This is a genomic window from Candidatus Palauibacter sp. (assembly GCF_965213655.1).
Classification (GTDB): domain Bacteria; phylum Gemmatimonadota; class Gemmatimonadetes; order Palauibacterales; family Palauibacteraceae; genus Palauibacter.
Window position 1 is genome coordinate 2,394,321 of sequence record NZ_CBDBZT010000003.1, and the last position, 115,343, is coordinate 2,509,663.

Genomic DNA, 115,343 nt, shown 5'->3' on the forward strand with positions numbered 1-115,343 from the left:
ACAACGAGGCATTCGGCGAAACCGGCCGCCAGCGCGGGCTCACACGGGAGCACGCGGATATCGCCGCCATGGCGCGCGGCGCGGGAATCCGCTCCGCCTTCACGATCGGCGGCGATGGAGCCCGCGGACCCGGCGGGACGGGTATCGACGGGCTGGCGACGGCACTGTTCAGCGAGGCCGGGCCGGTCGTGTGCGTCGCGAAAGTCGCGCTCGAGGACGGTCCGGACTCGTACCCGCCGCGAGGCGGGGTGCTGTTGCGGAATCGCTTCAGGGCCGCGCTTGCCGACGACTGAGCGCGGCCGCGCGGATCAGGACGTCAGGAGGTCGGAAGGGTTGTAGCCCGCACCCCGGAGGATACGCTCCACTGCCTCCCCGAGCTTCGAGTTCGGCGTGGAGGCGCCCGCCGTGATGCCGATTCCGACGTCTCCGTCCGGGAGCCAGGCGTTCTGCGTGGCGATCTCGTCGCTGCCGATGAGCTTGTGGGTGATACGTCCCCGCACGGTGTCGATGCAGGAGGCATCCTCGATGTGGTACGTCGTCGTGTGCAGCCCGCACATGTAGGCGAGCTGGTTCGTGTTCGAGGAATTGTAGCCGCCGATCACGACCATGACATCGGGCGGATCCTCCATCATCTCCTCCACGGCGTCCTGGCGCTTCTGCGTGGCCGAACAGATCGTGTCGAAGCTGCGGAACCGGTTCGGCACTTCCTCCGGGCCCCATCGATCCGTGATCGCTTCGCCGAGTTCGGCGGCGATGGCCAACGACTCCGAAGCCAGCATCGTCGTCTGGTTGGCCACACCGACACGCTTCAGGTGGATGTCGGGATCGAAGCCCTCCGACACGGACTTCTCGAACAACCGCATGAAGTCCTCGCGCTCGCCGCTTCCGCGGATGTACGAGCAGACGATCCGGGCCTGCGCCATGTCGCGCACAATGAGGTACTGCGCGCCCTCGGATTTCAGGACCTGGGAACTCGTCGCCCGCGTCTCTTCGTGCCAGTGCTTGCCGTGGATGACCGATGTGAAGCCTTCCCGCGCGTAGCGCTCTACCCGCTTCCACACGTTGAGCACCGAGCCGCACGTCGTGTCGACGAGAATGCAGTCGAGGGCCCGCAACGCCTCGAAGTCGTGCAGCGTCACGCCGAAGGCCGGGATGATCACGACGTCGTCGGGCGTGACGCCGCTGAAGTCGAACTCGCCCTCCTCCGAGGGATAGAGGAACTCGATCTCCATCTCCTGAAGCCGGCCGTTCACATGCGGGTTGTGGATGATCTCGCCGACGAGCAGGATCCGCCGGTCCGGAAACTTGCGGCGCGACTCGTAGGCGTAATCCACCGCGCGGTCGACGCCGTAGCAGAATCCGGAACTCTTCGCGAGACGCAGGTGAATACGGTCCACGTGCAACTCGTAGTCACGATCCCGAATGAGGCCGACGATGGCGCTCCCGTACTCGAAATCGATCACGGGCTGGATCTCCTTCTTCAGACCCAGCCCTCGCCGGAAATATCGCTCATCCGCGGCCGACGTCTTGCGACCGGCCGCACGTATCGCCTGTTTCGCCATGCAGGAAAGATGGCAGAGTGCCGGAGGGATGCCAAGCATGCGCGACCAGACTGCCGCCTTGACGCACAGCGACCGCATCGGCAGACCTCTACGAGCCCGGTGTGCCAAATCGGCCGGCGTTGCGTGTCGGAGGGGCCGCGGAGGCGGGCCCGGAACGTGCACCTGCAGACACGAACCCGCCCCGGCGATGGAACGGGGCGGCCTCAGGCGAGTTCGACACTTGGATGAGGTTCGGATGCGACTCGGCGCCTCCGCGCGCGGGGCGAGGACATAGAGCTACGCGAGTATGAGCGAAGAAAACGGACGCAAGGATCAGGCTGAAGTGCCGCCTCCGGAAAACGGGGGCGTCGCGCTGGACGTGCAGGCCGGCGAGGTGCCGGCTGGTGAGGTGCCGGCTGGTGAGGTGCCGGCTGGTGAGGTGCCGGCTGGTGAGGTGCCAGCTGGCGAGTCCGAGGGCGCCGCGGCAACGGAGTCCGAGCCGCAGGCCACCAAGAAGCGCCTGCGGCTGCCGGTGCTGCCTCTCCGGGGAACCGTCGTGTTCCCGGCCGTGGCCGCGCCCATCGCGGCGGGGCGGGAAAAGACGATGAAGGCGATCGACGAGGCCATTGCGGGGGACAAGCTGCTCTTCGCCGCCGCGCAGCTCGATGCCGAGATCGAGAAGCCCGACCCCGACCATCTCTATCGCATCGGCACCGTGTGTCGCATCGCCCAGATGCAGAAGGTGCCCGGCGGCGTCCAGATGGTCATCCAGGGCGACATGCGCGCCGCCGCCCTCGAATACATCGAGCGGGATGGCTACCTCGAGGTCGTCGCGCGCGAGATGGACGACATGGAGCCGCTCGATCCCGAGGAACGGGCCTTCGCCGCCCTCTACAAGGAAGTGCACGAGAGGGCTGCCGAGGTCAGCCGCCTTCGCGGCGTCCCCAAGGAGATCGTAGATCACCTGCTCGGTGGCGTCTCGACCCCGGGTGAACTGGCCGACCTCGTCGCCTTCTACACCGAACTCGAGGTCGAACAGAAGCAGGAACTTCTCGAGACGCTCGCCGTCGAGGCACGGCTGCGCTCGCTCCTTGTGCACCTGCAGAAGCAGATCGGCCTGCTCGAAGCGCAGGAGGAGATCCGGGAGCAGGTCCAGGAGGAGTTGGGGGAACGGCAACGCGAGATCTTCCTGCGCGAGCAGATGAAGGCGATCCAGAAGGAACTGGGCGAGGACATCGACTTCCAGGAGACGAACGATCTCCGCGAGCGCATCGAGGCGCTGGAGTTGCCGGCCGAGGCGCGCCAGGAGGTCGACCGCGAGCTGCGGCGCCTGGAGCGCATCCCGCGCGAGTCCGCCGAAGCCCAGGTCGTGCGCACGTACCTGGAGATCGTCGCGGACCTCCCGTGGTCCGAGACGACCGAGGAACAACTGGACATCGCCCGCGCCGAAGAGATCCTCGAGAGGGATCACTACGGCCTGCGCGATGTGAAGGAACGGGTCCTGGATTTCCTCGCGGTCCGGAAGCTCCAGGAGGAGGCGTGGGCCCGCGAGGCCGCCGAAGCGGAGGCCCTCGCAGCGGAAGGTGCCGGCAGCGAGGACGGGGCAGATGCCGATGCGTCAGATGCCGACGGAGCCGCTTCCGACGGGGAGGAGCCGGAGGAGGCCGGGACGGACTCGGCCCCCGGCTATGAAGACGACCGCGCGGGCGAAACGCTACTCTTCGTGGGGCCGCCGGGTGTGGGCAAGACCTCCATCGCCCGCTCGATCGCCGACGCCATGGGCCGCAAGTACGTCCGCGTGTCGCTGGGCGGGGCGCGCGACGAAGCGGATATCAGGGGCCACCGGCGCACGTACGTGGGCGCTATGGCCGGCCGCATCATCGAGGGGGTGAAGCGGGCCGGAACCAAGAACCCCGTGTTCCTCCTCGATGAGATCGACAAGCTCGGCGTCTCGTTCCAGGGCGACCCCTCGGCGGCCCTGATGGAAGTGCTCGATCCGGCGCAGAACGAGGCCTTCGTGGATCACTACCTCGGCGTGCCCTTCGACCTCTCTCAGGTGCTCTTCATCGCCACGGCGAACGTGTTCGAGCAGATCCCCGGGCCGCTCCGCGACCGAATGGAGGCAATCGAGTTCCGCGGCTACACGGAAGCCGAGAAGCTCGAGATCGCGCGTCGCTTCCTCCTGCCCCGGCAGAAGCGGCGCAACGGCCTCCTCCCCGAGCAACTGGAGCTTGCGGAGGACGCGATCCGGGCGATCATCACGCGCTACACGCGCGAGGCCGGGGTCCGGCACCTGGAGCGCGAACTCGGGTCCGTGTGCCGGAAGTCGGCTCGGAAGATCGCGACGGGAGCCTCGGAGGCGGCGGTGGACGCGAACGACCTGCGTGAGCTGCTGGGCCGGCCGAAGGTGCATGCGGCCGAGAAGATGGAGGCGGATACGGTCGGCGTGGCCACGGGCATGTTCTACACGCCGGTGGGGGGCGACATCATGCTCGTCGAGACCCGCGTGCTGAAGGGCAAGGAGGGGCTCGTCCTCACGGGGCAACTCGGCGACGTGATGAAGGAGAGCGCGCAGGCGGCCCTCACCTTCGCGCGCAGCCACGCGAACGGGCTCGACCTCACGGAGGAGCGGTTACGGGATCACGAGATTCACATTCACGTCCCGGCGGGCGCGATCCCCAAGGAAGGACCATCGGCGGGGATCGCCATGGCGGTGGCGCTCGTGAGTGCCCTCGGAGACCACCCCGTGCGACACGATGTCGCGATGACCGGCGAGATCACGCTGTCCGGTCGGGTGCTCCCGATTGGCGGGGTCAAGGAGAAGGTGCTCGGAGCCGCCCGCGCGGGGATCGGCGAGATCATTCTCCCGGCCGTCAACGAGGGTGATCTGGAGGATCTGCCCGATCACGTGTGCGATCAGCTTGAGTTCCACCTCGTGGACACGCTCGACGAGGCGCTCGCGGCGGCGCTGGCCAACGGGTCGCTCGAGGGAGGGACGCTCGCCTTTGCGGAGAACGGGCCAGACGCTTAGCAGCCCCGGGCCGAGGGGCGCGCCGCCTGCGGTGCGCCGACGTATTCGAGGATGTCCTCGATCGCGTCGAGCATGATGTGCGGGCGCTCGAGGGCGAGTTCCCGTTCCGAGAACGGGCCCCACAACGCCGCCATCGTCGTCACACCGGCCGCGTGTCCCGCCCGCATGTCCCACACCGAGTCGCCCACGTAGGCGGCGTTTTCAGCGGTGGCTTCCAGACGTTCCAGCGCCAGGTGGATGGGGGCCGGATCGGGCTTGTGCGGCACGGGTTCGTCGGACGTGATGATGACGTCGAACAGGGCCTGATCCAGCGCGCACGCCGCCAGGCTCCGGGCCGTTCCCACGCTCGCCTTGCTTGTGACCACGCCGAGACCCACCCCCTTCTCTCGTAGGCGGACGAGCGTCTCGGCAACCTCCGGAAAGGAACCGATGAGCCGTTCGTGTTCCCTCAGATTGTGGTCGAGGTAGGTATCGATCATGGCCTGTACCTCCTCGGCCGTGTCCACCAAATAGCCGAGCTGGGCGCGGAGGGGTTGGCCCAGCGTCCGCAACCACACGTCGTCGGGAGGGGGGTCCTCGAAGTGGGCTCTCATCGTATGGCGCCAGGACTCGGCGATGAGGTCGGTCGAGTCCACGAGGGTGCCATCGAGATCGAACAGGATCGTCTTCAGCGGACGGCGTGGTGACATGGGGAGCGAGGGTGCCGACCCGCGGGCGTAGCGTCAACCCCGGGCAACGCCGATAATCGGGCCATGAACGAGAGGAAGACGATACCCGGCGACGATGATCTCCCGACAACCGCACCGCGTGCGGACGGAGCGGGAAAGATCCGGAAGATCGCGATCAACACCGGCGGAGGCGACGCGCCGGGGCTGAACGCGGTGATCCGGGCCATCGTGTTGAGCGCGCTCCACCGCGGATGGAGCGTGGTGGGCGTCGAGAACGGCTACGGGGGGCTGCTGCCGGATGACCCAGGGCGGGTGATTCCGCTGGGGAGCGATGAAGTGCGGGGGATCACACACCGCGGCGGCACGATCCTGGGGACGACCAACAGCTTCGACCCGTTCGCGTGGCCGGTACGCCTGCCGGACGGTTCGATCGAGGAGCGCGACCGGTCCGGCGAGATCATCGAGGGCCTCCGGCGGCATGGCATCGACGCGTTGATCGCGATCGGCGGGGACGGCAGTCTCGACCTCGCACACCGGCTGTCGAAGCAGGGGCTCCCGGTGGTCGGCGTGCCGAAGACGATCGACAACGACCTCTGCGGAACGAGTCTCACGTTCGGGTTTCTCACGGCGGTCGCGACGGCGACCGACGCGATCGGGAAGCTCCACTCCACGGCAGAGAGCCACCGCCGCGTCATGGTGGTGGAGGTCATGGGACGGCACGCCGGCTGGATCGCGCTCTACAGCGGCCTGGCAGGCTCGGCCGACGTCATCCTCATCCCCGAGATTCCTTTCGACATCGAAAGAGTGTGCGACAAGATTCGGGACCGTGAGGCGGCCGGGCGCGACTTCAGCATCGTCTGCGTGGCGGAGGGCGCAACGCCCGCCGGGGGCGAGATGGTGATGAAGACCGTCCACGGCGGCGACGACGACCAGGAGCGGCTGGGCGGGCTGGGAGAGGTGGTGGCGCGCGAGATTGCGCGGCGCACGGGGAAGGAAACGCGATCGCTGACGCTGGGTCACCTGCAGCGCGGCGGTACGCCGAACTCCTACGACCGCGTCATCTCGCTGCGCTTCGGCGCCGCAGCCGTGCGTTGCGTCGCCCGCGGCCGCTTCGGGACGATGGTCGCGCTCGATCCGCCGCACGTCCGGGCGATCCCGCTCGCCGAGGCGCTCGCCAATCTCAAGGTGGTGCCGGTGGACGGCGACATCGTGATGACCGCCCAGGCGCTCGGGGTCAGCCTCGGCGACTGACCCCGATGCCCGGACGCGTCTGATTCCGGGTGGTCAGCCGGTGGCGGCGGCGTAGCGGGCCGCCACGGCGGCCCAGTCCACCACGTCCCAGAAGGCGGCCAGGTAGTCCGCCCGGCGGTTCTGGTAGTTCAGGTAGTACGCGTGCTCCCACACGTCCACGCCCAGGAGCGGCGTGTCCCCCTGCATCAGCGGGCTGTCCTGATTCGCGGTGGAATACACGGACAGGCCTCCGCCCGCGCCCGCGACGAGCCACGCCCAGCCGCTGCCGAAGCGGGTGAGGCCCGCCTGCTGGAACGCCGCCTTGAAGTCATCGAAGGAGCCGCAAACGCCGTCGATCGCGGCCGAAAGGTCGCCCGACGGGCTCCCGCCCCCGTCCGCAGACATGGAAGTCCAGAAGAGCGAGTGGTTCGCGTGGCCGCCGCCGTGGTTCCGCACCGCCCCGCGGATCGACTCGGGCACGTTGTCGATGCCGCGCAACAGGTCCTCCAGGGAGAGGCTCGCGAGGTCATCGTGACCCTCGAGCGCGCCGTTCAACATGTTCACATACACCTGATGATGCTTGCCGTGATGGATCTCCATCGTGCGCGCGTCGATCTTCGGCTCTAGCGCGTCATGGGCGTACGGCAGGTCGGGCAAGGCGTGCATCCTACCTCCTCGGAATCAAGAGTCCCCGGTCGGGGACCGTGGTGACGAATGCCGGATTTACAAATGCTTCGCCAAGGTATGCGCGCGGTGGGGAGCGTGACCAGCCGCTAGCCGACTCCCGCCTGCGGTGACCCGCTTCCCGCCTGTCTCGTCTTTCCCCTGTCCAATCGAATGATCCGTGCGACGCATGAGGGAAAGCATGAGGAGAGGAACCGTGGTGTCCGGAAGATGTCGTGCGCTGGTGGCGGGGCTGCTCGCACTGGCGGCCGTGGGTTGCGTGGAAGAGCGCGGCATCACCGGACCGCCGCTGCCCGATCCTCCCTTCGATCCCGAGTTGGCCGCGAACTCCATCTACTCACTCCGATTCGCCGCGGACAACGCGGTCGTGGCGCAGGTGCGGACGATCGCCGAGGTGCTCGGTCTGGCCGAGCCCCGGACGAATCGGGTGGCTCACGCTCAGCTCCGGGGTTCGTCCGATCGAGTCGACCTTCTCCGCGCCCTCGAGCCGCGTTCGCTCGAACGCGCGGTGGCGAACGTCGCCGCGCGCCGCGCCGGCGGAGCGAAGACCCCGCTCTTCCCGATCAACTATCTCGGCAAGGAGTTCATCTTCGATGCGTCCATCGACGCCTATGTCGAGTACGGGGACGGAGGCCCGGAAAACGGGGTCCGGTTCGAGTTGTACGTGGTCGACCTTGCATCCGGTCTGCCGGCGCTCCCGCTGCGGCCGTTCGGGTTCGTGGATCTGCTTGACGAGAGCGACGCGGTGTCCGCGCGGCTGCGGATGCGGGCCTTCGATACGAGCGGGGGCGGGACCCTGCGGGTCGCCGACTACCTGGTGGACGGGGCCTTCGCCTCCGACGCCAACGGGGTGTCGGTGAGCCTGCTCGCCGAGGGGTTCGTGGAGGACCAGAACGGGCGCTTCAACTTCGAACTGGACGAGTTGCTGGAGTCCGACGACGCGGCCCGCATGACACGCATCACGTCGACGCACCGCGTGATTTCGGACGAGGGGACCGATGTACGATTGCGGGTCGGCGGCGATCTGTCGGCGGATGGATCCTTCGCCGATCTCCTCTTCCGCCTGGACCTCGACGGTTCGGCCGGGCGGACACTCGTCGACCTCGGCGTCGTGAACGGCGCCCAGGACGGAGAGATCCGCCAGGCAGGACGGGTCCAGGCTCTCGTGGGAGGCACCGTCGAGGCGCCGATCTTCACCGATGCCGTGGGGCGGGGGTTCACGAACTCCGAACTCGTGGCGCTCGACGAGATCCTGTTCGGCATCGACGACATTCTCGTGTTCGCCGGCGAGGCCTATGTGCCGCTCGCCGATCTCTTCGCCTACTGAGCGGAGGTCTTCAGGCGGCGGCGATTTCGTTCAGGGCGCGGCGGACGAGGACGGGGACCATGGCCCGACGCCACTCCGGGTCGACCGTGATGTTGGAGAGCGGGTGACACTGGCGGAACGCCTGCTCGGCCACTGCTTCGATCACGCTCGGGCGGAGGCGGTTCCCCAGGGCGGCGTCCTCGACCTTCCCCACGTGGCGGGGATAGGCGCCCATCGCTGAGACGACGAGGCGAAAGTCGGACACGCGGCCGTCGTCCTCGCGCTCGACGCGCACCGCGAGGTTGGCCAGCGGAAAATCGATCGCCGCGCGGGGCCGGAGTTTCTGGAACGCGACCTGCGTACCCGCCGGCGGCCGCGGAATACGGATCGCGACGACGAGTTCGCTCTTCCCGATGGACCGGTTCCAGATCCCGTCGGACGTGAAGAACCGCCTTATCGGCACGTCGCGCGTCCCGTCCCCGTCCGCGACTTCGAGGACCGCATCGAGCACCGCGAGCACGGGGGGAGTATCCGCCGAGTGTGCCGCCACGCAGCGGGTGCCGCCCTTCACGACGTGGCACACATCGCCGTCCTTCTTCAGGCAGTAGCCGAGCGCCTTCCGCCAGAACCTGGTCTGGTTGTAGTACGCGCAGCGCGTGTCGAGACACACGTTGCCGCCGATGGTGCCGACGCGCCGCAACTGCGGACCCGATACGAGTTCGGCGGCCCGGGCCAGACTGGGCACCTGCGCCAGGACTTCCGGGTGGGTCGCAACCGAGGTCAGCGTCTCGGCCGCCCCGATGCGGACCTCTTCCGCGGTGGAAGTGATCCCGCGCATCTCCCGAACCCGACTGAGGGCGACGAGGTGGCCGGGGGTGAACAGCCCGTGCTTCATGTTGGGGACGAGGTCGGTCCCGCCGGCAATCGGCATCGCGTCCTCGCCGTGGGCGGCGAGCAACGACAGCGCCTCGTCGAGCGCGCGCGGCATGTGATATTCGTACGGATGAAGCCTGAGCATGTCCGGCAAACTATCCTGTGGGCCGGACTGCCCCCAAACCCGTACCCGGAACCGGAGGAGAGGTTGGACCCCGATTCGCTGAGAGAGTTCGCGGCGGAGCTGGCCGAGGAGTCGGGCCGCGCGCTCGCGGGCATGTTTCGCCATCCGGACCTGGCCGTGGAATCGAAGGCGGACGCGTCGCCCGTCACCGTGGCGGACCGCTACGTCGAGACGCTGCTTCGCGACCGGATTCTGGAGCGCTTCCCCGAGCACGGGATCGTCGGGGAGGAGTTCGGGGGACAGAACGAAGACTCCGAGTACGTGTGGGTGCTGGATCCGATCGACGGGACGATCTCCTTCGTCGCCGGCGTGCCTCTGTTCGGGACGCTCATCGGCTTGCTGCGCGACGGAGAACCGATCCTGGGCGTGATCCACCAGCCCATCACGGGCGAGCTGGCCATCGGCACTGCGTCGGGCACCACGTTCAACGGGGAGTCGGTAAGGGTGCGCGAGGACCGGTCGCTGGCGGACGCGATGTTGCTGACGACGGATCCGGGGGCGGTCGGCCGGCACCAGGACGTCGCCGGCTTCGAGGCGCTGTGGTCGAGGACGGCGCTGTACCGCGGCTGGGGAGACTGCTACGGATATCTCATGGTCGCGACGGGGCGAGCCGACATCATGCTCGATCCGGCCATGCATCCGTGGGACATTGCGGCGCTGGTCCCGGTGATCAGGGGGGCGGGCGGCACGATCACGACATGGGAAGGGGACGACCCCATCGGGGGCGCGTCCACGGTGGCGGCGGCGCCGGGGCTGCACCGGGAGGTGATGGAGATCCTGAACGGAACTGGAACGGCATGACGGTAATGAGACGATCCTCGGGAGCGTGGGCGATCCTTCTGGTCGGCGTCGCGGCGTGCGGCGGGCCAGGGTCGATCGTAGTCGACAATGCGAACATCATCGACGGCACGAGCGCCGTGTGGCCGACCGGGCGGCTCGTCGTGGTCGACGGGCTGGTCGCGTGTGTTGGCGCACAGGCCGACTGCGCCGAGCCGTCAGGCGTGGAGGTGCTCGACGCCGATGGTTTCTGGGTCGTGCCGGGGCTCATCGATGCGAAGGAGGCCGTCGAGGTACCGAGCAACGAGCAAGCGGCCTACCTGGCGTTCTTGCTCGGCGTCACGACGGCGGCCGTGCCCCACATCCCGGAGGGGCCCGAGGGTGAGCGGCTGCCGCCGACAGGGAGCGATGACCCGCGCATTCCGGCGCCCCGGCCGGCGATTCCCGTAGAGGAGCCCGCGTACCCGCTCGGCCTCTTCGGGCAGGCGGTCGCCCAGACGATCCCGCTCGACACCGGACCCCCGGGACGGGGAGAGCGAGATCTCCTGGTCTACGCGCGGTCGAGGCCGACGCTGGCCGACCGAGAGGCGTTGCTGGACTCCGCCCGCGCGCTGGGGGGCCGGGGTGCCGTCTTCGCACCGCGCCTCCTGGAGCAGGAACGCTGGGCCGCGCCGTATCGGCTCCCGCACGGGATGAACCGCCTCGTCGAATTCGCGATGGTCGCGGAGCGCATTCAGGATCGACTCCTCCCCGACCGGACGCCCGCCGAAGCCGAGCAACTTGGGGCGGCGCTGGAGGTGATGCGCGAGTTCGTGCGGGAGTTCCACGCCGCCGGAGGTTCCGTCGCCACAGCCACGAACGGCGCCCTCGCGCCGGGGCTGGCGCTACACGAGGAGATGGACGCGCTCGTCACGGCCGGGCTGACGCCGGAGGACGCCCTCTACGCCGCTACGAGAGAAGCGGCCCGTTACTTGGGACTCGAAGATTCACGCGGTACGCTGGAGTCGGGGAAGCTTGGGGATTTCCTCATTCTGGAGAGCGATCCGCGGGTCGACATTTCGCTCACGCAGACGGTCTCACGCGTGGGCAAGGGCGGAGCACTCTACGATCCGCCCACGCTCTTCGATGCCCTCCTCGACAACCCCGGGAACCGGGTTTCCGACAGTCGGGTGCGGCTCGTGATAGGCGGAGCCGTGCTTCTGCTCACGCTGCTGCTGTTCGCGCGGGGCGTCCGGAACCATCGCCGTTCGCTGGGACCGCGCATCGTGTCCTGACCGGTAGCGGAACGGCTACCAGAACGGTGCCATCGCCACAAGGGTCCGCCAGGATTCGACCAGATCGGGTTCCGCGGCTCGGGTCCGCTCGTCGCACCAGTCGCCGATCCGCGAGGCTCCCTCCGCGGCGTGCGGATCGACATCGGCCAGCTCCTGCGAGATCTGCCGCGCGACGGAGGCGTCGTTCAGGCGGCCGAGATCGTCCTGCAGCGCGGACAGACATCGCAGGTAGGCACCCACCGCCGGGCCCGGGAACAGGCTCCGGGAGTAGTCGCACGCGTAGCGGAGCTTCTTGAGCGCGATCCTGACCCGGTGGCGCTCCGGCTCGCCGAGGTGTTCGAAGCCACTCCCCGCCTTCATCAAGCTCCGGTACCTCGCAGCCAGCCTGTCCCTCGCCGTCTCCACGAGGGTTTCGCCGCCCGCCTCGACGACAAGGACGCCGCCGTGCGCCACGTCCAGCAGATCCAGCACGAACCGGTTGAAGCGCCGGCCCAGGATCAGCTTCCGAGCCGATGCACGGGCCGCGTCCAGGCGTCCTTCGGCGGCGTCACGAAGCCGCGGCAGCGCGGGCACTCCCGGGTTCGCGTCGATCACCGCAGGCAACGTCTCGAGCAGGAAGACATCGAGGTCGCGCGCCGGGCCCAGCCGCTTGAGCGCACGCCTGGCCTCGCGGTTCAGGGCGGCGGCGCGGGATCCGAGGTGGCTGCGGAGAAAAAGCAGCGCCGAACGCAGCCGCCGGAGGGACACCCGCAATTGGTGCACGCCTTCCGGATCACCCGCCTCGAGGACGGGAGCGAGATTCCCCATCACCTGGATGGAGGTCGCCCGGACCACCTTGGCGAGCGCCCCGTCGATCGAGTCCGCCTGGTCCAGCTTCACCCGCTTGGCCCGCATGGCCCGCGGCCGCCTACCTAGAAGGAGTGCCGTGCCCTGCGCCGCCTTCGAGCGCGTCCCGATCGCGAGGCGACGCTTGCGAAGGACCGAGCGCGCACCCGCCAGCATGTCCCCCACCGGTCCGCTCAGAAGCTCCAGCTCCAGTTCGGCCACCCGTGCCTCCCGCTCCCCGGCCGAGATCCGGCCCGCATCCAGCGACAGCTCGACCAGGGCGTCGCCCGTCCTGATCTCCTTCTTCGTGCGCTCGATGTCCGTGACGAAGGTGGGGCTCAGAGCGTCGGAATCCGTGATCCCGAGATCGCCGACGGGAGCCTCCGGGGGGAGCTGATCAAGGCTCGGCGCCCCATCGTCGCGGGTCGCGGGCGGCAGCGGTGAGGTCCACTCGCCGCGGGTCAGTCCATCGCCCGCGTCCCGCTTCAGGGTCACCTCCCGAGCGCCGCCTCGACTCTGGATTCTGAGGGCGAAACCCCGGCGCCGGAGATGCCCCTCCGGCGTGTCGTAGTAGGTCGTCAGCAGTTGTTGGCGAGCCGGGCGGGTTCCGCTCAGGTCGTCGAAAGCCGCGGACAGCTCCTCAGTACTTCCAGTGAGCTTGACCTCGACTTCGACCGTCCGCGCCATGAGTTGCTAGGCGACCGCCACGCAGGATGCCTCGATAAGGGCCGCCACCCGATCAAGGGCCTCGTCGAGTTCCGCGGCCGGGTTTCCGAAGCCGATCCGCAGGTACCGGTCCATGCCGAAGTGGTCGCCCGGCACGAGAAGGACACCCTTCTCGGCCCGGAGCCGCTCCGCCAGCTCCGTCGAGTTGATGTCGAGACCGTACCGCACGTAGCAGATCGCACCGGCATCCGGCGCCCGATACGAGAACAGATCCCCTCGGTCATCGAGCCAGCGCCTGACGCTGGGAAGGTTGGAGCGGATGATCCCTCGCGTCCGCTCGATGACGCGGGGGCGGACAGCCGGGTTCAGAACGCGGCGCGCCGCGATATCCGAGAGGGTGGCCGGCGTGATCGTCGTGTAGTCCTTCCGACTCCAGAGCTCTTCGTGCATGTCCGCCGGAGCCGTGATCCAGCCCAGCCGCAGCCCCGGCAGCGCGTAGGCCTTCGAGAGCGAGTTCGTCACGATCACCCGGTCGTAGCGGCCCCAGAAGCTCGGCGTCTCGGGGCCCTCGACCTCCGCCCCGGTGTAGACTTCGTCCGAGAGGATCCAGGCCCCGACCGCCTCCGCCGCCGCGACGATCTCGTCCATCGCGGCCTCGGTGAGGACGGCGCCCGTCGGGTTGTTGGGGTTCGTGACGATGACGAGACGCGTCCCGGGAGTGATGACCTCAGCGGCGCTTCCCGGCTCGGGCTGCCAGCCCAAATCCTCCCTCAACTGCCACGAGACGACGTTCGCGCCGAGCCCCCGCGCGAGTCCCGGCGTCTGGCCGTAGGTCGGCTCCAGCGCCACCACGCGATCTCCCGGGGAGACGAGGCGCCAGAGGACCACATAGTTCGCCTCGGCCCCGCCCGTCGTGGCGATGATGTTGTCGGGACTTGCCCCGTCGTACAGGTCCGCGATCGCGGCCTTGAGCGGATCTGAACCGTCGCTCTGGCCGTACTCGAGGCGAACGTCCGCCGGGTCCAGGTCGATGAGTTCCAGGAGTTCGGAGAGGGTGAGCGGATGCACACCGCTCTCGGATATGTTGTAGTCCACGCGGTGCTCGAACGTCGACTGCCACCGTTCCATCAGGAATGGGGGGACACGCATTTCAACTCCTGCGGTATGATCGGCATACACCTGGGTGCGGCTCACGATCTTCAGAGGATACCGAAATGACACAGAAACAGAAACAAACCACGGCCGAAGAGGAGGTTGGGCGGCGCTGAAGTAACAGTCTCGTCACGACGCTTGCCCCGCGTCCAAATCGGCCTAGGGTTGGCGCTGAGAGCGCTTTGTGCGGCACCTCGGCGTGACCGTATTCCGGGCGTAGGCAGCCCCAGCCAGGCGTTGATCCATTGTTCGAAACCATTGCTCTGCTTCTGATTCTCGGGCTCGCCACCTTCGACCTCTGGGTCGGGGTCGCGAACGACGCGGTGAACTTCCTGAACTCGGCGTTCGGGTCACGGGTGGCTCGACGGCGAGTAATCATGGTCGTGGCCACGGTCGGGATCCTCCTCGGCGCCTTCACGTCGAGCGGACTCATGGAAGTAGCTCGGCGCGGCGTGTTCGATCCCAGCTTCTTCACCAACGTAGACGGGACGATCATCCTGACCTCGATTCTCGCCCTGTACCTCGGGGTCATGGCGGCGGATGTCCTGCTTCTGGATCTCTTCAACACCTTCGGGCTGCCGACCAGCACAACGGTATCGATCGTGTCGGAACTGGTGGGCGCCTCGATCGCCGTCGCCTTCTGGACCACGGCGGGCGGGTTCCGCGAGGCGCTGGAAGTGATCAACACCGGACCGGTGCTCGGCATTTACACCGCCATCTTCCTCTCCGTGATTACGGCGTTCGTGAGCGCCGCGGCAGTGATGTGGCTGGTGAGAATCCTGTACGGATTCGACCTGAAGAGCAGCTTTCCGCGCTGGGGCTGGCTCTGGACCGGTGTCTCGTTCTCGGCGATGGCGTACTTCGTGCTGTTCAAGGGTCTCCAGGGCGCCGCGATCCTCGGTGAGGGAACGATGGCGATGCTCCGCGATCAGATCGTCCTGATCCTCGTGGGCGTGTTCGCGCTGTCGAGCGTGTTTGCGTTCTCGCTCCGGCATCGACCCAAGACGGTGGTCAGCGTCATCGTCCTCACGGGTACGGGGGCACTGTCCATGGCGTTCGCCGGGAACGATCTCGTCAACTTCATCGGACCTTCGGTGGCGGCCTTCCAGGCGGTGCTCGTCGAGGGCGTCGACCTCTCGGGTCGGGTGTCGACGCCGCCCTGGGCGCTGCTGGCGGCAGGCATCATCATGGCTGTGGCGCTCATCAGGTCTCGCAAGGCCCGTCGCGTGACCGACACGGAGATCCGGCTTGCCGCCCAGAGCCATACGCCGCAGCGCTTCCGCGACAGCAAGCTGGGTACCACGATCGCGAGGTGGGGGTACACCGGCTTCCTCACGGCACGGCGCCTCACGCCGAGCAGGCTCCGGGCGCACATCGAAGGACAGACCGCGACGCCCCCGGTGGATCCCGCGGATCCTCCATACGACCTGCTGCGCGCCAGCGTGAATCTCACCGTCGCCGCGCTGCTCATTTCCATAGGCACCGCGAACAGACTGCCCCTGTCGACGACCTACATCACGTTCATGGCCGCGATGGGCGCCTCGTTCGGCGACCGGACCTGGACCATGACCGACGGTGGCCAGCGCGTAACGGGCATCCTCGTAGTGCTGGGCGGATGGCTCCTCACGGGCCTCATCGCTGCCGGGGTCGCCTTCCTGATGGCCTCGCTGATCGTCCTCACGGGGATAGCCGGCCTGCCCATCGTCGCGGTGCTCGTCGCCGTCGGCATGTGGCGGCTCGGAAGGGTCCGCCAGCCCGAGCCGGAGCACGGCTGATCCGCCTGCCCGGCCGGCGCGGCGTCCGACCGCGTCGGCCGGGGCCAGAGCCGGCCGGCGCAGTCAGCCGCAGCCGCCCGACGTCAGCCCATTAGGGCGTCGACCGTCATCTCATCCTCATCCATCGTGCCCCAGAGGACCATGGCGCCGGCGAAGATGATGATCGAGGGATAGAAGAGGACCTGCGATCCTTCGAGGACCCAGCCCCACGGATCGAGAATCGACTTCCACACGGCGAGCGCGGTGATGAGCAGAACCACGAACGTCACCGGGTAGGCCCGCTTCCTCCACAGGCCCGCCACCACGAACAGGCCGAGGAGGACCTCCAGACCGCCGAACACGTTCTGGACGATCGCCTGCGAACCGATCCCGAGATAGAAGCTCTCGGCCACGCGCTGGCCGTGTGGACGTGCCTCGTACCTTGAGAGTGGTCCGCCGCCTTTGCGGGCGTCAATCGCCGGGAGAGGGCGGGGTGTTTTGACGCAGAGGACGGACGGCTAATTTCTCGCCGGGCTGTCCGAGGTTCGAGTTGAAGGGATTGCTACGCATGATGGTCGGTTCGAGAGGCAGGAAGTACGGAGCCGGAAAGTGGCTGGCGCGCGCGGCGCTGGTGGTCGCGCTCGCGGCATCCCTCCTCCCGGTCCGCGGGATGGCGCAGCTTCCTCAACAGGGGGCGCTGGACCTTGAGAAGGGGGACATCGCCGTTGCGCTCGACCGCACCGCCTACCTCGCCGGCGAGCCCGCCCAACTCGCCGTGCGCCTCACCATCGAGGACGGCTGGCACACGAACAGCTTTGAGCCGACCTACGACTATCTGATCGCGACGGAGATCGAGGTCGAGGTGCCGCCCGACTGGCCGGCGCCGGAGACGCCCCGTTATCCCCCGGGCGAGATGAAGCGGTTCGACTTCGCGCCCACCGCTATCTCCGTGTACGAGGGCGAGATCTTCATCCGGACCGCACTACCGACGGCGGCGGGAGCGGCGGCCGGCACGTACCCCCTTCGAACGAACGTCACCTACCAGGCTTGCGACGACAAAATGTGTCTCGCACCGGTGACGACGCCGACCACGGTGGGGCTGACCGTAGCCGCGGGAGGCGAAGCCGCGAACCCGGAGTTCTTCGCCTCGGCGGGGACTGCGACGGGCAGCGGGGGAGTGCAGGCCGGGGGCGCCGGACGGGGCTTTCTGTGGTTCGTGCTCCTGGGTTTTCTGGGCGGGCTGATCCTGAACGCGATGCCGTGTGTACTGCCCGTGCTGTCGCTCAAGGTGTTCGGGCTGATGAAGAGCGCCGAGGGGGGCAGGCGGGCACTCACGACGGGGAGCCTCGCTACGGCGGCCGGCATCATCCTCTCCTTCCTGCTGCTGGCGGGGGCGGCGATCGGGGCGCGCGCGGCCGGCGTCGCCGTGGGCTGGGGCATCCAGTTTCAGGAACCGCTTTTCGTGGGCGCCCTCGCGGTGGTCATTCTGCTATTCACGCTTAACATGTGGGGGCTGTTCGAGATCCACCTGCCGGGGACGCTGGCGAAGGTGGGCTCCGCGGGTCCGTCCGAGGGACTCGCGGGCCACATGGTGACCGGCTTCTTCGCCACGCTGATGGCGACACCGTGCTCCGCTCCCTTCCTGGGGACGGCGCTCGGCTTCGCGCTCACGCAGGACTCGGGCACGACGGCCGCCATGTTCGGCGCGATCGGGACGGGCATGGCCTCCCCGTACTTCCTCCTGGCGGCCTTCCCCGCTGCCGGCCGCGTGCTCCCGAAGCCGGGGGCGTGGATGGCGACCTTCCGCGTGGTGATGGGCTTCCTGCTCGCGGCGACGCTCGTGTGGCTTCTGTTCGTGATGTCGGGCCTCGTGTCGGCGCCGCGCGTGGCCTTCTTCGAGATCGGGCTGCTCGCCGTGGCCCTCGCGATCTGGCTCGCGAGCCGGTCGCAGCGCGGGCGGCCGGGACGCCGTATCGCCGGTGTCGCGGCGGCGGCCCTGACGTTCCTGGCCGTCTCCACGGTGGCCGGGGGGCGGTCCGAATCGGGTCCCTCCACGATCGGCGTCGCGCCGGAAGACCGCCTGATCGCCTGGCAGCCCTTCGACCGCGACAGGGCCGAGGAACTCGCGGCCGCGGGCACCTACGTGTTCGTCGACGTCACGGCAGACTGGTGCTTCACCTGCAAGGTCAACGAAACGCTCTTTCTGGAGACCGAGGAGGTGGCAGGCGCGTTCGAGCAGCACGGCGTGATCGCCATGCGGGCCGACTGGACGCGGCGCGACGATTCGATCGGCCGCTACCTGGCCGACTTCGGCCGCTACGGCATCCCCTTCTACGTGCTCTACCGGCCGGGCGGGGACCCGCACGTCTTCTCGGAACTGATCTCGAAGTCCGCGATCCTCGACCTGCTCGGGGACTAAGTCCCCCCTTGGGCCTGCTCGGGGCGAAGCGCAGTAACCACAACCTGGTGAGCGTCGAATGCATCCAATCGGCGCAGCAGCACGACGTCGCCTCGCGCGTCGAGCAACGGTGTCCTCACCATCCATGCTCACCGTGAACAGCAGCCGCTCCCGGTCGATGTCCCACACTCGCCACGTTACGCGATCCTGGCCGGGAAGCCGATAATCTCTCACCCAGAGTCGCGAATCGAAGTCCGTCAGCATCGCATCGATCGGGGGCGCCACTTCGTTTGCCGGCCAGTCCGGCATAAAGGAGAGGAATTGCTCCTCTACGGCCGACGGGGGGAACGGGAACCTGCCGTCCAACGCGGCTTCCACGTACCACCCCTTTTGCTGCCGCCGCTGCGACGCCTCGGACTCTCGCCCCATGCGCACTAGGTCTGCGGACAGCCTAACGCCGGCCGGCATCGGAATACCGGCGACCGGCACGCCGCTCCAGTCGAGTACCGAGATGGATCCCTGGTCAGTTTCGGCGACGACGAGACGGTCTGCGGTCGCCGCCTCCAATGTCCGGTGCCCAAACAACACGGGACGGTCGAGTCTCGTGTCGGAGTACCACTCGTTGCCTTGTGTCTCCGCGACCACCCGAAGTTCGCCGTCGGCATCCACCGCCACGTACCGAGCTTGCCGCCAGTATCGACCTGTGGAGTTCCGCACGAGCGCGTCGCCGTCTCTGTCGCGGAAGACCGTGCTGCCGTCTGGATGACGGGCTACCAGCCGCGGTTGTGAGCTGTTGAGCGGAACATCCGAGTAGCTGTGTGAGTGGCCAAAATCGCCATCGTGGCCAATCGACACGATACGACGCCTGAGGTAGTCGCTAACGGTGACACCCTCCGACGTGCGAACCGCCCGCTCTATGTGGCCAAATTCCTCCGGCCCCCCTCCCTCGCGTCCCACCTCTCGATGCTCCCCGGACGCCATGTCGATGATGTAGATCTCGGTGCGGTCCACCACCACGAGACCGCCGTCCGGCGTGAAGAAGCCAGCTCTGACGGACAGCAGCCGCTCGGAAAGATCCCTGTGCTCCGACGAATCGAAGACCGGGTCGGTCGAGGGACGAAGCGGGGCGCGCTGCCGCGTTGGGGCAGCTGCGGCCACCCGATCGAGGAGAGGTCCCACGTCGAGGAGCACGATGTCGTCGCGCTGCCGGAGTTCGCGGAGGAACGGTCCCTTGTGTCCCGCTCCATAGGTGAGGAGGAAACGGACGCCTTCCCCCCGGTGACGGTCCAGCCCGTCCGCGATGTACGCCCAGTGCGAGGCGTTGATCGCCTCCCAGCCACCGGGGCCCAGTTGCGCGTCGAACAGGCGGGCGTATGTCCGCATGCGGATGTCGTAGGCTTCGTCGTAGGCATCGGTGTGGATCCAGCGCGGGTCGTCCGCCGCGCCCGCGGCGAGCGCCTCGGCTGAAGCCTCCGCGGCCGCCCGGTAATCCGCCCATGCTTCGGCCCGGGCCGGGTCCCGCGAGTAGGCGTCGAGATAGGCGGCCCTGAAGTCCGACATCGGCTCGGTCCACCCCGCGGTGGGGATGACCTCGAAGTCGAGTTCGCGGGAGAGGGGGAAGAGGCCCTCCATGTACTCCGGGAAGCGGCGGACCCGGGGCTCCTCGACCGTCCCGGTGGCTTCGAACTCGGCCCGCGCCCGGTCCCAGCGGTTGGGCGGGATCTCCGTCAGCCAGTAGTCCGGATCGATCTCCCGCACCAGGTCTCTCACGACCTCCAGACTGAACATCTCGCTGGTCTCGTGGCCCGAGTGGATCATGCCGAGCACGACGACCTCGTTCAGCGCCCCGGCTCCCTCGCGGGAAGCCGGCGACTCGGCCGGGGTCGCGGGCGACAGGGCGGCCGGCACCAGCTCGACCAGCGTGCCGGAAACTTCGTTGGCCACGAACACGCGCTCGCCGTCCGGGTGCGCGCGGAGGACGATGGGCTGCTCCCCGACCTCCAGCCGCTGCACGACGGCGCGGGACTCGAGGTCGACGACGGAAACGGTGTTGCCGCCCGCGTTGTTGACGAGCGCGTTGCGACCATCGCCGGGGACGACGACCGAAAACGGCCGGGGGCCGAGGCCCTCCGAGACGCGGCCCGTGATCGCGAACGACGCCGTATTGATGAAGGCCACCTCGTCCGATCCGCCGCAGGCGACGACGTAGGTGACCTGATCGGGGGTGAGCGCGCCCCCGGGCGGGCCGGGACACCCCTCGACGGTGGCGTCCAGTTCCCCGTTCAGGAGGTCGATGACGGAGACTGTGCTCGCATCGAGGTTCGGCACGAAGGCATGGGACCCGTCCCACATCACATCCGCGGGATAGGGGCGATCGCCCGTGGCATGGAACGTCCGCGGCGCCCCCTCGCGCGTGTCCACCGTCCACAGCCGGTCGGAGAACTCGGTCGTGATCCAGGTCTCTCCGCGTACCGTCCCGGGCGTGAACAGCGATGGGCCCGCCCCGACGCCCCACATGGCGCCGGAGACGATCCGGCCCTCGTCGTCGAGCCGGATGAGCGTCGAATCGCGGAACTGGCTCACGAGCCAGCCGCCCTCGACACGGACTAGGTCGAGCGGCGTGTCCCCGGCCTCCCAGCGCGCCACCACAGCGGACTCGGAGAGGTCCACGACCGCGATCCGGCCTTCGCCGCTCAGCGCCACCCAGGCGGTGTCACCGTCGGGACTGAACCGGATGCCGTGCGGGGCTTCCCCTACCTCGATCGTGGCGCCGATGCGGTAGGGAGCGTCGGCCCCGCCGGCTTCGCCCGATTCGCCGCACGCGGCAGCCCCGATCCACAGCGCGGCCACTACCTGCCGCAGCGCGAGGACCGTGGTCCGGGGGCCGGCGTTCGCGGTCCGGGGGCGGCGACGGCGCGGGCGGGGCGTCTCCATCCGGCGGATCAGCCCTCTTCTCGCTGCATTGCCGCGGCGGCGGCCGTCCCGTCGTCCGGCGACTCTCCGCAGCCGGTGGCAAGGAACGGGACAAGGGAAAGGAACAGAGCGGGCAGGAGGACTTGGTGCGGGCGGGCGGGCTGTCTCATCTTCAACTCCTCGTCGGATCCGGGCGGACGTGGCGCAAGCTCGTCCGCGTCCCGGCGAGGCGCAACGCGGGGTCGGGCCCCGCGAACTTCCCGAGCCCCGGAGGACGGACGAACGTGATGGACGCCTGGAAGGTGCCCGGCCGGCTGCCTCGCGCGGCACTCGTCGCGCTGGCGGCGCTCGGGTGCGGTGACGCCACGGGTCCCGAGCCTCCCGCCGCGGGTGAGATCGTCTTCACGTCGATCCGCGAGCGATACATGCGCATCTGGGTGGCAAGCGCCGACGGCACGGGGCAGAGGCCGCTGACGGTGGAGGGAGAGACGAACCTCGAGCCCAGCTGGACGCCGGACGGGTCGGGGATCGTGTTCACGAGCTGGCTCGACGGAAACCCCGACATCTTCCTGATGGACGCGGACGGCTCGAACTGGAGGCCGGTGACCCGCGACACGGCCTACGACCGCAGCGGGCGCCTGTCCCCGGACGGGAAGCGCGTGGTCTTCGTCTCCGAGCGGACGGGGGATCCGGATGTCTGGGTGATCGACGTGGATGGGTCGAATCCGGTCAACCTCACGCGGAGTCCATCGTCGTTCGACGTGGATCCGGACTGGTCCCCGGACGGCACCCGGATCGTCTTCGCCTCTGACCGCGACGGGGGCCGGCGGTTCTCGCTGTGGACGATGGGGGCCGATGGGACGGGGCTCGCGCGGCTTCCCGTCGAGGGCGGGGCGCGTTCGCCCTCCTGGTCGCCCGATGGATCGCGGATCGCCTTCACCTCGTACCGCGACATCGGCGACGCGGAGATCTACGTGATGCGGGCGGACGGGAGCGCTCAGACGAACCTCTCGGGCCGCGCCGGAGTGGACGAACTGCCGCGCTGGTCGCCGGACGGCGAGTACATCCTGTTCTCGACAAAACGGGACGGGAACTCCGAAGTCTACGCGATGCGGGCGGACGGATCGGAGCCGGTCAACGTCACGCGCAACCCGCGCTGGGATGCCATGGCCGCTTGGAGGCCGTAGTGTGCGATACGACACCGGGCCCGGGTTCGGGGCCACAGTCAACCCTTGCGGGATCAGCCGAATGATGTGCATGCGCGACGTTGCCGCGACTCTCGTCCTCGCCGTACTCCCCGTGACCGCCACCGCCTGCGGCACCGCGGACGCGGAGAGCCTTAGGGACTCGTCAAGTCAGGAGGCCGCGATGAATGCTCCGGGGTCCATGGCGGGGCGGTCGACCGTCTACGCTCCGAACGGGATGGTCGCCACGAGCCAGCCCATGGCGTCGAGCGTCGCGCTCGGCGTGTTGCGCGACGGCGGCAACGCCTTCGATGCGGCGATCGCGGCTTCCGCCGTGCTCTCGCTCGTCGAGCCGCACATGACCGGGCTGGGCGGTGACCTGTGGGCGCTCTTCTGGTCCGAGGAGGAGGGCCGGCTCATGGGCCTGGACGCGACGGGCCGGGCCGGCATGAACATGACGCCGGAGCGGATCCGGGCCGACGGATTCGACCGCGTGCCGGGCTCGGGACCGGGGGCGGTGACCGTGCCGGGCGCGATCGCGGGCTGGGGCGCCCTCAACGAGAAGTACGGCAGCCGTCCGCTCGCCGAACTCGTGGCGCCGGCCATCGCGCTGGCCGAGGAGGGCTTCCCGGTCACACCGATCATTGCGGGCCAGTGGCGGGGGCAGCTGCGCAAGCTGCAGGCAGATCCGGGTGCCGCGGCGACGTACCTCATCGACGGCGAACGGGCGCCCGAAGCGGGCGAGTGGTTCCGGAACCCCGACTTCGCTCGCTCGCTCCGCACGATCGCGGCGGAAGGCCCGGCCGCCATGTACGGCGGTGCGCTGGGCACGCGCGTGGCCGAGGGACTGGCGGAGCTCGGCGGATACCTGACCCCGGCCGACATGGCGGCGATGGAGGTGCGCTGGATCGAGCCGTTGTCGATGGACTACAAGGGCTGGACGATCTGGGAGCTGCCGCCGGCGGGCCAGGGAGTCGCCGCCCTCCAGATGTTCGGGATGCTCGAGCCGTTCGACCTCGCGAGCATGGGGCACAACTCGCCCGAATACCTGCACCACCTCATCGAGGCCAAGAAGGTCGCCTTCGCGGACCTGGCCCGGCACGTCGCGGACGCCGATCACATGGAGATCGACCCGAAGCAACTCCTCGAGCCCGATTACCTCGCGTCGCGCCGGGCGCTCATCAACCCGGCCGTGGCCGCCGAGCGGATCGAGCCCGGCGAGTTCGCGACCGCCACCGAGACGATCTACCTCTCCGTCGCGGACCAGTACGGGAACATGGTCTCCTTCATCCACTCCATCTACGGCGCGTTCGGTTCGGGCGTGGTCGTGCCGGGGACGGGCTTCGTGCTGCAGAACCGCGGCGCCGGCTTCACGCTCGAGGACGGGCACCCGAATCAGGTCGCGCCGGGCAAGCGGCCCTTCCACACGCTCATCCCGGGGTTCGTGACCCGGGACGGCGAGCCGCTGATGGCGTTCGGCGTCATGGGCGGGTCGATGCAGCCGCAGGGGCACACGCAGGTCGTGCTCAACATGGTCGAGTTCGGGATGGACCCGCAGCAGGCGATCGACGCGGCCCGCTTCCGCCACATGGGCGGGCTACGGGTCGCCATCGAGAGGCTGACCGGCGGACTCGAAACCGACATGAGCGCGCTCGGCCACGAACTCGTGGACTGGGAAGGTGCGTCGTTCGGCGGCGGTCAGATGGTGATGAAGCTGGAGCGCGGCTGGGCCGGCGCGTCGGATCCGAGGAAGGACGGCCTCGCCATCGGCCACTGACGACCGACGGCGAGACCCCGGCAGCACTCGGCTAGCCGCCGGGGAGGCGACGGCCGGGGGTCCACGGGGCCCCGGCCGCTTCGAGCGCGCTCTCGGCGCCGGCGAAGGCGCCGTCCATGAAGTTCGCGAACTCCGACCGCCACGCGCCGAAGTCCGTTTCGGCGATCTCCAGGTTGCGGCGATGCGTGTCGGTCGGCGTCTGCCGCGTGTCCCAGTGGCCGCCGATCACCCGCCCCACGCGGTTGGAGATCGAGGGTACGGTGGATTCATTCAGACGCTGCCGGGCCGGGTCCCCGAAGAGACGGATCGAGAAATCCTGGATGCTGGCGCCGAGCGCATCCAGTTCGCCGAAGAGTTCGAGCGAGGCGTTCGGCGCCTCGAGGAGCGCGGCCCGCATGTGACGCAGCCGGTCCCGGGCGCGGCCCACCTCCTCGCCCGCCGAGGCGATGCGGCGGCGCAGTTCCGACGCCTCGTTCTGGAAGGCGACGACGGCCTCGAAGTCCGTGCCGGCTTCGGCCGTGGGCACCGCCACCACATCGAAGGTCTGCGCCAGGCCGACCTCCCGCGCGCCTTCGGCCGTGACGACGACGAGTTGCGCGGAGTATTCGCCGGGAGTGACGAGGGGGCCTTGAGGCGACCCCGCCCAAGGGGGCCTGAAGCCGGGTACGGTGAGGTCGATCGGGTCGGGCGCCGGGGCGCGCAGGTCCCAGCTCACGCGGTGCAGGCCCTGCCTGGCGGGGCCGGCGAGCCAGCGCACGGTGCCACCATCGGAGTCGGCGATCGCGATCAGCGCCCTCGGGCCGCTCTCGGTCGCTTCCTCGTGCAGCGCGTCGTAGCCGGGGAACGCCACGTTACCGCCCTGGTCCCGCACCATCCGCTCGGCCGCGCGGCGCGCTTCTGCCGCGGTCGTCGATGTCTCGGGCAGGTAGTACGTGAGCGTGGCCCCGAAATCAGGGTTCGGCGCCGTGTAATCGTCCGACCCCAGCGTCGGCTTGCCGCGCGCCTGCATGGGGACCGACGGGATGTACCACCATGCGTCGCGTACCGGGAACAGCGCTCCGCCGTCCGCCGCGGCCATGGCCGTGTTCTCGCCGCCGGCCAGCTCGCGCAGCGGCGTGTAGTCGTCGAGCACGTAGAAGCCGCGGCCGAAGGTCGCTCCGACCACGTCACTGTCGCGCCGCTGGACCTCCAGATCCCGGTGCGGGATGGTGGGCCCGGGGAGCATGTGCCAGTTCCCGCCCCCGTTCACGCTCACGTACATCCCGAACTCCGCCCCGAGGAAGAGAAGGTTCGGATTCAGGTGGTCCTGCTCGATCGCCCACAGGATCGTCCCGTCGGGCAGATCCCCGGCCATCGACTGCCATGAGAGCCCCGCGTCGTCACTCCGGAACAGCAGCGGCCGGAAGTCGCCCTCCTTATGGTTGTCCGCCACGGCGAACACGGTCGTCGCGACGTGCTGCGAGGCTTCGATGTCGTTGATGAACGCCCGTTCCGGTACACCGGGAAGGGCCGCGGCGAGCCGCCAGCTCGCGCCACCGTCCTCCGTCACGTGGATGAGTCCGTCGTCGCTCCCCGTGTAGATCACGCCCTCGGCCACCGGCGACTCGGAGATCCCCGTCAGCGTCGCGTACTTGGACATGGCGCCGTTGTCGATGAGGTCGTCGACACTCCACACGCGACCCATGAACTCCAGTTCGTAGCGGTTCACGTTCGTCGTGAGATCACCGCTGATCGCCGTCCAGGAGTTGCCCCGGTCGTCGGAGCGCGACACGCGCTGCGAGCCGTGATAGATGCGGTCGGCGTCGTGCGGGCTGATGAGAACCGGCGCGTCCCAGTTCCAGCGCTCGGGCGGGTCGCCGGGCGCGGGCTGCGCCTGAATGTCGAGCGCTTCTTCGCTCTCCCGGTCGTAGCGGTAGAGGTTCCCCTGCTGCGTCTGCAGGTAGAGGATGTCGGGATCCCTCGGGTCGATCTGGACCGCGTACCCGTCCGCCCCCATGGGCGCGTACCAGTCCCGGTTCCGCACGCCCTCGACGTTGGTGGTGCGGGCGGGGCCCCACAGGGTGCCGAGATCCTGCGCCCCGCCGAGCACGTTGTAGAACGGCTCCGCGTTGTCGAGCGCGAGCTTGTAGAACTGCGAGATGGGCAGGTTCGGGAAGTGGCGGAAGGTCCGGCCGTCATCGAAGCTCTCGTACAGCCCCGCGTCCGTTCCCACGAGCAGGTGCTGCGCGTCCTCCGGGTCGACCCAGAGGGCGTGGTTGTCGCTGTGTTTGTCGCGCGCTGTCTCGAGGTTGCCGAAGGTCGCGCCGGCGTCGCGCGTAACCTGGATGAACACGTCCATCTGGTACACGACATCCGCGTCGTGCGGGGAGGCCTCGATCTCCTGGTAGTAGTGGGGACCGGTGCCGCCGGAGATGTAGGAGTTCCGCCTCTCCCAGCTTTCCCCCTTGTCGAGCGAACGGTAGAAACCGCGCTCATCGCCGTACGCCTCCATGGTGGCGTACACGACCTCGGGGTTCGCGGGGGTGACGGCAAGTCCGATCTTCCCCACGTCACCCGTCGGGAGTCCCGCGGTGATCCGGCGCCAGCTCTCGCCCCCGTCCGTCGATTTGTAGATGCCCGAGTTGGGACCGCCCGCGAGGTGTCCCCAGATCTTCCTCCGGCGTTCGTAGGACGCGGCGTACACCATGTCCGGATTGCCGGGGGCGAACTCGATGTCCGTAACGCCGGTGTTCTCGTCGATCCCGAGTACCAGACGCCAGGAATCGCCGCCATCGGTGGACTTGTAGACGCCGCGCTCGCCGCCCGCGGCCCAGAGCGACCCCTCGGCCGCCACCAGGATGACGTCACTGTCGCGCGGGTCGATGAGAATCTTGCCGATGTGCTGCGAGGTCGGGAGGCCGACGTTCTCCCACGTCTCGCCGCCGTTGCGGCTGCGGTAGACGCCGTCCCCCCAGCCGACGTGACGCCCGCTGACGTTCTCTCCCGTCCCCACCCAGATCACGTCCGGGTTGTTGGGGTCGATCGAGACGTCGCCGATCGAGTACACGGACTGATCCTCGAAGATGGGATCCCACGTTACGCCGGCGTTCGTCGTCTTCCATACGCCGCCGGAGCCGACCGCGATGTACCAGGTGCTGCTCCGGTGCGGGTGCACGGCGATGTCGGCGATCCGCCCGCCCATGACCGCCGGCCCGATTTCCCGCAGGGGGAGGCCGGCGACGACCTCCGCCACCAGCGCCTGATCGACCTCCTGGGCCCGAACTTCCACCATCAACGGAGGAAAGATCCCGGGAACCCCCATGAAGACGCCCCAAATGACCAACGACCGTGCGCGCGGCAGGTGCCGCCTCGATGAATCCCTCATCTCGCTGCTCTCCTTCGTACTTCGGCCTCGGGTTTGTGGGAGACTTCGCCGAATACGCTATCTCCGAAGACCCCGACCAGACAGGGCGTAACGGAAGGCCGGCGGCGGGGGGCGGCGTGCCAAGCCTCGCGTCAGTTCCTGCGGGGCGACCGGGAACGCCAGGCAGCGGCCAGCGCCCGGTCGAAGGTCATGAGGTCGTTGGGCTCCCGCCGGATACAGCAGGCAAGATGAACGAGATCGCGCGCATCGAGCCCGGGATGCTTGTTCGCGAGGTTCCGAGCGGTCAGGATGTCCGCCTCTTCCACGGCCCATACTTCGTCAATGCAGGCTTCCGCAAGCATGAAAGCGTCATCGAGGGCGGACAACCGGTGGCCCTTCAAGTAGAAGTTGAGCAGTTCCTGGAGCACTTCCGCGGAAGTGACGAGATGGTCATCGCGCACCAATGACCGAGCGATGAACTCGCGCGCCTCCCGACGTAGCGGATGCTGCCGACCGACGTGGTAAATGAAGACGTTCGCGTCGACGAAGATCACGTCGTCTCGATCCCGGAGAGTCTGGACTCCGAGATCACTTGCTTCACGTCGGGCCAGTCGGGTTCCGGAGCGTCGGACCGCCGCGCATCGCACGCGGCGTTGAACTCGCGAAGTTCCTCCAGCGTGAACTTACGCGGACGCGTGGCGGCCAGCCTCTCATCGGCGGCTTCGCGCAACCACTGCCCGAGGGACTTACCCTCTCGGCTGGCCTGCGCCTGGTAGCGCACTTTTTCCGCCTCCCTGACGACGAAGTGGATGCGGGACACGATCATTCCTTCCCCCGGCCTCACGCCTGTAGCCGGTTCTAAGTTTGGACCAGGTTCTCCCCCAGGTCGTCGACGAAGATCATGCGCCCGGATCCGGAAACCGGGTCTCGACGAGCATGCGCTTGGTCTCCTCCCAGCTCGGCTCCCGGGCGCCGGGCGGATGCATCGCGTCGCACTCGGCGGCGAACGCCTCGAGTTGCTCTACGGTGAACAGGCGCGGACGCGCGGCCTGCAGCTTCTCGTCGGCGGCCTCGCGCAGCCACTGACCGAGGGACTTCCCCTCGCGCTCCGCCTCCGCTTGGTAGCGGATCTTGGCGCTTTCCTTGACGACGAAGTGAATCCGGGACATGACCCCTCATTGTGCAATATAGAGACACATGCACAATGTAATGATGCATCAACTTCACATCAACGACCGAGGGGCGGCGCCGTGGGGGGCGGGCGGCGGTGGTGCGTCGCCTGCTCGTAGGCGTAGCCGAAGCCGAGGAGCATCGCCTCCGTGAAGGGGCGTCCGAGGAACTCGAGACCCACGGGGAGACCGTCCTCCGTGAACCCGGCGGGGACCGTGAGCGCCGGAAAGCCCGTGAGCGGGCTCAGCGAGCGGTTGTCCCCCAGCGCGTAGCGGTCGTTCGGGGCGGGGTTCGTCTCCACGTCCTCGGCGATCAAAGCCGGCGGGTGGTCGAAGGTGGCGTAGACGAAGGCGTCGAGGTCGTGCTCCGCCATCGTCGCGATGACGTCCTCCCTCACCCGGTCGCGCGCCAGGAGGTACTCCAGGTAGCCGGGGTCGCGGGTCGTCTTCCCGAGGAGATCGGCCATGCCGGCGGCCCGCCACGGATTGACGCGGCCCGAGAGGAGGATCGACGCGAGCGTGCGGTACGGCGGGTCGCGGAGTTCGGCAAGATAGGCGTCCGTCACCTCCTCGGTCTCGTAGGAATTGGCGCCGAAGACGGCGCTCACCTGTTCGATCCCGGGGATGGCGACGTCGAATACCTCGGCCCCCAGGTCGCGGAGATCGCCGATCGCCGCCTCCATCCGGGCACGCACCTGTCGGAAACCCTCCGACGTCGTGTCCACGGAACGGTCCATCGGCTCGCGGATGACGCCGATCCGGGCGCCCGCCAGCGCCCCCGCGTCGAGTCCGTCCGCGTAGGAGTCGGGGATCTGTCCGACCGAGTACGCGGTCGCCGGATCGTTGGGGTCGTAGCCGGCGATGACGTCGAGGAGGATGGCCGCGTCCATCACGGTGCGGGTCATCGGGCCCATGGTGTCGGTGGTGGGGTTGGCGGGCATCATCCCGAACCGGCTCACGAGCGGGAGCGTGGGGCGGAGACCGACGAGTGAGACCACGGCCGCGGGGCCGCGGATCGAGCCGCCCGTGTCCTCGCCGATACCGATCAGGCCCAGATTCGCGGCCACGCCGGACCCAGTGCCGCCGGAGGAACCGCTCGGGTTACGCCGCGGGTCGTAGGCGTTGCGGATGATCCCGAACCCCGATCCGACGTAGCGCGAGGCAAACTCGCCCATGTTCGTCTTCGCGTGGATCAGGGCGCCCGCCTCCTTCATCCGGGTGACGATCGTGCCGTCCCGCTCGGACATGTATCCCTCGAAGAGCGCCGACCCGTAGGTCGTCGGCATGTCGCTCGTCTCGACCTGGTCCTTGAGCAGCACCGGGATGCAGTGCAGCGGTCCGGTGAGGCCGTCGGACGCGAAGGCGGCGTCCAGACTTCGGGCGTCGTCGAGGGCTCGCGGGTTGACGACCGCGATCGAATTGAGATTCGGCCCCTGTTTGTCGTATGCGTCGATGCGCGCAAGGTAGCTCTCCACCAGCCCCTCGCAGGTGAGGTGGCCCGACTGGAAGGCCGCGTGGACCTGCGCGATCGTCGCCTCCTCGACCGCGAATGCCTGTGCCTGCAGGGGGAGGCGAGCCGCCGTGAACGCGAGGGCCAACCTGATTGCAACCGACGTTCGAGCAGACATGGCAGCACCTGTCCTCGGGGGAACTCGAATTGACCAGCCGTTGATAGGGGTACGTAGCCTCAACCTTAGCGAGACGTGACCCCGCCGGAAGGCGTAGTCCCACTTCTTGATTACCGCTGTGGTGCATGCATAATATGACTGCATATGAAAGCGTATCATGACATTCTCATGGAGGATGCCGGTGAAGACGTTGACGGTGCGAGGCGTGCCGGCGGAGTTGGGGCGTGCCCTGAACGAGGAGAAACGGCGGCGCGGGATATCCCTCAACCAGACCGTGCTGGACCTTCTCAAGCAGAGTCTCGGTGTCGGAACGCCTCGATCGAACGGATTGGGACGCTTCGCGGGGGGCTGGACCGACGCCGAGTTCCGTGAGTTCGAGGCCGCAACCCGCGACTTCGGCAAGATCGATCCGGAAATGTGGGAATGAGCCGCTACTGCCTGGACACGTCGGCGTACAGTCGCCTGCGGAGGGGGAGCGCGCGCATCGCGAACATCCTGGACCGGGCCATCTGGGTGGGCGTACCGGCCGTTACGCTGGGGGAACTCCGGTTCGGTTTCCTCGGTGGCGCCCGGAGGACGCGAAACGAGACCGAGTTGTCGGACTTCCTCGCGGCGGCACCCGTCGAGGTCGTGCCGGTCGATGACGCAGTAGCTCGCTGTTACGCCGAGATTGTGGCCGACCTGAAGCGGGCGGGGACCCCGATTTCGACGAACGACGCCTGGATCGCGGCCTGCGCGGCTCACACAGGGTCCACCGTGCTGACGAGCGACGGACACTTCGAGCAGATCGCCAGGGTCGGCACCCTCCTCGTCACCTGAAGCGGCCGCAGAAGCGGATCGCGGTGACGGCGAGGATGCGGGCGGCTTCCACGAGGTCCTGCGCGCGGATGCTCTCGTCGGGGCGGTGTGACTTGCGTACATCGCCGGGGCCGAAGAGCACCGTGGGCACCTGGCCCTGGTTGACGAGGAGCCGCATGTCGGCGCCGTAGCGCACGCCCCCGACGCGAGGCTCCGCACCCCCGAGTGCCCGCACAACGCCGGCCAGAGTGCCGACCACGGGGTCGCTCTCATCCGTGCGGGCGGCGGCGAACTGAGCCCCGACCCACTCTACGGTCGGCGGGTTGTCGCCCAGCCAGTCGTCACGAGAGGCCGCCTCGGCCACGGCGTCCTCCAGCGCACGGCGCGCACTGGCGAGGTCTTCTCCAGGCGCGACGCCGTAGCGGCCCTCCACAAGCAGGTTCTCGGCCACGGTGGATGGCCAGATTCCCGCGCGGAGCCGTCCCATGGTCAGGGCGTACGGCAACTCTTCCCCGTGGAACAGCGGGTCGGCCACATCGTCGTTCCGCTCCGCCTCGAGGCCGCGGAGGCGCTGGAAGATGGGGATGAACTTCTCGATCGGGTCCACGCCCTCCTCGCGCAACGCTCCGTGCGCGGCAAGCCCGGGGACGGTGAGCCGGAAGCTGAGCGCGCCGGCTTGCGCGGGCGCGATGACGAACTGCGTCGGTTCGACGACGATGGCGCCGTCGCCGGTGTGCCCCCGCTCGATCGTGGCCAGCATGCCCGAGCCGCCGTCCTCCTCGCCGATCACACTCTGGATCTGGAGAGTGCCGTCCAGTTCGATCCCGGCGTCGCGCAGCGCCCGAGCCGCCGCCACCGCGCTGCACAGCTGCCCCTTCATGTCCACGACCCCGCGCCCGAACAAGCGCCCACCACGCTGCGTGAGCTCGAAGGGCGGGTACGTCCAGCGCTCCACCTCGCCCGCGGGGACGACATCGATGTGGCCATTGAGGATCAGCCTGCGGCCCTCGCCGCGTCCCATGGTTCCGACGACTCCCAAACCCTCCTGGCGATCTACGTCGGCGGTGTAGGCGGGGTGCCGGCGCAACCGCTCGAAATCGATCTCCCACACATCCGTCTCGAGGCCGATGGCCCGCATCTCCCCTGCCATCCGCTCCTGGGCCGGCGTCTCGCGGTTGGCGACGCTCTCGATAGCGACGACGTCGGCCAGCAGCGCGAAGAGTCGGTCCGGATCCACCGCCTCCGCGGCCCGACGTTCCTCGGGCGACAGCGGGCCACCTCCCACCGTGACCTCCGCGCTCCCACCAGCGCGCGCCGCGTTCCCGCGGGAACGTCTCGCCGCCGTCTCTTTCCGGTCGCCCGGCATGGACTTCCTCCCCCCTCGTGGACTGCGGAGTATGTCACGGATCGGGCTCTCGGGGCGACCCGCCATGGTGGTCTCGTCCGGGCGTTGCGCAATGGCTACCGTACCGGCACGGAGCAGGACTCAGGCGAGATGAACAAGGAGCACGATCCATGCGCCCCCGGACACGACCTTCGTTTACGAGGCTGGCCGCCGCGACGCTCGCCGTCGCGCTGTTGCCCGCCCTTCCCCTCGCGGCCCAGTCCGCCACGCCGGCGGGCGACCCGGGCCTCGGCCGCCTCCTCGCGGAAATCGAACGCCTGGCCCCGAGCAGTGGGGGCACGGTGGGCGTGGGCGCGGTCCACATCGAGACGGGCCGCGCCGTGTGGTTCAACGAGGACGAGCGCTTTCCGATGGCCTCGACCTACAAGGTGCCGATCGCGGTCCAGCTCCTGTCCTGGGTCGATCGGGGCGAGATCTCGCTCGCGGACATGGTCGAACTCGAGCCCGGCGACATCCATCCCGGCAGCGGGACGATCTCGAACCTCTTCGACGACCCCGGCGTGGCGCTTTCGCTCCGGAACCTGCTCGAGCTGATGCTCCTCATCTCCGACAACAGCGCGACGGACCTCACCCTCACCGCCGCCGGCGGACCCGACGCGGTGAACGCCCGCATGGCGGAGCTCCGGGTGGAGGGCCTGAGCGTGAACCGTCCGACCTCGGTCCTGATCGGGGACTACTCCGGCGTGGAGACCCCGGAGGACGGTCGCATCTCGCTGTCGCAGTTCCGTGACCGCGCGGAGGGAGTCTCGGCCTCGGAGCGAGACGCCGCCCGGGAGGCGTTCTCGACCGACGCGCGGGACACGTCGACGCCCCGCGCCATGGCGCACCTGCTGGCCATGACCTGGGCCGGGAAGGCGCTGGGCTCGAAGAACACGGAGGTCTTCAAGGACATCATGCTGCGCGTGCAAACCGGCACCGGCCGCATCAAGGGCGTGCTACCTCCGGGGACGCCGGTCGGCCACAAGACGGGGACGATCGGGGGGACAACGAACGATGTCGGCTACATCTATCTGCCGGATGGGGCCGGGCACGTGATCACGGTCGTGTTCGTCAAGGACTCCGAGCGTCCCGTCCCGGCGCGGGAGGGGGCGATCGCCCAGATCTCGCGCGCGATCTACGACTACTTCCTGTTCAATCCGGGCGCCCCGCCGGCCGCGGCCGCCCAGCGTGCCAATCCCCGCTACGGGGTGTGGAAGCTGCGCTCCGACGCGCCGGCGCCGTCCCTCAATGTCATGACGTACGAACCCTGGGGGGACGGCGGGATGAAGATCACCGTCGAGTCCACGAACGCCCGCGGCGGCGAGTCGAAGTGGAGTTACGACACGATGTTCGACGGGGAGTTCCAACCCGTTACAGGCCGCGAGGGAGTCGAGACGGCGGTCGAAGTCGTCGACGAGTTCACGAACCGGATCACGAGCCGCCGCGACGGTCGGGTCACGCAGGTCATCATCAACGTGCTGTCCGCGGATGGGAACCGGATCGACAACGAGTACCGCAGCACAGACGCGGACGGGAACGAGCGCGTCTCGCACGCGGTGTATGAGCGGATCGGCGGCTGAGCAGAGCGATGTCCAGAGACTACGACGCGATCGTCATCGGGGCCGGGGTCATCGGCGTCTGCACCGGGTTTGAGCTGGCCAAGCGGGGCTTCCGAACGCTCAACGTCGACAAGCTCCCCGCGGCCGGGTACGGCTCGACCTCGAACACCTGCGCGATCATCCGTCTCCACTATTCAACGCCCGACGGCGTGGCCATGGCGCGGGAGTCCTACTTCTACTGGCTCGACTGGGGGAAGTACGTCGGCGTGCCCGACCCCTCCGGGCTGGCCCGCTACGTGAACACCGGCTGTCTCGTCACCAAGACCGGGAAGAACCACTACCTGGAGAAGGTGAAGGAGAGTCTCGACGAACTTCACGTGACGTACGAGGATCTGGACGCGGAGGGGATGCGCGAGAAGCTCTCCCTCCTCGACACACGGCAGTTCGGACCGCCGGTGACGGAGGAGGAGCCAGGCTTCGGGCGGCCCACGGGTGGAGACGTGGCGGGGGCCCTCTACATCCCGGAATCCGGCTACATCAACGATCCCCAGTTGTGCTGCCACAACGTGCAACTCGGCTGCGAGGCGCACGGCGGCGAGTTCCGCTTCAACACCGAGGTCACGGAGATCCTCCGGGAAGACGGGAGGGCGGCCGGCGTACGCCTCAAGGATGGATCCGAGGTACGCGCGCCCGTGGTGGTCAACGTGGGTGGCCCCCACTCCTTCGTCATCAACCGCATGGCGGGCGTCGAGGAAGGGATGAACATCAGGACGCGTGCACTGAAGCAGGAAGTCTGTCACGTCCCCGCCCCGGAGGGCGTCGACTATAACGTGGTCGGCATGCTGATTTCCGACAGCGATATCGGGTGTTATTCCAGACCCGAGGTCGGCAACCACATCCTCATCGGGTCGGAAGATCCGCCCTGCGACAATCTCGAGTGGGTGGAGGATCCGGACGACTATGACAACACCTTCAGTTATCAGTGGAGGACGCAGGCCCTGCGCGAGGCGCAGCGGGTGAAGGGGCTCCCCGTGCCGGAGGCGCGGCAGGGACTCGTCGATCTCTACGATGTGTCGGACGACTGGATTCCGATCTATGACAAGTCCGACCTGCCGGGCTTCTATATGGCGGTGGGGACCTCCGGGAACCAGTTCAAGAACGCGCCTGTCGCCGGGCAGCTCGTGGCGGAGCTGATAGAGGCGGTTGAGGACGGGCGCGATCACGACGCGGATCCGGTTCAGTTCCATATGAAGTATACGAGGCGGGACTGTAACCTCGGGTTCTTCAGTCGACTTCGGACGATGAATCCGGATTCGTCCTATTCGGTCATCGGCTGACGTCACGCACGCCCTCGCATTCCGTGAGCCCTGGACCGCTGGGGAGGTTGAAGTCCGCGTTCGGAGCGGGGGTCTTCCGCCCGGGCCGACTGTGGGAGGAGAGGCCGCTCCGCCGCCACTACGACGTGGTGATCATCGGGGGCGGCATCCATGGGCTCGCCACAGCCTACTATCTCGCGAAGGATCACGGCGTGCGGGACATCGCCGTGCTCGAGAGCCAGTACATCGGGTTCGGAGGGTCCGGGCGGAACACCGCGATCGTGCGGGCGAACCAGCGCACCCAGGAGAACGTCCCGCTCTATGACGAGGGCCTGAAGCTGTGGCCCATCCTCACGGACGAACTCGACTTCAACCTCATGTTCCACAACTGCGGCAACCTCAACCTCGCCCACAGCGAGGCCGCGGTGGCCGCGTTCCGGCTTTCCATCAACACGGCGAACTTCTGCGGGGTGCGCTCGGAACTTCTCGACCCGCAGCAGTGCAAGGAAGCGGTTCCGGCGCTGGACGTATCGGACCGACCCGCGCATCCGATCCAGGCAGGCATGTACCACGCGCCGGGCGGCGTCGTGCGCCACGATGCGGTTGTGTGGGGACTCGCGCGGGGCGCCAGCCTGCACGGCGCTTCGATCCACCAGGGCGTCGAGGTACAGGGGATCGACACGGAGGGTGGGCGCGTGACGGGGGTGCGGACGAACGCGGGGCGCATCGGGTGCCGGAAGCTGGGGATCATGGCGGGCGGGTACGGGCCCGCGGTTGCCGCCGTGCTCGACATCGAACTGCCGGTGAACCCGCTCACGATACAGGCGATGGTGACGCAGCCGCTCAAGCCGTTCCTGCACCACGTCGTGAGTTCGGGCGCGTATCACGTTTACGCGAACCAGACGCTGAAGGGCGAGATCGCGACGGGCGCCCACATGGACCCGCAGGTGAACTACACGACGGACGTCACCGCAGGCTACTTCAAGCATCAGGCGGAGGCGCTCACGGACCTCATGCCGTGTCTGAAGGGGGTCCGCTTCCTGAGAGTGTGGGCGGGGCTGGCCGATATGACGCCGGACATGGCGCCCATCCTGGACGGCAATTTCTTTCACGACGGGCTCTACCTGGATGTGGGGTGGGGATATTTCGGCTTCAAGTCCGGGCCGGTGGCGGGCAAGTACATGGCCGAGTACATGGCCCGGGAGGAGGCGCCGGAGATCCTTCGCCCGTTCGCGCTCCGCCGCTTCCTCGATAACCGATACATGGGCGAGACGGGCGCCACGATGAAGTACGGACAGTGGGACTGACGGTGGACGCGACCGTGGGACGGACCCTGGAACGCCGGTCGTGACGTTCCGGCTGACGTGCCCGGTGTGCGGGAAGCGCGACGTGTACGAGTTCACCTACGGCGGCCCGGAGCGGGGCCCGCGGCCCGCCGAGACGGATCTGGACGGCGGGGCGGAGGCGCACTTTCGCTGGTCTCAGTTCCGCATGAACCGTCCGGAGACGCGCGAGGAATGGTGGTACCACGGGGCGGGCTGCGGCGTCTGGTTCTCGACCTGGCGCAACCCGGCCACGAACCGGGAGGAGCGTCCCGACCGGGGTAGCGACGGCGGGGCGGGCCCCGACGGGGCAGGCCCCCACGAGGGCGACTCGACGTGAATCGGCTTCCACCCTCTCCCACGGCGCGGATCGACCGCTTGCGACCGCTCCGCTTTCGGTGGTGCGGGCGCGCGCTGGAAGGGTTCGAGGGGGACACGGTGGCCTCGGCGCTGTGGGCGGCGGGGGTCCGAACCCTCGGCCGCAGCTTCGAGTATCACCGGCCGCGCGGGTTGTACGACCTGGAGGGAGAAGGGTCGAGCCAGCTCGTCTCGATCGACGGCGTTCCGAACCAGTCGGCGGGGACGACGCCGCTGCGCGAGGGGATGGAGGTCGGAGCCCAGAACGTGCGCGGCGACCCGCGGTTCGACGCTTTCGGGTTCCTGGACCGGCTGGACCGGTTCATGCCGGCGGGTTTCTACTACCGACTCTTCCACCGGCCCGCGTGGGCCGCCCGGTTCTTCCAGGAACGAATGCGCGGGTTGGCCGGACTGGGTGTCCTGAGCCTCGACGCGCCGGACTGGGGGGGGCGGGCCGAGCGTTATCTGAACGCCGATGTCGCCGTGGTCGGCGGCGGCCCGGCGGGGATGTCCGCGGCACTCGAAGCCGGGCGCCGGGGACTCCGTGTGTGCCTGTTCGAGCGTCGGCCCTGGCTGGGGGGACACCTCGACTGGCGCGTGCGCGGGGGCCGCCCGCTCGCCGGCGAGACGCGCGCCCTCGCCGAGCAACTCGGGGGCATGGATTCGGTGCGCGTCTTCTCGCACGCTCCCGTCACGGGGATCTGGGGCGAGAACCTCGTCACGGGCTTCCAGTGCGGCGGCAGGGACGGGGGCGCGGGCGGGAGCGCCAACGGGGGGTCGGGGGCATCGTTCGACGAAACGCACTGGGAGTGCCGGGCGCGCGCGGTGGTGGTGGCGACGGGGTCGATCGAGCGGCCGCTCGTGTTCGAGCACAACGATCGTCCGGGCGTCATGCAGGCCGACACCGCGATCCGGCTGGCCCGCACGTACGGCGTTCGGCCAGGCGAGGCCGTCGCGTTCAGCGTGGGGGACGACCTCGGGCTCGAAGCGGCGGTCGATCTGGCGTCGCTGGGCGTGGATGTGCGCATCGTCGCCGACGCACGGCGGGAAGGCCACGATCCGGCGTTGGCGGAGGCCCTGTCCGCGGCGGGAATCGACTTCCGGCCGGGGTGGGCCGCGAGCCGCGCGCGGGGACGGGGCCGGATCCGCGCGGTTGACTTTGCCGCCCTCGGAGGGGATCGGTCGGCGGGAAGCTCGCTGCGCGTCCCGTGCGAAGTGCTCGTCGCGAGCGCGGGCCGGCAGCCCGACATCGGCGTCCTCTCGTGCGCCGGCGCGCGCTTCCGGCACGGCGAGCACACCGGAACTTTCGAACTCGAGAGCCTCCCGTCGGACGTGTTCGCGGCGGGCGGTGTGCTTCAGCTCACCGATCTCGACGCCCGTCTGGCCTCCGGCCGCATCGCCGGGCTGCAGGCCGCCGCGGCGTGCGGCGTGAACGTCGAGGAGCAGTTGGCGCGGGAACGGGGGGATCTGGCCGAGCGCCCCGGACCGGCGCGGGGTTCATCGGTCGTGCGCGGGCCGGCCTCCGAAGCCGACCTGGCCCCCGGCCGCAAGGCGTTCATCGACTTCGATGAGGACGGCACCTGGAAGAACGCGGCCCAGTGCGCCGCACTCGGCTTCGACGTGCCCGAGCTCGCCAAGCGGTTCGGCAACTTCGGCCTCGGGCCCGGCCAGTACCGGGTGCCAGGTCAGAACCTCCCCATGGCGATGGCGGAGATCGCGGGGCGACCGGTGGGAGAGTTCGCCGCCACCACCGTGCGCCCGCCGGTGATCCCCCCGTCCCTCGCGACGCTGGCCGGGCCGAACCACGACGTGCACAAGCGGACCCCTCTCCACGACGACCAGGCGTCCCGGGGCGCCGTCTTCCGCCGGGCAGGGCCCTGGCAGCGGGCGCGCTACTTCAGCGCGGACCGGCAGTGTCTGGAGGAGATCCGCAACGTGCGCGAGAACGTCGGCCTCCTCGACAGTTCGCCGCTCGGGAAGTTCCGGATCTGGGGACCCGACGCGCTGCGCGCGCTCCAGCGTATCTACATCTCCGACATGAGCCGGGCCAAGCCCGGCCGCTGCACCTATTCAGCGATGTGCAACGACACCGGGAACCTCATCGACGACGGCGTGGTCGTGCGCAGGGGGAAGGACGAGTTCTACTTCACGACGAGTACCAACCGGGCGGGGTCCACCGTCGAGTGGTTCCGCTTCCACACGCGGCACGACGGGTGGGACTACAACCTCGTGAACCTCACCGACGCGCTCGCCTCCATAAACGTGGCAGGGCCGAACGCCCGGCGGGTGCTGGAGAAGATCACGGAAGCGGAGCTGGCCGACGAAGCATTCCCGTATCTCGGCTCCCGCGAGATCGAGGTGGGGGACGGCGTGGCGGCACGCTGCCTGCGTCTAGGATTCGTGGGTGAGTTGTCCTACGAGCTGCACGTAGGCGCGAGCTACGGGCAGTACGTGTGGGACCTGCTGTGGGAGGCCGGAACGGAGTTCGGCATCAGGCCGTTCGGGCTCGAAGCGCAGAACTGTCTGCGGGCCGAGAAGGGACACGTGATCATCGGGACGGAGTCCGAACAGCGCGTCACTCTTCTCGACATAGGCATGGGATGGCTCTGGGACCGTGAGGACACGGCCTCCGGGAAGGTGGGGGCCGCAGCGCTTCGCTACTGCGAGGGGCAGGCGGGGAGGCTGAAACTCGTCGGGCTGCGGATCGACGACCCCGCGCCCGGCGCCGCCAACCCGGAAGCCGCCCGCAACGTCGCCCACCAGCCCGAGGACGGGGCGCTCGTCGTGGACGGCGACCGGATCGCCGGCTTCGTCTGCACGACCCGGCACAGCGAGACGCTGGGCTGGCAGTACGGACTCGCGCTCGTTGAGGACCGGCTGGCGGAGCGGGGCCGTTCGCTCGACCTGTTCGAGTCGCTCGGCCGGCGGACCACGCGTTCGACCGCGACCGTGGTGCCTCCCCACTTCTACGATCCGAAGGGACAACGCCTGCGGATCGCCCCCGAAGGGCGCCCGAGCCGGTCCGGCGAGGCGCCATCTCAGGCGGCGCCCGCGGCCCATCGCCGGTCTCCGGTCCGCTTCGACGGCGTGCCTTCCCGCACTGAACGCCGGGCCGGCTGGAACGTGGTGCTCAAATACGAATCCCGCCGCACGCCCCCCGACGCCCTGCGCCAAGCCTGCCTCGTCGACCTCAGCCACCGCGCGCGCTGGGACGTCCAGAACCGGGACATCCGGATCGTGCGCCCGTTCGGCCTCGACGTGCCGCGCACGCCCGGAGAAGTCGCGGTCCGCGACGGGCTGATGATTAACCGGATGAACGGAACCCAAGCCTCCATCTGGCACGTCGGACCCGCCGCGGCCCCGGCCATGCCGGACGGTCCGCACTACACGGACACGACGGACTCGCACTGCTGGCTCGCACTGCTGGGTGAAGCGGTGCCCGAAGTGCTGGAGAGTGTCTCCTCCCTCGACCTCTTCGAGCCGGGGCGTCCTCGTCCGTTCCTCACGCAGGGTCCCATCCTGCACGTGCCGTGTCAGGTCGTCACGTGGCGGGACGACGCCGTCCTCGTCTCGTTCAGCCGGGGATACGCACAGACCTTCGTCGAGGGGCTTCTCGAATCGGGCCACGGCGCGGGCCTGCGCCCCGCCGGGGAACAGGTTTTCACCGAGTGGGTGCGGACCCTGGAGAGCTGAGCCCTCCCCGCGGGAACGCCCCGAACGTCTGCGAGGAACCTGGCCTCGGGCGCCGACGGGGGCCAGGAAGTCGCGACCGGCTCAGGAGGTGGCGGTGAGGGCCCGGTCCAGATCCTCCTTCAGATCGTCCGCGTGCTCGAGGCCCACGGACATCCTGAGGAGGTTCTCCGGCGCCCGAGTCGTCGGACCCTCGACCGAAGCCCGGTGCTCGATGAGGGAATGGGTCCCCCCGAGACTCGTGGCCCGCGCGATGATCTTCACGTTGGCCGCAACCGCGAACGCCTCGTCGCGGCCGCCCACGACATCGAAAGCCAGCATGCCGCCGAAGCCGGACATCTGACGCGCGGCGAGTGCGTGCCCGGGATCGTCCTCCAGACCCGGATAGTGGACCCGCTCGACGCGCGGGTGGGCGTCGAGGAAGCGGGCAAGTTCCATGGCGTTGGCGCAGTGCATGGCCATGCGCGCGGCGAGCGATTCGAGTCCCCGTCTTGTAAGCCAGGCGTCGAAGGGCGACGGCACGAGGCCGCCATCTCTCTGGATCCCCCGCAGCGCCTCGAGCGTCCCGCCCGGCTCGCGCACGATCACCGCGCCGCCGGTCACGTCGCTGTGGCCGCCGAAGTACTTGGTCGTAGAGTGCATGACGAGATCCACTCCGAGATCCAGCGGCCGCTGCAGGAGCGGTGTCGCCCACGTGTTGTCGCAGCACGAGATCGCCCCACCCTCACGCGCGATGCCGGCGATCGCCTCGATGTCGGAGATGCGGATGAGGGGATTCGACGGCGTCTCCATCCACACGAGGCGGGTGTCCGGCCGCATGGCGGCACGGACGGCGTCGAGGTCGGTCATGTCGACGAAACTCGTCTCGATTCGGCGCCCGGCGAAATGATCCCGCAGGAGGACACCGGTTCCGTAGTAGGCATCGTCCGCCGCGACGACGTGATCTCCCGGAAGGAGCAAAGAGATGACGGCGAACGTCGCGGCCATCCCCGAGGGGAAGGCGACGGCTTCGGGCCCACCTTCCAGAGCGGCCAGCGCCGCCTCCAGTGAGGCCCGGTTCGGGTTCCCGGAGCGGGAGTAGTCGAACCCCCCGGGGTACGACCCGTCTTCCCCGCGCTCGAAGGTGGTCGAGAGCGTGATCGTGGGCGCGATCGCCCGACTCGCCCCGTCCGGGTCCATGCCCGTCTTCACTGCCAGCGTTTCAATTCGCATTTCCGACCTTTCCCGGAACCATGATCAGCGTCGGCGAGGACGCAGAAGCCCGCCCGCGAGGACGCCGACGGGACCCGCAACGAGCATCACGATGGGATACCATGCCGGTCCGTAGGGATCGCCCGACATCGAGAGGCCGGCGAGCGAGGCGAGGCTGAAGAAGACGAGAATCGCCGCCAGGACGCCGGCGTGGAGGCGTGGCGCGCGGGGAGCCGCCCAAGCCGTGAGAAGGCCCGCCAGAACGGTGACCACGAGGCGCACGCCCAGACTCGTGAAGATGAACGCGGCGCCCGGATTCGCCTCCGGTTCGACACCGAAGAGCGACAGCAGCAGCCGGCCGGTGAGGACCGAGCCCAGCGTCAGCACGACGAAGCCCAGGATGACGGCCGCGACGCTGCGCAGGATCGACGCATCGTTCATGCTCGACCAGGTCTCGACCGCTTCATCGAGGTCGGGACGGTGGCCGGGCGGAGGTCCGGGAGTAGAGGGTGGGGAAATCGAGGGTCCGGAACGGGTCATCGGATCCCCTCCACAACGGGCAGAACGATGTGCGATGCCCGGTCTCCGGCGTGGTGGATCATGTTCTCCGCGATCTCCCATTCCGTCTCGTCATAGTTGTTGCCCCCCGTGTTCAGGTTGCGGTCGAAGCGGGGGAAGTTGGAACTCGAGACCTCGATCCGCACGCGGTGGCCGGGCGCGAACCAGTGCGCGACCGAATGAAGGTCCACCCGAACCGGATAGGCCTCCCCCTCTTCCATCATCACGGGTGCCTCGTATCCGTCCCGGTAGCGCGCCCTCATGATGCCCTCGACGAGGTTGATCGCCCGTCCGTCGGGGTGGACGTCGAGGAGCTTCACGGTGAAGTCGGTGTCCGGAGCGCTCGAACTCACGTAGAGCCGAGCCTCGAGCGGGCCCGCGATCTCGAGGCCGCCGTCCCCGACCGGATCGCCGGTGTAGACGAGCACGTCCTCGCGTGCCTCGATATCGGACTGGTCGAACGCGCCCGGCTGGTCGGCGGGGTTCCCGGTGCAGCAGACGGATCCGCCGCGGGAGGGGACGGGGTCCGCCGGGTCGTAGACGAATCGGTCAGCAGGTTCGTCCCCGGGCGCCTCCGCCGACAGGGCGCCATCGCCCAGCCTCGTGTTCGCGTTCCCTCCGCTGCGGAGGTAGAGGCGCGTCGTCACGGCCCCGGGGGGCGGCCATGTGTCCGCCGAAGCCCATTCGTTCCGGCCCATCACGTAGTAGTGGACCTTCGGGATGTCGGTGATGCCGTTGTCCACGCCCTTCAGCCAGTAGCCGAACCAGGCCAGGTAGAGCGAACGGTACGGCAGGCGGGCGTCCCCGAAGTCGACGTCCCCGACCACCGTGTGTTCCGTGGCCAGCTCGGACATGCAGTGGCTGGTGGGGGAGAGGATGGCGTACTGGTGCGCGCCGCCCCGGTCGCTCTCCGCGTTGTCCCGCATCATCCTCCACTGCTGGAGCGTCTCGTTGGCGCCCAGGTCGTACCACGAGTTCACGTGGAGCGCCGGCGTGTCGAAACGGTCGGCGTCGCTCAGGTAGCCGAGCCGGTCCCACCATTCGTCGGTGAGCGGCGTGCTCATCACCTCTTCCCAGTCCGTGTCCCGGTCGGGGGGACCGTACTTCCGCATGAGGTCGACCGTGGGGAGTTCGCGGAGGGCGGCGAACGCCTCCACCGGGGGGGGCGCCTCGCCTCCCGGCCGCTTTCGTCCGTTGCCGCGGAACCAGCCGAAGCTCGCGGAGAGCCCGAACGCGCCCCCCTCGAAGATGCCGAAGTAGCCGTAGCGTCCGCCGGCCGATCCGACCGACCCGCCTGCCGCCAAGGGGATGGCGGCGGCGTGCGCCGGGTGGCGCTGCGTCATGAGTTGGGTCTGGTTCTCCCCCAAATAGGAGCAGCCGAAGGTCCCCACCTTCCCGTTCGACCAGGGCCGGGTCGAGGCCCACTCGACGGCGTCGTAGCCGTCCTCCCGGTCCGCCGCGGAGAGGAGGTAGTCCCCCTCCGAGGCATATTTTCCGCGTACGTCCTGGACGACGACGGCGTATCCCTGCCCCGCGAAGAACCGCGCCGGGGAGATCGCGCCGGCCCGATAGGTCGCCTTGTCGTACGGCAGCCGGATCATGACCACGGGGAGGCGGTCACCCCGGTCCGCGGGCTCGACCGGCAGATAGAGATCCGTCGCGAGGCGAACCCCGTCCCGCATGGCGACCATGAGGTCCGTCTCGACCCGCACCTCGAACTCCGCTTCCGGCGCCGTGTAGGGATCGGCCGGATCCGGCGCGAATCGGTCGAGGGCGGCGGCGGCGTCCGATCCGCCCCCGCCGGCGGCGACGCGGGTCTCGGGCGCGCCATCGTGACCGGTACAGCCGGCGAGTGCGACCGCCAGTGCGAGACCGGGTCCAAGCCGGGATTTGTCCATCGGTTCCTGCCCCCCAAGATTCACGCGTTCGACAATGTCCCGGAAGATGACACGACGCCCAGCCACCGAGCGAGTGACCATGAAATCCGCCGCAATCGAGACGCAGGACCTGCAGACCATTCCGGGCGTGGGGCCGAGCATCGCGCGCGACCTGACGGAACTGGGTGTCCGCCGGGTCCGGGACCTCGAGGGACGTGACCCGAACGAACTCTACGAGCGACTCTCCGCGCAACGTGGCGTCCGCATGGATCCGTGCGTGCTCTATGTGTTTCGGTGCGCGGTCTACTTCGCCGAGACGGAGGGTCCCGAGGCCGAACTCCTGAAGTGGTGGAACTGGAAGGGCCGGGTCCACCGTAACGAACGCTCCGGCGCGGCCGCCTGACGAGGGAGAGAACCGGGACACCGATGGCTTCCGACCTCCACGAACGCATCTGCAACGTCGTCGCCCGGATTCCCGCCGGCCGCGTCGCCACCTACGGGCAGGTCGCGCAACTCGCCGGCCTCGGAGGGCAGGCCCGTCTCGTGGGCTACGCGCTCTATGCCTCCGACCGCCCGCTCCCCTGGCACCGCGTGATCAACGCGCGCGGCGAGATCAGTCCCCGCGGCGACTCCTACTCCGAGATGATCCAGTACCAGTTGCTGGCGAACGAGGGTGTGAAGTTCGACAAGTGGGGACGCATCTCGCTCAAGCGATTCCGCTGGGACGGGGACATGCCGCCCTCCGGCGGCGACTCCCTTCCTCACGCTGGCGAGCCCCAGTAAGCCGCTACACCTTGCAGTCCGAAGTTGCGGTCGAGTTGCGGAAGCCCAGGCCGGGCCCGCGTCCGCCGCCCTGATCCGGAGCGCCGAATGCGTCGTGACTCCAGCAGCCGCTCAGCCGGCACCCTGGCTCTCACCTTCCTCGTCGGGATCCTCGCTGGGCTTTCCGCCGGTCTCTTCGTGGCGCCGCTGGACGCGCAGGACACCCGCGTCGAGACCGCCCAGGGGAACGTCGACGGCGTCATGGCAGACGGTATCCGCTCCTACAAGGGGATTCCGTTCGCCGCCGCTCCTGTGGGGGACCGCCGCTGGAAGCCGCCGCAGCCAGTCGAGGCGTGGGGGCAGGGCATGCTGCGGGCGCACAGCTTCGGACCGGAGTGCATGCAGACGCCGTACGGCGCGGGCTCGTTCTTCGGAGGTCCTCCCGCCCCGACCGCGGAGGACTGCCTGTACCTGAACGTCTGGACCGGGGCCGCCGACGCGTCCGAGCGCCGGCCGGTCATGGTCTGGATCCATGGAGGCGCACTCACCCGCGGTTCCGGCTCCACAGGCATCTACGACGGCACGGCGCTGGCGGCGAAGGGCGCCGTCGTGGTCACGATCAACTACCGGCTCGGGCCGTTCGGCTATCTCGCCCACCCGCTCCTCAGCGCCGAGTCCGAGCACGGATCCTCCGGCAACTACGGGGTCCTCGACCAGGTCGCCGCACTCGAGTGGGTGCGCGACAACATCGCGGCGTTCGGCGGAGACCCGGACCGCGTCACGATCTTCGGCGAGTCGGCCGGCTCCTGGAGCGTGAACACGCTGATGGCGACGCCGCTGGCGGCGGGACTCTTCCACCGCGCGATCGGTCAGAGCGGGGGGCGGTTCGGTCCGATGATGCGTCTCTCGGAGGCGCCGGAGGGCGGCCGTTCCGCCGAGGAGATCGGTGCGGCGTTTCTCGAGGCACTCGGGGCGGAGACCCTGGAGGATATGCGGAAGCTCTCCGCCGCCAGCGTGATGGCCGGGCTCGCCACGCCGGCCGGACGCGGCTTCAGGACGGCGGAGAACGTGGACGGCTGGGTGCTCCCGACCGACGTGACGACGGCCTTCGCCGAGGGGACGCACAACAACGTCCCGGTGCTCGTCGGCTTCAACGCCGATGAAATGACCTCGCTCTCGTCCCCGAGGTCCGTGCCTGAGACGCTGGAGGCGTGGCATGAGTGGGTCGCCGGGCGCGTGGGCGAAGATGCGGAGAGCTTCGTCGACGCCTACCCCGTGAGCGAGGAAGCCGAGATCTTCGACGCCTTCATGCGGAGCCGCGGCGACGCCCTGTTCGGCATCCAGATGCGGACGTGGGCGCGTGCTTCGGAAGCCGCCGGCGAGGGTGCCTGGCTCTACTACTTCACGCACGAGCCGCCGGGACCCGCGAAGGACTATCTCAAGTCGTACCACGCAGCGGAGATCGTGTACGCGTTCGGCAACGTCGGCCCCGGCGCCCGGGAAGCCGCCGACCGTCGGCTGGCACGGACGATGTCCTCCTACTGGGTGAACTTCGCCGCGAACGGAGATCCCAACGGCCCGGGGTTGCCGCCGTGGCCGGCCTACAAGCGCGACGCGGAGACGTACCTCGTGCTGGGCCCGACGATCAAAACGGGCACGGGCCTCCGCGCGGACCAGTTGGACTTCTGGGATCGTCGTCTCCAGGCAGGCACGCCTTGAAGACGCGGCAAGCAGACGAGGGGGTCCGGTGACCGGACCGCTCTGCCGGCGACTCGCCGAGATGCGCACGGAGAAGGAGGCCGCGCGTCCGGCCGCCCTGACCGCGGTCATGGACGCCGGCACGGAGGCGTTGCGGGGGTCCGGAATCCTCGATCGTCTTCCCCGCGTGGGCGACCGCGCACCGCTCTTTGCCCGCCCGAGCGTGGCCGGCCCCACGATCCGGCTGAAGACGCTGCTGAAGCGCGGCCCCGTGGTGTTGAGCTTCTTCCGTGGGCGCTGGTGACCGTACTGCCGCGAGGAGCAGGTTGCTCTTCAGTCGGTTCTGCCCGAGATCGAGGCGAAAGGCGCGCGCCTCGTCACGCTTTCTCCGCAACTCGCCGAGTTCGCACGCGGCTGGATCGAGGAAGACGGCATCGAGTTCGACGTCCTGCTCGACCTCGGGCTGGGGGTGGCGCGTGACTACGGGCTGACGTTCAGGGTCGAGGGAGAACTGCGCAGGCTCTACCGCGACAAGCTCGGCATCGACCTCGCGCGCTTCAACGGCGACGAGTCGTGGGAACTCCCTTTGACGTCCACCTTCGTCATCGACCGCGACGGAACGATCGTGTACGCATCCGCCGACCCCGACTACACCGTGCGTGCCGAACCCGTTGAGGTCCTCGCCGCCATCCCTGTCTAAGTGTCCGACTCAGTGACGGGCACGGCGTCTGGCGGCCGGAGCGAGGTGCGGCTGCTGCACGGACTCCGGGGCCGGATGCGCGACGGCGTCCGGCTGTCCGCGGATGTCTACCTGCCCGCCTCCGGGGGTCCCTTTCCCACGATCCTCACGCGCACGCCGTACGAGAGCGGACGGGACGTGTTCATCGAGGACGGCATCGGGTGGGCGGAGCGCGGATACGCTTTCGTGGTCCAGGACTGCCGCGGGCGCTTCGAGTCCGAGGGCATCTTCCACGCTTACCTGCCCGAGATCGAGGATGGGCACGACACGCTCGAGTGGGTGGCGGCCCAGGCGTGGTGCGACGGGAAGATCGGAATGTGGGGGCGCAGCTACGGTGGCCTGACGCAGTGGCTGAGCGCGCCGCTCGCGAGCCCCCATCTCACCTGCATGGCCCCACACGTGATCTGCGACGACCACTTCGGCGACTGCCACTATCTCGGCGGCGCCTTCCAGTTGCTGCTCTCGCTCGGCGCCGCCGTGATCTGGGAGACGAACCTCGCGACGGTCACGGGCGCGCAGGGCGCCCGCCTGTTCCAGAATGCGAAGTTCTGGTCCCACCTCCCGATCATCGAGATGGACGAGCGCGCGATCGGGCGCCGGATCCCGTACTGGCGAGAGTGGCTCGAGCACCCGACGCGCGACGAATACTGGCGTCGGCTCAGGATCACGGACCAATACCAGCGCGTGACGGCGCCGGCGTTCCAGCAGGGGGGCTGGTACGACGCGTATCCCGGTTCCCTGCTGCGCATCCACGAAGGGATGCGGACCGAGGCGGCCACGCCCCGGGCGCGGGCCGAGACCCGGAGTCTGATCGGCCCCTGGTCGCACGAGGTCCCGGAGGCGAGGACGGTCGGGGACCTCCCCTTCGGGCCCGACGCATACGTCGACGTCCGCGAGGAGGAGCGGCGCTGGTTCGACTGGCAACTCCGGGGCGTGGACGACGGGATCAGCGAAGTTCCACCGCTCCGCTGGTATACGACGGGCGCCAACCGTTGGCGGGACGGCACGGAGTGGCCGCCCCCCGGGATGGGAATCGTGCCCTGGTACCTGCACAGCCGGGGCCGCGCGAACCACGACGATGACGCACGGCTTGGGCGGCAACCTCCCGCAGATGAGCCGCCCGACCGCTTCGAGTACGACCCGCGCGATCCCGTGCCTTCCCCTGGGAGGCAACCTGTCCTCGCGCCTGATCACGACCCACGCCGAGACTCCGATGCGGGGCGGTCCCGTCGAGCAGGCTCCGATCGAGCGACGGCCCGACGTGCTGGTCTACACCTCGTCGGCGCTGGAGGACGACCTGGAAGTGTCGGGACCGGTCGAACTGGTGCTCTATGCGGAGTCCTCGGCCCGCGACACCGATTTCGTGGCGCGCGTGACGGACGTCGATCCGGCCGGGCGATCCCTCGTTCTCACGGAGGGGATCCTGCGCGCGCGCTACCGCGGCGGACTGGAGCGGATGGAGCTCCTGGAGCCGAACGAAGCGGCCGAGTTCCGGGTCCGGCTCTACCCGATGAGCCACGTCTTCCGGGCGGGCCATCGGATTCGCCTGCAGGTGACGAGCAGCTGCTTCCCCCGCTTCACCCGCAACCTCAATACGGGAGAGGATGTGGGGACCGGCACGCGCATGCAAACGGCACGGAACACGGTCCTCCACACGGCCGCGTACCCGTCGCACCTGCGGCTCCCCTCCCGTTGACCACCCTCGACTGGCTGATCGTCCTCGGACTGAACGGCGCGATCATCGCCTACGGCCTCCGGCGCGCGCGCGGAACCGCTACAAGCGCCGAATGGTTCCTCGGTTCGCGGACGCTGCCCTGGTGGGCGGTCGGCCTGTCGCTGTTCGCGACGAACATGGACAACTCGGAGTTCGTGTCGGCCACGGGGACGATCGCAAGCGAAGGCCTGCACTTCCTCTCCGCGCACACGTTCGGCGGTCTGATCGGCGTCACGATCGCCACCTTCGTCATCGTCCCCGCGATCTATCGGGCCGGATTGTACACCAACTCCGAGTACCTCGAGCACCGCTTCGGTCCGGGGACGCGTGTCCTCGGCGCCCTGATCCAGATCCAGTACCGGACCTCCGTGCTGGGCCTCATGATCTGGGCTGTCCATCTGACCCTGGTCGGGGTCGGCGGGCTGCAGCCGGGGCTGTCCTGGGTGCTGATCGTGTCGCTCGTCGTCCTTTCTGGCGTCTACACCGCCGTGGGCGGGCTGCGGGCCGTCGTCGCGACGGATGTCCTGCAGAGCGTGCTCGTGATGGCCGGCGGTCTCGCGGTGTGTGTGGCCGTGTGGCAGGCCGTCGGCGGGTGGGACGCGATGATCGCGCAACTGGAGAGTCTGGGGACAGCGGCCGAGGGGCTCGCTCCGGGCCTCGCCGGCGCGGACCTGGTCCACGTAAGTGCGTTCCGCGGACGCGACGGGACCACATCGCCGGCGGTGATCTTCGTCGCGTGGGTCCTCATCTCGTCCGGCTGGTGGACGGTGAGCCACACCTCGACGCAGCGCATGATGGGCGCCCGTTCGCTGTGGGACATGAAGATGGCCGGTGTGCTGGGCGTCGGCGTGAGTCTCGTCGTCCTGCTCTTCACGGACATGGTCGGGCTGTTCGGGCGGGCGCAGTTCCCGGACCTGGCGCGGCCCGACGAAATGTACCCTCACCTCATTTCCACCTATCTGGGAATCGGGGCCAAGGGACTCGTCGTGGCCGGGGTCGTGAGCGCCGCGGTGAGCACCTTCGATTCCATGGGCTCGTCGATGTCGGCCGTCTTCACGCGGGACCTCTACGCGCGCTTCATTTCACGCGAGCGCGACGACGCCCACTACCTGCGAGTGGGGCGCATCGCGACCGTCGCGATCCTGGTGCTGGGGTTCGCCTACCTGCCGCTGATCCTGCGCGCGCCGACGATGCTCGCCGCCTTCCGCTCGGTCACCTCGGTCTTCGTCACGCCACTGCTCATCGTCTATCTGGTCGGGGCCGTGACGCGGACGAACCGCCGCGTGGGGATCACGGGTCTCGCCACGGGCGGGCTGTACGGCGTCGTGGGCTTCGTGGACCGGGAGGTGGCCGACATCGCCTGGCTGCCATCCTGGCTGACCGGACAGTGGGAGGCATTCGTGTGGGCGGTTGCGTTCACGGCGGTCGGCTGCGCCGTCGCGGCGCTCCACCCCCGCTGGCGCGGGACGACGGGTGCGGCTGCCGTCCCCGGCGCGGTGTCATCCCGCGGAGGCGGCGGATGGCTGGCGAAGAGTTCCGGCGCACTGGACCCGGTCCGGCTCCATCCGTTCAGCGGGCGCGTGCCGCTGCTGGCCAGCCCGGCCCTCTACACGGGACTTCTTGCGGTGGTCTCGGCGTGGCTGGTCTTCGGCGTCTTCTGGTAGCGGGGGTGGGAACGCGCGGGGTGACACTGGCGCACCGACGAGCCGCGCCGCAGCCTTGGGCGACGCCGAAGTGAAGTCGTAAGGCGCAATTCGGACTCGCACGCCGGGAGACCCATGAATCGACCCGCAGCAGGCCGCGACCATCTGGCGTATTGGCGCCGCAACCTCCGCTACGTGGGGATCCTCCTCGCGATCTGGGCCCTGGTGTCCTACGGCGCGGGCATCCTGTTCGCCGACGGGCTCGACACGGTCCGGATCCCGGGCACCGGCTTCCCGCTCGGGTTCTGGTTCGCCCAGCAGGGGGCGATTTACATCTTCGTCGTCCTCATCTTCGTCTACGTGGTTCTCATGAACCGGCTCGACCGGGAGTTCGACGTCGACGAGCGTGACGAGGAGGGCGCGGCATGACGGTTCTCCAGTGGACGGCGACGCTCGTCGGAATCTCATTCGCGCTCTACATCGGGATCGCGATCTGGTCGCGGGCCCACTCGACGAGCGAGTTCTACGTGGCCGGCAAGGGGGTCCATCCCCTCGCGAACGGGATGGCGACGGCGGCGGACTGGATGTCGGCCGCTTCTTTCATCTCCATGGCCGGGATCATCTCTTTCCTCGGGTACGACGGTTCGGTCTACCTCATGGGCTGGACGGGCGGCTACGTGCTTCTCGCGCTGCTCCTCGCTCCGTATCTGAGGAAGTTCGGCGCCTTCACCGTCCCGGACTTCGTGGGCGAGCGCTACTACTCGCAGACGGCGCGCGTCGTGGCCGTGATCTGCGCGATCTTCGTCTCGTTCACGTACGTGGCGGGCCAGATGCGCGGCGTGGGGATCGTGTTCAGCCGCTTCCTCGAGATCGACATCGTGTGGGGCGTGGTCATCGGCATGGGCATCGTCTTCTTCTACGCGGTGCTCGGGGGGATGAAGGGGATCACCTACACGCAGGTCGCGCAGTACTGCGTGCTCATCTTCGCGTACATGGTGCCGGCGATCTTTCTGTCGATGATGATCACGGGGATCCCGATTCCCCAGATCGGGTTTGGGGGGGCGGAGCAGGAGACGGGGACGTTTCTGCTCGACCGGCTGAACGGCCTGCACGAGGAGCTGGGCTTCGCGGCCTACACGGACGGGACGAAATCGACGCTCGACGTGCTCGCGATCACGGCCGCGCTCATGGTGGGGACGGCGGGGCTGCCGCACGTGATCATCCGCTTCTATACCGTGCCGAGAGTGCGTGACGCGCGGATCAGCGTGGGCTGGGCGCTCGTGTTCATCGCGCTCCTTTACACGGCGGCACCGGCCGTGGCGGTGTTCGCGAGGACGAACCTGCTCAATACGGTGACGGAACAGCCGTACGCGGAGATGCCGGAGTGGTTCACGAAGTGGGAGACGACGGGACTGATCACGTACGAGGACCACAACGGGGATGGACTCATCCAGTACGTGGGCCCGGAGGCCGTCGATGCTGGCGGCTCGCCGGTGCGGAACGAACTCACGATCGACCGCGACATCATGGTGCTCGCCAACCCGGAGATCGCCCGGCTGCCGAACTGGGTGGTGGGACTGGTGGCGGCGGGCGGGCTGGCGGCGGCGCTCTCGACGGCGGCCGGACTCCTGCTCGTGCTCTCGGCGACGATCAGCCACGACCTGCTCAAGCGCAACTGGCGGCCGGACATCAGCGAAAAGGGAGAACTGGTCGCGGCGCGTTTCAGCGCCGGGGCAGCCGTCCTCGTGGCGGGGTATCTGGGGGTCAATCCGCCGGGCTTCGTGGCCGAGGTGGTGGCGTTCGCGTTCGGGCTCGCGGCGTCGTCGTTCTTCCCCGTCATCATCCTCGGGATCTTCTCCAAGCGGCTCAACCGTGAGGGGGCGATCGCGGGCATGCTGTGCGGGATCACGCTCACGGCCGCCTACATCGTCTACTTCAAGTTCGTGAACCCGGCGGCGAACGTGGCGGAGAACTGGTGGTTCGGAATCTCACCCGAGGGCATCGGGGCGCTCGGAATGGGGGTGAACTTCGCGGTTGCGAGCGTCGTGTCGCGGTTCACGCCGGCGCCTCCGCCCGACGTGCAGCGGCTGGTCGATCGCATCCGGGTGCCGCGTGGAGCCGGCGAAGCGCACGAGATCAGCGGCTGACGCGATGGGGAGGCGGGAGCACGGCCCCGGGCTCGGAGACCGCCTGCGGTCGCTGCCGGTCCGGCACCGGTCGTTCCTCGAGCACGCGCTGTCGGCGGCCTCGGGGGTCGATGGACTAGTCGGCCTGTCGGCGGGCGGTTCCTTCATCGCGGGGGAGATCGACGAGTTCTCGGATCTCGACCTCGTCCTCGCGGTGGAACCGGAGGCCTGGCCGGAGATCCTCGACCGTCAGCAGGCGATCGCCGCCGAACTCCATCCGTCGTTTCTTGCCGGGTTCACGGGGGAGCACGTGGGGGAACCGCGCCTGCTCGTCTGCCTCTACGGGCCTCCGCTCCTGCACGTGGACCTCAAGTTTGTGTCGCTCGACGACATGCACGAACGGGTCGAGGATCCGGTCGTCCTGTGGGAGCGCGATGGCCGGATGAGCGCCGCGCTAGCCCGCGGGGAGGCCCGCTACCCGAGCGCGGATCCGGCCTGGATCGAGGCGCGCTTCTGGATCTGGGCGCACTATATCGCCGATAAGATCGAGCGCGGGGAGATCTTCGAGGGGCTGGACGGGCTGGGTATGCTGCGGGCGCACGTACTGTCGCCGCTGGCGTTCCTCGGAGCCGGCCTGGACGCTACCGGCGTACGCCGGATCGAGGATCGGCTTCCCGCCTTCGCGACCGATCTCGAACAAACGGTTGGAGGCGCGGACTCCGCGGCGAGCGCGGCCGCGCTCGAGGCGGCCATCGAACTCTACACCGAACTTCGGGAGGCGGGTGGCGGTGCGAGCCGTGTCGCGGGGAGCGATGACGAAATCAGCGACGTCGAGCGCGAGGTCCGTGCCTATGTGGCAGGGCTTCGCGGCCGGCTCGGCCTCGGCGGCACGTAGGATGTCTGTTCCCGAATCGACTCCCCCGACATCTTGCGAACCTTGGCTTATCTCGCGCACGGGGAGGCTGTAATGACTGGCAGGCGAGAGCGACTTGAACGCCTGGACACTGGAGCGATCCGTCGTCGGAGCGTGATTCCGGCCGTCCTGCTCGCGGGGGCGTGGCTCCATGCCGGTTGCGCACCCGACGGAGGCGGTGACGGCGCCGGAGCCGAAGGGGGCGACGCCGCGCCGACGGAGGCGGCCCACTTCGAGTTCACGGAGGTCGTGCCCGGCGTGTACCACGCGCAGGGCGCGAGCGATCTCGTCGTCGGATCGAACGCCGGCGTGGTCGTGAACGAGGCGGACGTGCTGCTCGTCGACTCCCACATCTCTCCCGCGGCGGCGAACGCGCTCGTGGAGGATCTGCGCTCGATTACGGACAGGCCCGTGCGCTACGCCGCGAACACGCACTGGCACTTCGACCACGCGCACGGGAACCAGGTCTATCCGCCCGAGGTGGAGATCATCAGCCACGAGGCGACGCGGGCGGCGATCGCGGCAGGCCGGTCGAACTCCGGTCGCTCCTACGAACTCTTCGTGGGCTCGATCCCCGGGCGGATCGCGCAAATGGAGGCAACCCTCGACACGCTGACCGACGAGGCCGCGCGGGCGGAACTCGAGGCGACGCTCGAAGGTCAGCGGACGTACTACGCGCAGCTACAGGAGGTCGTCCCCACGCCCCCGAACACGACCCTCTCGGAGCGGCTTACGCTCTACCGGGGCGGACGCGAGATCCAGTTCCACTTCTTCGGCCGCGCGCATACGGAGGGCGACGTCATCGTCTACCTTCCCGACGATCGCGTGATCATCACCGGAGACATGCTCACCGGCGGCCTCCCGTACATGGGGGACGGCTACGTGAATGAGTGGATCGAGACGCTCGACCGCGTGAAAGCGCTCGACTTCGACTGGATCATCCCGGGGCACGGCGACCCGTACCAGGAGCGTGAGCGGATCGACCACCTGCAGGCCTACCTGCGGGACCTCTGGGACCAGTCCGTCGCGCTCCACGGCGCGGGGGTGAGCCCGGAGGATGCCGCGGCGCGGATCGACCTCACGGCGCACGCCGACAACTTCGGCGGCATCGCCGGGCCGGGCGCGAATCCGGTCGCGGTGCTGCGGATCTTCGAGTTGCTCGACGGCACCGCGAACTGAGACAGGCCACACGAACGACGGCGAGACGATGAAATCAGGAAGAGGAGTCACGATGTCCACCGAGCGCACCACCGATCCGACCACCGAGCCGACCCGGCGCGATTTCCTCAAGCTCACCGCCGCGGCCGGCGGCGCCCTCGGTCTCGGGGTTCCGGCCGTCGCATGCTCCGGCCCGGGTGCCACCCCTCAGGCGTCGGGTAGCGGCGGCAAGCTGCTCATCCTGGGCGGGACCGGCTTCATCGGACCCTACCAGGTGCGTTCGGCGCTCGCCCAGGGACTCGAGATCACGATCTTCAACCGGGGCAGCCGACCCGGCATGTTCGAGGGTGTCGAGGAACTCGTCGGGGACCGCAACGGGGACTTCGAGTCGTTGCGCGGCCGCACGTGGGATGTCGTCGTCGACAACTCCACCGCCCGTCCCGACTGGGTGACGAGCATCGGGGAGTTCCTGCGCGACTCGGTCGAGTACTTCTACTACGTCTCCTCCCGCTCGGCTTACGCGAGCCACTCCACGGTGCCGATGACGGCCGCGGTCCCCTCGTACACCTACGAGACGGCCGGCGTGGATCGCGCGACCGCCGACATCACGGACTTGCCCTATGGCCTCGCGAAGGCGGAGTCCGAGCGCGAGGTGATGCGGCTCTTTCCCGACCGCTACGGGATCTTCCGCCCGGGCCTCATCATCGGACCCGACGACCCCACCGACCGCTTCACCTACTGGCCGGTGCGGATCCACCGCGGTGGCGAGGTGCTCTCTCCCGGCGACGGGACGGACACGGTGCAGATCATCGATGTGCGCGACCTCGGGGACTTCATGGCGCTGTCTTCGGATCAGGGGCACACCGGCATCTTCAACCTCATCGGTCCCGCGACGCCGCGGCCGATGGCGGAACTCCTGTACGGGATTCGCGCCGTCACGACGGCCGAGACGACGTTCACGTGGGTGCCGCGCGAGTTCCTCGCCGAGCGCGGCGTGCGGCCCTATGCCGAGATGCCGGTGTGGCGCCCGCCCACGCCCGGCTCGGAGGGGTTCGCGCGCTTCGACCTCTCGAACGAGGTGGCGCACGGGCTCACGTTCCGCTCGCTGGCCGACACGACGCAGGCGACGCTGGACTTCCACTTCTCCCGGACGCCCGAGCGCCAGGCAGAGCTGCGGTCGGGACTTTCGGCGGAGCGGGAGGCGGAGATCCTGCAGGAGTGGCACGCGTCCCGGTGAGGACCGGTTGGCCGGCCTTACCACATGGTCTTGCTGCCCGCCCTGAACGCGGCAACTGTGGTCGGCGCCTGGAGGCATGAGCGTGAAGAATGAGATCGACGGAAACGGAGGCGACGTGAAGGATCGAGAAGAGGGTTCCGGACTCACGCGGCGAGCGCTGATCGCCGGAGCCGCGGCGGCGGCCGGGGGCGCGATCACGGCCGGCGCAACGCGCGGACTGGTGCAGGACGCGCCGGACCCGACGAAGGTTCCGGGCGCGCGTCCCGTCGTGGTGGGGTCGCGTTCTCCGCACGAGACGCCGGAGAAGCTTCTGTCCGGGTCGATGGGCGGCTCGTCTCGTACGCCGCTCCAGGACCTGCACGGGATCATGACGCCGGCGGATCTCCACTTCGAGCGGCATCATCACGGGATCCCCGAGATCGACCCGGCCCGCTACCGGCTGCTGATCCACGGCATGGTCGATCGGCCGACGCTCTTCACGCTCGAGGACTTGAAGCGCTTCCCGCAGGTCTCGAAGCTCCTCTTCATTGAGTGCTCGGGGAACGGCGGCGGCGCGTACGCCCCTTCGCCCAACCCGCAGAACACACCGCAATCGATCGATGGCCTCCTGAGCACGAGCGAGTGGTCCGGCGTTGCACTCTCGACCCTGTTCGAGGAGGTGGGGGCGCACGCCGACGCGACGTGGTTCCTCGCCGAGGGATCCGACGCGGCGGTCATGGGCCGAAGCATCCCGATGGAAAAGGCGTGGGACGACGCCATGATCGCTTACGCCCAGAACGGCGAGGCGATCCGGCCCGAGCAGGGCTATCCCGCGCGGGTCTTCCTGCCCGGGTGGGAGGGCAACGCGAGCGTGAAGTGGGTGCGGAGGCTGGAGCTTTCCGATCGCCCCTCCATGTTCCGGGATGAGACCTCCAAGTACACGGATCCGCTGCCGGACGGGACGGCGCGGCAGTTCTCGTTCGTGATGGACGCGAAGTCGGTCATCACGTATCCGACCTATCCGCGTCGGCTGTCGGAGCCCGGATTCGTGGAGATCGCCGGCTACGCCTGGACCGGCCGGGGTTTGATCGAGCGCGTGGAGGTGAGCACCGACGGCGGCGACTCCTGGCACGACGCGGTGCTTCAGGAACCCGTGCTCCCCAAGTGTACGACCCGGTTCCGCTACGGGTGGGAGTGGGACGGCGGCCCGGCGCACCTGCTGAGCCGCGCGACCGACGAGACGGGCTACACGCAGCCGGTCCGCCAGCAGGTGCTCGACGCCCGCGGGCCGGGCACACGCTACCACTCCAACGCGATCCGCGGGTGGCGCGTGGCGAGTGACGGCTCGATCGAGTTCGCGCCGGTATGAGCGGCGCCAAGGTGGTCTCGCGGCTGCTGACGCTGGCGGCCCTCATGCCGGGGCTGGCGGCCTGCGGCGCGGACGAGGGCGGTCAGACGACCGAATCCGCCGACAGCTCCATGACCGTGACCATCGCCTCCGGCGACGACCAGCAGGTTACGGGGCGAGCCGGCGCGGCCGAGCCCGTGTACGGCTTCGGCACGCCCGCGACGGAATCGCAGATCGCCGCGTGGGACATCGACATCGGCCCCGACGGCGCGGGCCTGCCGCCTGGGCAGGGCACTGTCGCGGAGGGGCTCGAAGTCTGGGAGCGGCACCGCTGCATCCTCTGCCACGGGCCGACCGGGCGTGAGGGGCCGAACGACATTATCGCGGGCCGAATACCGGGAGACGAGTTCCCATTCGCCAACGACCGCAGTCTGCGTTCCACAGTCGGCAACTACTGGCCCTACGCGACGACGCTGTTCGACTACACCCGCCGCGCCATGCCCTTCGACCTTCCTGGAACGATGACGGACGAGGAGGTCTACGCGGTCGTGGGCGCCATGCTTTACTTCAACGACCTGCTGCCCGCGGACGCGGTGGTCGACGCCGCCACTGTCGTCGACACCCACATGCCGGCCCGCAACCGCTTCGTCCCCGACAACCGAACCGGCGGCCCCATCATCCGCTGAACCGCGCGGTTCTACACGAGTTCGATTCGGAGCCGCCGCCCGAGAGCCGCGATGTCAGCGGGTTGCCGGCCCGGCTTCGAAGCGTCCGGCCAGCAGGTATTGGTACAGTTTGAACGCGAGCCGCTCCTCCTGCTCCTCCAGCTGTCGCCGGGCAGCGGGCGTCAGCACCATCGTCTCGCAGGACTTGTCCGCGCTCACCGCAGGCGACTCCGCGTCGAGAGGGTCGACCGGCCAGATGGCATCGCCGGGGCCGTACTGACGGAAGCGCGTGCCCGCGGCATCGTGGGCGGAAGCCTGGCCGGACGTCACCAACTGCAGGCCCTCGCTCGGAACACCCACACCAGCCAGAGCCTCTCCCTCGGCGTAGTGGCGTGGTTTCAACCAGCTTCGAAGCTCGTCCATCAGGTCCTCGAAACGGGTGCGCCGCTCCAACAGGCTGTCCAGGTCATCGGCGGCGCGCTCCAGGATCGAGGCGCGATGCTCGTCAGCCATGCTTGCGGTCGCCTTCCACTCTTCGATGACGATGTCTTCGCAGTGTTCGAGCGCGCCGTCCGCATTCGGCTCGACCCGCAGCGCGGCGAACTCGGCGGGGGGCAGGTTGCGCTTCAACCCGGCCCTCACCTGCTGCGACGGGGCGCTCAGGACCACCTTCACACCGGCGCGGTTCGCCGACTGCGCGAACCTGGCAAGCACGTTCACCGCCGAGAGATCGAACCCGGAGACGTCCGTGAAATCCAGCATGACGCAGGCGGGACGCGGGTCGGCGCTCAACGACTCCCTGAGGTCATCGGCGAGAGAATACACGCTTCCGAAGAAGACATAACCGCGCAGGCTCCACCCCAGTACACGCTCGCCTTCCTCCTGGAGGATGACGCGATCCGGAACCGAACGCGCCCTGGTGCTCCGGCGTTCCCGCACCGTGAAGCGCGATCTGACGGGGTCCACGCGGCTCAGGCGCACAGCGAAGAACACGAGGGTGGCCACCATCCCGATACCCACACCCTCGAACAGCCCGAACACGACGGTGACGCCCGCGATCACCACGATGACGCCGTACTCGGTCCAGGGAAGACGCCTTCGGCTTCTCACCAGCCCCTGGTCCAGCATGCCGAGGCCGGCGAAGACCAGAATGCCTCCCACGAGCGATACCGGGATCAACTCCAGCATCCCGTCGCCCAGAAACAGGGCGGCTGCGATGACGAGGGCCGCGACGATCCCGGTGAGGCGGGTGGCGGCCCCGAAGAGTTTGCTGCGCAACGACGCGGGCACGATGATGCTCGCGGGGGTGCCGCCGCCGAGGCCTGCCACCACGCTCGCGAGCCCCGTCGCCCTGAACTCGCGGTTCCAGTCCAGGTCCTGGTTCGCGGCCATCTCGAGGCCGGCGATATTCATGATCACGACGATGAGCGCGATCAGCACCAGCATGAGCACGGCGGGGAACTGCATGGCCAGCGCGGTCCAGTCCACATACGCCAGGTCCGCGGGCCCGAGGGTTGGCCACAGGCTCGCTTCGGAGGTGCTCGTCAGCAGCAGGCCCGCCCCCCTGGCCGCGTCTCCTGAGATGCCGAGGAGGGCGAGCACCAGATGATATGCACCCACGGCAAACGTGACGCCGACAGGCAGGATGAGCGGACGGCCCCATCGCTTCATCGCCAGGTACAGGGCGATGCCGAACGCCACGCCGGGGCTCCACCTCCAAAGTTCCGGCGGCTGCACGAGCGCCGGAAGCGCGGTCCAGTCCAACGCCACCCCCATCAGCGACATGGCGGCCAGGCACACGGCGCCCCCGATGCCGGCCACGAAACCGGCCGCGACCGAGTAGGGGACGAAACGCACCAGGTTGGCGAGTCTGTATCGCCCGATCACGAGAAAGCCCGCGCCGGTGGCGACGGCGCCGATCACCAGCGCCCCAGCGGTAGTGACGAACAGGGCGTCGCCTTCGGCGCCCATCGTGGCGCCGACCTGTGCCATCACGATCACAAGCGCGGGAGACAGCCCCGATATCGCCCCGCGAAAACCTCCCCCGAGGGCGATGATGAAGCAGGCGGCGAAGTTGCCGAACAGGACCAGGCCGACGCCCTGGGAGGCATACGGAGCCAACGGCCCCGAGAATATCAGGCTCGCGTAGGCGACCTGGGCGACGAGCAGGGCGAGGCCCGAGGTGAAGCCGGCCGCCAGCGCCGGAACGGCCTTCGCCGAGACGGCATCCGCGCGAAGTTCCGACGCGAGACTCCGAAGCGGCGAGGTCACCGTCGCTACAGTTCGGCGGTGAGGTGGTCGCGGTAACCCTGGAGTTCGGCGCGCTCGTCTTCGGGTAGCGCGGGATGGGTGAGGTCGAGGGTGGCGAGTTGGTCTCGCACCAGTTGGGCTACGACGAGGCGCATGTACGGCTTCGAGTCGGCCGGGATCGCGTACCACGGCGCCCAGGGCCGCGCCGTCGCGTTGATGGCGTCCTCGTAGGCGGCCATGTAGTCGTCCCAATGCTGGCGTTCCTCGATATCTGCGCGGCTGAACTTCCAGTTCTTGTCAGGGCGGTCGATGCGTCGCAGGAAGCGGCGTGCCTGCTCCTCCTTCGAGATGTTGAGCCAGAACTTCAGGATCACGGTCCCGTTCCGCGCGAGGTGCGCCTCGTGGTCCCGGATCGACTGGTAGCGCTCCTCGCACCGTTCCATGATCGGCAGGCGCCGGGGGAGTTTCTGCCGCTCGAGGTACTCGGGGTGGACCCGCACGATGAGCACTTCCTCGTAGTAGCTGCGGTTGAAGATCCCGATCCGGCCCTTCTCCGGGAGCCGGCGCGTCGTGCGCCAGAGGAAGTCGTGCCGCGCCTCTTCGTTCGATGGCGTCTCGAAAGAGTTGATCCGGAATCCGGCCGGGTTCACGCCGGTCATGACGGCTCTGAGCGTCGAGTCCTTGCCCGCGGCGTCCATGGCCTGAAAGACGAGCAGCACCGCGTAGTGGCGGTGCGCGTGCAGCCGTCGCTGAAGCCGCGAGACCTCGCGCACCGTGCGCTTCAGCCCCTTCTTCATCGCGGCCTCGGCCGGCGCGTCGGGGGGCGGCGCCGTTACCGCCCGAGAGATGTCGAAGTCCCCGTCGTAGCCGATCCTGAACGGGCTCTCGGGCGGCGAGAAATCGATCATGCGAGGCGGCTCGGCGCGCCTGATCTCAGAACCGCGAACTGCGCAGCCAGGTGTCGGCGCGGACCCAGTAGCGGTCGAACTCGCGGCGGGCTTCCTGCGCCTGGGCCGTCTTCTTCTGCGCGTCGAGCGCCTGCATGAGGCCGAACCATGCCCAGCCCTGGTTGGGCAGATCCTCGAGCGCATCGCGGTACACCTGCTCCGCGTCCGCGGCCCGGTCGTTCTCAAGCAGGATCGCACCGAGCGTGTGGCGAACCGGCATGTGCCACGCGCGTGGCTCCGAGTAGATCAGTCCGTCTTCCTTCTCGATCCCGTGCTTGAGCGCCGCCACGGCTTCTTCGGCCTTCCCCTGCGCGTGCAGGATCTCTCCCGCGAGAATGGAGCGCGGGAGCGCGACGACGTCGGCGAGCGGGCTGTAGCGGAAGGTGGCGGAGGGATCGGCGTCGTCGAGCACCTGGTCGATCTCCGCGAGGTGGTCCTGCGCGACGTCGACGTGCCCCATCCGGAGGTAGGCCAGACCGCGAGAGAAGCTCCACGCCACGAGTTCCATGGGCTCGTCCGATTTCGGGCCGCTGCCCGCCAGAATCTCGCTCCAGCGGCCGAACGCGGCGTAGGTGAGCGGGATGTAGGCCGCCCACGGGCCGCGGTGTCCCGCCAGGTCCTTCGCCGCCTGGATCGCGACGGCGCTCTGCCCGTCCATCACGGCGGCATTGAGCAGCATGTGCAGGTTGTGCGAGGGATAGACCCCCGGAGGCCCGCCGTGCTCCGCCTTCTGGTCGGCATGCCACGCCTGCTGGTTGCCGCGCACCGCGTCGCCCCAGCGGCCGATGTTCATGTAGATGTGCGTCGGCATGTGGTGGATATGGCTCACCGCGATCTGGCTGCCGAGGTGGTCCGAGCACGCCTCGGCCAGGCCCGGTTCCTGCGACGCCTCCACAAGGTGGATGTAGAGGTGGCAGGCGCCGGGGTGGCGGATGTCGCGCGCCAGGACGGTCTCGAGGATGGGCCGGATCTTCTTCACATCCTTCGCCTCGAGATCGACATCGCCGCGGCGGGGCCGAAGGAGCATCCAAGCCTCGGCCTGCAGCGTGAGCACATCCAGATCATCCGGGTAGCGCGCCGCGACCTTGTCCATCTCGCGCGCGTACAGCGTGTCGAGCATGCGCCGACGGGAACGCTCGGGGTCGGCCTCGAAGCGCACGGCGAAGGCGTCGATCAGTGCCTGCTCGACCTCGGTCGCACTCGACTTGTGCTCCAGCGCCTTCTGCATGGCGGCGTGGGCCGAACGCTCGTTGCCGGGGGACATGCCGCCGTTGAGATACGGCGCCAGCGACCACGCCTCGCCCCAGTAGCAGGAGGCGCACTCCGGGTCCGCCTCGTGCGAGGCGCGGAAGGATTCCTCGGCGATCGATGTCCCGAAGGCGAACATGAACAGGAGGCCTTCGTCGAAGTACGCCTGCGCCTTCTCCGACTGCGTGGTGATCGGGCGCGCGTGCGGCCCCAGGTTCCCGTACAGCGGGGTCCCGTTGCCACCGCCGTTCCCCGCCTGGGTCGCGCCGGCCATGGAGGCGCCCGCCATTTGCGGCGCGTCACGCCCCCCGCTGCTACACCCGGCCATAAGAACCGCCAGACACACCGCCAACATCAGATCGCGTCGCCGCATCGGACTTCCTCCTCTAGATCACCGGGCCCGCCGCGCACACTTCCGGCGGACAGTCGTCTTCGTATCCCTTGAAATTCTCGTGGAAGAGCCGGGCGAGATCGGCGGCTTTTTCGTCATACGCCGCGGCGTCCGGCCACGTGGCCCGCGGCCGCAGGATCTCGCTCGGCACTCCCGGCACCTCCGTCACGACATGGACCCCGAACACCGGGTCCGGCTCCGTCGGCGCGTCGGCCAGTTCGCCCGCGTGGATGGCGTCGACCATGCGGCGCGTGGCGGGCAGATCGATCCGCGAGCCCACTCCGAACGGCCCACCGCTCCACCCCGTGTTCACGAGCCACACGTTCACGCCGTGCTCGCGCATCCGGTCCGCCAGCAGCCGCGCGTACTTCGCTGGGTGCCACACGAGGAACGGCCCGCCGAAGCAGGGCGAGAACGTCGCCACCGGATCCGTGACGCCGACCTCCGTGCCCGCGACCTTCGCCGTGTACCCGCTGATGAAGTGGTACATGGCCTGCTCGGGCGTCAACCGGCTCACCGGCGGCAGCACGCCGAACGCGTCGGCCGTGAGGAAGATCACGTCCGTCGGGTGCCCCGCCACGCACGGCACCTTCGCGTTCTCGATGAACTCGATCGGGTAGCTTCCGCGCGTGTTCTGGGTGATCGAGGAGTCCGACCAATCCACGCTCCCATCGTCGCGCAGGACCACGTTCTCGAGCACGGCGCCGTAGCGGAGCGCTTGGTAGATGTCGGGTTCCTTCTCCTCGGAGAGATCGATCGTCTTGGCGTAGCAGCCGCCCTCGATGTTGAAGATCCCCGAGTCCGTCCAGCAGTGCTCGTCGTCGCCGATCAGGAGCCGGTGCGGGTCGGCCGAGAGCGTCGTCTTCCCCGTCCCCGACAGACCGAAGAGGAGCGAGGAAGCCCCGGTCTTCGGGTCGGTCGTCGCCGAACAGTGCATGGAGAGCACGTCCCGCTTCGGCATGAGGTAGTTCATGATCGTGAACACGCCCTTCTTCATCTCCCCCGCGTACTCGGTCCCGAGGATGCAGGCCTCGTTGTCGGCGAAGGAGAGGTCCACGCTCGTACCCGAAGTCACGCCCTCCACGGACGGGTCGGCCGCCTCCTGGCCCGCGTTGTAGACCACGAAGTCGGGCTCGCCGAACGCCGCCAACTCCGCAGACGTGGGGCGGATGAGCATGTTGTGCATGAAGAGGGCGTGATACGGGCGGTTGCAGATGATCCGGACGTTGAGCCGACAGGCCGGATCCCAGCCCGCGAATCCGTCGATGACGTAGAGAAGGTCCTGCCGGTTGAGGAAGGCGCGCGCCCGGGCCCTGTTCTGCAGGAAGCTCTCGCGCTCGAGGGGGAAGTTGACCGGCCCCCACCACACGTCGCACGCCGTTTCCGGATCACGCACCACGTGCTTGTCATTGGGAGAGCGACCCGTCTTGGCCCCGGAGAAGGCCACGAGCGCTCCGTTGGCCGCCTTGATCGCGCCGGGTTCGCGTCCGCTCAGGGCATCGGCGTAGATCTCTTCCACCGGAGGATTACGCTTGATGCGGGTGACGGTGATGCCGTGCGCGCTGAGGTCCATGGTGCCGATTTCGGCTGTCGTAGTCGTCATGTGTCGTCGTCGCCATATTCCGGGGAGGGCCGACACCACGGCGACGAGCCCACGAATCGGGGACGGGCTCCCAGCGCCGTACGGAATCGGCGCCGACCGTCCGATTCACGAGCAAGCGGTTAAAATAAGCCTTCAGAGTTGAGATGACTACTGAAACGGGGGACATCCTCATGAGCGGCCTCACACAATCCTACATCTCTCGCGGGCTCGCGCTCGTCCTGTGCGGCTTGGCGTCGGCCGGGGCGACGCCAACGACGGCGACGGCGGCTCAGGAGGCGGACGACCCGCCGTGGCGCTGGTCCGAGGCGCGGGTGTTCGAGGCCGTGAACCGGGTGCGCGCCGGCCGCGACCTCAACCCGGACTCATGGCCGGACGGCGGGCGGGTCGCCGTGCTGCTCTCCTTCGACGTGGACAACGAGACGGTCTGGCTGCGCAACGGCGACACGAACGTGGGCGGACTCTCGCAGGGCGAATACGGCTCCCGCGTTGCCCTCGGCCGCGTCGTGGACCTCCTCGATGAGTACGAGATCGCCGCCTCGTTCTTCGGCCCCGCCCTCAGCTTCACCCTCGCGCCGCACCAGATCGGGATGATCCAGGCTTCCGGTCGGCACGAGATCGGGGTCCACGGCTGGATCCACGAGCGCAACGCGACGCTCCCGCGCGAGGAGGAGGAGCGCCTCCTGCGCATGGCGGTGGAACGCATGACCGAGTTGATAGGCGAACGTCCGGTCGGCTACCGCGCCCCGTCGTGGAACTTCAGCGACGCGACGCTCGACCTCCTGCTGGAGATGGATTTCCTGTACGACTCATCCCTCATGGCGGACGACCGGCCCTACGAGATCAACGCGAACGGCCAGCCCACGGGCCTCGTCGAACTCCCGGTGGACTGGATCCTCGACGACGCGCCGCTCTTCAATCCCCTGGGCGACCGCTACGCCAACCCGCGCGAGGTCCTGCAGGTGTTCAAGGACGAGTTCGACGTGGCGTACGAGGAGGGGACGATGTTCCTCCTCACCATGCATCCGCACTACATCGGGCACCGCTCGCGGATCGTCATCCTGCGCGAACTCATCGAGCACATGCGGTCGAAGCCGGGCGTGTGGTTCGGCACGCACCGCGACGCCGTCGAGTGGGTGCGCGCCCAGGCATCGATGCCCTAGCGCACGGTCCGTCGCGTCCGGCCTGCCCGGCCGGAGTCAGCGGGGAGAGGGCGCCTCCTCCAGCAGGTCCAGGATGAAGGCGAACTCCAGGGCGAGTTCCTCGTACTGGCGGTCCCGGCCGGAGCCGCCGCCGTGGCCGGCGTCCATGTGCGTCTTGAGGAGCAGGCGGTTCTCGTCCGTCTTCGTCGCGCGCAGCTTCGCGACCCACTTCGCGGGCTCCCAGTACTGTACCTGCGAGTCGTGGAGGCCCGTCGTGACGAGCATGTTCGGATAGTCCTTCGGCTCCACCTGGTCGTAGGGCGAGTAGGAGAGCATGTAGCGGTACGATTCGAGGTCACGCGGATCGCCCCACTCGTCCCACTCGAACGTGGTGAGCGGGATCGACTCGTCCAGCATCGTGGTCACGACGTCCACGAAGGGGACGTGCGCGACCACGCCGCGGAACAGTTGCGGACGCATGTTCACCACCGCCCCCATGAGGAGGCCCCCCGCGCTGCCGCCGCGGGCGAACAGCTTCTCCGGGCTCGTGTAGCCTTCCGCGACCAGGAAGTCCGCCACGTCCACGTAGTCGGTGAAGGTGTTCTTCTTATTGAACATCTTCCCGTCCTCGTACCACGCCCGGCCCAATTCCTGTCCGCCGCGGATATGGGCGATCGCGTACACGAACCCGCGGTCGAGGAGGCTGAGGCGGGTGGAGGAGAAGGTGGGCTCCATGCTCGCCCCGTATGAGCCGTAGGCGTAGAGAAGGAGCGGGTTGTCGCCGTCCTTCTCCAGACCTTGCCGGTAGACGAGGGACACCGGGACTTCCACGGCGCCGTCGCGGGCGGGGGCGTGCAGCCGCTCCACCACATAGCCCGTCCGGTCGTAGCCGCCGAGGACCTCGTCCTCCTTGAGCAACGTGCGCTCGCGGGTGGACATGTCGTAGTCGTACACGGCCCGCGGCGCAGAGAGAGAGGTGTACCCGTAACGCAGGATGTTCGTGTCCGGCTCGGGGTTGGCGGACAGAGAGGCCAGGTAGGCCGGCTCGTCGAACGCGATCTCGTGCTCCTCCCCTTCCCACGCACGGACGCGCAGGCGGGTGAGTCCTCCCGCGCGCTCCGAGAGGACGAGGTAGTTCCGGAACAACTCGAACCCCTGCAGGAAGACGTCGCTCCGGTGGGGGACGACCGTCTCCCAGTTGCCCGTCGCCGTCGCAGCCACGGGCGTGCGCATGAGCTTGAAGTTCTCGGCCCCTTCGAGGTTCGTGCGGATGTAGAAGTGGTCCCCGAGGTGGTCGAAACGGTGTTCGTGTCCGCGCTCGCGGGGGAGGAACAGGGTGAACTCGCCCCCGGGATCCGTCGCGTCGAGGAAGCGGTGCTCGTCCATGACGGTGTGGGAGGAGGAGATGACGATGTACCGCTTCGACTTCGTCTTCCGGACGCGTGAACTGAACTCCTCGTCATCCTCCTGATAGACGAGCACGTCGTCCGCCGGATCGGCGCCCACGCGGTGGCGATAGATCTGGTACGAGCGCAGCGTCCCCGGATCCCGCTTCGTGTAGAAGAGCGTCCGGTTGTCCTCGGCCCACACCATGTTGCCGGAGGCGCCCTCGATGGACTCCGGGTAGTCCTCACCCGTGTCGAGGTTCCGGATCCGGATCGTGTAGATCCGGCGCCCGCGGGTGTCCTCGGCCCACGCCATCATGTCGCCCGCGGTGCTGACTTCGGGGAAGGCGGCGTAGTAGTCGTGCCCCTCGGCGTACGCGTTGACGTCGAGGATGACCTCCTCGTCCGCGTCCAGCGACCCGCGCTTCCGGGCGTGGATGGGGTAGTCGCTGCCGTCCTCGGTGCGGCTGTAGTAGAAGAAGTCGCTCTCCTTCACCGGCACCGAGAGGTCGGTCTGCTTGATCCGGCCCTTGATCTCGTCGAACAGCTCAGCCTGGAGATCCTCGGTGTGCGCCATCAGGGCGCCGGTATAGGCGTTCTCCTCCTCCAGATACTCGATGACGGCGGGGTTGTCGCGCTGGTTCAGCCAGTAGTAGTTGTCGATCCGCGTGTGCCCGTGCGTCTCGAGTTGTTCCGGAATCACGCGCGCGACGGGCGGCGTGACCCCGGCGTCGGCCGGGGATTCGGCGGCGGGGGCGGCACCCTCCCCGGTGCAGCCGGCGGCCTGGACGCTCACTGCGAGTAGCGCCGCGGTGAAGAGGAAACGGTTCCGGCACGCTGCGTTCGCTCGCGGCATCGATGACTCCTTCGTGAGTGGGTGCTCTTCAGCAGCTCTGGGCCTCCATGATCCTGGCCGGCGTCTCCGACTTCGTTCGGAAGGGGTTGATCACACGGAGGCCGCCGAAATCATGTCCGTGCTGCAGGTCTTCGGTCAGGAGGATTGAACACTCGCACGATTGCGCGGCGGCCACGATGAGCGCGTCCCACCAGGATATGGAGTGACGATCCTGCAGTAACCAGGCGCGTTCCAGAATCCGTGTATCGGTCGCCACCGGCCGCCACGCAGTGAGATCGCGAACGATTTCACGAACTTCGGGGGGGTCGAACGCGAGACGCCCCTTCCGGGTGAGGGTCACGTAGAGTTCCTGAAGAACCTGAAAGCTCAGGCGTCCGGTGCGCGAACGCACGAGGAAAGCGATCCATTCCTCGGCGCAAGCCTGCTTCGTGAGATCGCTCTCATCATGCCGGTAGACGAAAATGTTCGTGTCAACGAAGACCTGAGCGATCATATAGCTCCTCTCGAGTGGGCCTGCGGCCTTCGGGCCAGTCGATCTTGCGAGGCTTCCGAGCGAGGTAACGCTTCATCGCGACCTCGTAGTCGTCCTCTCGGCGGCGCGTCCGTTCCAGTAGCTCGCAGATCCACCTGGAGACGCTCCGGTCGTCCTCGGCCGCCTTGACCCGTAGCCACCGGGCAACATCTTCGGGCAGTGTGATGGTGATGTTCTTCACGTCCTTCTTGCTCCTTCTCCTCAAGCGAAAACGCAGCACGATTATCGTGAAACACGAAAACCGTGTCAAGAACACTGGAGCGCTGGCGGCGCTGTTTCTGTCGCTCTGGACAGGGTTCGCGTGCTCTCCGGCGCCGGTCGCGGACCGCGGAGCCGATGCCGTTTATCCGGGCGCGTCGTGGGACCGGATCGCGGATCCGGCGGCCGCGGGGTTTTCGCCTGAGGCGCTGGAGGCGATTCACCCCTACGTGGACGGGATCAACACGTCGGCCGTGATGGCCGTCGTCGGGGGACGTGTGCTGTTCGAACACGGACCCGTGGATTCGCTCAGCTACCTCGCGTCGGTGCGGAAGAGCATTCTCTCCATGCTGTACGGCTACTACGTGGAGGACGGGACGATCGACCTCGAACTCACGCTCGAGGAGTTGGGCATGGACGATGTCCAGGGTCTCCTCCCGATCGAAAAAAGCGCCCGGGTCCTGGATCTTGTCACAGCGCGTTCCGGCGTCTATCACCCGGCCTCAAACGCGGGGGACAACCTCGCGGATGCGCCGCCCCGGGGCTCACAGGAGCCGGGCACGTACTACCTGTACAGCAACTGGGACTTCAACGCGTCGGGCGCCGTGTTCGAGCAGCTCACGGGCCGCAACATCTACGACGCGCTCGAAACCGATCTCGCGCTGCCGCTCGGGTTCGAGGACTGGGACCGCTCGATCCACCGCAAGTCGGGAGACGCGACACGGTCGCGCAACCTCGCCTATCACATGACGCTCTCGACCCGCGACATGGCCCGCATCGGCCACCTCATGCTGCTGGGCGGCGTGTGGGGGGAGGAGCGGGTGCTGCCGCAGGGGTGGGCCGAGCGCATCACGAGCGTGGTTACGCCGTCGGAGGAGATGAATCCGGAGGGCCTGCGTGGCGGCGAGTTCGGCTACGGCTACATGTGGTGGGTGTGGGACGGACCCGCGGTGCCGGAGGGGTTCGAGGGCGCCTACAGCGGGAGGGGAGCGTACGGCCAGTTCATCACCGTCATCCCCTCGCTGGATATGGTCGTAGCACACAAGACGGTGCCGGACGCCCGCACACCGTGGGACAACTACATGGGCATCCTCACGCGCCTCGTCGAAGCCCACTGCGGCGAGGACTGCTGAGCAGGCGTCGCCTTCAGACGTCCCATTCCACCCACAGGGTTTTGGGCTTGCGGAACTCGTAGCCATACGGGGCGCTGGGGCGGTCAGGGTCAAGGCGCAGGGCGGGACAGCGGGCCCAGAGCGTCTCGAGGACGACGCGGGTTTCGAGCCGGGCGAGGGGGGCGCCGAGGCAGAAGTGGCGGCCCACCGCGAACGACAGGTGGTCTCCGGCGTTCCGGCGGGTCACCTCGAAGCGGTCGGGGTCCTCGAAGTGAGCGGGGTCCCGGTTCGCGGCGCCGAGCATGCAGTGGACCACCTCCCCTTCGGCGATGCGCACGCCATCGATCTCGGTGTCGCGCGTGGCGTGGCGGGCTGCGGACTGGACGGCAGGTTCCCAGCGCAGCGTCTCCTCTATCGCCAGGTCGAGGGCGGCAGGACTGGCCCGTGCGGTCTCGAGTTGCTCAGGGTGGGACAACACGGCGCACACGGCATTCGCGATCATCGACTCGGTGGTCTCGATCCCGCCGAACAAGATGATCAGCGAGTTGGAGCGGATCTCGACCGCCGTGAGCGGGTCGACGCGGTCGCACACCAGGTCGGCGAGGAGTGATCCGTCCGGTTCTCGAGCAAGGTCCTCGAGGATCGGTTCGAGCGCCCGGCCGTACGCGTCGGCCGCCCCCTTTCCCGCCGCCCGCAGCTCCGGATCGTCAGCGAAGTTCGCCAGCGCCCGGGCGAAGTGTTCGTACCACTCGTTCACGCGTCCCATCTCGCTCAGCGGAATCCCGAGCACCGAGAGTACGGAGTGGAGCGCCACCGGTCGCGCCACCTCCGTCCGTACTTCCCCGGCGTACCGCCCTCCCGAGCCCAGGGCCCGGACGAGCCGTTCGACTTCCGCCGTCAGGCGCGGCAGCGACGCCGACTCGAGACGGGCTGCGTGGAACGGAGGCAGGCACTTCCGCTTGTAGCGGACCTGCGTCGGACCCTCGGTCGTCATCATGTGGACGCCGAACATGTCGTGGATAGTGGAGGGCGCGTCGGTGGTGAAGAGATCCGGGTCCCGGAGCACGGCAAGCACGTCGTCGCGCCGCGTGAGGAACCAGCGTCCGATCTCCGGCACCCAGGTGACGGGCTCCGCCGCCCGCAGCTTCGCAAAGATGGGATAGGGATCGACCGCGAGATCCGCGAGCCGGACGCGCGCACCGAGCGGAAAGCGGTCGGCCTTCAGATCCCGGACCACATCAGCAACGCGAAGCCGATGAAGAGCGCGTATATGCCGCCCACGCCGGCGACGATCCAACGCCCCCGCCCTCGGTATCTGCGGAAGAGGAAGACGGAGACCGCCAGGACGAGGACGACCTCGCCCAGGGCGGCGTACCCTCCGTAGTGCGCCGGATCCCAGTACGACACGGGACTCGTGAAGCGCCAGTCGGTGAAGGGGAAGAAGTGGCGGTGCGCGTCCTCCCTGTGCAGCGGGAGGTCTCCCAGCGCATGGAGGATCATGCTCGCGACGAACAGGGCCGGTGCCGTACGCCATCCCCCTCGCAGCCCGCTCGCCACGCCCGACTCAGGACCGAGGCCGGCAGAGGCCGTCCGGCGGCCGAAGAGCACCACCAGCCCGAGCGCGAGCACCAGCAGCGGGATCGAACTCGGGATGTCGAACACAACCTGCCAGCCCGGGTCGAAGTAGCGCTCCGACCAGATCCGCCCCTCAGATACCCCGCGCACGAGCCGTTCCCAGACGTAGAAGACGAGCATCGGGGCGTCCGGGGCGACGGCCCCGAGCACGACGGGCAGCGCGTTGCGCTCGGACCGCCCCAGTACGAGCAGGTTGAGCGCGGCGTGCCCCGGTGTCGTCAACCCTGGGCTCTTTCCGCAGGCGAGTCCGCCCTCAGACGCCCGCTCCGCGCTTCAGGCGCTGCAGGTGCTGGCGGCGGAACTTCGCCACCTTCGGCGCCACGACGGCCTGGCAGTACGGCTGGGTCGGATTCCGATTCAGGTAATCGTCGTGGTAGGCCTCGGCCGGATAAAACGTCTCCAGCGGCGCGATCTCGGTCACGATGGGGTCGGGCCAGATCCCGGCCGCGGTGACCTCTTCGACCTTCCGCTCGGCGGCCGCCCTCTGGCCATCGCTCTCGTGGAAGATCGCCGAGCGGTACTGCGTCCCGACGTCCGCGCCCTGCCGGTTGAGCGTCGTCGGATCGTGGATCGTGAAGAAGACGTCCAGAAGATCATCGAACGAGACGCTGTCGGGGTTGAAGGTGACGCGCACGACTTCGGCGTGCCCGGTGCGTCCCGTGCATACCTGTTGGCAGGTGGGATTCTCGTCATGCCCACCCGCGTAACCGGACTTCACGCCGTGGACGCCTTCCAGAAGTTGATACACGGCCTCGAGGCACCAGAAGCACCCCCCGGCCAGAGTCGCGGTCTCGGTTCTCTCACTCATCTATTGTCATCCCTCTCTACCGGGTCAGAATCGGTCAACTTCCGTTGTCGGTGGCGGTGGTCGTGGTGCGCTTCTGTTCCTCGACCATCTCGGCGACGTCGGCGAGCAGTTGCTTCGCGTCGTAGACGATGCCGTCCTTGATCGTGTACAGGATGCCGCCGACCGTCTCCACCTCTCCCGACTCGTCGTTCAGGCGCCGCGCGCCAGTGCCGTACAGGACCTTGAGGTTCCGGATCGGGTTCTCGTCCACGATCACCAGGTCCGCCAGCAGGCCGGCCCGGACGACGCCGAACTCGATCGGGCGGCCGGTCGGCTTGAACAGCGTCTCGGCGGCGTGCATGGTCGCGGCGCGGATCACCTCCAGCGGATGGAACCCGGCGTGCTGCAGAAGTTCCATCTCCTGGATCGTGGAGAAGCCCATGAGGTTGTAGATGTAGCCCGCGTCCGAACTCGCCGTGACGCGGCCGCCCATGTTCTTGTAGTCGTTGAGCAGGTCGTGCCACACCTCGAGGAAGTCGCGCCAGGCGACCTCTTCCCACGTCGTCCAGTCGAAGTAGTACGAGCCGTGGTCCTCGCGGTTCGCCTCGTAGAACTCCCACAGCGTGGGCAGCGTGTACGTCTCGTGCCACGGCGCGTACATCTGGTCGTCCACGTCCCAGCTCGCCTGGTAGACTTGAGCTTTCGAATTTACATATCGTTGTGATCGTTCAGCTTACGGGATTCGACGGGCGGATTCCCTCTGTTTCGTTCCCGCCGATTGGGGCTGGGTCAGCCGCGGACCCTCGGGCGGCTGTCCAAAGCCTTCCTGAGTTGTCCCGCATCGGCTTGCTGATAGCAGCGGAGCACCGTCTGGGCCTCCTTCCAGCCGCCCAGTTCGCACAGCACCTTTAGGGGCAGGTCCATCAGATCGCTGGCAAATTTGCGCCTGAGCGAGTGCCAGCCCCGCCGTGCCTTCGGCTCCAGTCCCGCGAGCCGCTCCGCCTTGTGCCACCACGCACCCGCCCGCCCGCGGCTGATGCTCGCCAAGGGATCCCGCGACGCGGGCAGGACCGGCGTCTCCCCGTTCCCGGGGTTCGCTTCCCGCGCCTCCTCCAACACCGCTACCGCCTCGTCGGTCATCGGGGCGACGTGCTCGTAGCCTGTCTTCTCGTGCTCCGCGCGCCACCGGATGGTCCTGCCCTCGATGTCGATATCCGTCCACCGCAGGTTGCGGATGGCCCCGATCCTATGGCCGGTTTCGTGGGCGAGCACGAACGCGACGTGGAACCTCCAATCGACCTGCCGGGACACCCCGAGCATCGCCTGGTACTCCTCCTCGGAGAGAACGACCCGGGCGGGGTTCTTCTCCTTGGGCGTCTTCAGGCCCCTCAGCGGGTTCGAGTCGAGAAGGAGCCTCCCCTCCTCGTCTCTGGACTTCGTCGCCCAGTTGAGCACCGCGAGCAGGAACTTCAGGTCCAACTCGATGGTCCGGTCGGACACGGGCTTCCCGCTCGGTCCGATCCTGCCCGCCCTGCGCTCCCGTATGAACCAGTCCCAGTCCCTCCGTGACAGCGTCTCGGGTCTCCGCTCCCGCCCGAGGAAGTCGAGGAACATCGCCGTCGCCGTCCCGTCGTGCCTGCGGCCGGTCACGCCCTTCGTGGGCGTCACCTCCTCACCGTAGATGTCAAAAAGCCGTTCCATCGTGAGCGGCTCGGGCTCGGCTTCCGCCTTGCCGTTGGGCGTGTCGATGAAGCCTGCGGCGAACTGATCCGCCTGGCTCTTCGCGCGCGCCCAGTCGCGGTGTCCGAGGGACCGGGTGCGCCTGCGCCCGTTCTCTCGCCACTCGATCTGGAAGATGCCGGTCTTCGGGTCGGGAAAGATCCTGACCCGGTTGCGGCCCCATTCTCCGGCGCCGTAGGAGCGCCGGCTTCGTTTCGTGCGTGCCATCGTTCGATACCTCCGATTCGATGGACTGCACGATCTGCGCCATTGAAACCTCGCGCCGCTCGGGCGCGTCGTCCAGAGTTGGCGGCCCGGTGCGCTTTCGCGCGGGTGCGCCACGGGGGCGTTGGTTTCTGCGGTTTGTTGAGGAGCCAGATGTGTTTTCGCTTTACGAAAACCTCTGGCCGGGGGGGGGGCGCCCCCGGACCCCCGAACGACATTCCGCGCGCCACCGAAAGGAGGCCGCCCGACATGGCCCGTCCCCGGAAGCCCGAGGCCGAGCGCAGGACCCGCACGATCGGCGTGCGCGTCACGACCGCGGAAGCCGCCGAGATCGCCGAGCGGGCCGGGGCGGTCCGCATGACGAGGGGCGGCTACTTGCGCCGCAGGGCGCTGGGGCAGCCGGTTCGCGAGGCGGCCGTTCACCGTCTCGGCGCTCGGGAGCGGGTCGAACTCCACCGGATCGGCGTCAATCTGAACCAAATCGCCCGCGCCCTGAACTCCGGTGCTTCTGCGCCGCCGGGGACTCTGGAGGCGGTCGGGCGGGTGGGCGAGCTTGCGGCCGATCTCCTGAGCGGCGAGGCGCCGGACCGGTGATCCCGAAGATCAACAGTCTGGGGCGCTCGTTCGCCGGTGCTGCGGCGTACTGTCTGCACGATTCCCCGACGCCGGACGACCGGAGTCCGGAGACCTCGGAGCGGGTCGCGTGGGCCGATACCCGCAACCTCGCGACGTTTCGGCCGGAGCGGGCCGCGCGGCTGATGGCAGCGACGGCGAAGGCGGCCCCCGACCTCAAGCGGCTGGCTGGCGGGTCGCCAGGGGGGCCGAAGCTGGCGAAGCCGGTGCTGCACTACTCGCTCAGTTGGGCGCAGGACGAGACGCCGGATCGGAGGGAGATGAGCCGCGCGGTGGACGGGAGCCTGGAGGTGCTGGGGCTGGACGGCCACGAGGCGCTGGTCGTCGCGCACGACGACACCCGGCATCCCCATGTCCATGTGGTCGCCAACCGTGTCGATCCGGAGACCGGGAAGGCGGCGAAGCTGGGCAACAGCAAGCGCGCCACTGGTGCGCGCGTCCGCCGCGAGGGGTTGCAGCCCGGGCGGGCGAGGCGGGCAAGGGGGCCGCGCGATGAGGAGCGCGTCGACATGGAGGCATGGCGGCGCGCCGAGGCTGAGGCTTGGGAGACGGTCGCGGGCGGGCGCGAGAGGGGCCTCCAGCACCTCGAGAGCCGGGCGCGCAAGGAATGGGCCGAACTGCTCAAGCGGCAGGAGGAGATGCGGCAGCGGCTCGACCGGGAGAGCCGCACCGTGCTCGGGCGGCTCCGGATCTGGCGGCTCGATCGCTCACTCAGGGAACTGGCCGGGGCAATCCGGGGCCGGGAGGATCTGGTCGAGGGCTGGCGCGAGGATCTCGACCGGTACCACAGGGACGAGCGGGCGGAGTTGGGCAAGGCACACGGCGAGAGAGCCCGGGAGATCGAGCGCCGTGGGCACAAGTTCTATCGAAGTAGGCTGGTAGACGCGGAGCGGAACGCATGGGCGGTGCGGGAGACGATGAGGGAGCGCGAACAGACCCGGGCGCGGGAGCGGGAGCGCTGCCAGACCATCACCCGCATCGTTGTACCGCCCCCGCCCCGGCCCAGAGGCCCCGAGCGGGGCGGCGGAGGGTTCGAGCGGTGACGCTCCGAATCCTCGCCCATGGCAACGCGGATCGTCCGGAAACGGCCGATCCAGAGCGGTTTCGGTTCATGTACAGGCTCTAAGGATCGCCCAGAATCGACGATCTCGGGCCTCCGAGGGTAAAAGGGGTCGGGTGCGAATCGGGGTCCAGCACAGCATCGACGAGGAACTCCCGGCGCAGGTGAGGCATACCGTTTCCTGCCGGGGACAGCCCACATAGAGCTTGCCGCAGGACCCACACCGGCGTTTCCTAGCCTGCGGGGGCCGCTTCGACACCTTAGCTGTCTGGAGGCCGGGGCACTTGGAGGTCCTTGCAGATCTTTCTCGCGAGATCCCGGTTGATCTCGGTGTGCCGGGGAATGGTCGAAACCTTCTTGGCCGACCGGTTGATGTAGAGGGTGTGGTTTCCGCCCTCGAGCATGAAGACGCAGCCGTGCCGTGCAAAGTGCCGCAGCAAGTCCCGGCGCTTCTCGCCGTGACGGTGATGGGCTCTCTGATGACCGCGCCGCCGGCGGCGTCTTCACGAGCCATTTCCCAGTTGGCTTCGATCACCATGGCGACGGCTTCGCGAAGACTCGACCGAGCTTCTTCGAGGGAAGCACCTTGAGTGTTGGCACCGGGAAACTCCTCGATGAAGGCGATGTAGCCTTCAGGAACTTTCCGGAACACCGCCATGCATTGCAGGTCCACAACTGACCTCCGCGATCTGAGTTGCCGACTACGTGGTGCGGATCGGGTGGGGATTCATGGTCCATTGACTCTACCGAATAACCGGTTTCGCTGCTACTTGCGCGCCGAATCGCAAGCGTCCGCTGAATAGGGATTGACCGGTCAGCTCGCCCCGCCTCTGGTCTGTCAATGGGCATTGAAAGCGTCAGGGTCCGAGCGGCAACAACGGGTCGGCGCATCGGAGGGAGGTTCGCCCGCCTGCTCGCAGTCGGTGAGGCTGACGGTCGAGAGGCTGTGCCGCTTGCCCGCGAGTGGCGACGACACGCCGATGACGGGCATCGCACGGATTGCGCCCGGAACCTCTCATGGTCACCCTTGGAATTTGCCTTTGACGCAACCTTGGCTCATTATTTCATATGAGTGTGGGAAAAGTCGGCCGGCCGACACGAAAGTTGACAAGGACATGCGTGTTGATTACTCACGTCAGCGTTTAAACGAGCCGAGCCGAGCCGAGCCGAGCCGAGCCGAGCCGAGCCGAGCCGAGCCGAGCCGAGCCGAGCCGAGCCGAGCCTTAAGCCCCGGACTGGCGTCCGCTTCAGCCGAGGCGCATTTCCCCGCGCGTCGGCGCTTTTCTTTGGCTCCCTCGCTGTTCGGGATGGATGAGGTTCGGTAGAGTGGCGGGGGCCGGCGGTGGTGGCCGCCGGTGCCCGTGCTGGTCCGTGACGCGCTCGGTGGCCTCCGGGACCGGTCGATGCGGTTGGGGGAACTCGGAGCGGCCGGGCGGGACGGCGGCATGGCGGAGCGGGGACTGTTCGAGCGGGCGCTGGGGCTTCAGTGGCCGTGGCGGGTGAAGCGGACGGAGTTCGACGCGGCGGAGTGCCGCTTGGACCTGCTATCTGGACTTCGAGCCGGGCGGGACGTTCGACTGTCCCTCGTGCGGGCGCGGGGGCTGCAAGGCGCACGACGCGAGCCCGAAGCGCTGGCGGCACCTGGACTTCTTTCAGCATCGGGCCTACCTGCACGCGCGGGTGCCGCGGTTGAGGTGTCCGGCGTGCGGGGTGAAGCAGGCGAAGGTGCCGTGGGCGGAGCCGGGCTCGGGCTTCACGCTGTGGTTCGAGGCGCTGGTGGTGGCCCTGGCGCGGGAGATGCCGGTCAGGGCGGTGGCCCGCCTGACGGGCGAGCACGACACGCGGCTGTGGCGGCTTCTGAAGCGCCGCGTGGGCCGGGCGCGGGCGGAGGCGGACTTCTCGTCGGTGCGCGCGGTGGCCGTGGACGAGACGGCGTGCCGGCGGGGCCACGACTACATCACGCTGTTCGCCGACCTGGACCGTTCGCGGCTTCTGTATGCGACGCCGGGCCGCACCGCTTCGGTCGTGAGCCTGTTCCGGGAGGACCTCGAGGCGCACGGGGGGCGCGCCGGGAGGATCCGGGATCTCTGCATGGACATGTCGGCGGCCTACATGAAGGGGGCGCGGGAGGCGTTCCCGGAGGCCGGGATCACCTTCGACCGCTTCCACGTCCAGCGGCTCATGAACCGGGCGGTGGACGAGGTGAGGCGGGCCGAGCGCAAGGAGCGCCCCGAGTTGAACCGCACCCGCTATCTGTGGCTCAAGAGGCGCGACCGGCTCACCGCCTCCCAGCGCGAGCGGCTCGACGCACTCCTCGATCCGGCGGGCCAGGGCCTGAAGACGGTCTTCGCCTACCGGATCAAGCTCGCCTTCGAGGCGTTCTGGGACCTGCCGCCCCGGCTGGCGGAGATCTACCTCGAGAAGTGGTGCTCCTGGGCCGCCGGCAGCGGCCTCCAGCCCGTCACCGACGCGGCGAAGACGATCCGGAAACACTGGGACGGCATCCTCCTCTGGTTCCGATCGAGGATCACCAACGGCATGATCGAGGGCATCAACTCGCTCGTCCAGGCCGCCAAGGCCAGGGCCCGAGGCTACCGGACCACCGAGCACTTCATCACCATCGCCTATCTCGTGTGCGGCAAACTCGACTTCAAACTACCCACTCGAAACAGCGAGGAGCCTTTTCTTTTCCTGCCTTCATCTCCCTCCCTTATTTCTTTTTCGGGGCCACGTCAGCACCACCGTCGCGCAAACTCGCCGCCAGTTCAGCGGCGCCGATTGGTTGGGTCGGGGAACCGCCGCCACGGCGGGTAGCGGCCAATGAGACGCCAACCCCGACGGCATCGCGCTCTTGGCGACGGTCCCTGCTTTGGCCGAACACCTCCGCGTCCTTCGTACTCGTCTTCAGGGGGCGTATTCGATGAGGCAGGGTTTCAAGCACGACAACGGGGCTGACCTGAACGGGTTTCCCGCCGGCGGATGCGCCACCGGGGTCGGATTCACGATTTCATGCCGACGGATTCCGGGCGAGAAACGCCCGCCGGGCAAGGGCCGGATAGTGGCGAGCCTCGCACGGTTTCGGCTCGTGCTGCTCGTGGCATTGGCCGCCGGCTGCGACGCCGACCGAGGCCGGCTCCCGGCCGAGCCCGGGGACGCAGGCGTGTTGCAAGCTTCGGTATCGGCGACGGCCGCGAACTCCGGCCTCTCCGTGCGTGTCTCGCCACGGTACGCGACGCTCTACGTCGCGCGTGGAAGGTCCAGCACCATCCCCTACACGGCCCGACTGGTCGACTCCGCCGGCGCGGTCCAACCGCTCTCCGCGCCAAGTCTGCGCTGGCGGCGCTCGAACGGCTTCGTTCGCCTCGGTCGCCCATGGATGGACTCCGACGGAGTCACGGGGCGGGCAAACGCCGATGTCGTCCGGGCCGGGCGCGACACCGTATTCGCGCAGTGGACGGCTGGCGCGGCCGAGACCGGGTTCGGCGCCGTCGTCGCCTACGAATGGGCCGAGGTCGTGACGCGGCGGCCCGCCACGTGGACCCGGCAGGGGGAGTCTCGGTGCGCCGAGCTGGGGGCCGAGAGCGCCGACGGCGAGACGCTGGTCCTCAAGAAGTTCCAGCGGGTGTACGCGCGCTCCCTGGATCCCGAGACGATGATTGTGGATTCGACAGCCTTCACCGCGGACGGGGAGGCGGTGCGCATCTGCGTGACGGGGCGCACGGGCGGGACTGGGCGCATCGCGATGGTCGGGTGGGACACGCTGGCCTTGCGTTACGTGGGCTCGTACGAACCGCACCATGTGCTCGTCGAGCCGCTCGCGCTCGGCGTCGAGCACGAGCGCTGGGAGATCGGGCGTGGCCAGCGGGAGACGATCCGCGCCCGGATCGTCGACGCCCGGGGCCTGGAAGTCGTGCTGCCGGAGGGGGAGGTCGAGTCCTGGGAGACGAGCGATGCGTCGGTCGTAGAGGTGGACGGGTCGACAGGCGCGCTGACGGGGGTCGCCTCCGGATCGGCGCGCATCTCGACGACGCTGCTCGGGAAGACCGCGCACGCCGAGACCGATGTCTACGAAATCGTGGGGGGCGGGAGCGGCTGGGGCGTGACCTGCGTTCTGACGCGACGCGGCACCGTTCGGTGCTGGGGCAATGGAAACCATCCCAAGATCGGCTACGGGCTCGGCCGGCTGGGCACGCTGGCAGGGCCGGATGTCGGGGACGTGCCGCTCGGGGGCAGGGCAACCTCGATGACGGTGGAGGGCCACCTTGCGTGCGCGCTGCTGGAGGTTGGTGAGGTTCGGTGCTGGGGGGCTGATTTCCGGGCGCAACTGGGCTACGGGGTTAGCGGTCACATCGGCGACGACGAAACGCCCGAGGACGCCGGCCCGGTGCCGGTCGGAGGCCGGGGCGCCGCGATCGGCAGTGGCGACGCCCGGGTCTGCGCCATCATGGATGACCGGGGGCTGCGCTGCTGGGGAGACAACGTGGCGGGCCAACTGGGCTACGGGAGCGCCGTCACAGAGGTGCTCGTGGGCGACGACGAGACAGTGGCCGACATCGGCAACGTGCCGGTCGGGGGCCCGGTCGTCCAGGTCGTCGGAGGGCGACTGTGGACCTGCGCGCTGCTGGACGACGGCCGGGTTCGGTGTTGGGGCATCAACTCCGAGAAATGGGATCGGGAGACCCGTGAGACAGGGCAGAGCTACGGACTAGGCTACGGACCTCGTCACGGCTTCACCTCCCCGGTCGGGGACGACGAGACGCCAGCGGACGTCGGCGACCTGCCCTTGCCGGGGAGAGCCGTGAAGCTGGCCGGGAGTGGCTACCACGCCTGCGCCCTCATGGACGACGGCGCTGTGCGATGTTGGGGATTCAATGGGTTTGGCGCGCTCGGCCATGGGCGCGGCGGCCGCAACCACATCGGGGACGACGAGACGGCGGCGAGTACGGTGCCGTTGTGGTTCCCCGGCTCCGTGGTAGACATCGTCGCGGGATATTTCCATACCTGCGCGCTCTTGGAGGAGGGCGACGTCTACTGCTGGGGCCTGCCCGACCGCGGCTACCTGGGATACGGGAACAGCGAGAGGATAGGAGACGACGAGACAGCGGCTTCGGCCGGCCCAGTGCCTCTCGGCGGGCCGGCGGAGAGGCTGCTGGAGGGCACCTACTCCACGTGCGCCGTGCTGCGCTCCGGTCTCCTCCGCTGCTGGGGCTCCAGATCCGACCTGGGCTTCCTGCCGGAGAATGTGGGCGACGACGAGACACCCTCCGACGTCCCTCCGGTGAGAGTCTTTCCCGGTCCGGTCCCGGCCTACCGGATCGGCGACGTCGAAGCACCGTACTCGGACTTCGCAACCACCACCCACCGGGCCCACGCCGCGCGCTCCTTCCTAGCCCACGCCGACGCGGACACCCCGCAACGCCCGTGGGAGGGCCTCACCGGCGATGCCCTCCCGGGCACGGTCCCGCTCACGGGCGCGGAAGGTCTCCTCACCCCTGACTCCGTGGCCGGACGCTGGATCCGCGTGACGGGAGGAGATCGTTGATGTCCGCGGTCTCGTCGCCGGTTGGATTCGGGAGCGCGAGCGGCGGCGACCGCACCGCCGTTTGGCGCGCCCTGCCCATGGCGGCAATGGCCGGCATCGCGGGTTGCGGCGGCGACGGGGGAACCGGACCGCCTCCGCCGGCCCCTGTGGCGACATCCGTTGCGATCGAGCCAGCTTCGGCAGCCTTCGCTTGGATCGGAGACACTCGGCGTTTCACGGCGACCATCCGCGACCAGAACGGCAACAAGCTTGAAGGGGCGATCGTCTGGAGCACCGGGGACCGTTCGGTGGTCTCCATCAATGAAGGAGGAGAGGCCACGGCCGTATCCGAGGGGACCACGGAGATCAGGGCGGCCTTCCGAGGATTGGGCGCCAGCGCCGGCGTCACCGTCGAGCAGGTGGCCGCCACCCTCGAAGTGGTCTCCGGCGCGGATCAGGAGGGGCTGTTCGGGACCGCGCTGGCCGAGCCGGTGGTGGTGATGGTGGCGGACTCGGGTGGCCACGCGGTAGCCGACGAGGCGGTCGTCTTCGCGACCGATGCCGAAAACGGCGTTGCGACGCCCGATACGGCAGTCACGCATGCGGACGGCCTCGCCGCCACGACCTGGAAGCTCGGAGACCGGGCCGGCCCGCAGTCGCTGAACATCACCGTGGCGGGACCACTGGCCGCCACCGTTGCGGCCACAGCCTGGGGGCCGCCGCTCTTCTCCGTCGAGGCACTGGTCATTTCCAGCCTCGACACCACGGTCGCACTGCCAACCAACGAGTTTTGGGGAAACAACTGGACGTTCGACGTCGAGGAGACTCGCTGGCTGGACGACTATCCCGTCGCCTCGGTGACACGGCGGGCGGACCCTCCCGGTTTGGTGCTCGAAGTGGCGAACCCCGGACTGTTGGTCATCAAGGGAAGCGTGGGGACGACGCAGACGGTGCGGGTGCCGGTGAGACCGCGCGCGCCCATCGTTTATGATGTCCGCCAGGAGTCGTGGCCGCAGTTCGACGACGTGACACTCCGCGGCTACGCCTTGGACCGAATACCGCTTCCGCTACTCGAGGCCGACGGCGAGCCGGTGCTGCGGGCGACCGGCGACAGCGCCGGGATCAGTCTCGAACTGCCGCCGGCGGCGGAGGGCACATGTTCGGGCGACCACAGTTCGCGCGGGGCGTTGAGCATTCTGGGCGCGGAGCTGCGCCCGGGGGCGAACCTGACCCTGAACCGCCTCAAGGGACCGGTCGTGGACCCGGAGGTCGGTGAGTCGGTTCTCGTCGAAGGGGGCGACATCTGTATCCGGTTATCGGCGCGGAAGGACGCGGCGTATGTGCTGGCCGCCGTCGACCGCACGTACATCAACGAGGCGCGCCATATCGCGGAGCCTAACCGGTACGGCGGCGGCGACCTGTACTATTGGACGATGGTTGACAGCAGCGAAGCGGTCGGGCGCGACCGGGGTGGCGCGGGGCCGGTTTGGGTCTCCGGGCGACAGGACCCCGACCGCGTGGGATACGGTGACGAGATCCGCCCCTGGTCCGGGCCGGGCGTCCCGCTCGCCGACGGAAAGGTGGCGAGCGAACCCCTCGATGTCGGGGACGAGTTCGATTGGAGCACCGGGGACGGGGACTACGGCGCCTTTCGCGTCATGGGAGTGTACGAGCCGAATGTGGTCCTGGCCGCCTTTGTGGACGACCTGGACGAGATCTGGCACAGCAAGTCCACCCGCCAGGCCGAGATGGATTCCCTGTTCAACTACCTCGCGACACCTGAGGTCCAGGACCTGTACAAGACCATCTTCGGCCCAGAGCCGCCCAGCACCAACTCCGAGACCGGACAGATTCTGGTGCTGTACGAGAGCGAATTCAGTGCCACGGGGCGCGCCGATCCAAACGTGGACGGGAACCCGCGGCGGGTTGTCCTCCGTCTGGGCCACGCCCCCTGGGGAGACGAGAACGGGTGGTACACCGGCCTGATGTCGCACGAGTTCGCCCACGCCTGGCAGTTCGCCAACTACGGACACTTCAGCTCGAACTGGAGCAGCGAGGGCATCGCCAATCTGTTCGCCGACGAAGAGACTCGTATCTCGGCAGGTCTCCCGCTGGACGCCAATCTCAATGTCGAAATTCCCCTGCGGCTCCTTCCTCTGCGCCTGCCGGTGTCCGGGGATTTTTCGCAAGGATACCGGGAGAGTCACCCGTACCTCCGATACCTGCTCCAGCGACTCGTGGGCGAGTACGGAAGACCCTACGGCGAGTCGATCCACCGCGTCATCAAAGGAACCGCGGAGGGCTGGCACGGGATCCACTACGTGAGGTGGGGCCAGTGGAGCAACTGGGGGCGCGGTCCGGGCCTGGTGGGCCGCATGAGGGAGGTCATCCCCGATTGGGACCCCGTGGAGTCGCGGCTGGACTGGATGATCGCCTTCGCCCTCGACGACCGCAGCGACTTCCCCGAATACGATCTGCCCTTCACTCGCGATTCGTGGCGGCACTTCGAACCGTGGTACGAATTCGAGGCGGGGAACGGCGCCGATATCTGGGGCGATGCCAACCTCGGGGGGAATCACTACTACATGCTCGTCAACCGTCGCGGCATTCCCCTGAACATTCGCCACCGGATCACCGACGGCGAGCCCAACATGGTCTGGAAGGTCTTCCGCTACCGTTGATTGAGCGCCGCTCGCGCCGGTAGCGCTGATCAGGCGCCGACCGCGACCAACCCCAGATACCAATCGACCAGTGCGTCCCCGAACAGGAACGAGACGGCGGCGCCGAGGGCGAGGAAGGTCCCGAAGGGCACGGGCTTCCCGTCCTGAGTGCCACGGGACCGAAGGAGAGGGACCCGGCGAGGGACCCCAGGAACATCGTGAGGAGGGCGCCGTTCGGGGTATCTCGGTCTTGTGTCCGGGCACATCCGTGTGGCTCTCTGGTGCCCGACGAGATTCAGCGAAGCGAGCGAAGTGGAAGTTGTCGAGGATGTCCTGAACCTCCGGCGAGAAACCGTCAAGTTAGTCTACGAAGTCGGTCTTGGGTTGTTGCCTTCCGGCCCGCGCCCGGAGGTCGCGGAGCGTGTATTGCGAGGTGTTGTGGAAGGCCTGCCCGATCGCCTACCGGACTGCGGTGTCCTGTGTCGCGACCCGGCGGCATCCACCGTTGCATTCATGTCGAGGTCGGCCCGTCTGATGGGCTCCAGCATCGCGCCTGAGTCCCTGTACGATAACGTACCGGCCACGAGGGCCGCGCAGCGTATGCGAGTGCCGTCACTGAGCGGGGCAGCCGCATGCGATTCGAGTGGGCAACCTGCCGAAGTAGAGCACTTGGACGGAGGCAAACCTTCACATGGAAGCTGTACCGGTCATCCGGAAAGGGCGCTGGCGTCTGTCACGTCCCATCAATACTGTCAGCAGGTCTTTGGCGTGAGCGGACGGAGCCAACCCGTCGCTCGACGCTTCGGACTGGCGGACCGAGAGCGGTCAGGGGACGACTGGGGATGGGGAGGGGATGGTGACCGACGAAGCCAAGCGCGTACTGCATGCTTTCTGGGACGGGCGCAGATTCAACTTCGGCATGGTGCAGGAGGCAGTTGCGAGCGACCCGCGCCGGGCTCGCATCGCGCTTGAACAGGCGACTCGATTGGGCTACGTCGTGCGGGTACCGTTCGAGGCGGCGGACCTCTATAGACTCACCGTGACGGGACGCGACCTGGGCCAGCATCTCGACGACACCGCATATGCTCATACCGGGATTTTGGGTATGACGTCACCCCCACCTGACGAGCAACCTTAGGTGAGCGGAAAACCACGTCTCACGGACTTCTGGACGGGTAGGGGAATTCCCGCAGTTCGAGGCGATTCACCTGCTGTTTTCAGGTGATCGGAGCAGAGGCGGTTGAACAGCAGGAAACGCAGACCGTGCAGTCCTGTATGACTTTATACGATTCCCTGCCGTGATTGTTTCCTTGGCCAATCCGCCTGGTAGGCGGTCATCGTGGGATCGAGGGTGACGTCGTAGGAGAGCATCTCCTCGAGGAAGGCGTTCCACTCCGGGCTACCGCGCTCATGGATCAGGTTCCACTGCATGGGGACCTGGCCGAAGCGGTGCTGCTCGTCGTTGTAGTTCATCTCCGGGGGCCACGGCTGGACGTCGTGGTCCTTGTACAGCGATTCGAACAGCCCGTAGAAGTGGGTCACCGTGCCGAGGCCGAGGCGCGCGGCGTCGATCGCGTTCATCTGCGCTACGCCCATCTGGCCGAGGTGGGCCGTGCTTCCCATGCCGAGCTGTGCGGCCTCGTCGAGCAGCGCTTCCATGATCTCGGGGCGGAACGAGTTGAGCTTGAGCCCATCGCCGCCCGACTCCTTCACGTACCGGACCCAGTGGCGCGCGTCCTCCGGGGTGTCGATCCGGCGACCGCCCCAACCCTCGCCGCCGGCGCCGGTGAAGGGATAGACCCACATGCGGGGGGCCACGATCTCGTTCGCCAGGCTGCGTGCCTTCTCCTGGACGGACCAGTCGTGGGGGCCGAAGGCGACGCCGCGTCCGGTCGTGATCCCGTGCGCCATCCACAGCTTGTAGGTGTACTCGGCCTCCGGCGCCTTGGGGACGCCGCCGGTGTGCAGGTGGAGGTCGACGAAGCCGGGCAGGACGTACATGCCGGTGGCGTCGATCTCGTGCACGATCGCATCGGGGTTGCCCTCGACGGTGAGCCCGGGCCGACGGTCCTCGTTGATCGGCCGCTGCGGAACGCCCACGCCGACGACGTCGACGATGCGGTTCCCCTCGATGACGATGTCCATCGGCCCGATGGGGGGCGCGCCCGTGCCGTCGATCACGGTGGCGCCGCGGATGATGAGGCGGTCGTACGGCCCCCCGCCCTCGTCCGGCGCCCGGTCGGGTGCCCCGACCATCTGCGTCGGCTGCAGGGCTTCCGCCGCCGTGGCCAGAAGGATCAGTGCCGAAATCGCGGTCAGGGCGCTTCGCGTGGCGCTTCGGAACGCGCCGTGGGTCGTCTTCATGGGTCCTCCGAGGTCAGTCATCGAGATGGTAGAGGCGACGGTTGTTCTCGTTGAGGATCATGCGGGCCGCCGCCACGGCCTCGTCACGGTTCAGGATCCCTGCGTCGACGTAGATCCCGAGCGCCTGGGCGAAAAACCGGCGTCCCCACTTGGCCGCGAGCCAGTAGAACTCCGGGAGGTGGTAGGCGTCGCTCCCGAACAGGATCTTCGAGAGGGGGACGACCTCCATCACCTCGAGAAACATGCGAAGCATGCCGTGGTGGATGAGGGGCGCCGCGAGCGACAACTCGAAGTGGCAGTTCGCGTACAGGTGCGTGAGCCACGCCGCGCGGCCGATCAGCGGGTAGCCGGCGTGGATGAGGATGACCTGCGGCATGCGCATCACCCCGCCGCGCTCGAAGCGGACCATCTCCTCCATGAGGAACGGGTCCTGGTTCCGCATGATCCCGCGCGGGGCCTCGCCGTCGCCCGCATGGAACTGCATCGGCATGTCGCGTTCCAGACACGCTTCGAGCGCGAGCGAGTGGAGGTAGAGCAGCGCTTCGCTCTGCATCTGCCAGTAATCGTCGCGGTCCTGGGCGTCCGCGGCCGGGACCTCCCCTCGCGCACGGCTGGCCCGGAACGCGTCCCAGGAGCGGCGGGCCGCGGCCCGGTCGAAGTGCGGCTTGAGGAGCCCGAGGCGCGGGAGCAGGTACGACTTCATCCCGTACGACGGGGCACCGAGGTTGCCGTTCCCATCGAGACCCGCCTCGATCTCGGCCATCATCCCGGTCTCGATCTCGTCAAGGCCGAGGTCGTCCCGCATGAGACCCCCGAGGATCGTGTCCACCCGGAGGATATGGCGGCCTCGGGTGGGCAGGATCGCGTCCTTGAAGCGGGCCACGCCGCCCTGGTCCAACCCTTCCCGGTAGCCCATGTCGAGCATCGCGTTCTCGATGTTCGCGTCCGCGAACAGGGCGCCGAGATAGCTCGCGTAGTCCCGCCCGCGCTCGTTGCGGGCTTCGATCACCGCCTCGAAGGTCGGGTCGCAGTCCAGGAAGGCGGCGAGTTCCTTCACGAGGTAGCGGAGGAAAACGGTCTCCCCCGCCTGCTCGAGGACGTCGGCGCGCGTGGCGGCGATCTCGAATTCGGCGTCGAGGGCACCTCGCTCCGCCGCGTCTCCGACCCGCCAGCGCTGGTAGACGCCGGTCGGGAAGTAGCGGTCCATGGGGAAGGCGGAGAGCGCCAACCGCTCGATGAACTCGTCGGGGTCCGTCTCCGCGTCGTCGAAGGTGAGCGGGTGGCAGTGCGTGTCGTCGACCGGGATGTCGCGCAACTCGTCGAGGAGCGCGAGGGCGGTCGGGTCCAGGCCCTCGCCGCCCGCCACGGCACCGGTGAAGGGGGCGCCACCGGCGCAGGCGCCGAGGAGCGCGCCCCCGCCTCCGACGCCCGCGAGACTCAGGAACTCCCTGCGATCAGGCATGGTGCGTCCCCCTTTTCACGCTACGCGCTCAGCCCGACCGGCCGCACCGCGGTCAGCCGCGGACTTCGGTGTCCACCCCCTCCTCTCCCTCGGAGCGGGCGATGATCGCGGCGCCGCACGAGTCGCTGAACACGTTGACCGCGGTGCGGTACATGTCGAGCGGACGGTCGATCGCGAGCATCGCGCCCACGATCGTGATCGCCTCCGGGTTGTCGCCGAGGCCGATCGCGTTGAGCACGATGAAGATCACGACCACGCCGGCCGAGGGCACCGCCGCCGCCCCGATCGAGGCGAGGAGCGCCGTCACGACGACGATCGCCTGCTGCCCGATGCTGAGGTCGACGCCGAGCACCTGAGCGATGAAGAGGGCGCCGGCGCACTCGAAGATCGCCGTGCCGTCCATGTTCACGGTGGCCCCCATCGGGAGCACGAACGAGGAAACCTTGTTCGAGACGCCGACCTTTTCGCGCAGCGTCTTGATCGTGACCGGGAGCGTGGCGCCTGAGGAACTCGTCGAGAACGCGGTCAGGAGCGGCTCGCGCAGGTTCGCGAAGTGGACCATCGGCTTGATGCGGCCCAGCACGATGAGCAGGAGCGGCATGGTAATGAAGAGGTGGATCGTGAGGCCCGACCCGATCGTCGCGAAGTACTTCGCGAGCGCGGCGAAGCGATCGAAGCCGGTCTCGCCCACCATCTTCGTGATCAGCGCGAACACTCCGATGGGGAGGAACTTTATGATCCCCGACGTGAGCGCCATCATCGCCTGGAAGAAGGCGTTGAAGATGTCGGTGACCACCACGCGGGGCTTCTCCGGCAGTCCCGTGATCGCCGCGCCGAAGACGATGCAGAAGAAGATGATTGCCAGCATGTCGCCCGCGGAGGCGGCGGCGAAGAAGTTGTTCGGGACGATGTCGAGGACGAGGTCGACCGCGGAATCCGGCGTACTGAGCTCGGGCACTTCCTGTTGGGCCGCCGCGCCCATGTCCGCGTTCCGGCCCGGCCGGATGAGGTTCACCATCAGGAGCCCGGTCAGCGCCGCCAGCATGCTCGACAGCACGTAGTAGCCCATCGTCTTGCTGAACAGGCGGCCGATGGCCCTCCCCCCGCCCACCGAGGCGACCCCGGACACGATCGACGTGAGCACGAGCGGCACGATGATCATCCGGAGCAGCTTCATGAACAGCTCGCCGATCCAGCCGATCGCATTGGCCGCGGGCAGCCCGAAGGCCCAGCCCACGCCGAGGCCCAGGATCATGGCCGACAGCACCTGCCAGTGAAGGCGTCGGTACCAGGGGAGGGAAGGATCGTATTCCATTGGCGTCTCCGGTGTGGCGCCCTCGCGCGGCGCATGTCGAGCGTCTACGGTGGCCTGACGTGGAATCGGGTCGGCCCCGCTTCGAACGATCGATACAACGGGGGTTGATCGTGGTGTCCAGACTGCGAACGGGCAATGGCCGTCACCTCGCGAGCGCGCGTTGAGCCCTTCCGGGTCGAGGTTCTAACTTCTGGAGTCCAGGCCCTCGCCGCGTCGCACGGGCCGCACCGCTCGGGAGATGTGATGCCCAGGATCATCCTCGCTGACAATCTCGACGCGCTGCGGAGCCTCCCCACCGGCCACGTGGATCTCATCTACATCGATCCGCCGTTCAACACGGGGACGACGCAGCGGCGGACGCGAATCCGGACGCGCCGCACCGCAGACGGCGATGGCGGGGACCGGACGGGGTTTCAGGGAGCGCGCTACGAGACGACCGCGCTCGGCACACGCCGCTTTGATGACCGGTTCGACGATTACCTCGCGTTCCTCGGGCCCCGGCTCGTCGAGGCGTACCGCGTCCTCGCCCCGCACGGGTCGTTCTATGTCCACGTCGACTACCGGGAAGTGCACCACTGCCGCCTGTTCCTGGACGACCTGTTCGGGCCGGAGAACCTCCTGAACGAGATCATCTGGGCGTACGACTACGGCGCTCGACCGAAGACGCGCTGGCCGGCGAAGCACGACAACATCCTGTTCTACGTGAAGGACCGGTCGAACTACACCTTCAACGTGGACGAGATCGAGCGGATCCCGTACATGGCGCCGGGGCTCGTCGGTCCCGAGAAGGCCGCGCGCGGGAAGCTGCCCACGGACACTTGGTGGCACACGATCGTCCCCACGAGCGGCGCCGAGCGGACGGGGTATCCGACCCAGAAGCCGCTCGGCATCCTGCGCCGCATCATCACGGCCTCATCGAACCCCGGCGACCTCGTGCTGGATTTCTTCGCGGGGAGCGGGACGACGGGAATGGCCGCCCACGAACTGGGACGGGACTTCATCCTCGTAGACGACAATCCCGACGCCCTCGAGGTGATGGTGGAACGATTCCGTGACGTACCGGACGTCCGCTGGGAGGGGCTTGCGCCCTAAGGATCGCGGTGGACGGTGTCGGGGGAGAAGGCGGGGAGGCAGACGGCGACGTACTCCGCCCCTTCCGCGCCCGGGGTGCTGTAACGGACCCATTCGCCGGGATGCGCCACGACCGCCTGGCCGGCCCCCACCTCCAGGACGCCGCCCTCGTGCTCGACGCGCAGGGTGCCCCGTAGCACGACGGTGATCTCCTCGAACTCGGGGCGCTGACCCGGCTCGACCCACCCGGACGGCGCCACCATGCGCGCCACGCTGACGCCATCGTGCGCCGTCCGGACGCGGCCGGCGTACTCCTCGATGCGCTTGGGCTTATTCCCGGCCGCCTCGATGACGGCCGGGGCTTCGATCAACGTGGGCATGTCCCGGACCGGGCCGGGCGTTCTTCTCGCTGTCCCTACATCCCCGCACTCGCGAGGGCCTGGACCGCGTCGGCCAACATGCCGACCTTCGCGGCGTCTCCGGCCCCGCCGGCGTCGCCGGACACGTCGTCGGCCAACGAACGCAGCGCGCCGGCGCGCGCGGAGCCCGACATCCCCCCGGCGGCGGCGAGTTCGGCCCGGATCGCGCCGATCCTGGCGGCGGAGAGCCCTCCGTGCCGCTCCAGCTGGTCCAGGTAAGCCTTGGCCAAGGCGAACGTCGCGGGCCATTCGAAGATCGGCTGACCCTGCGAATTCAGGTGGGTCAACTGCACGGAGTTGGCCGCGTCGATCTCGTTCTGTGTGAGCGCCTCGCTCGGGGTCAGTTCAAGGATGTCGAGGCCGCGCGCGATCTCGGAGTTTACGATGACGCCGTTGTACCAGTAGACCGACCAGCTTCCGCCCATCTGCATCTGGCTGCCGTTCACGGGGCCGCGGTCGAAGTAGGCGATCTCCACCGGGTTCGTCGGGTCGGTCCAGTCGATGAGCGAAATCCCGCCCTGGTACCAGCCCTGGATCATGATGTCGCGGCCCGGGATCGGGATCAGCGATCCGTTGTGAGCCACGCAGTTCTCCTCGGGCGTCTGCGGCGCGGGCAACTTGAAGTAGCTCTGGAACTCCATCTCCGAGCCCTCGATCGTGAAGATCGCGTTCGCGCCCCACTCCATCGGGTCCGAGGCCCGGCACTTCGGCGCGCCGCCGCCGCCCCATTCGTCCGTGAACAGGATCGCGGTTCCGTCGTTGTTGAAGGTGGCCGAGTGCCAGTAGGAGAAGTTGGAGTCGGCCACGGCGGAGAGTCGCGTGGGGTTCTCCGGATCGGAGATGTCGAGCAGCATGCCGTACCCCCCGCACGCCCCGCCGGCGAGTCCGATGGCGGGATACACCGTGATGTCGTGGCACTGCGTCGGGCCGGGCTCCGGGCCGTCTCCATCCCCACGCCCTGGTCCCGCCATCTGCGCCACGATCGCAGGCAGCGCCTGCCGCAGCGCCGCACTGTCGGCAACGGTGGGCGGGCCTTCACCTCCGCGCTGAGCCACGATCTGCCCAAGCAACTGCTGGGTGGCCTGGTCGGGCAGCACCATCTCCTGCCCCATCACTTCAACGATGAAGGCACCGCTCTCCCGGGCCGCCTCGATTGCGGCGATATCGTCGGGCGCCGGGCCATGCGTCGGGGGCGCCACCAGGTCTTCGAAGATGCGGGGCGAACTCACGACGGCGGCGCTCGCGGGGTCCGCCACCGGCACGCGGATCACTTCGATGCGGAAGAGTGCCGAGTTCGGGTCCTCGTCCGGGGGCGCGCCGGAGCAGCCGGCGAGTTCGTCGGCCGGGCGAACGGGGGCGGAGCCGGAAACGTAGATGTAGACGTTCTCGTCATCCCCGGGGTGCTCCAGCACGGTGTGCGTGTGGGAGCCGCGGCACGTCTGGACGTTCGCGACGTATTCCGGCGCCGTGATGTCGGAAATGTCGAAGATGCGGATGCCGCGCAGCCGGTCGTGGCTCACGGCCTCCTCAACGCCCTCCTCACCGCAGTCCAGCCGCCCGCCGAACCCCTCGCCCGAAACAAACAGAAGGTGCTCGTAGACGGAGACGTCGCTCTGCGACGCAGGACAAACGTACGTCACGACGGTCTGCGGATTGGCGGGATCGGAGATGTCCCAGATCTGGATGCCATCGTAGTTGCCCTGGATCGCGTAGGGGCCGGTGAACGCGAGATCGGAGTTCGAGGGGCCCACGAACCGGTCCGGCGGCGGCGTGGCGGACACCAGGTCGAGGTTCCAGATCGCCTCGCCCGCATCGAACATGCCGGGCGCGAGCCCGACGCGCGGATCCGGCGTGGGCGGGTTGACCTGAAGTCCCACGGGCGCGGCGGCCGGGGCGGCGGGAGCGCTGGCCATCCCGGTCGACGTCGACTGGTACGCACAGCCGGCAAGCCCTCCTACCGCGATCGCGCCGGCAAGCAACCTCGCGAGGCGCGCGGAGAATCGAGTGTAGTTGCGTTCTTTCGTTACAGCGGACATGTCGAGTCCTTCGATTGGAGTGAGCTGCACGAATCAGCCGCCCGGCTCCGGCGCGGCGAGCGCCTCGAGCATCAATTCCATGCGGGCGATTTCCGTGGCCTGATCGACGTGGATGTCGGAGGCCAGTTTGAAGACGAAGTCGTCCTGCGCGGCGCCGTCGGTGGCGAACAACTCCCGAACCATCGTGACGGCGCCGTTGTGGTGCTGGATCATGTACTGGAGGAAGAGCCGGTCGAAGTCCGGGCCGCGCGCGGCCTCGAGTTCCGCGAGTTGCTCCGGGGTCAACATCCCGGCCATGAGCATGGCCCCGTCCCCGTGGCCGAGCATGTCTCCGGTCTCGGGCACGGGCAGCCCGCGGTCGGAGAGCCAGCGGCTCATGATCGCGATCTCATCCGTCTGCGCGTTGATGATCCTGGCACAGAGCGTCCGGATCGAGGGGCTGGCACCGCTATCCGGCGCGAAGCCCGCCATGACGAGCGCCTGCGCATGATGCGGAATCATGTGGGTCATGAAGCGGATGTCGGCCTCGTGCGCCCCTTCGAGGGCGGCTTCGGCGCGGGCGCGGTAGATCGCCTCGAGTTCGGCCACCCTCGCGGCGTCGGGCCTCACGGCCGTGTCCGGCGCGTTGCGGGCCGCACCGGCACAGGCCGTCACGCCCGCAAGCAATCCGGTGAGCAGAATGGGCTGAATCCTCATGCTTCGCCGCGCGGCCTCGTTCGATGGGCGGGGACGTCACACTTCAATGGTGCCGAACAGGCATACCGAATCGGACGTACGAATACAATCCTGAACGGTTTCGCGGCGGTCTACCGCGGGGAACGGCCGGCCGGGCAGCCGCGCGTGGCGGCGGCGGTTACCGGCCCCGGCTACGGGGCCAGGTCGTAGCGGTAGAGCCTGACCTCCTCCTCGTCCAGTGCGTCGCGCAGGAGGAGGGCAAAGCGGTCGGCATCGACCGCCAGCACGCTCGCATCGGCGGGGAGGTCCAGCTGTCCGCGCGGCTGTCCGTCCGAACCGATGACGAGCCAGCGTCTCGTCTCCTCGCCGGAACGGGTCGCGAGTCCGATCCATAGCATCTCGTCGGGCCCCAGGACGGCCGAATGGAAGGCCGGGTGGGTCTCCCGGTAGGGGGCATTCTGGGTGAATTCCACGTACCAGTCCGGGGCATCCGGCCCCCTGCGTTCGAGCCGCTCCGCTCTCCAACTTCCGATTTCCTCGGCCGTGACGGTCCAACCGCCGCCCGAGCCGCGGATACGGCGCGTCAGCGTTCCGTCGGCCGCGTAGATGGAGAGGCCGAACACCTCGGTATCCCCGATCAGGGCCCGGTCCCCGAGTCCGCTGGCGACGATATCCCGCCCGAACGCGGGTTCGGTGCGAGTGAACCCCCCACCGGGAATCCCGCCGTAACTCCACTCCTGGGCGGGCAGCACTCCCAGCGTGTCCGGCTCGGCGTCGAGATCCGGGAACGAAAGCAGGGGGGTCGTATCCCTCTTCATCCCCTCGGGGGCGAAGAACCGCTGCTCTCCGAGGATCGCGAGCATGTGCCCGGCAGTGTCTCTGGCGAGCGGTCTCAGATCCACGATGGCGCTCTGGGCGGATAGTGGCGACGAGGTGAGAAACTCCCCCTCCTCCGAAAACTCGGTGAGGCGAGCCAGCCGGGCATCGTAGGCCAGGAACCCTGCGTCGCTGGCGAGAAGCGTCGTCACGGCGCCGAACTCGCCCGGTCCCTCGCCCTCCCCACCGACCCGGCCCGCGAGCGAACCGTCGCCCGCAAAGAGCAGCACTTCGCTCGCACCGGTGTTGGCCACCGCCAGACCGCCGTTTTCGAGCAGGACGGCGTCTCCGACCCGGAACAGTTCAACCCCGAGTTCCCGCGTGGAGAAGAGGAGATCCGCTGACAGCTCGGGCGCGGGCAACTCCTCCACCGCCCCCAGTGAGACGGAGGTTACGCCTGCGGAATCCGAGACCTGAACCGCGCCCCGTACCGCGTCTCCGGGATCCGTCCCTTCGCGGGCACAGGCGCCGAGGACGCCAAGGCCGCCGAGGATTCCGATGGCAAGGAGACCCTGGTGAACGCGCATGGTGCCCTCCCGGCGTGAGTCGACGCGGCGGCCGATGCCCGCGGATCCGGGCACCCCCTCTGAGAGACCCGATTCCGGCCGAGGGTTGTCTCGCCCGGGGGCCGACAGCCCGCGCTAGTCGGAGGTGGGCACGCTCAGGGCGCGTCGCAGGGCCGCGCTCCCTCCTACGACCGGCAGCGAGAGCCGGGTTGCGCCCAGGTCGACGGTGAGGGTCGTGCCGGGGTCGGGGTGGAGCGTGAAGTCCTTGTCGCTGGAGAAGATCATGAGCCCGATGCGGGATCCGGCCGGAATCACCTGATCGTCGGGTTGCAGCGCGAACTCCACTTCGACGAACTCTCCCGGCGTGAGACCTGTGCCCGTGCGGGGCGAGGCGATGTCTTCGGCAGCCGCGTTGGACGGGTCGGCCCAGCCCTTCGTGATGAGGTCGTCGTTGATCTCCTCGCTCCCGGTCCAGGGCAGCGAGACCAGCCACACGGACAGGTTGGCCGCGGGCGCGTCCGCCGACACCCTCACGCTGACGGTGGCGACGCCCGAGAGATGGACGTCTTCACGCAGTTCGGGCGTGGCGTAGAGCAGCCGGTGGTTCGACCACTCCGCGGCGGCGAGTTGGTCCCCCGCGAAGGAGAAATTGTCGACGACCGTGCCCGTTCCGTCGCCCGCGCCGTCGTCATCCGCCGGGCCATCGACGGAGAGGATGCCGGTCCAGTTGCCGTCGCCGTCCGGACGGAGCGTCACGGACTCGGCCTCGGGGTGCGGATAACTCGGATAGGGCGTGGGCTCCTCGCGGTCGTCTCCCTCCCGGACGATCCACGCCGCAGCGTCGTCCTCCACGCCGTTCTCGACGCCGACCACGTAGCGGGTGAACCAGCGGTTCATGCGTTCCAGAGGCGGCGGGCCGCCGTGTCCCCCCTGGTGGTAGTAGATCTGCAGCGGCACGCCCCGCTCCCTGAGCGCCATCGAGATGCGGTGGCTGTGCTCGGGCATGACGTTCCAGTCGTTGAAGCCGTGGCTCATGAGGGTGGCGGCGCGCACGCCGTCGATGTGGTTCAGGTAGTCCCGGCCTGCCCAGAAGTCGCTGTAGTCGCCCGTCGTCCGGTCCAGCTGCGCGGTCATCTCATCGCGCACGTTGGTGAGGCAGTAGTCGCGGACCTCGGGGAATCCGCTGAAGATGAAGTCGAACAGGACGTCGATGTCCTCGCCCGGGTATCCGCCCGGCGCTCTCACGAGCCCGTTGGAGCGGTAGTAGTGGTAGTAGGAGGTGTTCGGGGCGATCGGAATGATCGCCTCGAGGCCCTCCACGCCAGTGGTCGCCGCGGCCAGAGGCAGCGTGCCGTTGTAGGAGGTGCCCGTCATCCCGACCTTCCCCGTCGCCCAGTAGGCCTCGACCTCTTCGTTTCCGTCCACGGTCGTGAAGCCGCGCGCCCGCCCGTTGAGCCAATCGATCACGGCCTTCGGCCCCAGCGACTCGTTCGCGCCGCCCACGGTCGGGCAGCCCTGCGACTGGCCCGTGCCCGGCGACTGCGAGTGGACGACCGCGAATCCCCTCGGCACCCAGGTCGCCATGTGGGAGCGCGAGATCCTCGGCTGGCTCTCGATGTGGCGGATCGTGGGTGGGAAGGGGTCGCGCGGCCGTGGTTCGCCGCCCACCTCCTGGCGGAGATCCCAGAAGTGCGCGAAGTCGATGCCGGCGACGCCCGAGTAGTAGGGGCTCGTCTCGTAGATGACCGGGACCTTGAGCCCTTCCCCATCGGTCTGCCCCGGGCGCGTGACATCCACGTGCACGCGGTCCGGCCGGCCGTCGCCGTCGGAGTCGAACTCCGTCTCGACCCACAGATCATGGCGGACCCACGTCGAGGAATCCGCGAAGGCGGGGACGATCTGCGCTTGTCCGTCCTCGATGACGAGCCCCGTCTGCGCTGCTGCCGGCGGCGGAAGGAAGGACAGCGCGAGAAGTGCCGCTGCGGGCGCTGCGTAACGCGGTTGGTCCACGCCGCCGCTATACCGCCGCATGCCGCGGCGTCACTTGCCTGGCGATCTCGCGACCGGCCTCGATCTCCGCTCGGCGAAGTTCCCAGGTTTTCTGCAGGTTCAGCCAGAACTGCGCCGTCGTTCCAAAGTACCGGGCCAGCCGGAGTGCCGTGTCCGCACTCACGCCTCGCTGGCCGTTGAGGATCATCGTCACCCGGTTGACAGGCACGCCAAGTGCTTTCGACAGAGCGTTCGCCGACAGCCCGAGTTCGGTTAGTTCCTCGCGCAGGATTTCGCCCGGATGTGCGGGTCTCATACCATTCCTCACCTTCAACTGATACGCCCTCTCTGATGCCCGGCGATCGTACCGTCCGCCACGGGCTCGGTAAAGGGTTATCCCCGCCGTTCGCAAGCCACGCACTCGGTCAGGGTCGTCGTAACGGGCGGCCGGCGAGTTCGCCGGTCACCTCGTCGTCGCGGATCGCGAAGCGGCCGTTCACGAGCAGGTGCACGACGCCCTCGGACAATTGGTGCGGATCGTTGTACGTCGCCCGATCCGTGTACCGCTCCGGATCCATGATCGCGATGTCGGCGACGAGACCCTCCCGGATGTAGCCGCGGTCGTCGAGGCGCAGGAAATCCGCCGCGAGGCCCGACATGCTCCGGATTGCGAAGGGAAGCCCGATCGCCCCGTCCCGGTCCACGAAGTCCTTGATCTTCTTGGGGAAACCCCCGTAGACCCGCGGATGCACGATCTCGGCCCCGGGGTCGGGCGTCCCGCCGTCCGTGCACGTCATCATCCACGGCATTGTGGCGAGATAACGCGTGTTCTCGACGTCGTAGAGATCCCGGTTCATCACCCACGGGTTCGACTCGGACATGATCTCCCGCACCGCCTCGGGCACGGGCATGTCGCGCTCCGTCGCGACGTCCGCCAGCGTCTTGCCGTTGAACTCGGGCCTCGCGTCGGCGAACACGATCTTCTCCGGGCCGCCGCGGATCTCGAGCATCTCCATCGTCTGCACGTCGAGGATCCGGGCCGTGTCCGGGTTCGCGAAGCGGCGCACCATCTGCTCCGGTCCGCCGGACTGCGCCCAACGCGGAATCGTGTAGGCGCGCAGGCTGGACATCGTCGACGTGTAGACATGCTGCGCGGCCGCCACCTCGATCCCCTCCGCGCGCGCCGAATCGATGATCGCCGCGCCCTCGGTGGCCCGTCCGTAGAGGTGGGCGCCCTGCGCGTTGAAGTGGCTGAAGATGGTGCGAAGTCCCGACTCCGCCCCGATGTGAATCGCTTCCCGGATCGAGTTGTGGTAGCCGACCCCCTGGTACGAAGCGCCGAGGTCTCGGTCGTGCGTGTCGTAGACCGGTGCGTGCTCCCCGCCGATCGGGTACTCCGCCGCGACCCGGCCCAGCTCGATGACCTCATCGGCCTCCGCGTAGTAGCCCGGCGTATAGAAGAGTCCGGAGGAAAGCCCGAAGGCGCCGTCCTCCATCCCCTTCCGGACGAGCGCCCTCATCTCGTCGAGTTCTCCCGCCGTCGGGGCGCGGTTGTCCATGCCCATGACCACCCCCCGGACCGAGCCGTGGCCGATGTAGGAAACGAGGTTCTTCCCGACGCCGGACGCCTCGAGGTCGGCGTAGAGCGCGGCAAGATCGGTGCTGCTCGCGCCGTCCACACCGATGACGCCGGTCGTGATCCCCTGCGTGAGGAATTCGACGGCGGGGAGTCCGTACGGCTCGTCGACGTTGATGTGGCTGTGCATGTCGATGAAGCCGGGCGTGAGCAGGAGGCCGTCGAGCGGGATCGTGTCGCGGAGCGCGAGGTCCGCGGCCCCGGCGTCGCCGACGAAGGTGATCCGGTCGCCCTCCACCGCCACGTCGGCGACGAACGAAGCCTCCCCGGACCCGTCGATCACCGTCGCCCCCGTGAACAGCACGCTCGTGGAAACGATCTCCGCTTCCGCCTCGGGAGCGTCGCCCGGCGCGCAGGCTGCCGTGACGCCCGCCAGCATCAGACACGCTGCCGGGATCCTCCATCGCAGCGGGGTCGCGCCCGGCATACTCTCAACGCGTTCGACGTTCATCGCTTCTCCCTTTCGACCCTTCGACCGAGGCTGCCCCATGCCGGCACGTCCACACGGGCGGGCGCTGGACGCCCTGCGACCCACGACCCTGGAGACGGGAACCGCCCCCTTCGCCGAGGGATCGTGCACGATCACGATGGGGATGACGCGCGTGCTTTGCACGGCCTCCGTCGAGGAACGCGTCCCGCCGTGGCGCGAGGGCCGGGGCGGCTGGGTGACGGGAGAGTACGCCATGCTGCCCCGGGCCACTTCCGAGCGCACCCGGCGAGAGCGTCGCGGCGCGCGGGGCCGGACTCAGGAGATTCAGCGTCTCATCGGCCGATCGCTCCGGGCGGCCGTCGACCTCCGCGCGCTCGGCGAACGCACGGTGACCGTGGACTGCGATGTCCTCGTCGCCGACGGCGGCACCCGTACGGCTTCGATCACGGGGGCGTGTGTCGCGCTCGAGATGGCGTTCCAGCGGCTGGTCACGGAACGCGTGCTCAGGGCCAGCCCGCTCCGCCAGTGGATCGCCGCGATCAGCGCCGGCATGGTGGACGGCGAGCCGAGACTGGATCTGGAGTACGTGGAGGACGCCGCCGCCGACGTCGACTTCAACTTCGTCTACCTCGAGGACGGACGGATGGTCGAGGTACAGGGGACGGCGGAGGGGGCGCCTTTCACTCGCGAAGAACTCGACGAACTCCTCCACTTGGGCGCGGCGGGAGTGGAGAGCCTAACCGGCATGCAGAAAGCCGCTCTCATCCTTGTCTAGCCTGGATTTGGCACCCCCCGACCGCTGCACTTGCCTCATTCGTCTCGGTCAACGATCGAATGAACCGCTCTGCTGGGGCCGACGCACCAAGTCCAGAGAATCGCCTCCCCGTCGTCGTTCCGGAAATCGCACCGATGGAGTCCTCGTCAGTTCCAGGTCCCATGTGCTTCCGGAGTCAAGCACGCCACAACACCATGTGCGCCACTGACCGGCAATCGACCCGAACGGATCCGGCTCGACCGGATCGGAAACGGGATCGGTAGTGTCGCTGCGACAACCCACGACCCCAGCCGCCACCGTCAACAGGAGTACTGTCAACTTGCCGCGGTCATGTCCACGTAACCTGCCACGGATCAATTCGCCTGCTAGTGAACATCGAGCAACGGTCTTGCGGACACCAGCGTGGGGGAGTGTGCTTCGTCATGTGATCATCGGCGCACGGGGGGCGTTACCTCAACAATCAGGTCACCATGCACAGGCAATCCGCCCGGATCGGTCGCGGTGATCCTGATCCGCGAAAAGCCGGGCCTGGTGCCTGTCACGCCAAGCCTGCCCGCGGAGACGAACGAGGCCGTGACTGCGCCTCGCGGCACCGGGGTATTCCCCGTAAGGCTCCATATCACGACCGGGCTGCCCCGCTTGGCCGTGTACGTCAACGCATCCCCCTCCGGATCCGAAAAATACTCCGCGACATCGAGAGAGAACCGGGTGCCCTGCGGGATGACTTTCCGAGAAGAAATCCATTGGAATGCCGGAGCCGAATTGAGAGGGGCCGTAGGACGATCTACCACGACCTTGAACTCCTGCGTCGCCAAGCCGCCGCCGGTTCTCGCGCTCACGTGCACGAGCGCCGAGCCCAGCCCTACGCCGTCAATTGTGAGGGTATAGCCCGAGACCGACACCCCCACGCTGCCGGGCAAGGACGAAGTCGCCTCGAAGCCTGGCTGGTACGCTTCAAAGTGGTCCCGCAGGTCGACTGTAGCACTCTGACCGCGAAGGACCTGCAAAGAAGGGATCTGACCCCTCGGTCGCGGGGGCACGGGATACCCTGGCGGGATTGACCCGGGCAAAGGCCCCACGTCTCCAGATTCGAACCTGTGCTGTGCCGTCAACCCGCCGGGGTCGGTAGCCGTAACGGTCACCGCTGCTACGCGCCATCGCCTCGTGTGGACTTCTACAAAGCCGTCGGCAACCGTGACGCTCAGGATGTCGGGGTCGTCCGACCTGGCAGTGAACGTGAGAGGATCCCCATCGGGATCTTCAAAGTACGGCCAGACAGCTACGTCCGGTGACGGCGAGTAGCGCCAGTCCCTGTACGCTGGGGGGATCTTGCCCAGCGCGGTCGGCGCCCTGTTGCCGACCAGAAAAGGTGCCACCGTGTCTACCAGTTCACAGCCCGACAGGGGGGCCGAAGCGGCGATGATCGTCGCGACGACCATTCGGAATCGCCTTGAGCAGCCCGCGCTCGGAACGACCCGTTCAGCGGTGCCGAGCCTGGAGGAGGCGGTCGAGGAGCGGGTATTCGCGGTCGAGGTAGGTATTGCCCTCCGCGACGATGCGGCTCTGGTCGCCCCGTCGGAGGCCGCCGCCGGAGTTCTCTCCGTAGCCGGAGTACAGCGCATCCACGACCTCCATCCCGCGCACGACCTCGCCGAAAGGTGCGAATCCCGTCGAGTCGAGGCGCACGTTGTCTACGAGGTTGATATACACCTGGGTGGCGCGGGTTCCCGGCTCGGTGAAGGCGAAGGCGATGCGGCCGCGCGTGTTGGAGGCGACGACGGGGTCGTCGGGGATGTAGGCGTTCATCCACTCGGCGGTGATGGCGGGGTCGCCGGCGAGCCCCCACTGGACGATGAAATCGGGGATGACGCGGTGGAAGCGGGCGTCGTCGTAGTAGCCGGATTCGACGAGGGTGAGGAAGCGCTCGACCCCGTACGGCGCCCACTCGCCGTGCACGGCGATCACGAACTCCCCCTGGCTCGTCTCGACGGCCACTTCGACGGGACCGGCCTCGTTCGCGGCTCGGGCAGCGATGCCATCGGCCCCGACATCGGAGGACGGGACGGGTTCGACGCGCTCGCATCCCGCGAGGATGAGAGCCGCCGCAACGAAACGCGTGGCGCGCCTCCCGACGATCACCGCAGGAACTGTTCGAAGAAGTCGAGCATGTCGAGGAGCATCTGGCGGCGGTTCGCCTTTCCGTAGACGTAGTAGTTCTCGTTCGGGTACGTCTTGTACTGGTACGGCTTGTAATAGTTCTCCAGCGCCCGCGCGAAGATCTCGGACTGGTCGGAGCCCGGATAGCGGCCCACGCCGTGCACGAGCAGGACCGGCGTCGAGACGTCGGCGACGTGCGAGACCGACGAACTGTGGCTCCATACGTTCTCGTTCGTCTCGAACGGGCCGAGTTCGTGGTCGAGCAGCTTGATGTGCCGGAGTTCGTTCTCGCCGTGGTAGAAGTGGACCCAGTCCGTATACCCCGACCCCGGGATGGCGGCGCGGAAGGCGTCCGGCGCGAAGGCCACCGCGTACATGCTCATCACGCCGCCGTAGCTCGTCCCCGTGATCCCGATCCGCTCCGGGTCGACCTCGGGAAGCGCCCGCAGGTAGTCGGCGCCCGCGACCACATCCTCCAGGTCGCAGTGGCCCCAGCACCCGTTGTTCGCATCGGCGAAGTCCTTCCCGTAGCCGGAACTCCCGCGGATGTTGGGCAGGAGCACGACGTATCCGCGCTGGACGAAGAACTGCACGTGCTGCTGGAAGGTGTCGTGGAACTGCGACGTGGGACCCCCGTGGATCCACATCACGCCTGGCAGGTCGTCGCCGGCCGCGGCCCCCGGCGGCCGGTAGAGGTAGGCGGGGATCGAGTACCCGTCCGTGCTCTCGTAGCGGATCTTCTCCGGCGCGACGAGCCGACCGGCAAAGTTGCCGGCGGGCATGGAGGAGGTGAGTCGCCGGCTGTTTCCGTCCTCAAGCGAGACGACGTACAGGTCGCGCGGGCTCAGGAGGTCCTCCTGCAGGTACGCGATGGCGTCCCCGTCGGGGGACCACGAGGGGCTGGACGCGACGCCGCCCTTCGGCGAGACGAGCACCCGCGGTTCGCCTCCTTCCGCGGATACCACGCGCAGGTCGTGATGTCCGTTGTGGTTCTCGGTGTAGGCGATCCAGCGCCCGTCCGGAGACCACGCGGCGGCGCTCTGGTCGGCCTCGGCCGGGGCGACCGGACGCGGCTCTCCGCCATCCCGCGGCGCGAGCCAGTAGTTGATCCAGCCGCTCCGGTGCGAGCGGAAGAGGATCGAGCTCCCGTCGGGCGACACGCTCGGATAGCCGAACGTCGCCCCCGCCCCGTAGTCGAAGAAGTCGCGGTCCTCGATCACGGTGCGCGGGCTGCCGCCGGTGGCGTCCACCTCGATCACGTCGTGATCCTCCCACGCATCGTCGAGGCGGACGTAGAGGATGTGGCGGGAGTCGGGCGTCCAACTCGGGAAGACTTCGTAGCGCTTGTCGTTCGTGAGGCGGTCCACGCGCCGGGTCGCGACGTCCACCTTCCAGATGTCGTAGTTCCCGTAGCGGTCGCCGGCGAAAACGATCGAGCGCTCGTCCGGGGACCAGCTCATCGAGTTGATCCGCGCCCCGAGGTCGGTGAGCTGGACGTCGGCTCCGTCACGCGTCGACCAGATCCAGATTTCCGGCGCGCCGCTCTTGTCCGACACGTAGGAGATCCACGTTCCGGCGGGCGACCAGCCAGGCATCTGGGAGGTGAGGAAGTGGCCGGATCCCCCCATGTCCGCAGGGACCCGCGTGGGAAACCCGCCGTCGGGAGCCAGGGCCATGAGCCCGCCCGTGAGTCCCGATTCGAACAGGATCGCCGAGCCGTCCGGCGACCAGGCGGGCGCCCCCCCGACGACGGACTCGATGGTGAGGAGCTGATCGACCGAGAGCGCGTCGCCGTTGCCGCCGTGCTGCGCATGAAGCTCGCCCCCGCCGCCAACCGCGGCGCTCAGAGCGAGGAGGATGCCGGGAATCGCCGTCCTGTGCGGGTCGCGAGCCATGTGTCTTCCTTTCAGCGCGTCAGTTCGCGGTCTCCTGCGGGTCCGGCTCCTCGGAGGTCGTGCGGCGCAACGGGTCGCCCTGGAAGCGCCACTCCGACTCGAAGTCCTTCGGCGGGGCCTCGCCCAGCAGACGGGCGCGCACCATCTCGACCGGCATGCGTCCGCCCCGCAGGATCGCGTCGTGGAAGGCGCGGTTCGTCATCTCACCCGACTGCACCAGCTGCTCGTGCAGGGCCCGGATCTGGAGGCCGCCGATCATGTAGGCGACCTGGTAGAGCGGCGAATAGGAGCCGTTGAAGCTCCGCCGCACCTCCGCCTCGGCGTTCGCGCGCTCGTGCCCCACGCGTTCGACGAGGAAATCGATCGCCTCCTGCGGGGTCATGCGCTCGAGGTGGAAGGAGAGGGAGAAGATGATCCGGGCTGTGCGGTGCATGCGCCAGAACAGCATCCCGATCCGGTCCTCCGGGGTCGACGGAAAGCCGAGGTCCCAGAGCAGCATCTCCCAGTAGAGCGCCCACCCCTCGCCCCAGAACGGGGTCGAGAACGCGCCGCGGTGCGAGTTGAAGCGGCTCGTCATGAACCCCTGCAGGTGGTGTCCGGGGATGAGTTCGTGGTGCACGGTGGCGCGGGAGAAGTGTTCGTTGTTCCCGCGCATGCTCATGAGTTTGTACTCGTGCTCCATCCCGTCGGTGGGGAAGGAGACCTGGATCACCTCCCCGCCAAGGAAGAAGGGCGACACCTTCTGCCGCTCGGGGGACATCATCTCGATGCGCCAGATCTCGTCGGCGAGCGGAGGGACGGTGACGAGATCGCGCTCGGTGACGAAGGCGAGCGCCTCGTCGGCGAGTTCGCGGATCATCTGCGGCTGGTCGCCAGGGTCGCGGTGCAGCGTCTTCACGTACTCGAGCGCCGCCCGCCAGTCGTCGCCGTAGCCGAGTTCGCGCGAGGCCTCGATCATGCGCTCTTCGCACCAGGCGTACTCCGCCTCGGCGATCGCGATGAGTTCTTCGGGCGTGTAGGGGATCATCTCGTGGCGCAGGTCCGCGGCGAGACCCTCGGCCCCGATCGGATCGCCGACGATCGGCTCGTCCTCCCCCTCGCGGTAGCCGATGACCGTCTCGCGCAGGAAGGTCCCGTAGCCGTCGAGGGCGGCCTTCGCGCGGGCGTACGGATCCTCGTTCCACCACGTGAAGACGGGGTCGTAGCCGGCGTAGTGCTCGTACCAGTCCTCGAGCAGGCGCGTGTGCCCGGCGAGCGTCGTCACCGCTCGCAGAGCAACGATGCGGGAGACGTCCGATCCATCGGCCAGCCGCGCCTCGACGGCTTCGCGCGCCGTCTGGACCTCGGCCGGAAGGTCGGCGAGACGGGCCGCCGCCGCCTCTGATTCCACCGGCTCGCGGCGTCGTCGCCGTTCCTCGAGTTCGACGATGAGAGAGGTGAAGGGGATGAACCCGTTCATCTCCGCGGCGAGGCGTGCCTCGCGCTCGATGAGATCCAGTTGATAGGTGAGATCATTGATGAGGAGGACGTAGTCCACCCGCCCCTCGAGGGTGAGGGACTCGAAGTCGAGCGCCTCGACCTGCTGTCGCCAGTCCGAGAAAAAGTCGCGGAAGCGTTGATTGCGGTCGGGCGAATAGGGGACGTTCCAGCGGCGACCGAGTGCCGTGCGGTCCGTGCGGTAGCGCTCGACGACGGCGGCCAGTTCGCTGGTCTCGGTCCCGACGAGCGTCGTCAGCTCCTGTCCCGCGGCCGGTGGCGCGGCGGCCGGGAAGACGAGCGCGACGGCCGAAAGGACCAGCGCGGCGGAGACCGTCGATCGCGCCGCCCTCACGGCTCGACCCTCCGCAGGACGTAATGGCCGGAGGTGACGTCCATCCTCAGCTCGTTCACGACCCCGTCCGCGTCGCGCACGAACCGGAACCTGGTGCTGCCGCGCCCGAAGGTGTCACCGCCCAGCCAGGTGAGGGCGCCCGCCGACCATGGGCCGGCTTCGATCGTCAGCTGCCCGTCCTCGATCCCAACCTCGGCCACCATGCGTTGCCCGCGTGCCGGGCCCTCGTATCGTCCTGCGTAGGGCGCCGCGTCGCCGTCGAAGGGGATGGGCATGGCCTCCGCCCGCGGACCGAGGATGACGTCCTCGACCTGCTGCGCGATGTCGCTGGACGCGGCGCCACCGGCTGTGTTGATCAGGACCGCAATCGACAGGTCTTCGGCCGGGTAGTAGCGGAGGTCGGTGACGAAGCCGAAGATCCCGCCCCCGTGCCGGATCCCCTTCATTCCGTCGCGGTCCGTGATCGCGAGCCCCTTCGCGTAGCGCAGTTCGGTGCCGTCGTGCAGCGTCTCGGGCGTGATCATCAGCCGGTAGCTCTCCGGACTCAGGATCTCGCCTCCCTCTCCATCTCCATGGAGGGCCTGATTCCACGCCATCAGGTCACGCACGGTTGAGCACAGGGAGCCTGCGGCGTAGGGCCAGAGGTGGTTCAGATAGGGAGCGGGCAGGAGCCCGTCCTCGCCGGGCTCGTAGCCCTTGGCCCGGTTGGGGACGAGTTCTTCCTTGTGGCAGTAGCGCGAGTCTTCCATCCCCGCCGGGGCGAAGAGGCGCTCCTCCACGAATGCCTCGTAACTCATGCCGCTCGCTTCCTCGATGATGAGGCCGGCGAGGAAGTAGGCCGAGTTGTTGTAGGTCATGGCAGTGCCGGGCTCGAACTCGAACGGTTCGGCGGCGAAGAGCGTGACGAGCGTGTCCCGGGGGAGTTCCAGCGGGGCGATCTCGTTCCACAGGTGCTGCATCTCCGTGTAGCCCTTGATCCCCGAAGTATGGTCGAGGAGTCGGCGGACGGTCACCGTCCGATCCCCGACCGGGTAGTCGGGCAGCCACTTCGTGAGCGGGTCGTCGAGCGAGACCGTCCCTTCCTCCCGCAGGAGGAGGATGGCCGCCGCCGTGAACTGCTTCGTCACGGACCCAACCTCGTAGACCGCGTCCGGGGGCGTGGGAACCCCGAGTTCGAGGTCGGCCTGGCCGAATTCCTCGATCAGTAGCGTGTCGGCGCCGCGAACGACCGCGATCGACATGCCCGCGGCGCGGCCCTCCTCGATGGGGGCCGCGGCGATCGCATGGATGTCGTCGACCTGGTCCGCCGTAAGGGAGCCTTCGGGCGCCGACTCCGGCGCGCCACAGCCTCCGAGCCCGACAACGAGAGCCGCCGCGGGGAGGATCGCGGCGCGGGTCCCGGGATGGACTCGGGGGAGGCCCGCCCGGCCGCCAGTCCGGCGGGGGCGGAGGCGTGTCTCTCTTCTCATCTGATTCTCCTGCATCGGAACGGGCTCAGACCTATCTTCGGACGGGAGCGAAGGTGTGTCGATAGTCGTGTCGATGGCCCGGCAGGCGTCGGTCATGCGGCGCCGGAGAGAGGATTTCGATGGAATCGACAGCGGCACCGGCCTCGGTCTTCCGGGGGCGCGAGGGCGCGGCGGAGTCGGCGGACAGCATTCCGTGGTATCTGACCGCGGTCCTGTTCGCCTCGGCGGCCGTGATCGTGGGCATCACGTGGGACATCTCCTGGCACCGCACGATCGGTCGCGACACGCTCTTCACGCCCGCCCACCTGCTGGTCTACGCGGGCGGGCTGGCGGCGGGGCTGTCGTGCGGGTGGCTCGCGCTCAAGACGACGTTTTCCGGGACGGACGCGGAGGTGGGACGCTCGGTACGTCTCTGGGGCTTCCGGGCGCCGCTCGGGGCCTGGGTGGCGATCTGGGGGGCGATCGCCATGCTCGCGTCCGCGCCGCTCGACGACTGGTGGCACAACGCGTACGGTCTCGATGTCGAGATCCTGAGTCCGCCGCATGTCGTCCTGGCGCTGGGGATCTGCGCGATCCAGGTCGGTGCCCTGCTGATGGCGCTGGCCTGGCATAACCGGGCCTCCGAGACGGGCCGGCGCAAGCTCGCGTGGACGTATGTGTTCAGCGCCGCGATGCTGATCCTGACGCTCTCCGTGCTGCTCATGGAATACACGTTCCCCAACCAGATGCACGGCGCGACGTTCCATCTCGTGATGGCGGCGCTCTTCCCCGTCCTCCTCTTCGCGATCGGGCGGGCCGGGCAGATGCGGTGGCCGGCGACGTGCGCGGCGCTCGTCTATACCGGGGTCTCGCTGGCGATCATGTGGGTGCTGCCCCTTTTCCCCGCGGAGCCGATGCTGGCGCCCATCCTCCGGCCGCTCACCCACATGCAACCGTCCGAGTTCCCGCTTCTCCTGTTCGCGCCGGCGATCGTGATCGACCTCCTGCTGCGGCGGCATTCCGCCCCGGGGGAGGCGCCCGACCGGGCTTCGACCGACTGGCGGATCGCGGCCTTCGGCGGCCTAGCCTTCGTGGGCATCTTCGGCGTGATGCATTGGTATTTCGCCGACTTCCTGCTCTCGGAAGGGGCGCGAAACTACTTCTTCCAGGGCGACACGTGGGGCTACACGGCCGCGCCGGGCGCCTGGCAGCACGTGTTCTGGCACGGCGGGCCGTATCTCGGCGGCGAGTTCTCGGCGGCGGGTTTCGTGGGCACGGCGTGGTGGGCGCTGCCGATCGCGTTCGTCTCGGCCCGCACGGGTCTGTGGCTGGGGAACTGGTGGCTGCGCGTCCGCCGGTGAGGCGCAACCGGGCCGCCCGCCTCGCGCGCGCGGCGGCGTTCGTCGGCGGGCTGTACGTCGTGGCGACGGGGCACGTCGGGAGCAACAACGTGTTCTTCTCCGGCGAGGCCGGCCCCTATCCGGTTTCCGTCGTCATCCGTCCTCCCGAGGTCATCCCGGGGCTGGCGGAGATCTCCGTCCGGGTGCCGGGCGACGGGGTGGACCGGGTAACCGTGCGCCCCGTGCGCTGGGACGCGGCGCCGGAAGGCGGCGCGCCGCCCCCCGACGTGGCCGTGCCCGTGACGGGCGATCCGGAACTGTACGCGGCCGAACTGTGGCTCATGACGGTGGGCGCCTACCGGGTCGAGGTCGCGGTCGAGGGGAGCCGCGGCGCCGGGGAAGTCTCGGTCCCGGTGACCTCCGTCATGCTCGGTGTGCTGGACTTGCCGCCGGGGCTCGGCTGGGTCCTGTTCGCACTCGCGATGCTTCTGGCGGCGGGGGTGGTGGCGATCACGGGGGCCGCGGTGCGCGAGAGCCAGGTCCCGGCGGGGGAGACGGCGGGTCCGCGGCAGCTTCGCCGCGCCCGGATCGCCATGGTCGCCACGGCCCTGGGGGTCGCGGGCATTCTCTACCTGGGGAATCAGTGGTGGGAGGCGGTGGACCGCGATATCCGGAGCGGGATCTTCGAGCGCCTGGCCGTGGAGGGTGCGATCGTGCGGGACAGGGGGACGGCCGCCCTGGAGATCGCGATCACCGATCCCGCCTGGCGGGGCCGCGGCTGGACCCCGCTCGTGCCGGACCACGGAAAGCTGATGCACCTGTTCGTGGTGGGCGCGCCGGGGATGGACGCGTTCGCCCACCTGCATCCGGTCCCCGTGGACTCGTCGACCTTCCGCGTCGCGTGGCCGGATCTACCCCCGGGCGAGTACCGCATCTACGGCGACATCGTGCAGGAATCGGGTTTCGCGCAGACGGTCGTCGACACGATCACGGTTGACGAGGCGGCCATCGCGCTTCCGGTGGCCGGGGACATCCCGGTGGCGGGAGATGCGCCGCCGGGCATGTCGGCCGGGCTGCGCCGGGATGCCGACGATTCTGATTGGACGGGCACACCCGTCGCCGTCGCGGGGCCGCGCTCCGAGGCCCCGCTGGCCGACGGCTCGACCCTCGAATGGCAGGGCGACCGGGAGCTTCGGGTGGACGAGGAGACGCTGCTCGCCTTCCGGGTCTGGAACCCCGACGGGAAGCCGGTCGAACTGGAACCCTACATGGGGATGCTGAGTCACGCCGCGATCACGCGCGATGACGGCGCGGTGTTCGTGCATCTTCATCCCGCGGGCACGATCTCGATGGGCTCGCTTTCGGTCCTCGCGCCCGACGGGTCCGGGATGCGCAGGTCCGGGCGCGATGCCCCCACGGGCGTGGTCGAGTTCCCGTTCGCGTTCCCGCAACCGGGCGAATACACGATCTGGGTGCAGGTGAAGCGGGAAGGCCGCGTGCTCACGGGCGCGTTCCAGGCGACGGTCCTGGATTGAGCGAACGCATCGCGATGTGCTTCAGCGGCGGCAAGGACAGCGCCCTGGCACTCCATGCGCTGCAGCAGGCAGGGGCGTACCGGGTCGAGACCCTGATCACTACCGTGACGGACGCCTACGACCGGGTGAGCATGCACGGCGTGCGGCGCTCGCTCGTGCGCGACCAGGCCGCCGCCATCGGCATCCCGCTGGTCGAGGTCGTCGTCCCGCCGCAGTCCTCGAACGAGATCTACGAACGCGCCATGGGAGCGGCTTTCGGCCGCCTCTACGACGACGGGATCCGCCGCGTGGCCTTCGGGGACATCTTCCTCGAGGACCTCCGAGAGTATCGGGAACGACAACTCGCGGACTCGGGGTTGGAGTGCCTGTTCCCGATCTGGAAGCAACCCACGGCCGATCTCGCGCGTTCCTTCATCCGGGACGGGTTCGAGGCGGTGGCGGTGTGCATCAACCCGGCCGCGCTGGACGGCTCCTTCGCCGGCCGCTCATTCGACGAGTCCTTCGTGGCGGACCTCCCGGAGGGCGTGGATCCGTGCGGGGAGAACGGAGAATTCCATACGTTCGTGTGGGACGGTCCGATCCTGCCTCGACCGATCCCGGTCACACGCGGCGAGGTAGTGGAGCGGGACGGGTTCGTCTTCTGCGACCTTCTCGCGGCCGACGGGTAAGAGGGACGGGCAACTAGCACAGGTACGCGCACAAGATAGAGGGGTTATCGCGGATGTTCAGAGTTTTCGGCCTCATGTTGGGCCTTACAGTCGTTCTGGTGCTCGCGGGAGGAGCGCTGTTCGGGCAGCAGGGAGCAATCCTGTTTCTCATTCTCTCGGCGGCCATGAACTTCGGGATGTACTGGTTCAGCGACCGCATGGTGCTGCGCATGTACCGGGCGCAGGTCGTCGACCGGGCGCAGGCGCCGGAACTCTACGACCGCGTGGAACGCCTACGGCAACGGGCAGGCCTGCCGGCGCCGGTGGTGGCGATCTCGCCGCAGCCGCAGCCCAACGCCTTCGCCACGGGCCGCGATCCGGCGCATGCGGTGGTCTGCTTCACGCAGGGGATCCTGCGGGCGCTGCCGCCCCGGGAGCTGGACGGCGTCATCGCGCACGAACTCGCCCACATCAAGCACCGGCACATGCTCGTCGGTACGATCGCCGCCACGATGGCGGGCGCGATCGCGATGATCGCCTCGATCGCCCGCTGGGGCCTGATCTTCGGCGGGGGCCGCGACGACGGCGACAATCCGCTCGGTGTGCTCGTCATGGCCATCGTCGCACCGCTGGCGGCCGTCATCATCCAGATGGCCATCAGCCGCCGCAACGAGTTTCAGGCCGACCGCACCGGCGGCGAAATCACGGGCGACCCCATGGGTCTGGCGGGCGCGCTGAAGCGCCTGGAGTCAGGCGCCCGCCGCATTCCGATGGACGTGAACCCGGCTGGCGCGTCGCTCGCGATCGTGAACCCGTTTGCGGGGCGCCGCAGGGGGCTCACCTCCCTGTTCACGACCCACCCGCCCACCGAGGAGCGGGTCGCCGCGCTGAGAGCCCAGGCCGCCGGTCGCGAATAGCCGCCCGCTCGCGCGTCAGCCGGTGAGCAGGGCGGTCGCTTCGTCGATCTTGTCGGCGAGTCCGGTCAGGGTGCCGGCGAGGCGCTCCACCTGCGCGGAGGTCTCGTCCCAGGCGCGCTCCTCGATCGCCTCGCGGATGCCCGGGAGGGTCTTCACGCCGTAGCCGGTGTAGAAGCCGGGGGCGTAGATCTGGTGCCGGAACCAGTTGCGGCGCGGGAGGCCGTCTTCGCGCGTCATGAGGCGCTCGGTCTGGATGAGGGCCGCGTTCAGCCGCCGCTGAACGTCCCCGTGCTCACCCATGTCGGCGCCATCCCCGGAGTCACCGTCACCACCGGTCGCGGCCGCCTGGTGCGCCGTCCGCATTGCGTCGTAAGCCGCATCGTACGCGGCGGCGCTCGCCTCCAGTCGCGTGATCGCGTTCTGCACGGGGGCGAAGTTGAGGAACGGCACCTCGTCCTGCGCTTCCGGGGGCACGTACGTCTTCGTCGGATCCGCCGCGAGCGTGTACGCGTTCGACGCGACCAGCGCGTTTCGTCGCTCGGTCTGCTCACGTGTGGCCTCGACGAGCGCCATGACCTCGTCCCGGTACGTCTTCACGTTGGCCACGAAGGGTGAGAAGCGCAGCGGGATGACGTCCGCATTCGCGAGCCGCAGCGTGGCGCGGGCCGTCGTCTTGGCGAGCGCCGCGCCGTACTGGAAGCCGGGATCTCCGAAGCGCGTGTAGTGGTCGAACGAGTCGTACTGCGAGTGGTACGAGCCGCCGCCGCTCTCGCCGCTGAAGCTCAGGTTGAGCGACGCGATGCCGAGGTGTTGCAGGAAGGGCGTGTAGTCCGAGCCCGAGCCGAGCGGGCTGATCGTGATGTCCGAGCCATCGTCCGCCCGGCGTGCACCGCCCACGGACCGCGCGGCGTGCAGCCGCTGCCACACGGAGACGCCGGTCTGCGGGTCGGTGACCGAGCGCGCCACGTCGTTGATGAAGCTCTGCAGGGTGTGCGACCCGCCCATGCTCAGGAATCCGCGGCCGCTCCCATCCGTGTTGATGTAGGCCACGGCCTTCTGCCGCAGTTCGTCGGCGTGGTGTTCGACCCACTCCGTCGAGCCGAGCAGTCCTGGCTCCTCGGCGTCCCAGGAGCCGTACATGATGGTGCGTCGCGGCCGCATCCCCGCTTGGGCCAACTCCCCGATAACGCGCGCCTCCTCCATCATCGAGACGGTGCCGCTGATCGGATCCGCCGCGCCCATGGCCCAGCCGTCCCGGTGGTTGCCGCGGATCACCCACTCGTCGGGGAATTCCGAGCCTGGGAGGGTGGCGATCACGTTGTACGCGGTCTCCAGCCCCCAGTCGAACTCCAGGTGGACCCGGACCGTCGCCGGGCCGGGGCCCACGTGGTAGGTGATCGGGAGCGCGCCACGCCACGACGCCGGCGCCACCGGTCCCTCCAGCGCCCGCAGCAGGGGCAGAGCATCGCTCCATGACAGCGGGAGGACCGGGATCTTCATGATCGTCGGGGACTCCTCGACCGTCAGCCTCTCGGCGTCGGCCGTAGCCCCCACGCCCGGGGTCAGAGGATCGCCCGGATGGAGCGGCATGTCCTGCACGGCCCCGCGCTGCACGCCGAACTCGGCGCGGTAGGGCCCCTTCGGATACGCATCCCCCTGGAAGAAGCCGTCATCGCGCGGGTCGCTGTAGAGGATCGTCGCCAGCGCCCCGTGCTCATGCGCCACCTTGGGCTTGATGCCGCGCCAGGAACCCCCGTAACGGGCGATGACAATCTTCCCGGCCACGTCGATCCCCATGCGCTCGAGTGCCTCGTAGTCGCGCGGGATTCCCTGGTTCACGTACACGAGTTCGGCCGTCACGTCGCCGTCCGCCGAGTACGCATTGTAGGTCGGGAGCCGGCCCGCCACGCCTGACGTCCCGTCCTCCGGGATCTCGGGCTCCTCCAGCGAAGCGACGAACGACTCAGGCTCCAGCATCTCCACGTGCCGGACGAGCGGCGTCGGGAAGAGGACCTCGTACTCCGCGATCTCGACCTCGTAGCCCCAGCTCCGGAACTGCTCCGCGACGAACATCGCGTTCTCGTAGTTGTACGGCGCGCCCACGTAGAACGGCTCGCGGGTCATGCGCTCCATCCATTCCTCGAGGTTGCTCGGCCGCACGCTCTCGTCGAGACGGGCTTCGGCGGCGAGCTGCGCGGCGGAGGACTCGGCCCCGAAGCCTAACAGCGGTCGTTCCTGCGCCCGCGCCGGCGCGGCCTGCAGTGCCTGGAACGCGGCCAGCGCGACCAGAGTCGAGATCACGTTTCGCGACTTCGTCGCCATGGGATTCGTCTCCTGTTGCTTCTCGTCGTTTCCGTCGGGCACTTCTGTCAGCTGCCGTCGGCGAGGCACCGCACTTCGCAGTCGAGGAGTTCATCGCCCTCGAAGCGGGCGAAGGCCTCGAAGGGACGGTCTTCCAGCAGATGCGGCAGCCAGTAGCGGTCGTCCGCCCACATCCGATCGTACGGAATGTCGTCAACCGGTGCCCAGAGGGGGATAGCCTCGTCCGTCTCCGAAGGTTCGCCCTCGAGCACGTCCGCGCGGAAGACATGGATGCGGATCGATACGCCGTCCACCACGTCGAACGCCACCTCGCCCAGCTTTCGCGGGTCGAGGGGATGCGCTCGGAGCTCCTCCTCGAACTCGCGCACAGCCGCGTCGAGAGGGCTCTCGCCGGGGTCCACCTTCCCCCCCGCGCCGTTCAGCTTGCCCGCCCCGATGCCGCGCTTCTTGTGGATGAGGAGGATCTCGCCGTCGCGCACCACGTAGAGGAGCGTCGCGTCGATCTCGGGCCGCCAGTCGTCCCAACTCATCGACGACCTCCGGGACGTTCCCGCGGGAACGTCCTGCTACTTCGGGATCCGCGCCACCTCGACCCTCGGGTACGGCGCGCCCCAGGAGAACACCACGAACTCATCGGTCACCGCCAGCATGGAAGGCAGGGAATCTCCCCAGTACTCACCCTCTCCCGTCTCGGGATCCAGAACATACGTCTCTAGGGCGGGCTTATCTCCGAAGATGCCCGTGCCGACTTCTCGCCCGCCACGGCCTTCTCTCACGCTCGCGGCTACCCGCTCCAAATGACGATCGCGCCGCACCGGTTGGATGGAGCGGCGAACTCCCCGGGCAGGGAGACGGCCCCGAGGTAGACTTCGATGGCGACGACCTCATGCGGAGCGGCCAGGTCGTCCACGCCCCCCTGCTCGAAGTCCCAGGCGCGGCCATCCATGACCAGGGTGCCGTTCAGGTAGACGGACACGTGGCGGCATCTCCCCGACCTTGGCGAGACGAGGCGGCAGGTCTGTCGCGGGCAGACTTCGCGCAGGCCGTCTACCTCGGTGAGGAGGTCGGTGAGGCGCGTGGGCGCGAGGGCCCGGATTCGCTCCCGTGTGAAGAAGTGTCCGCGGCCCCGCGTCGCGCTCTCCCGCCTGCGTTCGTAGAAACCGACCTCCGTGAGACGCGGATGCCGCCGCTCGGCCACGATCCGCGGCCCCGCCGCGGGCGCGGCGTCGTCGAGCGCGGGAGGCGGCGTGGGATCGAGTTCGACGCGGATATCCACGGTTGAACCGGAGGGGACCGGGATGGTGTCTCCGGCGACACCGGCGTCGGGGTGGGATACGGCGAGCCGGTAGTCCCCGGGGATCAGGTCGCTGATCGCGAAGAGGCCG

General features: G+C 68.5%; 92 protein-coding genes and 4 pseudogenes (2 of these 96 cut by a window edge). 48 read left to right on the forward strand and 48 right to left on the reverse strand.

The features are described 5' to 3' along the window. Window positions 1–293 carry the 3' end of a thiamine pyrophosphate-dependent enzyme gene (locus tag ACOOGH_RS12815; protein WP_420449278.1) on the forward strand. Its footprint begins 310 nt before the window's first position, so only the last 293 of its 603 coding nucleotides appear in the window; its start codon lies beyond the left edge, outside the window; the stop codon is at window positions 291–293. A gap of 15 nt (window positions 294–308) precedes the next feature. Here ACOOGH_RS12815 and ACOOGH_RS12820 read toward each other — a convergent pair whose 3' ends face one another. Beyond that, a complete protein-coding gene (locus ACOOGH_RS12820) occupies window positions 309–1,640 on the reverse strand; it encodes a 4-hydroxy-3-methylbut-2-enyl diphosphate reductase (protein WP_420449279.1) in 1,332 nt (443 codons plus the stop codon). Window positions 1,641–1,848: 208 nt separating this feature from the next. On the opposite strand from ACOOGH_RS12820, the gene lon reads away from it, so the two are divergent. Continuing rightward, window positions 1,849–4,572, forward strand: a complete 2,724-nt coding sequence (gene lon / locus ACOOGH_RS12825; protein ID WP_420449280.1) for an endopeptidase La — start codon at window positions 1,849–1,851, stop codon at window positions 4,570–4,572. On the opposite strand, the gene ACOOGH_RS12830 is transcribed toward lon, so the two are convergent. Further along, window positions 4,569–5,261: an HAD family hydrolase gene (locus ACOOGH_RS12830; RefSeq protein ID WP_420449281.1), complete on the reverse strand. Its 693-nt coding sequence runs from the start codon at window positions 5,259–5,261 to the stop codon at window positions 4,569–4,571. The genes lon and ACOOGH_RS12830 overlap by 4 nt on opposite strands. 63 nt (window positions 5,262–5,324) lie before the next feature. Between ACOOGH_RS12830 and ACOOGH_RS12835 the strand changes: the two genes are divergently transcribed. Further along, window positions 5,325–6,491 (forward strand): 6-phosphofructokinase, encoded by a 1,167-nt coding sequence (locus ACOOGH_RS12835; RefSeq protein WP_420449282.1) that lies wholly within the window; start codon window positions 5,325–5,327, stop codon window positions 6,489–6,491. 33 nt (window positions 6,492–6,524) lie between these two features. Here the strand turns inward: ACOOGH_RS12835 and ACOOGH_RS12840 are convergent, their stop codons facing one another. Next, entirely contained in the window at window positions 6,525–7,136 is a 612-nt protein-coding gene (locus ACOOGH_RS12840; RefSeq protein WP_420449283.1) for a superoxide dismutase, read from the reverse strand. Window positions 7,137–7,353: 217 nt separating this feature from the next. Between ACOOGH_RS12840 and ACOOGH_RS12845 the strand changes: the two genes are divergently transcribed. Next, window positions 7,354–8,481, forward strand: coding sequence for a hypothetical protein (locus ACOOGH_RS12845; RefSeq protein WP_420449284.1), 1,128 nt, complete (start codon window positions 7,354–7,356; stop codon window positions 8,479–8,481). A gap of 10 nt (window positions 8,482–8,491) precedes the next feature. Here the strand turns inward: ACOOGH_RS12845 and ACOOGH_RS12850 are convergent, their stop codons facing one another. After that, on the reverse strand, window positions 8,492–9,478 hold the full coding sequence (locus ACOOGH_RS12850) for an FAD binding domain-containing protein (protein ID WP_420449285.1): 987 nt from the start codon (window positions 9,476–9,478) through the stop codon (window positions 8,492–8,494). Here ACOOGH_RS12850 and hisN point away from each other — a divergent pair. Next, a complete protein-coding gene (hisN, locus tag ACOOGH_RS12855; RefSeq protein WP_420449286.1) occupies window positions 9,464–10,318 on the forward strand; it encodes a histidinol-phosphatase in 855 nt (284 codons plus the stop codon). The two genes, ACOOGH_RS12850 and hisN, sit on opposite strands and share 15 nt — an antisense overlap. Beyond that, a complete protein-coding gene (locus tag ACOOGH_RS12860; protein ID WP_420449287.1) occupies window positions 10,315–11,568 on the forward strand; it encodes an amidohydrolase family protein in 1,254 nt (417 codons plus the stop codon). The genes hisN and ACOOGH_RS12860 overlap by 4 nt, the downstream gene beginning before the upstream one ends. Before the next feature lie 15 nt (window positions 11,569–11,583). On the opposite strand, the gene ACOOGH_RS12865 is transcribed toward ACOOGH_RS12860, so the two are convergent. Beyond that, a complete protein-coding gene (locus ACOOGH_RS12865) occupies window positions 11,584–13,080 on the reverse strand; it encodes a CHAD domain-containing protein (protein WP_420449288.1) in 1,497 nt (498 codons plus the stop codon). A 6-nt stretch (window positions 13,081–13,086) separates the two neighbouring features. Beyond that, on the reverse strand, window positions 13,087–14,208 hold the full coding sequence (locus ACOOGH_RS12870; protein ID WP_420449289.1) for an aminotransferase class I/II-fold pyridoxal phosphate-dependent enzyme: 1,122 nt from the start codon (window positions 14,206–14,208) through the stop codon (window positions 13,087–13,089). Window positions 14,209–14,456: 248 nt separating this feature from the next. Between ACOOGH_RS12870 and ACOOGH_RS12875 the strand changes: the two genes are divergently transcribed. Beyond that, the gene (locus tag ACOOGH_RS12875) at window positions 14,457–15,986 is read left to right on the forward strand and encodes an inorganic phosphate transporter (protein WP_420449290.1); all 1,530 of its coding nucleotides are present in this window, start codon (window positions 14,457–14,459) and stop codon (window positions 15,984–15,986) included. An 83-nt stretch (window positions 15,987–16,069) separates the two neighbouring features. On the opposite strand, the gene ACOOGH_RS12880 is transcribed toward ACOOGH_RS12875, so the two are convergent. Beyond that, a complete protein-coding gene (locus tag ACOOGH_RS12880; RefSeq protein WP_420449291.1) occupies window positions 16,070–16,378 on the reverse strand; it encodes a hypothetical protein in 309 nt (102 codons plus the stop codon). A 155-nt stretch (window positions 16,379–16,533) separates the two neighbouring features. Between ACOOGH_RS12880 and ACOOGH_RS12885 the strand changes: the two genes are divergently transcribed. The 5 genes from ACOOGH_RS12885 to ggt all read left to right on the forward strand — a co-directional run bounded on the left by ACOOGH_RS12885 (window position 16,534) and on the right by ggt (window position 24,237). Further along, complete coding sequence (locus ACOOGH_RS12885; RefSeq protein ID WP_420449292.1) at window positions 16,534–18,384, forward strand: thioredoxin family protein; 1,851 nt, start codon at window positions 16,534–16,536, stop codon at window positions 18,382–18,384. Window positions 18,385–19,185: 801 nt separating this feature from the next. After that, complete coding sequence (locus ACOOGH_RS12890) at window positions 19,186–19,830, forward strand: hypothetical protein (RefSeq protein ID WP_420449293.1); 645 nt, start codon at window positions 19,186–19,188, stop codon at window positions 19,828–19,830. Window positions 19,831–20,172: 342 nt separating this feature from the next. Continuing rightward, window positions 20,173–20,973: a hypothetical protein gene (locus tag ACOOGH_RS12895; protein ID WP_420449294.1), complete on the forward strand. Its 801-nt coding sequence runs from the start codon at window positions 20,173–20,175 to the stop codon at window positions 20,971–20,973. A 449-nt stretch (window positions 20,974–21,422) separates the two neighbouring features. Then, a complete protein-coding gene (locus tag ACOOGH_RS12900; RefSeq protein ID WP_420449295.1) occupies window positions 21,423–22,463 on the forward strand; it encodes a hypothetical protein in 1,041 nt (346 codons plus the stop codon). A 70-nt stretch (window positions 22,464–22,533) separates the two neighbouring features. Beyond that, window positions 22,534–24,237, forward strand: coding sequence for a gamma-glutamyltransferase (gene ggt, locus ACOOGH_RS12905; protein ID WP_420449296.1), 1,704 nt, complete (start codon window positions 22,534–22,536; stop codon window positions 24,235–24,237). A gap of 31 nt (window positions 24,238–24,268) precedes the next feature. Here the strand turns inward: ggt and ACOOGH_RS12910 are convergent, their stop codons facing one another. The 5 genes from ACOOGH_RS12910 to ACOOGH_RS12930 form a co-directional block, all read right to left on the reverse strand. Continuing rightward, window positions 24,269–27,601, reverse strand: a complete 3,333-nt coding sequence (locus tag ACOOGH_RS12910; RefSeq protein ID WP_420449297.1) for a WD40/YVTN/BNR-like repeat-containing protein — start codon at window positions 27,599–27,601, stop codon at window positions 24,269–24,271. Between the two features lie 131 nt (window positions 27,602–27,732). Beyond that, a complete protein-coding gene (locus ACOOGH_RS12915) occupies window positions 27,733–28,134 on the reverse strand; it encodes a type II toxin-antitoxin system VapC family toxin (RefSeq protein ID WP_420449298.1) in 402 nt (133 codons plus the stop codon). After that, a complete protein-coding gene (locus ACOOGH_RS12920) occupies window positions 28,131–28,406 on the reverse strand; it encodes a hypothetical protein (protein WP_420449299.1) in 276 nt (91 codons plus the stop codon). Before ACOOGH_RS12920 ends, ACOOGH_RS12915 begins: the two co-directional genes overlap by 4 nt. Window positions 28,407–28,479: 73 nt before the next feature. Beyond that, window positions 28,480–28,749, reverse strand: a complete 270-nt coding sequence (locus tag ACOOGH_RS12925) for a hypothetical protein (RefSeq protein ID WP_420449300.1) — start codon at window positions 28,747–28,749, stop codon at window positions 28,480–28,482. A gap of 59 nt (window positions 28,750–28,808) precedes the next feature. After that, on the reverse strand, window positions 28,809–30,377 hold the full coding sequence (locus ACOOGH_RS12930; RefSeq protein WP_420449301.1) for an amidase: 1,569 nt from the start codon (window positions 30,375–30,377) through the stop codon (window positions 28,809–28,811). A gap of 181 nt (window positions 30,378–30,558) precedes the next feature. Here ACOOGH_RS12930 and ACOOGH_RS12935 point away from each other — a divergent pair, with 181 nt between their 5' ends. Both ACOOGH_RS12935 and ACOOGH_RS12940 read left to right on the forward strand, forming a co-directional pair. Next, on the forward strand, window positions 30,559–30,804 hold the full coding sequence (locus ACOOGH_RS12935) for a hypothetical protein (protein ID WP_420449302.1): 246 nt from the start codon (window positions 30,559–30,561) through the stop codon (window positions 30,802–30,804). After that, window positions 30,801–31,196, forward strand: a complete 396-nt coding sequence (locus ACOOGH_RS12940) for a type II toxin-antitoxin system VapC family toxin (RefSeq protein WP_420449303.1) — start codon at window positions 30,801–30,803, stop codon at window positions 31,194–31,196. The genes ACOOGH_RS12935 and ACOOGH_RS12940 overlap by 4 nt, the downstream gene beginning before the upstream one ends. On the opposite strand, the gene ACOOGH_RS12945 is transcribed toward ACOOGH_RS12940, so the two are convergent. Continuing rightward, window positions 31,189–32,541, reverse strand: coding sequence for an ArgE/DapE family deacylase (locus ACOOGH_RS12945; protein ID WP_420449304.1), 1,353 nt, complete (start codon window positions 32,539–32,541; stop codon window positions 31,189–31,191). The two genes, ACOOGH_RS12940 and ACOOGH_RS12945, sit on opposite strands and share 8 nt — an antisense overlap. A gap of 149 nt (window positions 32,542–32,690) precedes the next feature. Here ACOOGH_RS12945 and bla point away from each other — a divergent pair, with 149 nt between their 5' ends. From bla to ACOOGH_RS12970, 5 genes are read left to right on the forward strand one after another with little or no spacing between them, the layout of a single operon-like run. After that, the gene (gene bla, locus ACOOGH_RS12950) at window positions 32,691–34,139 is read left to right on the forward strand and encodes a class A beta-lactamase (RefSeq protein WP_420449305.1); all 1,449 of its coding nucleotides are present in this window, start codon (window positions 32,691–32,693) and stop codon (window positions 34,137–34,139) included. A gap of 8 nt (window positions 34,140–34,147) precedes the next feature. Further along, a complete protein-coding gene (locus ACOOGH_RS12955) occupies window positions 34,148–35,455 on the forward strand; it encodes an NAD(P)/FAD-dependent oxidoreductase (RefSeq protein WP_420449306.1) in 1,308 nt (435 codons plus the stop codon). Between the two features lie 47 nt (window positions 35,456–35,502). Continuing rightward, the gene (locus tag ACOOGH_RS12960; protein WP_420449307.1) at window positions 35,503–36,741 is read left to right on the forward strand and encodes an FAD-dependent oxidoreductase; all 1,239 of its coding nucleotides are present in this window, start codon (window positions 35,503–35,505) and stop codon (window positions 36,739–36,741) included. Window positions 36,742–36,781: 40 nt separating this feature from the next. Beyond that, window positions 36,782–37,096 (forward strand): sarcosine oxidase subunit delta, encoded by a 315-nt coding sequence (locus ACOOGH_RS12965; protein ID WP_420449308.1) that lies wholly within the window; start codon window positions 36,782–36,784, stop codon window positions 37,094–37,096. After that, entirely contained in the window at window positions 37,093–40,806 is a 3,714-nt protein-coding gene (locus ACOOGH_RS12970) for an FAD-dependent oxidoreductase (protein ID WP_420449309.1), read from the forward strand. Before ACOOGH_RS12965 ends, ACOOGH_RS12970 begins: the two co-directional genes overlap by 4 nt. An 81-nt stretch (window positions 40,807–40,887) precedes the next feature. On the opposite strand, the gene ACOOGH_RS12975 is transcribed toward ACOOGH_RS12970, so the two are convergent. From ACOOGH_RS12975 to ACOOGH_RS12985, 3 genes are read right to left on the reverse strand one after another with little or no spacing between them, the layout of a single operon-like run. Beyond that, window positions 40,888–42,015: a trans-sulfuration enzyme family protein gene (locus tag ACOOGH_RS12975; protein ID WP_420449310.1), complete on the reverse strand. Its 1,128-nt coding sequence runs from the start codon at window positions 42,013–42,015 to the stop codon at window positions 40,888–40,890. A gap of 24 nt (window positions 42,016–42,039) precedes the next feature. Further along, window positions 42,040–42,534: a hypothetical protein gene (locus ACOOGH_RS12980; RefSeq protein ID WP_420449311.1), complete on the reverse strand. Its 495-nt coding sequence runs from the start codon at window positions 42,532–42,534 to the stop codon at window positions 42,040–42,042. Next, window positions 42,531–44,450 (reverse strand): CocE/NonD family hydrolase, encoded by a 1,920-nt coding sequence (locus ACOOGH_RS12985; RefSeq protein ID WP_420449312.1) that lies wholly within the window; start codon window positions 44,448–44,450, stop codon window positions 42,531–42,533. Before ACOOGH_RS12985 ends, ACOOGH_RS12980 begins: the two co-directional genes overlap by 4 nt. Before the next feature lie 79 nt (window positions 44,451–44,529). Here ACOOGH_RS12985 and ACOOGH_RS12990 point away from each other — a divergent pair, with 79 nt between their 5' ends. The 15 genes and pseudogenes from ACOOGH_RS12990 (at window position 44,530) to ACOOGH_RS13060 (ending at window position 58,432) form a co-directional block, all read left to right on the forward strand. Beyond that, window positions 44,530–44,832: a helix-hairpin-helix domain-containing protein gene (locus ACOOGH_RS12990; protein WP_420449313.1), complete on the forward strand. Its 303-nt coding sequence runs from the start codon at window positions 44,530–44,532 to the stop codon at window positions 44,830–44,832. A gap of 23 nt (window positions 44,833–44,855) precedes the next feature. Then, window positions 44,856–45,212, forward strand: a complete 357-nt coding sequence (locus tag ACOOGH_RS12995; RefSeq protein WP_420449314.1) for an MGMT family protein — start codon at window positions 44,856–44,858, stop codon at window positions 45,210–45,212. Between the two features lie 87 nt (window positions 45,213–45,299). Beyond that, the gene (locus ACOOGH_RS13000; RefSeq protein WP_420449315.1) at window positions 45,300–46,910 is read left to right on the forward strand and encodes a carboxylesterase/lipase family protein; all 1,611 of its coding nucleotides are present in this window, start codon (window positions 45,300–45,302) and stop codon (window positions 46,908–46,910) included. A gap of 28 nt (window positions 46,911–46,938) precedes the next feature. Beyond that, window positions 46,939–47,193, forward strand: a complete 255-nt coding sequence (locus ACOOGH_RS13005) for a hypothetical protein (protein WP_420449316.1) — start codon at window positions 46,939–46,941, stop codon at window positions 47,191–47,193. Window positions 47,194–47,205: 12 nt separating this feature from the next. Continuing rightward, a pseudogene (locus ACOOGH_RS13010) lies at window positions 47,206–47,589 on the forward strand (redoxin domain-containing protein); the annotation flags it as partial. 75 nt (window positions 47,590–47,664) lie between these two features. Beyond that, window positions 47,665–48,783: pseudogene (locus ACOOGH_RS13015) on the forward strand (CocE/NonD family hydrolase); the annotation flags it as partial. Between the two features lie 58 nt (window positions 48,784–48,841). After that, window positions 48,842–49,324 (forward strand): CocE/NonD family hydrolase, encoded by a 483-nt coding sequence (locus ACOOGH_RS13020; protein ID WP_420450127.1) that lies wholly within the window; start codon window positions 48,842–48,844, stop codon window positions 49,322–49,324. A gap of 104 nt (window positions 49,325–49,428) precedes the next feature. Next, window positions 49,429–51,006, forward strand: a pseudogene (locus ACOOGH_RS13025) (sodium:solute symporter family transporter); the annotation flags it as partial. A 114-nt stretch (window positions 51,007–51,120) separates the two neighbouring features. Then, on the forward strand, window positions 51,121–51,414 hold the full coding sequence (locus tag ACOOGH_RS13030) for a DUF4212 domain-containing protein (RefSeq protein WP_420449317.1): 294 nt from the start codon (window positions 51,121–51,123) through the stop codon (window positions 51,412–51,414). Beyond that, on the forward strand, window positions 51,411–53,132 hold the full coding sequence (locus tag ACOOGH_RS13035; RefSeq protein WP_420449318.1) for a sodium:solute symporter family protein: 1,722 nt from the start codon (window positions 51,411–51,413) through the stop codon (window positions 53,130–53,132). The genes ACOOGH_RS13030 and ACOOGH_RS13035 overlap by 4 nt, the downstream gene beginning before the upstream one ends. 4 nt (window positions 53,133–53,136) lie before the next feature. Beyond that, window positions 53,137–54,006, forward strand: coding sequence for a hypothetical protein (locus tag ACOOGH_RS13040; RefSeq protein WP_420449319.1), 870 nt, complete (start codon window positions 53,137–53,139; stop codon window positions 54,004–54,006). A gap of 72 nt (window positions 54,007–54,078) precedes the next feature. Beyond that, window positions 54,079–55,203, forward strand: coding sequence for an MBL fold metallo-hydrolase (locus tag ACOOGH_RS13045; protein WP_420449320.1), 1,125 nt, complete (start codon window positions 54,079–54,081; stop codon window positions 55,201–55,203). A 28-nt stretch (window positions 55,204–55,231) separates the two neighbouring features. Next, a complete protein-coding gene (locus ACOOGH_RS13050) occupies window positions 55,232–56,419 on the forward strand; it encodes an NAD-dependent epimerase/dehydratase family protein (protein WP_420449321.1) in 1,188 nt (395 codons plus the stop codon). A gap of 76 nt (window positions 56,420–56,495) precedes the next feature. Beyond that, window positions 56,496–57,767, forward strand: coding sequence for a sulfite dehydrogenase (gene soxC / locus ACOOGH_RS13055; protein WP_420449322.1), 1,272 nt, complete (start codon window positions 56,496–56,498; stop codon window positions 57,765–57,767). Then, a complete protein-coding gene (locus tag ACOOGH_RS13060) occupies window positions 57,764–58,432 on the forward strand; it encodes a c-type cytochrome (protein WP_420449323.1) in 669 nt (222 codons plus the stop codon). The genes soxC and ACOOGH_RS13060 overlap by 4 nt, the downstream gene beginning before the upstream one ends. Before the next feature lie 54 nt (window positions 58,433–58,486). Here the strand turns inward: ACOOGH_RS13060 and ACOOGH_RS13065 are convergent, their stop codons facing one another. From ACOOGH_RS13065 to pckA, 4 genes are read right to left on the reverse strand one after another with little or no spacing between them, the layout of a single operon-like run. Continuing rightward, a complete protein-coding gene (locus ACOOGH_RS13065; RefSeq protein ID WP_420449324.1) occupies window positions 58,487–60,682 on the reverse strand; it encodes a SulP family inorganic anion transporter in 2,196 nt (731 codons plus the stop codon). Window positions 60,683–60,687: 5 nt separating this feature from the next. Next, a complete protein-coding gene (locus tag ACOOGH_RS13070) occupies window positions 60,688–61,569 on the reverse strand; it encodes a PPK2 family polyphosphate kinase (protein WP_420449325.1) in 882 nt (293 codons plus the stop codon). A 25-nt stretch (window positions 61,570–61,594) separates the two neighbouring features. Further along, entirely contained in the window at window positions 61,595–63,229 is a 1,635-nt protein-coding gene (locus ACOOGH_RS13075) for a hypothetical protein (protein WP_420449326.1), read from the reverse strand. A 13-nt stretch (window positions 63,230–63,242) separates the two neighbouring features. After that, window positions 63,243–64,850, reverse strand: coding sequence for a phosphoenolpyruvate carboxykinase (ATP) (gene pckA, locus ACOOGH_RS13080; protein WP_420449327.1), 1,608 nt, complete (start codon window positions 64,848–64,850; stop codon window positions 63,243–63,245). A 143-nt stretch (window positions 64,851–64,993) separates the two neighbouring features. Here pckA and ACOOGH_RS13085 point away from each other — a divergent pair, with 143 nt between their 5' ends. Continuing rightward, window positions 64,994–66,010, forward strand: a complete 1,017-nt coding sequence (locus ACOOGH_RS13085) for a polysaccharide deacetylase family protein (RefSeq protein WP_420449328.1) — start codon at window positions 64,994–64,996, stop codon at window positions 66,008–66,010. A gap of 36 nt (window positions 66,011–66,046) precedes the next feature. Here the strand turns inward: ACOOGH_RS13085 and ACOOGH_RS13090 are convergent, their stop codons facing one another. The 3 genes from ACOOGH_RS13090 to ACOOGH_RS13100 are packed head-to-tail and all read right to left on the reverse strand — an operon-like array spanning window position 66,047 to window position 68,943. Further along, window positions 66,047–68,230: a S9 family peptidase gene (locus tag ACOOGH_RS13090; protein ID WP_420449329.1), complete on the reverse strand. Its 2,184-nt coding sequence runs from the start codon at window positions 68,228–68,230 to the stop codon at window positions 66,047–66,049. A gap of 28 nt (window positions 68,231–68,258) precedes the next feature. After that, complete coding sequence (locus ACOOGH_RS13095) at window positions 68,259–68,723, reverse strand: PIN domain-containing protein (RefSeq protein ID WP_420449330.1); 465 nt, start codon at window positions 68,721–68,723, stop codon at window positions 68,259–68,261. Then, a complete protein-coding gene (locus ACOOGH_RS13100) occupies window positions 68,701–68,943 on the reverse strand; it encodes a hypothetical protein (RefSeq protein WP_420449331.1) in 243 nt (80 codons plus the stop codon). The genes ACOOGH_RS13095 and ACOOGH_RS13100 overlap by 23 nt, the downstream gene beginning before the upstream one ends. 46 nt (window positions 68,944–68,989) lie before the next feature. Here ACOOGH_RS13100 and ACOOGH_RS13105 point away from each other — a divergent pair, with 46 nt between their 5' ends. Next, window positions 68,990–70,093, forward strand: a complete 1,104-nt coding sequence (locus ACOOGH_RS13105) for a serine hydrolase domain-containing protein (RefSeq protein WP_420449332.1) — start codon at window positions 68,990–68,992, stop codon at window positions 70,091–70,093. 13 nt (window positions 70,094–70,106) lie between these two features. On the opposite strand, the gene ACOOGH_RS13110 is transcribed toward ACOOGH_RS13105, so the two are convergent. The 5 genes from ACOOGH_RS13110 to ACOOGH_RS13130 form a co-directional block, all read right to left on the reverse strand. After that, window positions 70,107–71,309, reverse strand: a complete 1,203-nt coding sequence (locus ACOOGH_RS13110; RefSeq protein ID WP_420449333.1) for a cytochrome P450 — start codon at window positions 71,307–71,309, stop codon at window positions 70,107–70,109. Next, window positions 71,294–71,929 carry a hypothetical protein gene (locus ACOOGH_RS13115; RefSeq protein WP_420449334.1) on the reverse strand — a complete coding sequence of 212 codons (636 nt, stop codon included), beginning with the start codon at window positions 71,927–71,929 and terminating at the stop codon, window positions 71,294–71,296. The genes ACOOGH_RS13110 and ACOOGH_RS13115 overlap by 16 nt, the downstream gene beginning before the upstream one ends. Before the next feature lie 31 nt (window positions 71,930–71,960). Continuing rightward, window positions 71,961–72,515 carry a peptide-methionine (S)-S-oxide reductase MsrA gene (msrA, locus tag ACOOGH_RS13120; RefSeq protein ID WP_420449335.1) on the reverse strand — a complete coding sequence of 185 codons (555 nt, stop codon included), beginning with the start codon at window positions 72,513–72,515 and terminating at the stop codon, window positions 71,961–71,963. Between the two features lie 34 nt (window positions 72,516–72,549). Next, complete coding sequence (locus tag ACOOGH_RS13125; RefSeq protein WP_420449336.1) at window positions 72,550–73,167, reverse strand: amidohydrolase family protein; 618 nt, start codon at window positions 73,165–73,167, stop codon at window positions 72,550–72,552. A gap of 116 nt (window positions 73,168–73,283) precedes the next feature. Beyond that, the gene (locus ACOOGH_RS13130) at window positions 73,284–74,441 is read right to left on the reverse strand and encodes a tyrosine-type recombinase/integrase (RefSeq protein WP_420449337.1); all 1,158 of its coding nucleotides are present in this window, start codon (window positions 74,439–74,441) and stop codon (window positions 73,284–73,286) included. 246 nt (window positions 74,442–74,687) lie between these two features. Here ACOOGH_RS13130 and ACOOGH_RS13135 point away from each other — a divergent pair, with 246 nt between their 5' ends. Next, the gene (locus ACOOGH_RS13135; RefSeq protein WP_420449338.1) at window positions 74,688–75,032 is read left to right on the forward strand and encodes a plasmid mobilization protein; all 345 of its coding nucleotides are present in this window, start codon (window positions 74,688–74,690) and stop codon (window positions 75,030–75,032) included. Continuing rightward, the gene (locus ACOOGH_RS13140; RefSeq protein ID WP_420449339.1) at window positions 75,029–76,114 is read left to right on the forward strand and encodes a relaxase/mobilization nuclease domain-containing protein; all 1,086 of its coding nucleotides are present in this window, start codon (window positions 75,029–75,031) and stop codon (window positions 76,112–76,114) included. The genes ACOOGH_RS13135 and ACOOGH_RS13140 overlap by 4 nt, the downstream gene beginning before the upstream one ends. 277 nt (window positions 76,115–76,391) lie before the next feature. Here the strand turns inward: ACOOGH_RS13140 and ACOOGH_RS13145 are convergent, their stop codons facing one another. Beyond that, window positions 76,392–76,535 (reverse strand): addiction module toxin, HicA family, encoded by a 144-nt coding sequence (locus tag ACOOGH_RS13145; RefSeq protein WP_420450128.1) that lies wholly within the window; start codon window positions 76,533–76,535, stop codon window positions 76,392–76,394. A 1,041-nt stretch (window positions 76,536–77,576) separates the two neighbouring features. On the opposite strand from ACOOGH_RS13145, the pseudogene ACOOGH_RS13150 reads away from it, so the two are divergent. From ACOOGH_RS13150 to ACOOGH_RS13165, 4 genes and pseudogenes are all read left to right on the forward strand, one after another. Beyond that, window positions 77,577–78,795 (forward strand): annotated as a pseudogene (locus ACOOGH_RS13150) (ISL3 family transposase); the annotation flags it as partial. A 256-nt stretch (window positions 78,796–79,051) separates the two neighbouring features. Next, window positions 79,052–81,673, forward strand: coding sequence for an RCC1 domain-containing protein (locus tag ACOOGH_RS13155; RefSeq protein ID WP_420449340.1), 2,622 nt, complete (start codon window positions 79,052–79,054; stop codon window positions 81,671–81,673). Beyond that, window positions 81,673–84,333, forward strand: a complete 2,661-nt coding sequence (locus ACOOGH_RS13160) for an Ig-like domain-containing protein (protein WP_420449341.1) — start codon at window positions 81,673–81,675, stop codon at window positions 84,331–84,333. The genes ACOOGH_RS13155 and ACOOGH_RS13160 overlap by 1 nt, the downstream gene beginning before the upstream one ends. A gap of 832 nt (window positions 84,334–85,165) precedes the next feature. Beyond that, complete coding sequence (locus ACOOGH_RS13165; RefSeq protein ID WP_420449342.1) at window positions 85,166–85,450, forward strand: hypothetical protein; 285 nt, start codon at window positions 85,166–85,168, stop codon at window positions 85,448–85,450. Window positions 85,451–85,593: 143 nt separating this feature from the next. Here the strand turns inward: ACOOGH_RS13165 and ACOOGH_RS13170 are convergent, their stop codons facing one another. From ACOOGH_RS13170 to ACOOGH_RS13180, 3 genes are read right to left on the reverse strand one after another with little or no spacing between them, the layout of a single operon-like run. Continuing rightward, complete coding sequence (locus tag ACOOGH_RS13170; protein ID WP_420449343.1) at window positions 85,594–86,676, reverse strand: amidohydrolase family protein; 1,083 nt, start codon at window positions 86,674–86,676, stop codon at window positions 85,594–85,596. Window positions 86,677–86,689: 13 nt separating this feature from the next. Then, a complete protein-coding gene (locus ACOOGH_RS13175) occupies window positions 86,690–88,138 on the reverse strand; it encodes an amidohydrolase family protein (protein ID WP_420449344.1) in 1,449 nt (482 codons plus the stop codon). A gap of 52 nt (window positions 88,139–88,190) precedes the next feature. Then, complete coding sequence (locus ACOOGH_RS13180) at window positions 88,191–89,453, reverse strand: dicarboxylate/amino acid:cation symporter (RefSeq protein WP_420449345.1); 1,263 nt, start codon at window positions 89,451–89,453, stop codon at window positions 88,191–88,193. Between the two features lie 243 nt (window positions 89,454–89,696). Here ACOOGH_RS13180 and ACOOGH_RS13185 point away from each other — a divergent pair, with 243 nt between their 5' ends. Then, window positions 89,697–90,545: a DNA-methyltransferase gene (locus ACOOGH_RS13185; protein ID WP_420449346.1), complete on the forward strand. Its 849-nt coding sequence runs from the start codon at window positions 89,697–89,699 to the stop codon at window positions 90,543–90,545. Here ACOOGH_RS13185 and ACOOGH_RS13190 read toward each other — a convergent pair. The 7 genes from ACOOGH_RS13190 to ACOOGH_RS13220 all read right to left on the reverse strand — a co-directional run bounded on the left by ACOOGH_RS13190 (window position 90,542) and on the right by ACOOGH_RS13220 (window position 99,112). Further along, complete coding sequence (locus ACOOGH_RS13190) at window positions 90,542–90,904, reverse strand: cupin domain-containing protein (RefSeq protein ID WP_420449347.1); 363 nt, start codon at window positions 90,902–90,904, stop codon at window positions 90,542–90,544. The genes ACOOGH_RS13185 and ACOOGH_RS13190 overlap by 4 nt on opposite strands. A gap of 35 nt (window positions 90,905–90,939) precedes the next feature. Then, window positions 90,940–92,979, reverse strand: coding sequence for an LVIVD repeat-containing protein (locus ACOOGH_RS13195; protein ID WP_420449348.1), 2,040 nt, complete (start codon window positions 92,977–92,979; stop codon window positions 90,940–90,942). 33 nt (window positions 92,980–93,012) lie between these two features. After that, window positions 93,013–93,675: a DUF305 domain-containing protein gene (locus ACOOGH_RS13200; protein ID WP_420449349.1), complete on the reverse strand. Its 663-nt coding sequence runs from the start codon at window positions 93,673–93,675 to the stop codon at window positions 93,013–93,015. 170 nt (window positions 93,676–93,845) lie between these two features. Then, window positions 93,846–95,057: a hypothetical protein gene (locus ACOOGH_RS13205; RefSeq protein WP_420449350.1), complete on the reverse strand. Its 1,212-nt coding sequence runs from the start codon at window positions 95,055–95,057 to the stop codon at window positions 93,846–93,848. A gap of 114 nt (window positions 95,058–95,171) precedes the next feature. Beyond that, window positions 95,172–97,067, reverse strand: coding sequence for a Xaa-Pro dipeptidyl-peptidase (locus tag ACOOGH_RS13210; protein ID WP_420449351.1), 1,896 nt, complete (start codon window positions 97,065–97,067; stop codon window positions 95,172–95,174). Further along, complete coding sequence (locus tag ACOOGH_RS13215) at window positions 97,054–97,341, reverse strand: HigA family addiction module antitoxin (protein WP_420449352.1); 288 nt, start codon at window positions 97,339–97,341, stop codon at window positions 97,054–97,056. Before ACOOGH_RS13215 ends, ACOOGH_RS13210 begins: the two co-directional genes overlap by 14 nt. Before the next feature lie 109 nt (window positions 97,342–97,450). Then, a complete protein-coding gene (locus tag ACOOGH_RS13220) occupies window positions 97,451–99,112 on the reverse strand; it encodes an N-acyl-D-amino-acid deacylase family protein (protein WP_420449353.1) in 1,662 nt (553 codons plus the stop codon). Window positions 99,113–99,149: 37 nt separating this feature from the next. Here ACOOGH_RS13220 and rph point away from each other — a divergent pair, with 37 nt between their 5' ends. Further along, window positions 99,150–99,866: a ribonuclease PH gene (gene rph, locus ACOOGH_RS13225; protein WP_420449354.1), complete on the forward strand. Its 717-nt coding sequence runs from the start codon at window positions 99,150–99,152 to the stop codon at window positions 99,864–99,866. A gap of 428 nt (window positions 99,867–100,294) precedes the next feature. Here rph and ACOOGH_RS13230 read toward each other — a convergent pair whose 3' ends face one another. The 5 genes from ACOOGH_RS13230 to ACOOGH_RS13250 are packed head-to-tail and all read right to left on the reverse strand — an operon-like array spanning window position 100,295 to window position 107,218. Then, window positions 100,295–101,305, reverse strand: coding sequence for a hypothetical protein (locus ACOOGH_RS13230; protein ID WP_420449355.1), 1,011 nt, complete (start codon window positions 101,303–101,305; stop codon window positions 100,295–100,297). 40 nt (window positions 101,306–101,345) lie between these two features. Then, a complete protein-coding gene (locus ACOOGH_RS13235; protein ID WP_420449356.1) occupies window positions 101,346–102,005 on the reverse strand; it encodes a peptidylprolyl isomerase in 660 nt (219 codons plus the stop codon). Continuing rightward, on the reverse strand, window positions 102,002–103,918 hold the full coding sequence (locus ACOOGH_RS13240; protein WP_420449357.1) for a prolyl oligopeptidase family serine peptidase: 1,917 nt from the start codon (window positions 103,916–103,918) through the stop codon (window positions 102,002–102,004). Before ACOOGH_RS13240 ends, ACOOGH_RS13235 begins: the two co-directional genes overlap by 4 nt. Window positions 103,919–103,937: 19 nt before the next feature. After that, a complete protein-coding gene (locus ACOOGH_RS13245) occupies window positions 103,938–105,749 on the reverse strand; it encodes a DUF885 domain-containing protein (RefSeq protein WP_420449358.1) in 1,812 nt (603 codons plus the stop codon). After that, the gene (locus ACOOGH_RS13250) at window positions 105,746–107,218 is read right to left on the reverse strand and encodes a serine hydrolase domain-containing protein (RefSeq protein ID WP_420449359.1); all 1,473 of its coding nucleotides are present in this window, start codon (window positions 107,216–107,218) and stop codon (window positions 105,746–105,748) included. The genes ACOOGH_RS13245 and ACOOGH_RS13250 overlap by 4 nt, the downstream gene beginning before the upstream one ends. A 119-nt stretch (window positions 107,219–107,337) precedes the next feature. On the opposite strand from ACOOGH_RS13250, the gene ACOOGH_RS13255 reads away from it, so the two are divergent. Genes ACOOGH_RS13255 through ACOOGH_RS13270 form a run of 4 tightly spaced genes read left to right on the forward strand, consistent with a single transcriptional unit; the run spans window position 107,338 to window position 111,636 of the window. Next, window positions 107,338–108,558 (forward strand): hypothetical protein, encoded by a 1,221-nt coding sequence (locus ACOOGH_RS13255; protein WP_420449360.1) that lies wholly within the window; start codon window positions 107,338–107,340, stop codon window positions 108,556–108,558. Further along, window positions 108,537–110,072 (forward strand): hypothetical protein, encoded by a 1,536-nt coding sequence (locus tag ACOOGH_RS13260; protein ID WP_420449361.1) that lies wholly within the window; start codon window positions 108,537–108,539, stop codon window positions 110,070–110,072. Before ACOOGH_RS13255 ends, ACOOGH_RS13260 begins: the two co-directional genes overlap by 22 nt. After that, on the forward strand, window positions 110,069–110,740 hold the full coding sequence (locus ACOOGH_RS13265) for an ATP-binding protein (RefSeq protein WP_420449362.1): 672 nt from the start codon (window positions 110,069–110,071) through the stop codon (window positions 110,738–110,740). Before ACOOGH_RS13260 ends, ACOOGH_RS13265 begins: the two co-directional genes overlap by 4 nt. A 53-nt stretch (window positions 110,741–110,793) precedes the next feature. Continuing rightward, window positions 110,794–111,636, forward strand: a complete 843-nt coding sequence (locus ACOOGH_RS13270) for a zinc metalloprotease HtpX (RefSeq protein ID WP_420449363.1) — start codon at window positions 110,794–110,796, stop codon at window positions 111,634–111,636. A gap of 15 nt (window positions 111,637–111,651) precedes the next feature. Here ACOOGH_RS13270 and ACOOGH_RS13275 read toward each other — a convergent pair whose 3' ends face one another. The 4 genes in view from ACOOGH_RS13275 to ACOOGH_RS13290 are tightly spaced (at most 47 nt apart) and all read right to left on the reverse strand, a layout consistent with a single transcriptional unit that may run on beyond the window. Further along, complete coding sequence (locus ACOOGH_RS13275) at window positions 111,652–113,958, reverse strand: M28 family metallopeptidase (RefSeq protein ID WP_420449364.1); 2,307 nt, start codon at window positions 113,956–113,958, stop codon at window positions 111,652–111,654. A gap of 47 nt (window positions 113,959–114,005) precedes the next feature. Next, window positions 114,006–114,488: an 8-oxo-dGTP diphosphatase gene (locus ACOOGH_RS13280; protein ID WP_420449365.1), complete on the reverse strand. Its 483-nt coding sequence runs from the start codon at window positions 114,486–114,488 to the stop codon at window positions 114,006–114,008. A gap of 36 nt (window positions 114,489–114,524) precedes the next feature. Continuing rightward, the gene (locus ACOOGH_RS13285; RefSeq protein WP_420449366.1) at window positions 114,525–114,734 is read right to left on the reverse strand and encodes a hypothetical protein; all 210 of its coding nucleotides are present in this window, start codon (window positions 114,732–114,734) and stop codon (window positions 114,525–114,527) included. An 8-nt stretch (window positions 114,735–114,742) separates the two neighbouring features. Beyond that, window positions 114,743–115,343: the 3' portion of a carboxypeptidase regulatory-like domain-containing protein gene (locus ACOOGH_RS13290; protein ID WP_420449367.1), read on the reverse strand. The gene runs 1,286 nt beyond the window's last position; 601 of the gene's 1,887 nt are visible here — the last part of the coding sequence; its start codon lies beyond the right edge, outside the window; its stop codon occupies window positions 114,743–114,745.

What these genes read in the sequence shown, in the direction of transcription:
- ACOOGH_RS13220 (WP_420449353.1), bottom strand. Translation starts at nt 99,112, where the DNA reads ATGAACGTCGAACGCGTTGAGAGTATGCCGGGCGCGACCCCGCTGCGA.
- ACOOGH_RS12870 (WP_420449289.1), bottom strand. Translation starts at nt 14,208, where the DNA reads ATGCGTGTCCCCCCATTCCTGATGGAACGGTGGCAGTCGACGTTCGAG.
- ACOOGH_RS13160 (WP_420449341.1), top strand. Translation starts at nt 81,673, where the DNA reads ATGTCCGCGGTCTCGTCGCCGGTTGGATTCGGGAGCGCGAGCGGCGGC.
- ACOOGH_RS13075 (WP_420449326.1), bottom strand. Translation starts at nt 63,229, where the DNA reads ATGCGGCGACGCGATCTGATGTTGGCGGTGTGTCTGGCGGTTCTTATG.
- ACOOGH_RS12850 (WP_420449285.1), bottom strand. Translation starts at nt 9,478, where the DNA reads ATGCTCAGGCTTCATCCGTACGAATATCACATGCCGCGCGCGCTCGAC.
- ACOOGH_RS13045 (WP_420449320.1), top strand. Translation starts at nt 54,079, where the DNA reads ATGACTGGCAGGCGAGAGCGACTTGAACGCCTGGACACTGGAGCGATC.
- ACOOGH_RS13085 (WP_420449328.1), top strand. Translation starts at nt 64,994, where the DNA reads ATGACTACTGAAACGGGGGACATCCTCATGAGCGGCCTCACACAATCC.
- ACOOGH_RS13000 (WP_420449315.1), top strand. Translation starts at nt 45,300, where the DNA reads ATGCGTCGTGACTCCAGCAGCCGCTCAGCCGGCACCCTGGCTCTCACC.
- ACOOGH_RS13210 (WP_420449351.1), bottom strand. Translation starts at nt 97,067, where the DNA reads ATGCGGCGGTATAGCGGCGGCGTGGACCAACCGCGTTACGCAGCGCCC.
- ACOOGH_RS13130 (WP_420449337.1), bottom strand. Translation starts at nt 74,441, where the DNA reads ATGGCACGCACGAAACGAAGCCGGCGCTCCTACGGCGCCGGAGAATGG.
- ggt (WP_420449296.1), top strand. Translation starts at nt 22,534, where the DNA reads ATGCGCGACGTTGCCGCGACTCTCGTCCTCGCCGTACTCCCCGTGACC.
- ACOOGH_RS13175 (WP_420449344.1), bottom strand. Translation starts at nt 88,138, where the DNA reads ATGCCTGATCGCAGGGAGTTCCTGAGTCTCGCGGGCGTCGGAGGCGGG.
- ACOOGH_RS13050 (WP_420449321.1), top strand. Translation starts at nt 55,232, where the DNA reads ATGAAATCAGGAAGAGGAGTCACGATGTCCACCGAGCGCACCACCGAT.
- ACOOGH_RS13280 (WP_420449365.1), bottom strand. Translation starts at nt 114,488, where the DNA reads ATGAGTTGGGACGACTGGCGGCCCGAGATCGACGCGACGCTCCTCTAC.
- ACOOGH_RS12865 (WP_420449288.1), bottom strand. Translation starts at nt 13,080, where the DNA reads ATGGCGCGGACGGTCGAAGTCGAGGTCAAGCTCACTGGAAGTACTGAG.
- hisN (WP_420449286.1), top strand. Translation starts at nt 9,464, where the DNA reads ATGAAGCCTGAGCATGTCCGGCAAACTATCCTGTGGGCCGGACTGCCC.
- ACOOGH_RS12885 (WP_420449292.1), top strand. Translation starts at nt 16,534, where the DNA reads ATGATGGTCGGTTCGAGAGGCAGGAAGTACGGAGCCGGAAAGTGGCTG.
- ACOOGH_RS12830 (WP_420449281.1), bottom strand. Translation starts at nt 5,261, where the DNA reads ATGTCACCACGCCGTCCGCTGAAGACGATCCTGTTCGATCTCGATGGC.
- ACOOGH_RS12840 (WP_420449283.1), bottom strand. Translation starts at nt 7,136, where the DNA reads ATGCACGCCTTGCCCGACCTGCCGTACGCCCATGACGCGCTAGAGCCG.
- ACOOGH_RS13270 (WP_420449363.1), top strand. Translation starts at nt 110,794, where the DNA reads ATGTTCAGAGTTTTCGGCCTCATGTTGGGCCTTACAGTCGTTCTGGTG.
- ACOOGH_RS12940 (WP_420449303.1), top strand. Translation starts at nt 30,801, where the DNA reads ATGAGCCGCTACTGCCTGGACACGTCGGCGTACAGTCGCCTGCGGAGG.
- ACOOGH_RS12930 (WP_420449301.1), bottom strand. Translation starts at nt 30,377, where the DNA reads ATGTCTGCTCGAACGTCGGTTGCAATCAGGTTGGCCCTCGCGTTCACG.
- ACOOGH_RS13240 (WP_420449357.1), bottom strand. Translation starts at nt 103,918, where the DNA reads ATGGCTCGCGACCCGCACAGGACGGCGATTCCCGGCATCCTCCTCGCT.
- ACOOGH_RS13180 (WP_420449345.1), bottom strand. Translation starts at nt 89,453, where the DNA reads ATGGAATACGATCCTTCCCTCCCCTGGTACCGACGCCTTCACTGGCAG.
- rph (WP_420449354.1), top strand. Translation starts at nt 99,150, where the DNA reads ATGCCGGCACGTCCACACGGGCGGGCGCTGGACGCCCTGCGACCCACG.
- ACOOGH_RS13090 (WP_420449329.1), bottom strand. Translation starts at nt 68,230, where the DNA reads ATGCCGCGAGCGAACGCAGCGTGCCGGAACCGTTTCCTCTTCACCGCG.
- ACOOGH_RS13155 (WP_420449340.1), top strand. Translation starts at nt 79,052, where the DNA reads ATGAGGCAGGGTTTCAAGCACGACAACGGGGCTGACCTGAACGGGTTT.
- ACOOGH_RS13200 (WP_420449349.1), bottom strand. Translation starts at nt 93,675, where the DNA reads ATGAGGATTCAGCCCATTCTGCTCACCGGATTGCTTGCGGGCGTGACG.
- ACOOGH_RS12910 (WP_420449297.1), bottom strand. Translation starts at nt 27,601, where the DNA reads ATGAGGGATTCATCGAGGCGGCACCTGCCGCGCGCACGGTCGTTGGTC.
- ACOOGH_RS12925 (WP_420449300.1), bottom strand. Translation starts at nt 28,749, where the DNA reads ATGTCCCGGATTCACTTCGTCGTCAAGGAAAGCGCCAAGATCCGCTAC.
- soxC (WP_420449322.1), top strand. Translation starts at nt 56,496, where the DNA reads ATGAGCGTGAAGAATGAGATCGACGGAAACGGAGGCGACGTGAAGGAT.
- ACOOGH_RS13190 (WP_420449347.1), bottom strand. Translation starts at nt 90,904, where the DNA reads ATGCCCACGTTGATCGAAGCCCCGGCCGTCATCGAGGCGGCCGGGAAT.
- msrA (WP_420449335.1), bottom strand. Translation starts at nt 72,515, where the DNA reads ATGAGTGAGAGAACCGAGACCGCGACTCTGGCCGGGGGGTGCTTCTGG.
- ACOOGH_RS13185 (WP_420449346.1), top strand. Translation starts at nt 89,697, where the DNA reads ATGCCCAGGATCATCCTCGCTGACAATCTCGACGCGCTGCGGAGCCTC.
- ACOOGH_RS13135 (WP_420449338.1), top strand. Translation starts at nt 74,688, where the DNA reads ATGGCCCGTCCCCGGAAGCCCGAGGCCGAGCGCAGGACCCGCACGATC.
- ACOOGH_RS13205 (WP_420449350.1), bottom strand. Translation starts at nt 95,057, where the DNA reads ATGCGCGTTCACCAGGGTCTCCTTGCCATCGGAATCCTCGGCGGCCTT.
- ACOOGH_RS13040 (WP_420449319.1), top strand. Translation starts at nt 53,137, where the DNA reads ATGGGGAGGCGGGAGCACGGCCCCGGGCTCGGAGACCGCCTGCGGTCG.
- ACOOGH_RS12835 (WP_420449282.1), top strand. Translation starts at nt 5,325, where the DNA reads ATGAACGAGAGGAAGACGATACCCGGCGACGATGATCTCCCGACAACC.
- bla (WP_420449305.1), top strand. Translation starts at nt 32,691, where the DNA reads ATGCGCCCCCGGACACGACCTTCGTTTACGAGGCTGGCCGCCGCGACG.
- ACOOGH_RS13145 (WP_420450128.1), bottom strand. Translation starts at nt 76,535, where the DNA reads ATGCTCGAGGGCGGAAACCACACCCTCTACATCAACCGGTCGGCCAAG.
- ACOOGH_RS12920 (WP_420449299.1), bottom strand. Translation starts at nt 28,406, where the DNA reads ATGATCGTGTCCCGCATCCACTTCGTCGTCAGGGAGGCGGAAAAAGTG.
- ACOOGH_RS12955 (WP_420449306.1), top strand. Translation starts at nt 34,148, where the DNA reads ATGTCCAGAGACTACGACGCGATCGTCATCGGGGCCGGGGTCATCGGC.
- ACOOGH_RS13095 (WP_420449330.1), bottom strand. Translation starts at nt 68,723, where the DNA reads ATGATCGCTCAGGTCTTCGTTGACACGAACATTTTCGTCTACCGGCAT.
- ACOOGH_RS12995 (WP_420449314.1), top strand. Translation starts at nt 44,856, where the DNA reads ATGGCTTCCGACCTCCACGAACGCATCTGCAACGTCGTCGCCCGGATT.
- ACOOGH_RS13070 (WP_420449325.1), bottom strand. Translation starts at nt 61,569, where the DNA reads ATGATCGATTTCTCGCCGCCCGAGAGCCCGTTCAGGATCGGCTACGAC.
- ACOOGH_RS13195 (WP_420449348.1), bottom strand. Translation starts at nt 92,979, where the DNA reads ATGTCCGCTGTAACGAAAGAACGCAACTACACTCGATTCTCCGCGCGC.
- ACOOGH_RS13020 (WP_420450127.1), top strand. Translation starts at nt 48,842, where the DNA reads ATGCGGGGCGGTCCCGTCGAGCAGGCTCCGATCGAGCGACGGCCCGAC.
- ACOOGH_RS13250 (WP_420449359.1), bottom strand. Translation starts at nt 107,218, where the DNA reads ATGAGAAGAGAGACACGCCTCCGCCCCCGCCGGACTGGCGGCCGGGCG.
- ACOOGH_RS12820 (WP_420449279.1), bottom strand. Translation starts at nt 1,640, where the DNA reads ATGCGGTCGCTGTGCGTCAAGGCGGCAGTCTGGTCGCGCATGCTTGGC.
- pckA (WP_420449327.1), bottom strand. Translation starts at nt 64,850, where the DNA reads ATGACGACTACGACAGCCGAAATCGGCACCATGGACCTCAGCGCGCAC.
- ACOOGH_RS13170 (WP_420449343.1), bottom strand. Translation starts at nt 86,676, where the DNA reads ATGAAGACGACCCACGGCGCGTTCCGAAGCGCCACGCGAAGCGCCCTG.
- ACOOGH_RS12945 (WP_420449304.1), bottom strand. Translation starts at nt 32,541, where the DNA reads ATGCCGGGCGACCGGAAAGAGACGGCGGCGAGACGTTCCCGCGGGAAC.
- ACOOGH_RS12860 (WP_420449287.1), top strand. Translation starts at nt 10,315, where the DNA reads ATGACGGTAATGAGACGATCCTCGGGAGCGTGGGCGATCCTTCTGGTC.
- ACOOGH_RS13255 (WP_420449360.1), top strand. Translation starts at nt 107,338, where the DNA reads ATGGAATCGACAGCGGCACCGGCCTCGGTCTTCCGGGGGCGCGAGGGC.
- ACOOGH_RS13060 (WP_420449323.1), top strand. Translation starts at nt 57,764, where the DNA reads ATGAGCGGCGCCAAGGTGGTCTCGCGGCTGCTGACGCTGGCGGCCCTC.
- ACOOGH_RS13275 (WP_420449364.1), bottom strand. Translation starts at nt 113,958, where the DNA reads ATGGCGACGAAGTCGCGAAACGTGATCTCGACTCTGGTCGCGCTGGCC.
- ACOOGH_RS12975 (WP_420449310.1), bottom strand. Translation starts at nt 42,015, where the DNA reads ATGCGAATTGAAACGCTGGCAGTGAAGACGGGCATGGACCCGGACGGG.
- lon (WP_420449280.1), top strand. Translation starts at nt 1,849, where the DNA reads ATGAGCGAAGAAAACGGACGCAAGGATCAGGCTGAAGTGCCGCCTCCG.
- ACOOGH_RS13215 (WP_420449352.1), bottom strand. Translation starts at nt 97,341, where the DNA reads ATGAGACCCGCACATCCGGGCGAAATCCTGCGCGAGGAACTAACCGAA.
- ACOOGH_RS13035 (WP_420449318.1), top strand. Translation starts at nt 51,411, where the DNA reads ATGACGGTTCTCCAGTGGACGGCGACGCTCGTCGGAATCTCATTCGCG.
- ACOOGH_RS12985 (WP_420449312.1), bottom strand. Translation starts at nt 44,450, where the DNA reads ATGGACAAATCCCGGCTTGGACCCGGTCTCGCACTGGCGGTCGCACTC.
- ACOOGH_RS13165 (WP_420449342.1), top strand. Translation starts at nt 85,166, where the DNA reads ATGGTGACCGACGAAGCCAAGCGCGTACTGCATGCTTTCTGGGACGGG.
- ACOOGH_RS12980 (WP_420449311.1), bottom strand. Translation starts at nt 42,534, where the DNA reads ATGACCCGTTCCGGACCCTCGATTTCCCCACCCTCTACTCCCGGACCT.
- ACOOGH_RS12990 (WP_420449313.1), top strand. Translation starts at nt 44,530, where the DNA reads ATGAAATCCGCCGCAATCGAGACGCAGGACCTGCAGACCATTCCGGGC.
- ACOOGH_RS13030 (WP_420449317.1), top strand. Translation starts at nt 51,121, where the DNA reads ATGAATCGACCCGCAGCAGGCCGCGACCATCTGGCGTATTGGCGCCGC.
- ACOOGH_RS13230 (WP_420449355.1), bottom strand. Translation starts at nt 101,305, where the DNA reads ATGGTCGTCGCGACGATCATCGCCGCTTCGGCCCCCCTGTCGGGCTGT.